The sequence below is a fragment of the Paraneptunicella aestuarii genome (assembly GCF_019900845.1).
In the GTDB taxonomy this organism is placed as follows: Bacteria; Pseudomonadota; Gammaproteobacteria; order Enterobacterales; family Alteromonadaceae; genus Paraneptunicella; species Paraneptunicella aestuarii.
Map to the genome: position 1 here is coordinate 3,056,587 of NZ_CP074570.1, position 115,343 is coordinate 3,171,929.

The 115,343-nt window shown below is 46.4% G+C and carries 46 protein-coding genes (2 of these 46 only partly in view); 18 read left to right on the forward strand and 28 right to left on the reverse strand.

The window, feature by feature from the left end; translation table 11 throughout:
- The 6 genes from KIH87_RS11875 to KIH87_RS11900 form a co-directional block, all read right to left on the reverse strand.
- Positions 1–9,613: the 5' portion of a non-ribosomal peptide synthetase gene (locus tag KIH87_RS11875; protein WP_232358079.1), read on the reverse strand. It extends 8,765 nt beyond the left edge of the window; the window shows 9,613 of its 18,378 coding nt (coding positions 1–9,613); it begins with the start codon at positions 9,611–9,613; its stop codon lies beyond the left edge, outside the window.
- On the reverse strand, positions 9,610–10,848 hold the full coding sequence (locus KIH87_RS11880; protein ID WP_232358080.1) for a non-ribosomal peptide synthetase: 1,239 nt from the start codon (positions 10,846–10,848) through the stop codon (positions 9,610–9,612). The genes KIH87_RS11875 and KIH87_RS11880 overlap by 4 nt, the downstream gene beginning before the upstream one ends.
- Complete coding sequence (locus tag KIH87_RS11885) at positions 10,772–20,866, reverse strand: non-ribosomal peptide synthetase (RefSeq protein WP_232358081.1); 10,095 nt, start codon at positions 20,864–20,866, stop codon at positions 10,772–10,774. The genes KIH87_RS11880 and KIH87_RS11885 overlap by 77 nt, the downstream gene beginning before the upstream one ends.
- A 120-nt stretch (positions 20,867–20,986) precedes the next feature.
- Positions 20,987–21,868 (reverse strand): hypothetical protein, encoded by an 882-nt coding sequence (locus tag KIH87_RS11890; RefSeq protein WP_232358082.1) that lies wholly within the window; start codon positions 21,866–21,868, stop codon positions 20,987–20,989.
- Positions 21,869–21,982: 114 nt separating this feature from the next.
- Positions 21,983–35,332, reverse strand: coding sequence for a non-ribosomal peptide synthetase (locus tag KIH87_RS11895; protein WP_232358083.1), 13,350 nt, complete (start codon positions 35,330–35,332; stop codon positions 21,983–21,985).
- Positions 35,329–43,473 (reverse strand): non-ribosomal peptide synthetase, encoded by an 8,145-nt coding sequence (locus KIH87_RS11900; protein ID WP_232358084.1) that lies wholly within the window; start codon positions 43,471–43,473, stop codon positions 35,329–35,331. The genes KIH87_RS11895 and KIH87_RS11900 overlap by 4 nt, the downstream gene beginning before the upstream one ends.
- A gap of 1,051 nt (positions 43,474–44,524) precedes the next feature.
- Here KIH87_RS11900 and KIH87_RS11905 point away from each other — a divergent pair.
- Positions 44,525–46,021: an FMN-binding glutamate synthase family protein gene (locus KIH87_RS11905; protein ID WP_232358085.1), complete on the forward strand. Its 1,497-nt coding sequence runs from the start codon at positions 44,525–44,527 to the stop codon at positions 46,019–46,021.
- 86 nt (positions 46,022–46,107) lie between these two features.
- On the opposite strand, the gene secD is transcribed toward KIH87_RS11905, so the two are convergent.
- From secD to paaK, 5 genes are all read right to left on the reverse strand, one after another.
- The gene (gene secD, locus KIH87_RS11910; RefSeq protein ID WP_232358086.1) at positions 46,108–47,952 is read right to left on the reverse strand and encodes a protein translocase subunit SecD; all 1,845 of its coding nucleotides are present in this window, start codon (positions 47,950–47,952) and stop codon (positions 46,108–46,110) included.
- 502 nt (positions 47,953–48,454) lie between these two features.
- A complete protein-coding gene (locus KIH87_RS11915) occupies positions 48,455–50,116 on the reverse strand; it encodes a sodium:solute symporter family transporter (protein ID WP_232358087.1) in 1,662 nt (553 codons plus the stop codon).
- Entirely contained in the window at positions 50,109–50,471 is a 363-nt protein-coding gene (locus KIH87_RS11920) for a DUF485 domain-containing protein (protein ID WP_232358088.1), read from the reverse strand. The genes KIH87_RS11915 and KIH87_RS11920 overlap by 8 nt, the downstream gene beginning before the upstream one ends.
- 48 nt (positions 50,472–50,519) lie before the next feature.
- The gene (locus KIH87_RS11925; RefSeq protein ID WP_232358089.1) at positions 50,520–52,928 is read right to left on the reverse strand and encodes a TonB-dependent receptor; all 2,409 of its coding nucleotides are present in this window, start codon (positions 52,926–52,928) and stop codon (positions 50,520–50,522) included.
- A 48-nt stretch (positions 52,929–52,976) separates the two neighbouring features.
- Complete coding sequence (gene paaK, locus KIH87_RS11930; RefSeq protein WP_232358090.1) at positions 52,977–54,266, reverse strand: phenylacetate--CoA ligase PaaK; 1,290 nt, start codon at positions 54,264–54,266, stop codon at positions 52,977–52,979.
- A gap of 186 nt (positions 54,267–54,452) precedes the next feature.
- On the opposite strand from paaK, the gene paaZ reads away from it, so the two are divergent.
- On the forward strand, positions 54,453–56,501 hold the full coding sequence (gene paaZ, locus KIH87_RS11935; RefSeq protein ID WP_232358091.1) for a phenylacetic acid degradation bifunctional protein PaaZ: 2,049 nt from the start codon (positions 54,453–54,455) through the stop codon (positions 56,499–56,501).
- 61 nt (positions 56,502–56,562) lie between these two features.
- Here paaZ and KIH87_RS11940 read toward each other — a convergent pair whose 3' ends face one another.
- On the reverse strand, positions 56,563–57,153 hold the full coding sequence (locus KIH87_RS11940; protein ID WP_232358092.1) for an acyltransferase: 591 nt from the start codon (positions 57,151–57,153) through the stop codon (positions 56,563–56,565).
- A gap of 81 nt (positions 57,154–57,234) precedes the next feature.
- On the opposite strand from KIH87_RS11940, the gene paaG reads away from it, so the two are divergent.
- The 10 genes from paaG (at position 57,235) to KIH87_RS11990 (ending at position 66,772) form a co-directional block, all read left to right on the forward strand.
- The gene (gene paaG, locus KIH87_RS11945) at positions 57,235–58,026 is read left to right on the forward strand and encodes a 2-(1,2-epoxy-1,2-dihydrophenyl)acetyl-CoA isomerase PaaG (RefSeq protein WP_232358093.1); all 792 of its coding nucleotides are present in this window, start codon (positions 57,235–57,237) and stop codon (positions 58,024–58,026) included.
- A 12-nt stretch (positions 58,027–58,038) separates the two neighbouring features.
- The gene (gene paaI / locus KIH87_RS11950; RefSeq protein ID WP_232358094.1) at positions 58,039–58,485 is read left to right on the forward strand and encodes a hydroxyphenylacetyl-CoA thioesterase PaaI; all 447 of its coding nucleotides are present in this window, start codon (positions 58,039–58,041) and stop codon (positions 58,483–58,485) included.
- Positions 58,486–58,502: 17 nt separating this feature from the next.
- Positions 58,503–59,705, forward strand: a complete 1,203-nt coding sequence (pcaF, locus tag KIH87_RS11955; RefSeq protein WP_232358095.1) for a 3-oxoadipyl-CoA thiolase — start codon at positions 58,503–58,505, stop codon at positions 59,703–59,705.
- A gap of 128 nt (positions 59,706–59,833) precedes the next feature.
- Positions 59,834–60,772 carry a 1,2-phenylacetyl-CoA epoxidase subunit PaaA gene (gene paaA, locus KIH87_RS11960; RefSeq protein WP_232358096.1) on the forward strand — a complete coding sequence of 313 codons (939 nt, stop codon included), beginning with the start codon at positions 59,834–59,836 and terminating at the stop codon, positions 60,770–60,772.
- A gap of 12 nt (positions 60,773–60,784) precedes the next feature.
- The gene (paaB, locus tag KIH87_RS11965) at positions 60,785–61,072 is read left to right on the forward strand and encodes a 1,2-phenylacetyl-CoA epoxidase subunit PaaB (RefSeq protein ID WP_232358097.1); all 288 of its coding nucleotides are present in this window, start codon (positions 60,785–60,787) and stop codon (positions 61,070–61,072) included.
- A gap of 14 nt (positions 61,073–61,086) precedes the next feature.
- Positions 61,087–61,851, forward strand: a complete 765-nt coding sequence (gene paaC, locus KIH87_RS11970; protein ID WP_232358098.1) for a 1,2-phenylacetyl-CoA epoxidase subunit PaaC — start codon at positions 61,087–61,089, stop codon at positions 61,849–61,851.
- 61 nt (positions 61,852–61,912) lie between these two features.
- Positions 61,913–62,455 carry a 1,2-phenylacetyl-CoA epoxidase subunit PaaD gene (gene paaD / locus KIH87_RS11975; RefSeq protein WP_232358099.1) on the forward strand — a complete coding sequence of 181 codons (543 nt, stop codon included), beginning with the start codon at positions 61,913–61,915 and terminating at the stop codon, positions 62,453–62,455.
- A gap of 23 nt (positions 62,456–62,478) precedes the next feature.
- Positions 62,479–63,576, forward strand: coding sequence for a 1,2-phenylacetyl-CoA epoxidase subunit PaaE (gene paaE, locus KIH87_RS11980; protein WP_232358100.1), 1,098 nt, complete (start codon positions 62,479–62,481; stop codon positions 63,574–63,576).
- Positions 63,577–63,721: 145 nt separating this feature from the next.
- A complete protein-coding gene (gene paaX / locus KIH87_RS11985; RefSeq protein ID WP_232358101.1) occupies positions 63,722–64,573 on the forward strand; it encodes a phenylacetic acid degradation operon negative regulatory protein PaaX in 852 nt (283 codons plus the stop codon).
- Between the two features lie 117 nt (positions 64,574–64,690).
- A complete protein-coding gene (locus tag KIH87_RS11990) occupies positions 64,691–66,772 on the forward strand; it encodes a 3-hydroxyacyl-CoA dehydrogenase NAD-binding domain-containing protein (protein ID WP_232358102.1) in 2,082 nt (693 codons plus the stop codon).
- A gap of 93 nt (positions 66,773–66,865) precedes the next feature.
- Here KIH87_RS11990 and KIH87_RS11995 read toward each other — a convergent pair whose 3' ends face one another.
- The 3 genes from KIH87_RS11995 to KIH87_RS12005 all read right to left on the reverse strand — a co-directional run bounded on the left by KIH87_RS11995 (position 66,866) and on the right by KIH87_RS12005 (position 69,258).
- Positions 66,866–67,366 carry a hypothetical protein gene (locus KIH87_RS11995; protein WP_232358103.1) on the reverse strand — a complete coding sequence of 167 codons (501 nt, stop codon included), beginning with the start codon at positions 67,364–67,366 and terminating at the stop codon, positions 66,866–66,868.
- 366 nt (positions 67,367–67,732) lie between these two features.
- Positions 67,733–68,194 carry a MarR family winged helix-turn-helix transcriptional regulator gene (locus tag KIH87_RS12000; protein WP_232358104.1) on the reverse strand — a complete coding sequence of 154 codons (462 nt, stop codon included), beginning with the start codon at positions 68,192–68,194 and terminating at the stop codon, positions 67,733–67,735.
- A 101-nt stretch (positions 68,195–68,295) separates the two neighbouring features.
- Positions 68,296–69,258, reverse strand: coding sequence for an MBL fold metallo-hydrolase (locus KIH87_RS12005; protein WP_232358105.1), 963 nt, complete (start codon positions 69,256–69,258; stop codon positions 68,296–68,298).
- A gap of 260 nt (positions 69,259–69,518) precedes the next feature.
- On the opposite strand from KIH87_RS12005, the gene KIH87_RS12010 reads away from it, so the two are divergent.
- The 5 genes from KIH87_RS12010 to KIH87_RS12030 all read left to right on the forward strand — a co-directional run bounded on the left by KIH87_RS12010 (position 69,519) and on the right by KIH87_RS12030 (position 76,039).
- Complete coding sequence (locus KIH87_RS12010; RefSeq protein WP_232358106.1) at positions 69,519–71,216, forward strand: FAD-dependent oxidoreductase; 1,698 nt, start codon at positions 69,519–69,521, stop codon at positions 71,214–71,216.
- Positions 71,217–71,223: 7 nt separating this feature from the next.
- Positions 71,224–71,436 (forward strand): DUF2783 domain-containing protein, encoded by a 213-nt coding sequence (locus KIH87_RS12015; RefSeq protein WP_232358107.1) that lies wholly within the window; start codon positions 71,224–71,226, stop codon positions 71,434–71,436.
- Positions 71,437–71,480: 44 nt separating this feature from the next.
- Positions 71,481–72,785, forward strand: coding sequence for a homogentisate 1,2-dioxygenase (gene hmgA, locus KIH87_RS12020; protein ID WP_232358108.1), 1,305 nt, complete (start codon positions 71,481–71,483; stop codon positions 72,783–72,785).
- 17 nt (positions 72,786–72,802) lie between these two features.
- A complete protein-coding gene (gene fahA / locus KIH87_RS12025; protein WP_232358109.1) occupies positions 72,803–74,119 on the forward strand; it encodes a fumarylacetoacetase in 1,317 nt (438 codons plus the stop codon).
- A gap of 297 nt (positions 74,120–74,416) precedes the next feature.
- Positions 74,417–76,039 carry a response regulator gene (locus KIH87_RS12030; protein ID WP_232358110.1) on the forward strand — a complete coding sequence of 541 codons (1,623 nt, stop codon included), beginning with the start codon at positions 74,417–74,419 and terminating at the stop codon, positions 76,037–76,039.
- A 14-nt stretch (positions 76,040–76,053) separates the two neighbouring features.
- Here the strand turns inward: KIH87_RS12030 and KIH87_RS12035 are convergent, their stop codons facing one another.
- Entirely contained in the window at positions 76,054–76,623 is a 570-nt protein-coding gene (locus KIH87_RS12035) for an HNH endonuclease (RefSeq protein ID WP_232358111.1), read from the reverse strand.
- A gap of 162 nt (positions 76,624–76,785) precedes the next feature.
- Here KIH87_RS12035 and KIH87_RS12040 point away from each other — a divergent pair, with 162 nt between their 5' ends.
- Complete coding sequence (locus KIH87_RS12040) at positions 76,786–78,612, forward strand: ABCB family ABC transporter ATP-binding protein/permease (protein ID WP_232358112.1); 1,827 nt, start codon at positions 76,786–76,788, stop codon at positions 78,610–78,612.
- A 97-nt stretch (positions 78,613–78,709) separates the two neighbouring features.
- Here KIH87_RS12040 and KIH87_RS12045 read toward each other — a convergent pair whose 3' ends face one another.
- The 12 genes from KIH87_RS12045 to KIH87_RS12100 all read right to left on the reverse strand — a co-directional run.
- Positions 78,710–79,468, reverse strand: a complete 759-nt coding sequence (locus tag KIH87_RS12045; protein WP_232358113.1) for a metallophosphoesterase family protein — start codon at positions 79,466–79,468, stop codon at positions 78,710–78,712.
- Between the two features lie 142 nt (positions 79,469–79,610).
- Positions 79,611–80,567, reverse strand: a complete 957-nt coding sequence (locus tag KIH87_RS12050; RefSeq protein ID WP_232358114.1) for an acyltransferase domain-containing protein — start codon at positions 80,565–80,567, stop codon at positions 79,611–79,613.
- A 280-nt stretch (positions 80,568–80,847) separates the two neighbouring features.
- Entirely contained in the window at positions 80,848–82,452 is a 1,605-nt protein-coding gene (locus KIH87_RS12055) for an outer membrane protein assembly factor BamB family protein (protein ID WP_232358115.1), read from the reverse strand.
- A gap of 489 nt (positions 82,453–82,941) precedes the next feature.
- Positions 82,942–84,075: an ACP S-malonyltransferase gene (gene fabD / locus KIH87_RS12060; RefSeq protein ID WP_232358116.1), complete on the reverse strand. Its 1,134-nt coding sequence runs from the start codon at positions 84,073–84,075 to the stop codon at positions 82,942–82,944.
- Between the two features lie 84 nt (positions 84,076–84,159).
- Positions 84,160–84,915 carry an alpha/beta hydrolase gene (locus KIH87_RS12065; RefSeq protein ID WP_232358117.1) on the reverse strand — a complete coding sequence of 252 codons (756 nt, stop codon included), beginning with the start codon at positions 84,913–84,915 and terminating at the stop codon, positions 84,160–84,162.
- An 85-nt stretch (positions 84,916–85,000) separates the two neighbouring features.
- Positions 85,001–86,218: a beta-ketoacyl synthase N-terminal-like domain-containing protein gene (locus KIH87_RS12070; RefSeq protein WP_232358118.1), complete on the reverse strand. Its 1,218-nt coding sequence runs from the start codon at positions 86,216–86,218 to the stop codon at positions 85,001–85,003.
- 22 nt (positions 86,219–86,240) lie between these two features.
- Positions 86,241–86,480 carry an acyl carrier protein gene (locus tag KIH87_RS12075; protein ID WP_232358119.1) on the reverse strand — a complete coding sequence of 80 codons (240 nt, stop codon included), beginning with the start codon at positions 86,478–86,480 and terminating at the stop codon, positions 86,241–86,243.
- A gap of 137 nt (positions 86,481–86,617) precedes the next feature.
- The gene (locus KIH87_RS12080) at positions 86,618–87,406 is read right to left on the reverse strand and encodes an enoyl-CoA hydratase/isomerase (protein ID WP_232358120.1); all 789 of its coding nucleotides are present in this window, start codon (positions 87,404–87,406) and stop codon (positions 86,618–86,620) included.
- Positions 87,394–88,662: a hydroxymethylglutaryl-CoA synthase family protein gene (locus KIH87_RS12085; RefSeq protein WP_232358121.1), complete on the reverse strand. Its 1,269-nt coding sequence runs from the start codon at positions 88,660–88,662 to the stop codon at positions 87,394–87,396. The genes KIH87_RS12080 and KIH87_RS12085 overlap by 13 nt, the downstream gene beginning before the upstream one ends.
- A 181-nt stretch (positions 88,663–88,843) precedes the next feature.
- Complete coding sequence (locus tag KIH87_RS12090) at positions 88,844–89,542, reverse strand: MBL fold metallo-hydrolase (RefSeq protein WP_232358122.1); 699 nt, start codon at positions 89,540–89,542, stop codon at positions 88,844–88,846.
- Positions 89,543–89,774: 232 nt separating this feature from the next.
- Positions 89,775–104,093, reverse strand: coding sequence for an SDR family NAD(P)-dependent oxidoreductase (locus KIH87_RS12095; protein WP_232358123.1), 14,319 nt, complete (start codon positions 104,091–104,093; stop codon positions 89,775–89,777).
- 464 nt (positions 104,094–104,557) lie between these two features.
- Positions 104,558–115,343, reverse strand: the 3' portion of a protein-coding gene (locus KIH87_RS12100; RefSeq protein ID WP_232358124.1) for an SDR family NAD(P)-dependent oxidoreductase. 4,790 nt of this gene lie beyond the right edge of the window; 10,786 of the gene's 15,576 nt are visible here — the last part of the coding sequence; the start codon falls outside the window, past its right edge — the gene reads right to left on this strand; the stop codon is at positions 104,558–104,560.

Sequence of the window (115,343 nt, forward strand, 5' to 3'; positions counted from 1 at the left end):
TCGTCCCCGAGGTATAGATAAGATACGCCAGGTCAGTGCTTTGTACTTGTGTCACCGGGTTGCAGGTCAGGTGTTCATCGTTTAGCTCTTGGTCAGTGATGCTCTTCACATCCAGCCAGTTCAATTCAATCTCACCCGCTCTCTTACCCAATCGGTCACGTACTGAATCTTCGCCCAACACAATGTTGATACGCGCATCATCGACGATATAAGCCAGACGCTCTTGCGGGTAGTCCGGGTCTAGCGGCACATAGGCTGCACCGGATTTCAGCACCGCCATTAACGCCACAACCAGCTCTAATGAGCGAGGTACACACACGCCAACCAAATCACCGGGCTTAACACCTTGCGCGATTAAACGATGTGCCAGCACATTTGCACGCTGGTTTAATTCCAGATAACTCAGTGTGGTGTTATTAAAACGAAGGGCAATCGCCTCGGGCGTTCGTGCAACCTGCGCTTCAAACAACTGGTGAATACAGGACGAATCAGAAACCGGCACGGGCAGCTCTTTAGCCGCAACCACTGGCGTACTGATACAGCCTGCACTTAAGGAAATATCCGCCAGCGTACTTACCTCACACAGCTGAGCCAGAATCCGCGTTAAGTCCTCTGCCATGCGGGTTATCAGGTTTCGGCTAAACAGCGCCGTTCTGAAATTCAGGCTACAACGTATATTTTGTGTTGTGCTTGGCGACACATGCAGCGTTAAATCAAACTTCTCGGTGGTGTTTTCTCTAAACCCGGATTTACTTCCAGCCACTTCTTCGCGGCTATGATTATTAGCCACAGCACCGGGTTTCCCTTCATTGTCCATGGTCAACATGATTTGAAATAGCGGCGTAAAGGCATCACTTCGCTGCGGGTTTAGCAGCTCCACCACCATCTCAAATGGAATGTCCTGATGCGATAAGGCTTGAACATTCACCTCTCGGATATGCTGTAAATACTCAGAAACCGATTGCGACGCCCCCGCATCACTGCGTAACACCAGTGTGTTGATAAACAGGCCAATCAGGGATTCGAGCTCCGGCATGGAGCGGTTTGCCGAGGGCGTTCCAATGGCAACATCGCGCTCGCCACTATAGCGCGACACCAAGACGCTTAACCCCGCATGCATCAACATAAACAGGGTTACACCATGCTGCTGTGCCAGTTGCGGTAACTGTTCGCTCAATTCCCGAGGCAGCGACCAGTAATAACTTTGTGCCTCAACGCTCACCGAGCCCAAACCTGACTCCAACATGGGCAAGCCGTGGCGCGGCGCTAATCCGCCCAGGTGTTCAATCCAGTAATCTTTGCTGGCTTGAGAGTCGCTACCCAACAAATATGCTTGCTGCCAGGCAGAAAAATCCAGATAACGAATGGGTAATTCAGGTAAAGTGTCTGATGTTCGTTTAAGCGCATTTTCAAACGCTTGCCAGAACACCGGCACAGACCAGCCATCGACTGCAATATGATGCGCGTTTAACAGCAACAAGCCTTGTCCCTGTTCTTCCTTTTTCGCTCGCTGGATAAAGCAGGCTTTAAGCATGACATCACAGGATAAATCAAACACATGATGAGCTAATCGCTGCATCGCTTGTTGTGTCACCTGATGTCGGCTCTGCTCGTCCATCTCGGCACAATCAATAACCTCAAGCTGAAAGCCCGCGTCTTGTAGCGGTATCACTCGCTGATACAGAAGCTCATTTTCATTATCGTCTTCTTTTCTGCTCTCAAATACTGTCCGAAGCGGCTCGTGACGCTCTAGCACCTGCAACAAGGCCGACTCAATTGCATCAGGACTTGCCGCAACCTGACGGCTAAACACCACGTTATAATGATGACTGCCACCATGCAGGCGGTCGACTAACCATAAACTACGCTGACCGGCAGAAGCCGGATATTCGGTTTGTTCGCTGGGTAACCTGAACGCCAAGAGCATGTTGTCAGCAGAAGCGCCTTGTTCGGACAAACGCGTTTGTTCATCAACCCGTTGCGCCAAACCACGAATAGTGGGATAGCGGAACAACTCAACCATGGCTAAATGCGCATCAAAACGCGCATTAATGGCGTTAATCACCTGAATGGCTAACAGGGATTTGCCTCCAAGCGCGAAGAAGTTATCGGTCACACCGATTTGCTTCTCCTGAGTAACGTTAGCATCCTGAGAATTGTAACCCAGTAGGCGTGACCACAATTCTACCAGCCAGTGTTCAATCTCGGTGTCTGGTTGAACATAGTCATGGGTGATAACGGTAGAACTGCTTAGATAACGCTCTCGCAAGACCTTACGTTCAATCTTGCCATTGGCACTCAGTGGCATCGCCTCCAGCGTTATCCACTCTCCCGGGAACATAAAGCTCGGTAATCGGGAACGTACTATTTCCTGCACTTGCTCTTGTGCTTTCTCATGTTGCGGCTCATATTCTGACTCATATTCAACAAAGGCCACCAATCGTTGCATGTTCGCTTGTTCACGCACCAATACTGCACTGCGTTTAACCTGCTCACAGTCACTGATAACCGACTCAATTTCACCCAGTTCAATACGAAAGCCATTGAGCTTAACCTGCTGGTCGCCTCGACCAATAAACTCCAATACGCCCTGCTCATTCTCATAATCATTCTCAAATACAGAACAACGCACAATATCGCCGGTGCGATAAAATCGCTGGTTGGCAAAGATAATAAACTTCTCGTCAGTGAGCTCAGGTTTATGCAAATACCCCAGCGACAATCCGGTTCCACCAATATACAGCTCACCGCTCACGCCTCGTGGTGCAATCAGACCTTGTGAATCGACCACATACATCTCACACCCCGGTAATGGGATACCGATATCCGGCGCGCGTCCGGCTTCTCGTGAGCATAATGAATAGCTGGAATAGGTGGTATCTTCCGAAGGGCCATACAGGTTATACACCGCATCAATATGCGGCAGCTGATACAAGCCTTCTACGATATGACCCAGCAGCGCTTCCCCTGCCAGGTTCACAACCCTGACACTCTCTGGTACCGCATTCGCATCCAGTAACTGTACTATTGCCGAAGGCACGGTATTGATGAGGCTGATTGTTTGAGAAGTGGTTTGAGCGTTAGAAATGGATTGCACATCCAGAATATGCTTCACCACCACACAGGTACCACCGCAGGACAGCGGCGCGTACATCTCAAAAATCGACAAATCAAAACACATGGAAGTGGCAGCCAGCACCCCTGATAACTGCTCTTGCGTGTAGGTCGCAAGCGCCCATTGCAGCATGGATACGGTATTGCCATGGGCAATCATGACGCCTTTGGGTTTACCCGTGGTACCTGATGTGTAGATAAGATACGCCAGGTCAGTGCTTTGTACTTGTGTCACCGGGTTGCAGGTCAGGTGTTCGTCGTTTAGCGCCTGGTCAGTGATGCTCTTCACATCCAGCCAGTTCAATTCAATCTCACCCGCTCTCTTACCCAATCGGTCACGTACTGAATCTTCGCCCAACACAATGTTGATACGCGCATCATCGACGATATAAGCCAGACGCTCTTGCGGGTAGTCCGGGTCTAGCGGCACATAGGCTGCACCGGATTTCAGCACTGCCATTAACGCCACAACCAGCTCTAATGAGCGCGGTACACACACACCCACCAAATCACCGGGCTTAACACCTTGCGCGATTAAACGATGTGCCAGCACATTCGCCTGTTGATTTAGCTCGGTATAGCTCAAGGTTGAACCATTAAAACACAGGGCTATCGAATCTGGCGTTCGTGCAACCTGCGCTTCAAACAACTGGTGAATACAGGCCGAATCAGAAACCGGCACGGGCAGCTCTTTAGCCGCAACCACTGGCGTACTGATACAGCCTGCACTTAAGGAGATATCCGCAAGAGATTTCACCTCACACAGCTGAGCCAGAATCCGCGTTAAGTCCTCTGCCATGCGGGTTATCAGGTTTCGGCTAAACAGCGCCGATCGATAATTCAATGCCAGTTTAAGAGATTGATTATCTGCTTCTTCTCTTTCGCCTTTTCCGAAATAAGCACACAAAACAAGATCGTAATTGCCAGAAACAGAAAGCTCTTCGTTCTGTCTTTCGCTCTCTCTTTTACTCTTATCTAGCGCCTCACATTGCAGCAGGATTTGCGCCAACGGCTCAAAACTGTCATCCAACATCGGATCCACTAATTTAACCAAATCTGCAAACGTAAGATCTTGATGCGCCGCGGCTTTTTGGTTTACGACATCAGCCTGATTCAAAAACTCAGATACTGGCGATTGCGCCAGAACCTGATGACGTAATATTCGTTTTTCACCTGAGGACATTGATTGAGCAAGAACGATATCTCGCTCATCAGAATAACGGCTAACCAGTACACTTAATGCAGCCTGCAAGAATACAGGCAGACCAAGTTTATGAGCATCAATCGTCTGCTCAATACTATTTAGTACATCCGCCTGAACTGTGCAATGGACAGCATCACGAGCTTCGGTAGTATCATTAGCCAAATCATGAGTTGCACCTTTAATCGGTAGAGAATGTCTAACCGGCAACTGAGCTAATTGCTTACGCCAAAACAGTTCACTGCTGCGCGTAGAAAGATGAATTTGCCCCTCTGAATCAGCATATCCTCGTAAACCAGAGCTACGGTTATCAGAAGCCGCTGCAAAATAGATCTCTCCATCACATCCAATCGGTGCTAATTGCTCATTTTCTAACAATACAAAGCCACGAATTGCTTTATTGTCTTGATCCTCAGCCAATGCTTTAGGAAGAAATCCTGTTGCAAGTAAATGTTCCTGCTCACGCTTGGACACCATATTCAAATCTTGAATGGCTGAAGCCGGATGTGATGTGATCTGCTCAAGTAAACAGGTAAATTGTTCAGCAAAGGCTTGAATTGAAGCTCGCGAAAATAAGTCAGAGCAATAGTTAATCTGAAGCCCTAAACCTTCACTGGTTTCTATGCCGTGTAAACTTAAATCGAATTTCGCCACACGATTTTCTAAAAACCGTCCTTCGCCGGTGGGCAAAGTCGCATTAGGCTCTTGTTCCAAAGTCAGCAATATCTGGATCAGAGGGTTATAAGCTGTGTTACGTTCTGGGTTTAACAGCTCTACCAGATAATCAAAAGGAATGTCCTGATATTCCTGAGCGTCGAGGTTCACTTGTTGAAGCTGACCTAAATAATCAGAAAACGATTCGCTTTCATTCACCTGAGTTCGCAAAGCAATGGTGTTAGCAAAGAAACCGATGAGTCGCTCAACCTGAGACATACCCCGGTTTGCTACCGGAGCGCCAATGACAATATCCGTTTCGCCCCCACGCTTAGCCAACCAAATGGACAATGCGCCATGTAGCAAGGTAAACAGCGACGTATGGCGGCTGACGGCAAGCTGGCTCAAAGCCTGATAACACTCATCGGGCAATCGCCATATATAGGTTTCTCCAGCAAAGCTTTGTAATTCAGGACGCTCAAAATCGGTTCGTATTGAATGCAACGCAGGCAAGTCTTTTAACTGTTGTTGCCAATATTTGATAGCCCCTTGCCATTCGCCACTTTCCATACGCTGATTCTGCCAGCAGGAATAATCCAGATACTGAATTGGCAAATCGGCAATATTCGTAGCCTGTTTATCATCTGCTTCATCATCTATGAGCCCGGATAACGCAGCATATTCTTGCTCAAATTCGTCCCAGAACAGATTGATCGACCATCCATCTGAGGCAATATGATGAATACACAGCAACAGCACAGAGCCTGAATTTTGCGCTGCAAGGGCACAACGGATAAGCAAGTCTCGACTTAAATCAAAACCTTCACGAGAAAGCTGATACATGCATTCTCGCGCCGGGTCTTCCGGCACTATTTGCAGATGAAAGTCAAACTCGTCATGAACCCGTTGCAATAACTCATCATCGACCACTTCAAAGGTGGTACGAAGCGATTCATGGCGTTGAATGATGTTATGAATTGCTTGCTCAGCAATGTCTGTTTGCAGAGGCTTTTCAAAGAAACGGGTTACCGCAATATTGTAACTTCCGGCCTGCTCGACAATTTGTTCGATGTACCACAAACGTTTTTGAGCAAACGACGCTCGACCTTTCGTTAATCCTAATTTCGGGATCTCGTCATTCTTTTCCCTATCTTGTGCGCAAAAAGAATCACTCCCAGCCACATCGGGAACTATTTCAGAGGCTATTTTGCCAGCCAAATCACTCAGCACCGGATGCTCGAAAATAGCGCGAACACTCAATGCGATGCCATATTCATCACGAATGTCATTAGCGATACGAGCAGCTAACAGGGAATGCCCACCCACTTCAAAGAAATTAGATTCTTTACCCAGTTCGTCTTCGCTAAGCGACAGTCGCTGCGCCCAAATATGGGCAAGTGCCTGTTCAATATTTGTATCAAGCTTTGTCAATCCTTTGCCCGACACACTGGTAAATTCCGCCTGTAGAATTGCTCGCTTATCCACCTTGCCATTGGCTGTTAGCGGGATCTGTTGCAATACCTGATACCCTGCTGGCCACATATAAAATGGCAGATTTGCTTTCACCTGCTGGTGAACTTGCAAGATCAAGGCGTCATGATCAAATCCGTTCTTTAACTCAGGTACTAGCACAGCAACTAAACGCCCGGCCTGAGTGTTGTCTTTGTCAAACAAGACTAACGACGTAGAAACTTGCTCTAACTTCGCTATTTGACGCTCAATTTCGCCGATAGAGATGCGAAAACCAGAGATTTTGATCTGATCATCACTACGTCCCACATATTCAATATCGCCACGACTGTTCAGGCGAACCAGATCGCCCGTGCGGTAAGTCGACTTAGTTAAAAAATTGGTTAAATCATTAGTTAAATCAGTAAGATCCGAACACTGCCCAAATACAGCCCGGGTTTGTTCCGGCTTATTCAAATAGCCTTTTGCGACTAAATCCCCGGTTACCACCAATTCGCCTACTGCACCGGGCAACACAAGCTGCCCTTGAGGGTTTTGAATCATACAAGGGCTGCAAGCAACAGGCCGCCCAATGGGGATTTCTCCGCTTTTTACATCGTGATGTGTGGCGTCATAAACAGTGGCAATGACTGTGGTTTCAGTAGGGCCATAGGTGTTCAGTAGCTGAATGTGCCCAAGTGCAGGATGCTGTTGCCATAAAGACAACATATCCAGCCCCATTTTCTCACCACCGGTGATCATTAATCGAAGTGGAATTGCCAGGGTTTCTTGTAAATGATTCAGCTCAGAACAGAGTAAATGCCAATAGGCGGTTGGCAAGGAAGCCACCGTTATGCCTTGCGCTTGAGACCAGTTCCAGAAATTTTGCGGGGATAAATCCAGATCTTTCACTACCAAGGTCGCGCCCGACAGTAAAGTCACGATCACTTCTTCGATATAGATATCAAAGGAAGGCGACGCAAACTGCATCACGCGATCAGCTTTCGTTACCTTGTAATGCTGCTGGGCAGAATAGTAATAGTGCATGACGTTGCTGTGAGTCACCATGACACCTTTAGGCTCCCCGGTTGAACCCGAGGTATAGATGATGTAAGCCAGGTCTTCGGCGGTAGGTGCATGAACGCCCATGTCATGGAGCGTAAAGGCATCCATTTCCACCTTATGGATCTGCTGACAAGACAACAAGGGCACACCCAGCCCGGATTTTAGCCCCGCTAACTTATGTGCATCATCTTCATGGGTAATAATTAGCCTGACCCCACTGTCCGATACCATGTACTGCAAACGCTGCATGGGATATTCAGGATCCAGCGGTACATACACCGCGCCCATTTTAAACAGCGCCATTGTGGTAACAATAAGATCAGCAGAAGACGAAAGATAAACACCTACCCTGTCACCCGTTTTAATGCCTTGTTGATGCAAGGCTTTAATGCATTGATTAATTCGAGTATCGAGCTGCTGATAAGTCCATGAAGAGTCTCCATTTAACAAAGCAAGTTCATGGCTATTACTGTCTATAGAAGCGTTAAATGCATCAGCGATATTTGTCGCGGTGTTTGTCGCAATACTTGTCTTAACATCGTCGTCTATGCCTTTATTTAACGCGGCAATAATCGAATTACGCTCAGGTGTTGGCAACATATCCAACTGTTCCATGCACACAGAAGCGTTCGCTTCATCATCTAAAATGACAGCTTGCAGCAATTGAATAAAATAACGGTTTAAACGTTCAATGGTTTCGGCATGGAAGATGTCGGTGGCATAACGCCAAATCAAATCAATGCCGTCAGAATGCTCATTGGCATCCAGAGATAAATCAAATTTACTGGTGTTGGATTCGCGTCGAATGGGCTTAAAACTCACCTCTGACATGGAGAAAGATGTGCGTTCATTATTGTGCAACGCAAACATGATTTGAAACAGAGGGTTGTACTGCAAATGGCGGCTTGGATTAAGCTCTTCCACCAAATATTCAAACGGCACATGCTGATACTGATAAGCACTCAATACGCCGTTACGATATTGCTGTAAAAACTCGGAAAAAGGCTTTGCAGGATCTATTTGAGCACGAAGCACCAAGGTATTAACAAAACAACCAATTAACGGCTCTACATCATGATTAACCCGTCCGGCAATGGGCGTTCCCAACACAATATCATCTTCACCACTGTAGCGAGACAGTAGCAAACTCAATATGGACGACAAAGTGATAAATAACGTCGTACCATGCTTACGCCCCAACGCATTTAATTTATCCGCTAGCGCTTTAGGCAGATGAGATTTAACCACGTCCCCCTGATGACTTTGTTGTTCTGGTCGAGGCGCGTCTAAAGGTAACGAATGAACTTCAGGTAAATCTTGCAAATACGTTAACCAAAAGTCTTTTCCTACTACCCCATTTTCTTGCAAGAAATGCGTATTCTGCCACTGGGCATAATCCGCATATTGAACCGATAATGGCGACAAAATTGATGTTGATTCAACCATGTCGTTCTCGGTTAAGGCATCATAAAGACGATTTAACTCACGAACAAAAACCGATAATGACCAACCATCAGAAGCGATATGATGCATATAAATCATCAATCGCACTTCATCCTGAGAGACCGTCACAGCGCCGACTCTAAGCATCAAATCCTGAGTTAAATCGAAAGGCCGAGCAGCGAATGCTTCACTAATTTTTAGCCATGCGCTTTCAATATCGTCCTCTGCCGCAATGTTGAATTGCTCAATCTCAAGCGCAAAATCCGACAATAGCACCTGTACAGGTTCACCATTCTGCTCCTGATAAACACTGCGCAACACTTGATGACGTCGAACGATTTCATTGAGGGCCTGTGTTAAGGCTGTGAGATTAAGCTCACCACTGACAGCAAAATTACCGCCCACATTGTATAAACCGCTATTTTCCAGCTGTGCCAGAAACCACAATCGTTTTTGCGTAAATGACAACGGTACGCCCTGGATATATTGTTCCTGGGTTAACGGCTCAATATCCTGAGTATCAGAAGAAGACAAAAACACCAGTAAGTCAGTTTTATGTTGTTTTAATAATCCTTTAATCTCATCAGTAAGTGCGCCCGAGGGCGCACTCACTTTCAGCTTTCCTTGCTGTACTTTGACTTCAATGTTTTTGGCACGACATAAGGTTAAAAGATCAACTAACTTCATAGTTCAAATTCTTCCATATCTTCTGCATCATTGACCGCGTCATCACCTGAGTTTGAGGCATTAACTGGAGCGCTAAGTAGCTCAATCAAGCGAGCCTGCTCTTCAATACTTGGCGACTCGAATAAGCTCTTCAGCGTAAATTCAACGTTAAATTGACGACGGATCTGGCTGGCAAGACGAGTAGCTAACAACGAGTGACCGCCCATGTTAAAGAAGTTATCGGTAGCGCTAATTGCATCTATTTTTAGCAGTTCAGCCCAAATAGCTTGCAGCGCCAATTCGATTTCTGTACTTGGAGCACGAGCGTCTGAATCAGAAGAAATACCACGCACTAACTTGTTGCGGTCAATCTTGCCACTGGCTGTTAATGGCCATTCTGTGATGGTCTCAAAACCACTGGGTAACAGGTAACCCGGTAAATGTGTCGCTAACTCTTCTTCTACCTGGGTCAGGGTTGTTCTATTTTCATCTAGTGACAAAAACGCCCATAAGCCATCGTCTTCGGCTTTCACCACCGCTTCGGTCACACCCTGGCAGGCTTTCAAGGCCGCTTCGATTTCACCCAATTCAATACGATAACCACGCACCTTCACCTGATTATCCTGACGACCGACGAAGACTAATTCACCCGCGTCATTCCATTTCGCTCTGTCGCCGGTGCGATAGACTCGTTGCAGCGTATTGTTGAATCTCAACTCAACGAATCGCTCAGCGGTTTGTGCTTCACGCTGCCAATATCCTTCAGCAAGGCTGTCACCGCCAATGCACAACTCTCCTACCACTCCTTGCGGTAATAGCTGACCTTGTGCGTCCACAATCCAGTAAGAAGTATTCGCCAAAGGCTTACCAATCGGCGCACTGCCTTTCGATTCAAGGGCTTTTACTGAAACCCGATGGCTACTACTGGTAATAACAATTTCCGTGGGGCCATAGGAGTTATAAAGTGCGATGCCTTCTCGTTCACTGGCGTTGTCGCCGTTAAACCAGCTGTCTAACAAACCAGTGTCAAAGACATCACCGCCACTAACGACTATGCGTAAGCGGGAATCTTGCCAACCTGAAACAGCAACCAGCTGTTTCAGATAAGCCGGCACCACATGCAGGAAGCTGACTCCGGTTGCTTGAATATATTCCATCAAGGCTTCTGGCTCGGTGACATCATCCGGTCGGATGACCACCGCCGCACCTGCACATAAAGGCAATAGCAGCTGGCTCAATGAGGCATCGAAACTCATGGACGCAAACAATAAGCCCCTTGTCTTCACCGTTCAATTGATAGTGATGCTGCAAGCCCGCCAATCGCTGTGCCAAGGCACCATGATTAACCAACACGCCTTTAGGCTGTCCGGTAGAGCCCGAGGTATAAATCATATAGGCCGGAGTGGAGGCCGCTAGCGCAACCTCAACGGCGGTTTCGGCTTCTTCGTCTCTCTCATCACTGTCATCAATACACTCGGACACCAACAACACTTGCTGGTCATTCAAAGGTAACTGGTCAGCTAAATAGACTTCTGTTACGACATGGCTAATTCCGGCATCCTGAATTAGATAGGACAAACGTTCATCGGGATAAGTCGGGTCAAGTGGCACATAAACGCCACCGGATTTCATAATCCCCAGCACCGCCACCACCATCTCAACCGAGCGGTCAAGGCACATGCCCACTCTGTCGCCCGCTTTCACGCCGAACTTCACCAAAGCACGCGCCAACAGATTCGATTGCGCGTCCAACTCGGCAAAGCTCAAAGACTCCGCTTCCATCACCACCGCTTGCGCATCGGCTTGAGATACAGCTAAAGCGGAGAGTTGAGCAGGCACTAAAGTGGTTTGTGCGGGTAATACCTCACCCATTGCCAAAACTGATAGCGCTTGTGATTCAGCATCAGACACCAAAGGCAAGTCTTTTAATAAGGTGTCAGGATTCGCTATTGCAGCTTGCAATAAGGCCGAGAAGCTATTGGACATGCGCGCAATCGTCGTTTCTGTGAAGAGATCTGAAGCATATCGCCACACCAGCTTAATGCCTGATTCCTGCTCTACTGCATAAAGCGTCAGGTCGAAGTTACTTTCATAGCTCAATTGCCCGCCACCTTTCACTTCTGAGCCTGATACCTGCAAATCTTCGCCATCGTTGTTATCCACATTCAATACGATTTGGAATAACGGGTTGTACTGCGGCGTACGCTCTGGATTAAGCTTTTCAACCAGCAGCTCAAACGGCATCTGCTGATGGTCAAAATCAGCAATGTCATTGGTTTTCACCTTACTCAACAGTGAGGCGAAAGACTCGTTATTATCAATTTGACTACGTAACACCAGAACATTAGAGAAAAAGCCGATCAAATTAGCGACTTCACTTTGCTCACGGTTTGCAATCGCACTGCCTAATACAATGTCATCACTACCAGAATAGCGGGCTAACCAGGCTGAAAAAGCAGCATGCATCGCCATAAAGAAAGTGGTCTGGTTATTACGACTTAACTGACTGAAAGCCGTTTTGACATCACCACTCAATTGTTGGCGATAAACCTCACCGCGATAGGAAGGAATGTCTGGACGATCAAAGTCCATCGGCAATTGATGCACACTTGGAATGTCCGCTAAACGTTGCGTCCAATATTCGGCTAATTCATCCAGTTTCTCTCCTGACAACTGGGCTTTTTGCCAGCTGGCATAATCGCGATACTGTACAGGCAAATCAGGTAATTTAGCCTCTGCTTGCTCGGAATAGGCTTGATAGAGAATATTAAATTCCTGCATCAAAAGACCAATCGACCAACCATCACAGACAATATGATGCATGTGCAATAACAAGGTATGTTGAGTATCACTTTGCTTAACCAAATGTACTCGCAACATCACATCCTGAGCCAAATCAAATCGGGACAATTTGGCTTCCCGGCGCATATTCAGAATTTCCTGATCTTGCGATCCAGCATCCAGAGCCGACAAGTCCGTAAAACCAACATTGAACTCTGGATTATCTACGACCTGTTGCATGGGCTGCCCGTCATATTCTCGAATGACAGTACGCAACACCTGATGACGCTCGACAATAGTGGCAAAAGCTTGCTCAATTGCTTCCCGGCTAATGTTTCCGGAAATAGTCATTGCCGTACCAGCGATATAACTGGCACCAGAAGAATCCATTTGCTCCATTAACCACAAGCTGTTTTGAGCATGGGATAAAGGCGATGGTTCATTACCTTCCAATACTGGAATGGTAGGTACAAACGACGAAGCATTATCCGATTCAGACGCGGTAGTGAACTCAGAATCCAAACCTTTTTCCGCCACAATCATGGCAGCTTGTTCTTCAATACTGGGCAATTCAAACAAGCTTTTCAGGGTGAAGTTCACTTCAAATTGACGACGGATTTGACTTGCCAAACGCGTGGCTAGCAAGGAATGTCCGCCCATCTGGAAGAAGTTATCGGTCACGCCAACTTCTTCCACTTTCAACAACTCTGCCCAAATCTTTTGCAAGGCAATTTCGGTGTCGTTTTTCGGTGCGCGACTGCCCGAATCTTGCTCTAAACCACGCACTAACTTGTTGCGGTCAATCTTGCCACTGGCTGTTAATGGCCATTCGGTGATGGTCTCAAAACCACTGGGTAGCAGGTAACCCGGTAAATGTGTCGCTAACTCTTCTTCTACCTGGGTCAGGGTTGTTCTATTTTCATCTAGTGACAAAAACGCCCATAAGCCATCGTCTTCGGCTTTCACCACCGCTTCGGTCACACCCTGACACGCTTTCAAGGCCGCTTCGATTTCACCCAATTCAATACGATAACCACGCACCTTCACCTGATTATCCTGACGACCGACGAAGACTAATTCACCCGCGTCATTCCATTTCACTCTGTCGCCGGTGCGATAGACTCGTTGCAGCGTATTGTTGAATCTCAACTCAACGAATCGCTCAGCGGTTTGTGCTTCACGCTGCCAATATCCTTCAGCAAGGCTGTCACCGCCAATGCACAACTCTCCTACCACTCCTTGCGGTAATAGCTGACCTTGTGCGTCCACAATCCAGTAAGAAGTATTCGCCAAAGGCTTACCAATCGGCGCACTGCCTTTCGATTCAAGGGCTTTTACTGAAACCCGATGGCTACTACTGGTAATAACAATTTCCGTGGGGCCATAGGAGTTATAAAGTGCGATGCCTTCTCGTTCACTGGCGTTGTCGCCGTTAAACCAGCTGTCTAACAAACCAGTGTCAAAGACATCACCGCCACTAACGACTATGCGTAAGCGGGAATCTTGCCAACCTGAAACAGCAACCAGCTGTTTCAGATAAGCCGGCACCACATGCAGGAAGCTGACTCCGGTTGCTTGAATATATTCCATCAAGGCTTCTGGCTCGGTGACATCATCCGGTCGGATGACCACCGCCGCACCTGCACATAAAGGCAATAGCAGCTGGCTCAATGAGGCATCGAAACTCATGGACGCAAACAATAAGCCCTTGTCTTCACCGTTCAATTGATAGTGATGCTGCAAGCCCGCCAATCGCTGTGCCAAGGCACCATGATTAACCAACACGCCTTTAGGCTGTCCGGTAGAGCCCGAGGTATAAATCATATAGGCCGGAGTGGAGGCCGCTAGCGCAACCTCAACGGCGGTTTCGGCTTCTTCGTCTCTCTCATCACTGTCATCAATACACTCGGACACCAACAACACTTGCTGGTCATTCAAAGGTAACTGGTCAGCTAAATAGACTTCTGTTACGACATGGCTAATTCCGGCATCCTGAATTAGATAGGACAAACGTTCATCGGGATAAGTCGGGTCAAGTGGCACATAAACGCCACCGGATTTCATAATCCCCAGCACCGCCACCACCATCTCAACCGAGCGGTCAAGGCACATGCCCACTCTGTCGCCCGCTTTCACGCCGAACTTCACCAAAGCACGCGCCAACAGATTCGATTGCGCGTCCAACTCGGCAAAGCTCAAAGACTCCGCTTCCATCACCACCGCTTGCGCATCGGCTTGAGATACAGCTAAAGCGGAGAGTTGAGCAGGCACTAAAGTGGTTTGTGCGGGTAATTTTTGTGATTCAGATAATTGCACCAAGGCTGTAATTTCAGCATCACTCAGAAGATGAATATCAGCCAACGTTTTATTTTCTGGCGCAATTAAACCAGACAAGACTTGCGTTAAATGGCTAACCAAACGATCCATTGCCGCGCTACTAAACAAGTTCGAATCGTAGGTAAGCGTGAAGACCAAATCTTGATGCGGCGCTACCCCCAACACCAGTGGATAATGTGTTTCCTCATGGGCAACACCGCCTCGCATATCCGATTCACGCATCAATTCAGCGGCATCTTCAATCGGCTGATTGTGGAAACCTAATACCGTATTAAATAACTGCTCGCCTTCATCCAGGTTCTTGTGTTGGACAATCTCAGCCAAAGGCACAAAGCCAAAGCGTTCTCGCTGTGATTGCGTGTTTTGTAACGACTGTAACCAGTCACGAATAGCCCATTCAGGAGACACTCGAATACAGGCGGGAACTGTGTTGATCATCATACCAACCGTGGATTCCACCCCAGGCAAATCGGCAGGACGTCCAGACAAAGTCACACCCGTAATAATGTGATCTGTATCTCGGTATGAACACAACAAGTAACCCCAAGCGGCTTGAACCAAGGTGCTCATAGTCATGTTCTGTTGCGCCGCGAAGCTTCTTAAGGCTTGATATTGACCGGAAGGCAGTGTGTGCTTAAGCACTTGTTTGCCTTGATGAGCCACTTCATTGTTAGACGCCTCAATGCCAATGGCATTACTCAGTTCTGCATTTTCAAGTTCTTGCTGCCAGAACTCAGTTGAAGCTTGATTGCTTTGCTCAAGCGTCCAGGCAATGTATTGCTTATAGCTTGCGACGTTTGGCAAGCCCACAGATTCAGGCGCAACGCCTGACAATAGCGCACGGTAGAGTGTTAATAGTTCATCGTAAACAACCCCCAGGCTCCATCCGTCCAAAATAGTGTGAGAACAGGTCCAGATAAAACTAAAACCCTGTTCGCCGCGATTAAATAAGGCAAAACGAGATAAAGGCGCTTTTTGGTAGTCAATGGGAATCGCGTTATCGGACTCAAGATAATCTTGAATAGCGTCATCCTGCTCGAATTGGCTTAATGACGCGATATCTTTCTCAATCCAATTCAACTCTACATGTCGTTGCACTAATTGCAGACTTTGCTCTTTATCCAAAGCAACAAACACAGTGCGCAATACCGCGTGTCGCTGCACCAGAATTTGCCAGGCTTGCTTAAAGGTTTGCGGGTTAAAATCACGATTAAAGTGCAATAGGTTTTGCGTAGCGTAGCTGGATTGAGCGTCCAATTGAGCATGATAGTACATCCCCATCTGGTTACCCGACGCCGGATACAAATCGTCAATTTCACCATACTCGTCTTGCCACATTTCCAGCTCAATCTGGCTAACATGACAAAGTGGAAAATCGGATGGAGAAACTCGCGACTCTTTCTGAGTGCGGCAATGTTCGATTAAGGCCGTTAATGCTGTCTCGAATGTGCGAGCCAGTTGTTCAATATCTGCAACGGCAAATAGCTCTCGACTAAAATCGATATTGAACTGAAGTTGCCCATTACTTATCTGCCCATTAAAACCAAGCAACGACTCGCGCAATCGGGAACGTGCCACATCAAAGCCGGTATCTTCATTGGCTCTGGCAAACAACTGGGTTTTGCCAAGCTGTTGGTCGAACTGTCCCAGATAATTGAACAAAACACCCATCTGTTGCGCAGAACTTTGCAAACTGGTGCCCAAATATCCCAACCCTCTACTTGGAATTTGACGAGTCAGTTCCTTAACGCCCAGGATCAGTTCATCGGGGTTCTTCTCAGCACTGAAAATAACCGGATAAAGACTGGTAAACCAACCCATACACTGGCTTAAATCGGTATGCTCAAACTTGTCATCTTCACGACCATGACCTTCGAGAAAAACACTCACTGACTTGCCTGACAGCTCTGGTCTCCACTTCGCCAATGCATTCACCAAGGCACTTAACAGCAAATCGTTAATTTGCGTGCGATAAGCCTGATGGCAATCTTTTAATAAGGATTGGGTAAGTTGTGTGTCTAGCTGAGCTTTAACAATGTGCGAATCAGCCAGAGTATTACTGCCTAAATCCGACTGGCTCTTACCTTTAGATAAAAGAGCCTGAACCATAGCCGGATTACGGTTTAAAGCCGCCTTATCTTGCCAATAAGCCACATCGGCTACAGCATCTTCACTCTGTAACCATGAATGATATTGCTTACTCCATTGCTGATAGGTGGTGGCTTTGTTGCCTAAATGAACGTCACCGCCAGCGATATGTTGCTGGTACGCCAAGGCCAAATCGTCCAGCACAATACGCCAGCTAACGCCGTCGACAATCAAATGATGGAAAATAAGCAATAAACGGCTGTCTTGTGCTTTTTCCGCCTTCATATAAACCATCTTGAACAAGCAGCCTTGCGCAATATTGATGCTGGATTTAGCTTGCTCACTCGCAGCTAATATTGCACTTTGGCGTAATTCACTGGTTTCTCTGCTGATATCCACGATGTCCAAAATCTTAGACAAATCCACGTCAATTAACGGGGCAAAATGCGCTTTAGGCTGAACACTTTCCAGATCAGTAAAACGCACTCTTAACATGTCGTGACGTTGATACAAAGCATCAACAAAAGCTCTCAGGAAAGCTTCATTTACCGCTTCTGGTACATGTAACAATGCAGATTGCAAATAACGATCATTATCCTGATTTTGTAATAGGAAAAAGCGCTGTTGAATAGGTAATAGCTGCATCTCACCGACGCTCTCAGCCTGACTATATTCAACCCCCGTCGCTGAGCTCTCCGCCAAAATCTGAGCGATATTTTCTACCGACTGCGCTTCAAAAAACTGCTTGGAAGTCAGGTGATAGCCAAAAGCATTAATACGAGCCACCGCTTGAATAGACAAAATCGAATCGCCACCCAAACCAAAGAAGCTGTCTTTAATTCCCACTTGTTCCAGATGCAGTAAATCTTGAAGCACTGAACACACCAATCGCTGCGCGTCTGTTGTTGGCGCAACATAGGTAGATTTAACCGTGTCGGCTTCGCCCGCTTGAGGCAATGCCTCAACGTCAATTTTGCCATGAGTGGTCAAAGGGAAATGAGACAAAGGCACATAAGCCGATGGGATCATGTAATAAGGTAAGGTTTGCTCAAGCAATTGCTTGATGCCTTTGCGCAGGCTATCGCCAGACTGATTCAAAGCGCCTTCTGACACAGTGAAATAAGCCGTTAGCTGCGAACCGTTCTCTTTTTCGCTTACCTGCACAAACCCCGCTTGTACTTCTGGATGTTGAGCTATTGCCGCTTCAATTTCGCCCAACTCAACACGGAAACCTCGCACTTGCACCTGATTGTCGGTACGACCAATATATTCCAACACACCTGACGGTAACCACCGAACCAAATCGCCTGAACGATAAAAACGCTGCGGCTTATCTACGCCAACACTTAGGGCGACAAATCTCTCTTGGGTTAGCGCCTCGTTGTTATGATAACCGCGAGCCAAACCAATACCGCCCAAATACAGTTCGCCAATAGCGCCAATAGGCGCAAGCTTTCCGGCAGCGTCCAATACTAAGGCTTTGTGGTTAGCGATGGAGCGCCCCATATGCACCACACCGCCCTGATATTCTCCAATGGTGGCACAGACTGTTGTTTCTGTTGGGCCATAAGCATTGAAGAAGTGTCTACCAACACACCATTTCTCGGCTTCTGAACGGCTAATGGCTTCCCCGGCGACAATTAAATGAGTTAATGACGCCAATTGTTCTGTCTCGAACAAGCTCAAATAGGCGGGAGGTAACGTCGCGTGAGTAATAGCGTGCCGTTGCACCAAAGCAGCCATTTTCGCAGGATCTTGCTTTTGCTCTGCATTAGGGATGATCAGTTGCGCACCATTGCACAAACTCATCAATATCTCCCACGTCGCCGCATCAAAACTGATAGAAGCGAATTGCAAAACCTTACTTTGCAAAGCAGCCTTCTCAACGCTTGCAGCATCATTAATAGCGAACTGCTGTTGTTGCACCTGAGACAAGTTAACAGCACCGACATGCTCCAACATTGTACCTTTGGGTAGCCCTGTTGAACCTGAGGTATAGATCATATACGCCAGATCCTGGCTGCTCATTGTTGGTCGTGAAATAGCGGACGGTGAAATAGCAGAATTCACTTGCAATATCTCAGAGATCAACAGCGTTTCAACGCCATGCTCTCCTAACACCTTGCCCGCGGTTTCAGCAGTGTTGCTTAACCACAGCTTGGCTTTGCTGTCGGAGACAATGTGTTTGATACGAGCAGCAGGATATTCTTTATCCATTGGCAAATAAGCCGCACCGGATTTTAAAACACCCAATACAGCAACAGGGAAATCCAGTGATTGCCCCATGCAGATGCCAATCATATCTCCCGGCACAATGCCTTTTTCCATTAACGCTTGCGCAACCGAGTTAGCTTTCTCGTTAAGTTGAGCATAGGTAAGGGACTCATCACCATACACTAAAGCAACCGCATTAGGCTGTTTAGCCGCTTGTTGTTCAAAACGTCCGTGAATAGTCGCACTTTCGTCTTGCGCAACAGCGTCTCCCACTCCGGTTTCAATCAGGAACTGTTTTTCACTGTCAGAAACACAATCCAAATCAGACAATTTAGATTCCGGACATTCGGCGACGGATTGCAATAAGCGCAAGAAGTTGTCAGCCAATCGTTGAATGGTTTCGCGCTCAAACAGGTCATGAGCAAATTCCCAGGCAAAGGCCAAGCCTTTTTCTGATTGTCTTGCTATCAGGGTTAAATCGAATTTGCTTCCTGTTTCGGCTCTGTCTACGGAATAACGGGAAAAGAGCGATGAATTGGAATCGGACTGTGCAGTGTTGTTGTTTTCAGAAGCACTTTCAAACACCAACATCATTTGAAATAAAGGATTATGGCTGGTTTTACGCGTCAGATTGAGCTCATCAATCAACATCTCCAGTGGCACATTCTGATTTGATAAGTCATTTAAGGTGTTGTGCTGTACCTGCCCCAACAAATCGCTAAAACGCGTTTCCAAATCAATTTGAGTACGAAGCGGAATGGTATTCGCGAAAAAGCCCACCATCTTATCCACTTCTGGCAAATGGCGGTTAGCAACGGGGGTTCCTATTACCACATCTGTCATGACTTCAGAGTCGGTAGACAAGCCACTGTATTTCGCAATCAATGTAGCAAACGCAGCTTGTACCAAAGAGAATGTAGTCGCCCCTTTCTCCATCGCCAGAGACTGCAATTGCTGGCTGGTGACAGTATCTAAATGAAAGCGTAAACGCTCTCCTTTAAAACTTGGGTTGGCCGGACGCTTCTTATCAGTAGGAAAACGATGAGTGTCAGGAATATTCGCTAATCGATCTTTCCAGTACGACAACTGGTTGGTCATACCAGAATCATTCAATAACGTCTGTTGCCATGCCGCGTAATCGCTGTATTGCAGGGCGACTTCTTTTAACGCTGGCTCCTGTTGAGCAGTGATAGAACTGTATACCTGATTCAATTCATGCAACAAAATATCCAGCGACCATGCGTCGGCCGCAATATGATGCAAGGTTAAAAATAATACAGAATATTGCTCTGCAACCTGCACCAAGGTACCTCGCAACATAAAGTCTTTGCTTAAATCAAAGGCAACGGAAGTTTGCTGATGAGCAAGTTCAGCGAAAATAGCATCTGAATTTGATGAATCTGTCACTTGTTGTACCACTAAAGCGAAGTTTTCGCTATGCAACAGCTTGGGTGTGGCAATGCCCGACTGATTGTTGATAACAGTGCGCAATACCTGATGTCGCTGCAGCAAATGTTGCAAACTCGCCTGCAAACTGCTGGCATCAAGCAAACTGTCACTTTTCAGGATCAGAGGAATATTGTAGATAGCACTTTGCTGGTCGTATTGCTGTTGAAACCACATTCGTTGTTGAGTGTAAGACAGCACTAACTCAGGATGAGGTTTAATTCGCTGCGATTCCTGCCCACTTCCCGCACTCAGCAATTCAATCATGGCTTGCTTGTGCTCTTTCAATAAGGATTTGATGGAATCAGGAATAACGCCGCTTTGTGTCGTTACCCGCAAATTTCCTGCTTCAACTTGAATGTTTATGCCGCTTTCTTTGCACAGCTTGTAAATTTCAACAATATTCATCTTGCTACTTCCGTTATCTTATTGCTCGGGTATCTATTCGTTTCTTGAGGAGAGACTCAACTTACGTCATCTCCTCCTACGCTTTTATCTCTTATTATTATTATGTTGCGAGAGCTAAACTCACGGGATGTAGTCGCTACGAGTACGAGTTAATTTCAGCAAGTCTTCGTCATACTGCGAAGTCAGGTCATGGAAGAACTCTTGTTTAAAGTCGGTCAGTTTGCGCACCACCGTTAAGCTACGTTGGGTAAACTTGTGCGGTTCCAGAAAGGTCAGTAATTCCGCTGTGTGATCTTGCAACATGGGGCGGATCACGTTGAAGACCTCGTCTAAATCTTCCTGGTGATCCTTTTCACTGTTGGTGGTGTTGTGGAAAGCCATAATACCGCCGTTGCCCTTGACGTATTCGTAGGTTTCATCATAGAAACGCTTTTTGTTACCGAAATCGTTCCATGCAAAATCAATCGGAAGACGATCTTCTGGCATTAATTTCACATAGTCAGTCACGCGGCAAGCGGCATTTAATGTGAAGTATTTGTCGAGTTTTAACTCTTTAACCAGATTCGCTAATTTCTGAACATAGAAATCATCGCCCGGTAGCACTTCGAAAGTGAATAATTGAGGCTTGTAGGGCTTCAAATAGAATGAAGGAATCGGAATGACAGGCTCCTGACCATAGATTTCCTGTGTTGTTTCATCCAACAACCAATCATCGGGTTCCATGTTTTTACGCGCCGGGTCAGACACCTTTTTATAATGTTTGATAGCTCGCTTTTTCAGGATCTGCTGATTGAGTTTGAAGTCATCCTCATTATCTTTTAATGCTTGCAGAATGTAAGGCGTAGTATAACCACTACCAAATTCGACCACGGTTTGTGGCTTGAGCATACGAATCAGGGAATACAACATAGGAGCAACATGTTCAGTACCCGATAGATGTTGAAACGGCGTGATCTCGGAAATGACTTTATTCACAAATGCTTCTGTAAAACCTAGCTTCATAGTGTTTTGCCTTCTTTTAAAATTCTGTGTTCTGAAACCCTAAGGTTTGCTGTTTATTATTCTTTGTTATGGTTCCCAGCCCCGAAATACAGGGCTTATCACCTACTTGTTGTATTAGATAACCACTTCATCACTGGGTGCGCCTAAGGAGCTCTGCAACGCATCTTCTTGCATGGCTGCCACATCATGTTGCTGACGCGCAATATCAATCCATTCCCCCAACTGTTGAATTGTGGGATAGGTAAAGATCACCTTGATAGGAACCTGAAGTGAAAGAGACTCTGCTAACTGGGCAACTAAACGCGTCGCCAGCAAGGAATGTCCGCCTAACTGGAAGAAGTTGGCAGTCGCGCTCACCTCTTCAATTCCCAGCAAGTCCTGCCACAAACCAACCAGCATTTGCTCTGTCTCGGTTGTCGCTGCGGTGAATTCACCACGGGTAAATGCCGGTTGATATTCAGGTTGCGACAATGCCTTGCGGTCTATCTTGCCATTGGCAGTTAACGGTAAGGCGTCAAGCGTCATCACCACCGCCGGATGCATATAGCTGGGTAGCATGGCCTGAACCCGCTCTCGCCAGCGTGATTCTTCTAATTGCGAGTCTGTTAATTGCGAGCCAGTATCTTGAAGCACCACATAACCAACCAGCATGGCATCAGTTGAAGAATCGGTTGAAGAACCACTTGAATTATCAAGAGATTGACGATGAACATGCACCACGGCATCCTTCACTTCATCCAGCCCTAACAGGCACTGCTCTATCTCACCAGTTTCAATACGATAACCGCGTATCTTCACCTGTTGGTCAATACGCCCCAAATAGCCCAGCTCGCCACTGCGTTTTTGATGTACCCAGTCACCGGTGCGATACCAGCGCTGTGTCTCGCCCAGTACATCAGAGGTCACAAACTGCTGTTCGGTTAACTCGTCTTTGTGCCAGTAACCACGTGCCAGACCTGCACCACCGAGCCATAGTTCACCGACACCACCAATCGGCGCCAATTCGCCTTCTGCTGCCACCACACACTGCTGAACATTGTTAAGCAATCCGCCTAAATCAGACACTGACTGTGATGACATCTGACCGTTAACACCCATGGGTTTAATGTGCGTCCAGATAGTTGATTCAGTGGGGCCATAGCAGTTCCACACGGCTTTACCACAAGACACCAACCACTTTCCTAGCGATTCAGGCACATATTCGCCACCCACCAGAATCTTGAGCTGCTCCTGACCTTGCCAGTCGCTTTCCTGCAATAACTTCCAGGTCGCAGGCGTCGCCTGCATCACGTCGATATCCTTGCTCAGCAGCTTAATCAGCGCCTTGCCATCAACCACCTGTTCACTGTCTGCCAACACCACGGTACCGCCCACACATAACGGCAGGAACAGCTCTAAAATGGAGATATCAAAGGACATGGCAGTCACAGCTAACCAACGCCAGTTTGCATTCGTCTCTGCTGTGTCATTGGCCGAGAGCCTGGCTTTCGCCGCAGCAATAAAGTGATTCACGGCACCATGGCTGACCATAACGCCTTTCGGACGACCCGTAGAGCCCGATGTGTAAATCACATAGGCTAACTGTTCAGAGCTAATTCGGATATCAGGAATACGGATGTCTTGATGTGCTGTCGTTGAGCCAATTTGCTCGACAACAATACTCTTACTCAAATCATGACCCAGTAACGCAATGCAATCCCCTTCACCCACCACATACTGCGCTTCGCTGTCTTGCAGCATGTACTGTAAACGCTCAACCGGGTAGTTAGGGTCAAGCGGCATATAGGCTGCACCGGATTTCATCACCCCTAACATGGCAACCAGCATATGACTGCGCCTATGGGTACAGACCCCAACCACAGAATCCGCTTGTACCCCTTTTGCCATTAGCTCATGAGCGACCGCATTGGCTCGCGCATTCAGTTCGGCATACGTCAGTCCGTCATCATTGGCTTCTAATGCCACCGCATTCGGGTTGGATTCAACCTGTTGCTCAAACCATTGATGTAACCCAGCCGGATAGTCAAAGTGCTGGTTGGTGTTGTTCCAGCGTTGCATCAGAGCCTTATTGGATTCAGTCAGTAGCGGTAATCGCTTCACATCCGTTTGTGGTGCCAAAGCAATACCTTTGAGCAAGACCTCAAATGCCTCAGCCCAACCCTTAACGCTGTCCTCATCAAACAGGTCAGTGGCATAGCGCCAATACAGGGATAAACCGCCCGCATCTTCTATAACACTCAATGTCAGCTCAAACTTGCTGACATTACGCTCAAGGGCATAATCACTAAAGTGCAAATCTTGCGATAGCTGAATTTCGGAAGACTCGTTGTTTTGCCACAACAACATGATTTGGAATAACGGGTTGTAGCTCAGCTGACGGGTTGGATTCATATGCTCAACCAACAGCTCAAAAGGCAAATGCTGGTGCGCAAAATCCGATAACAAATCCTGACGTGCTTTGCCAAGCAGCGCGTCAAAGCTCACGCCCGATTCAACACCCGTGCGAAGCACCAGAGTATTGGCAAACAAGCCTATCAGGTCACTGATTTCCTGTTGCTCACGGTTGGCTATCGCTGTGCCCATGACAATATCGTCTTCGCCACTAAAGCGGCTTAACAATACTGAAAACGCGGTTTGTACTGTCATAAACAGCGTGGCCTGATGCGCTTGTGATAGCTGCTCAAGCTGCCCTTTCACTTCGGGCGAAATACGCGAGGTGAAGACCGCGCCGCGATAACTCGGTTGCACTGGTCGAGCTCTGTCTAATGGCAGCTGGTGTACATCCGGGATACCTGACAAACGGTTTGTCCAGTAACCCAAAGCTTCATCCAGTACCTCACCCCGTAACCAGTCATGTTGCCAGTTAGCATAGTCTCGATACTGAATAGGCAGTGCTGTTAAATCTACAGACTCTTTGTTGGAAGCAAACGCAGCATAGAAACGATTCAATTCGTCACTGAGAATTGGCATCGACCAACCATCACAGGCGATGTGATGCAGGGTTAACACCAGAATATGACGTGCATTGCCACAATGCAGCAAAGTGGCTCGTAGCAACACATCCGCCGATAAATCAAAGGCTCTGGATGCCGCTAATCGCGCTTGCTCGGCAACCGCGCTGTCTAACGCCTCACCCGCTAAATGGCTTAAATCCACCTGCTCAATGGCAAAATCGAATTCATTCAGTACACATTGAACTGGCTCGCCTTCGTGCAAGCGGATCACGCTGCGTAATACCTGATGGCGCTCTATAATCGCGCTAAAAGCCTGCTCTAATGCCTGAATGTTTAGATCGCCGTCGATAGACAAACACATGGAGGCGTTATACACACTCTTATGCTCATCGACTTCCTGTAGAAACCAGGTTCGTTTCTGTTCATAGGATAACGGCGAGCCGTTGAGATTGTCATTGTTATTGTTATTGTTATTGCTATTGTTATTTTGAGACAAGGGCTGAATAGCCGGGCGTGCCAAAGCTAATGACGAACCTCCCCGCCGATAATCTTCAATCGTTTCCGCCAGGGCGCGTACCGAAGAACTTTCAAACAGAGCAACCAAAGGCACTTGAACATCGCATTCCTGATTGATACGTGCGACCAGCTTCATGGCCAAAATAGAGTTACCACCCAGCTGGAAGAAGTTGTCTGCCAAGCCAATTTTCGGCAAGGACAGAACATCCATCAGAATGTTGCACAACTGTATTTGAAGCTCGGTTTTTGGCGCTTCATAGGCACTGATTTGATATAAGTCAGTGCTATGTGGCGCAGGTAAGGCTTTCAAATCAACCTTGCCGTTATCCAGTAGCGGTAAAGCATCCAGTTGAACAAAAGCAGAAGGCATCATATAGCCTGGTAATGATACGGTTAACGACGCTTTTATTTCGGTGACCAGATCATTCCAATTTAGGGCATTGTCTGCCACAACATACGCCACGAGTATCTTCTCTGCACTTCCTTCTAAATAACCGTCTGCAACCTTGGCAGCCACCGCACATTGAGAAACACCCGGCACGGCTGCTAACTTATTGTTCACTTCGTCAGTTTCAATACGGTAACCACGCACTTTAACCTGACTGTCGCTACGCCCCAGGAATTCCATACGTCCGTCAGGCAAACGACGAACCAGATCTCCGGTTTGATACAAACGACGCTCTTGTCCATTCTCGAAACGATGCTGGATAAATCTCTCACGAGTGAGATCCGGCTGATTTAAATATCCACGAGCCAAGCCTATACCCGACAAATACAACTCTCCCGGTACACCTTGAGGCACCAGCTTCAAGTTGCTATCCAGAATATAGGCTTGCATGTTGTCGATAGGCAGACCAATCGCGACACCTCGACCTTGGTACTCTTCGGCAAGCGCACAAATAGTCGCTTCCGATGGCCCATAAGCATTGAATAATCGATGCTCTTGTGACCAGAAATCGGCCTGTTCTTGAGAAATGGATTCACCACCAACAATGATGGATTTCACGCTGACCAAAAGATCCGACGATAGCAAAGCTAATACAGATGGAATGAGCATGATATGAGTGAGACCGTGATCACTGATATAACGGCTCAATGCATCTGGCTGCTGTTTAATCTCTTTGCTCATCACATGCAATTCTGCACCACGAGATAAGGCAATAAAGATCTCACAGGTTGCAACATCGAAGCTAAGCGCGGCATATTGCATGACTTTGCTGCGTGACGTGACATCAAACAAACGGCTTTGTGACAAGGCATGATTCACCAGACCGGCATGCTCTAACAACACACCTTTAGGTAATCCTGTAGAACCGGAAGTATAGATGGCATAAGCAAGATCTTGTTGAGAGATTTGAACCTCATTCCCCAGATTATCCCCTGCAAAATGAGACAGCTCGCCCGCTCTTAACATGGCAACATTGACTGACTTGATAGACACGTCAGATAAGGTTTGCCCATTGAAAATGGAGCCGGCACTGTCATCGTTAACCAGCACAATCTTCGCGCCTGAATCATGCAGAATATGTTGCACTCGCGCTTGTGGGTAAGCAGGATCAACAGGTAAATACGCTGCGCCAGATTTCAGCACGGCTAACAAGGACACGACCATCTCAATGGAAGGCTGCATGCAAATGGCAATTAATGAACCTGAATTTTCTTGCCCTATTGCAGCTTCTTGCGAAACCTGCTGCATTAGTGCTCGTGCCAATTGGTTAGCTTGTGTATTCAGTTCAGCATAAGACAGCGATTCGCCCTGGAACGTCACCGCGATATTGTCTGGAGCATGCTCTGCCCAATACTCAAACAACTGGTGCGCCAGACTTGCCGATTGCTCAAACTCATGAACCGTTTGATTCCAATCGTTAACCTGGCGCTCTATCTCCTCTGCGCTCAAAATGGGCAAAGCATGAACATTAGCCTCGGGCTGCTGTACGACTTGTGTGATCAAGCTTTCCAAAGCAGATGCCAATGTTTCAATTGTCTTGGAGGCAAATAAATCCGTCGCATAGCGCCACGCAAGTACCAAGCCCTCGTCTTCGTCTCTAACGGCTAACGTGATATCGAACTGACTTGCGGCATTGTCCTGATTTATGCTTTCAAATAAACCAGCATCTCCACCTTGATTAGTACCAAGGTTTTGCAACACCAACATAATTTGGAACAGAGGATTAATCGCCAGATCGCGCTCAGGATTTAGGCTCTCCACTAAGACTTCAAATGGAATGTCCTGATGTTCAACATCATTCAGGAACTCGTCTTGCGCCTGTTGCAACACCTCAAGGAAGCTTTGCTTCCGGGTGAATTGTTGGCGCATTACCAAGGTGTTGGCAAAATAACCCATCACCTTTTCCAATTCATTGTGAGGACGGTTGGCAATAGCACTGCCCAGCACAATATCCTGCTCACCCGAATAGCGAGCTAATAGCACTCCGAATGTGGCTTTTAAACCAACAAACAGCGAGGTGTTTTGAGCTTTTAATAGCGCTTTAAAAGCCTGAGATTTATCCGCGCTCAACTGAATACGGTGAATTGCACCGACAAAACTGGGCTGTGCCGGACGTTCAAAATCTAATGGCAATTGATGCACTTGAGGAAGCGCATTTAAACGCTCTTGCCAATATGAAGTCAGGCTATCCATTCTCGGGCTATCTGTTTCCGGGCTATCTGTTTCCGTATTACTCAACCACCTTCTTTGCCATGAAGCATAATCCAGATAACTCAGCTGCAATTCTTCCAGTTGAACGTCCTGCTGCTCACAATAAGCTTTGTAAAGCAGGTCTAATTCACGCAAGAAGATTTCGCTCGACCAACCATCCGTAATAATGTGATGGAAAGTAAAGAAAATCAGCGCCTGCTCTGCATGGGTTTTCAATACTCGAACCTGCATCAAGGAATCTGCACCAAGATCCATATGGTGATATTTCTGTTCGTCGCAGAGCGCCGTGACTTTGGCTTTTTGCTCATCGTCAGAATAATGCGTCAAGTCAAATACAGGGACATCAATCGCAACGCTATCAGCAATCACCTGATAAAGCTCATCACCCTGCATTTCAAAATGTGTTCTTAAGCTGGCATGACGTTGCACTAGCGCATTAATGGCTCGCTTAAATGCAGCCTCATTCAATGGCTGGGTAATGCGCAACAAGCTATTCACATGGTATGCACCGGGAACCGGACGCAATTTCTCCAGGAACCACAAGCGGGTTTGCGCATAAGAAGCCAAACCTCGACCTTGCTCAGCTAAATGGATCAACGCTGGAGGTTGAGGTAAAAGTCCAGAATCCCCGTCTGTGCTTTGTAGGTTATCCAGATTGTCAATATAGGCTGCTAGCTCACGAATGGTGGGATTTAAGAATACTTGCTTCAATTCCACTGATGTAGAAAGTGTTTCGCGCAGACGATTTAACATGCGCGTCGCCAGCAAGGAATGTCCGCCTAACTGGAAGAAGTTGGCAGTCGCGCTCACCTCTTCAATTCCCAGCAAGTCCTGCCACAAACCAACCAGCATTTGCTCTGTCTCGGTTGTCGCTGCGGTGAATTCACCACGGGTAAATGCCGGTTGATATTCAGGTTGCGACAATGCCTTGCGGTCTATCTTGCCATTGGCAGTTAACGGTAAGGCGTCAAGCGTCATCACCACCGCCGGATGCATATAGCTGGGTAGCATGGCCTGAACCCGCTCTCGCCAGCGTGATTCATCTAATTGCGAGCCTGTTAATTGCGAGCCAGTATCTTGAAGCACCACATAACCAACCAGCATGGCATCAGTTGAAGAATCGGTTGAAGAGCCACTTGAGTTATCAAGAGATTGACGATGAACATGCACCACGGCATCCTTCACTTCATCCAGCCCTAACAGGCACTGCTCTATCTCACCAGTTTCAATACGATAACCGCGTATCTTCACCTGTTGGTCAATACGCCCCAAATAGCCCAGCTCGCCACTGCGTTTTTGATGTACCCAGTCACCGGTGCGATACCAGCGCTGTGTCTCGCCCAGTACATCAGAGGTCACAAACTGCTGTTCGGTTAACTCGTCTTTGTGCCAGTAACCACGTGCCAGACCTGCACCACCGAGCCATAGTTCACCAACACCACCAATGGGTGCCAATTCGCCCTTACCCAAACCACCGTCGCCTAAATCGCCAACAGGAGCCACCACACACTGCTGAACATTGTTAAGCAATCCGCCTAAATCAGACACTGACTGTGATGACATCTGACCGTTAACACCCATGGGTTTAATGTGCGTCCAGATAGTTGATTCAGTGGGGCCATAGCAGTTCCACACGGCTTTACCACAAGACACCAACCACTTTCCTAGCGATTCAGGCACATATTCGCCACCCACCAGAATCTTGAGCTGCTCCTGACCTTGCCAGTCGCTTTCCTGCAATAACTTCCAGGTCGCAGGCGTCGCCTGCATCACGTCGATATCCTTGCTCAGCAGCTTAATCAACGCCTTGCCATCAACCACCTGTTCACTGTCTGCCAACACCACGGTACCGCCCACACATAACGGCAGGAACAGCTCTAAAATGGAGATATCAAAGGACATGGCAGTCACAGCTAACCAGCGCCAGTTTGCATTCGTCTCTGCTGTGTCATTGGCCGAGAGCCTGGCTTTCGCCGCAGCAATAAAGTGATTCACGGCACCATGGCTGACCATAACGCCTTTCGGACGACCCGTAGAGCCCGATGTGTAAATCACATAGGCTAACTGTTCAGAGCTAATTCGGATATCAGGAGTACGGATATCAGGCGCATTGTCACTTGTCGCTGACGAATCAGCCTGCCCCAATACAATACTCTTACTCAAATCATGACTCAGTAACGCAATGCAATCCGCTTCACCCACCACATACTGAGCTTCGCTGTCTTGCAGCATGTACTGTAAACGCTCAACCGGGTAGTTAGGGTCAAGCGGCATATAGGCTGCACCGGATTTCATCACCCCTAACATGGCAACCAGCATATGACTGCGCCTATGGGTACAGACCCCAACCACAGAATCCGCTTGTACCCCTTTTGCCATTAGCTCATGAGCGACCGCATTGGCTCGCGCATTCAGTTCGGCATACGTCAGTCCGTCATCATTGGCTTCTAATGCCACCGCATTCGGGTTGGATTCAACCTGTTGCTCAAACCATTGATGTAACCCAGCCGGATAGTCAAAGTGCTGGTTGGTGTTGTTCCAGCGTTGCATCAGAGCCTTATTGGATTCAGTCAGTAGCGGTAATCGCTTCACATCCGTTTGTGGTGCCAAAGCAATACCTTTGAGCAAGACCTCAAATGCCTCAGCCCAACCCTTAACGCTGTCCTCATCAAACAGGTCAGTGGCATAGCGCCAATACAGGGATAAACCGCCCGCATCTTCTATAACACTCAATGTCAGCTCAAACTTGCTGACATTACGCTCAAGGGCATAATCACTAAAGTGCAAATCTTGCGATAGCTGAATTTCGGAAGACTCGTTGTTTTGCCACAACAACATGATTTGGAATAACGGGTTGTAGCTCAGCTGACGGGTTGGATTCATATGCTCAACCAACAACTCAAAAGGCAAATGCTGGTGCGCAAAATCCGATAACAAATCCTGACGTGCTTTACCAAGCAGCGCGTCAAAGCTCACGCCCGATTCAACACCCGTGCGAAGCACCAGAGTATTGGCAAACAAGCCTATCAGGTCACTGATTTCCTGTTGCTCACGGTTGGCTATCGCTGTGCCCATGACAATATCGTCTTCGCCACTAAAGCGGCTTAACAATACTGAAAACGCGGTTTGTACTGTCATAAACAGCGTGGCCTGATGCGCTTGTGATAGCTGCTCAAGCTGCCCTTTCACTTCGGGCGAAATACGCGAGGTGAAGACCGCGCCGCGATAACTCGGTTGCACTGGTCGAGCTCTGTCTAATGGCAGCTGGTGTACATCCGGGATACCTGACAAACGGTTTGTCCAGTAACCCAAAGCTTCATCCAGTACCTCACCCCGTAACCAGTCATGTTGCCAGTTAGCATAGTCTCGATACTGAATAGGCAGTGCTGTTAAATCTACAGACTCTTTGTTGGAAGCAAACGCAGTATAGAAACGATTCAATTCGTCACTGAGAATTGGCATCGACCAACCATCACAGGCGATGTGATGCAGGGTTAACACCAGAATATGACGTGCATTGCCACAATGCAGCAAAGTGGCTCGTAGCAACACATCCGCCGATAAATCAAAGGCTCTGGATGCCGCTAATCGCGCTTGCTCGGCAACCGCGCTGTCTAACGCCTCACCCGCTAAATGGCTTAAATCCACCTGCTCAATGGCAAAATCGAATTCATTCAGTACACATTGAACCGGCTCGCCTTCGTGCAAGCGGATCACGCTGCGTAATACCTGATGGCGCTCTATAATCGCGCTAAAAGCCTGCTCTAATGCCTGAATGTTTAGATCGCCGTCGATACTCAATGCAAACGCTGAGTTGTACGAAGAGCTGGTGTTTTCCAACTCAGACATGATCCACAAACGTTTCTGTGCAAATGACAACGGCACAGGATCCTGATGAGTGAGCGGTTTAATATTCGGGACTAAGGCATTTGATTGATTTGCATTTTTAGCCTCATCGCGGTCATTAGCGTCATTGCTGTCATCCAAACCTTTTTCCGCCACAATCATGGCCGCTTGTTCTTCAATACTGGGCAATTCAAACAAGCTTTTCAGGGTGAAGTTCACTTCAAATTGACGACGGATTTGACTTGCCAAACGCGTGGCTAGCAAGGAATGTCCGCCCATCTGGAAGAAGTTATCGGTCACGCCAACTTCTTCCACTTTCAACAACTCTGCCCAAATCTTTTGCAAGGCAATTTCGGTGTCGTTTTTCGGTGCGCGACTGCCCGAATCTTGCTCTAAACCACGCACTAACTTGTTGCGGTCAATCTTGCCACTGGCTGTTAATGGCCATTCGGTGATGGTCTCAAAACCACTGGGTAGCAGGTAACCCGGTAAATGTGTCGCTAACTCCTCTTCTACCTGGGTCAGGGTTGTTCTATTTTCATCTAGTGACAAAAACGCCCATAAGCCATCGTCTTCGGCTTTCACCACCGCTTCGGTCACACCCTGGCAGGCTTTCAAGGCCGCTTCGATTTCACCCAATTCAATACGATAACCACGCACCTTAACCTGATTATCCTGACGACCGACGAAGACTAATTCACCCGCGTCATTCCATTTCGCTCTGTCGCCGGTGCGATAGACTCGTTGCAGCGTATTGTTGAATCTCAACTCAACGAATCGCTCAGCGGTTTGTGCTTCACGCTGCCAATATCCTTCAGCAAGGCTATCACCGCCAATGCACAACTCTCCTACCACTCCTTGCGGTAATAGCTGACCTTGTGCGTCCACAATCCAGTAAGAAGTATTCGCCAAAGGCTTACCAATCGGCGCACTGCCTTTCGATTCAAGGGCTTTTACTGAAACCCGATGGCTACTACTGGTAATAACAATTTCCGTGGGGCCATAGGAGTTATAAAGTGCGATGCCTTCTCGTTCACTGGCGCTGTCGCCGTTAAACCAGCTGTCTAACAAACCAGTGTCAAAAACATCACCGCCACTAACGACTATGCGTAAGCGGGAATCTTGCCAACCTGAAACAGCAACCAGCTGTTTCAGATAAGCAGGTACCACATGCAGGAAGCTGACCCCGGTCTCTTGAATATATTCCATCAAGGCTTCTGGCTCGGTGACATCATCCGGTCGAATGACCACCGCCGCACCTGCACATAAAGGCAATAGCAGCTGGCTCAATGAGGCATCGAAACTCATGGACGCAAACAATAAGCCTTTATCAGTGCTATTTAGGCCATAATGGTTCTGCAAGCCCGCCAATCGCTGTGCCAAGGCACCATGATTAACCAACACGCCTTTAGGCTGTCCGGTAGAGCCCGAGGTATAAATCATATAGGCCGGAGTGGAGGCCGTTAACGCAACCTCAACAGCGGTTTCCGTTTCTTCGTCTCTCTCATCACTGTCATCAATACACTCGGACACCAACAACACTTGCTGGTCATTCAAAGGTAACTGGTCGGCTAAATAGACTTCTGTCACGACATGGCTAATTCCGGCATCCTGAATTAGATAGGATAAACGCTCATCGGGGTACGTGGGGTCAAGTGGCACATAAACGCCACCGGATTTCATAATCCCCAGCACCGCCACCACCATCTCAACCGAGCGGTCAAGGCACATGCCCACTCTGTCGCCCGCTTTCACGCCGGACTTCACCAAAGCACGCGCCAACAGATTCGATTGCGCTTCCAACTCTCCAAAACTCAAAGACTCGGCTTCCATCACCACCGCTTGCGCATCGGCTTGAGATGCCGCTAACGCAGAGAGTTGAGCAGGAACCAAAACCGTTTGTGCGGGTAATGCCTCACCCATTGCCAAAACTGATAGCGCTTGTGATTCAACGTCAGACACCAAAGGCAAGTCTTTTAATAAGGTGTCAGGATTGGCAATCGCCGCTCGCAACAAGGCCTCATAAGCTGTCGCCATCCTGCCAATTGTCTCGTGTTTAAAGACGTCTTTTGAATAGCCCCAGCTAACTTCGATCCCCTCTTCAATGGGCCCAGCATGCAGAGACAAATCGAATTTACTGATTTCATAAATCATTTCTCGACGAGTCATATCCAGAGCCTGCGAACCTTGCCCTGAATAATCATTGTTCTCGTAACCAAACATGATTTGAACCAGTGGATGAAAAGCGAGTGAACGCTCCGGATTGATTTGTTCCACCAGCAATTCAAATGGAATGTGCTGCTTTTCAAAGTCAGATAAAATCTGCATTTTCTGGCGCTTTAAGAATTCAGCCACCGACAGTTCATCGTCAATATCTGTGCGCAGTACAAGGTTGTTAAGAAAACATCCCAACAGAGGTTGAACCTGACCTTCAATTCGATTCGCAGTTGCAGACCCCATTAACACATCGCGGGTATTGCTATATCGGGAGACCAATACCGCAAACAAGGATTGCAAAGTGATGAACATGGTAGATTGATGAGCAGATGAAAATTTCTCCAATTGCTCAGCCAGGCTACGCGGCAATATTTGATTATAATGACTGCCTTTATGTGACTGCTCTGCTTTACGCTCAAAATCCAAAGGCAATTGATGTAGCGTAGCCACGCCATCTAACCGATCTCGCCAATAGTCCAACAACTTTTCAAGTTGCTTGCCTTGTAAGCGACTACGTTGCCAAACCGAGTAATCAATATATTGAATGGGTAAGTCATCCAGAGGGGCTTCTTTACCTTCCAGCAAGGCGGCGTAAAAAGTATTAAGCTCACGGAAGAAAATCCCTGTAGACCATCCGTCGGTAGCAATATGGTGGATAGTAAAAATCAACTCATGTTCTTCGTCGCGACGTTTGATGAGATGAGCTCGAATCGGGATGTCGGAGCTAAGGTCAAATTCCCATACCATCTCACGATCAACAAGCTCTTTCAGCTGAGCTTCTTGCTGTTCAGCCGTTAGTTGAGTGTGATCATAACGCTGCATTGTAAAGGTGTAATCTTGCAACACTTGTTGCATTGGCTCACCTTGTTCATCAAGATAAACCGTGCGCAATATTGCGTGACGTTTGATAATGGCATTCAATGCGGCTTCTAACATATCGGCATTTAAAGCGCCGCGAATAACACCCGAGCAGCGAGTGTTGTAGATTGCCTTATCTTCCGATAAGGTCGATTCCAGCCAAATACGACGTTGTGCAAAAGACGTTAGTTGCGGCGAGCGCTGCAAATCAGGATCCGCGACAATCGTGTCATCTTCATAAGCTTCACCATCACCACCTAACATAGATAGCAATAACAGTTTGTTAGCTTTAAGGATTTCCTTTATTTCGTCAGAGACTTTATTTTTGGTTGCAACAACGCGCAAAGCCCCATCTTTAACCGATAACTCGATCCCTTCTTTTTCACATAAACTTAAAATTTCAACAAATTTCACAGTGAAAACTCCTCTACTGCATCTTTTCCATCGTTAGATGAGGAAGCGGCTTTATTCTTTTGCATCAAGTCAATAAACATGGCTTGCTCTTCAATACTGGGAGATTCGAATAAACTCTTAAGGGTAAAATCCACATCAAAATTACGACGTATTTGGCTAGCTAAACGGGTAGCAAGTAATGAGTGTCCACCGATATTGAAGAAGTTGTCGGTTGCACTGATTGCTTCCAGTTTCAGTAAATCACACCAGATCGCATGCAAAGCAAGCTCTGTTTCGCTTGTTGGTGGTCGATCGCCACTATCGGAAGAGAGCCCCCGTTCCAGTTTATTACGATCAATCTTGCCGCTTCTGGTCAAAGGCCATTCCGTCACTTTCTCAATACCGCTGGGTAGCAAATAGGCTGGCAAATGAATCGCGAGTTCATCTTCAATTTGTGTCAGTTCAACATTGTCTGCGGTAACAAAAGCCCACAAGGCATCATCTTCTGCTTTAACAACAGCCTCGGTAACGCCTGTACAGGATTTTAGCGCAGCCTCTATTTCACCCAATTCAATGCGGTAGCCTCGCACTTTCACCTGGTTATCCTGACGGCCAACACAAATCAGTTCTCCAGATCCGTTCCAGTAACCTCGATCTCCTGTGCGATAAACGCTAAGTGCTTTGCCATTAACTTGCAGGTTCACAAATTGTGCTGCGGTTTGCTCTTCTCTTAACCAATATCCGTCGGCAATACAATCCCCGCCAATACATAGTTCACCTACAACGCCTTTCGGTAACAGCTGCCCTTGAGCATCAACCACCCAATAACTCGAATAAGCCAGAGGTTTACCAATAGGAACAACGGCTTCATCGCCCGTTACCCTATGGCTACTGCTGGTAATAACGATCTCCGTTGGTCCGTAAGAATTGTAAAGCTTGATGCCTTGGCGCTCGCTCGCACCTTCGCCCTTGTACCAGCTGTCCAATAAGCTCTTATCAAAGATGTCGCCGCCGCTGACAACAATACGTAGACGCGACTCAGACCACCCCGGTACAGTAACCAATTGTTTTAGATAAACAGGTACAACATGCAAGAAACTAACACCTGTTTCCTGCAAGTATTCCATCAATGCATCAGGCTCAGTGATATCGTCAGGACGAACCACCACAGCAGCCCCTGAACACAAAGGCATTAACAGTTGGCTCAATGAAGCATCAAAGCTCATTGATGCGAACAACAGTCCTCTGTCTTCACTATTCAATTGATAATGGTGCTGTAAACCCGCGATACGTTTTGCAAGTGCCCCATGGCTGACGACGACACCTTTGGGATTTCCAGTAGAGCCAGATGTGTAAATCATGTAAGCGGGATAATCACCTTGAACCTCTACGTTAACCGCTTCCACTGCGCCATCAGTATCGTTATCAAGATAATCGGAAACCAACAGCACTTTTTGGTTATGCAGAGGTAATTGGTCTGCCAGAAAATCTTCAGTTACCACGTGACTAATGTCAGCATCATTAATTAAGTAGGACAAACGCTCATCAGGATAAGTAGGATCAAGCGGCACATAAACACCACCAGACTTCATGATGCCTGCAACAGCGACCACCATTTCAAGCGAGCGTTGCAAACTCAAACCAACCCGATCACCCACTTTAACACCAGCCTTAATTAACCCCTGCGCCAAACGATTGGCTTGGGCTTCCAACTCAGAAAAAGTAAGAGATTCATCTTCCATCACTACCGCAGTAGCACTCGGCAGGGTTTGGGATAATATTGATATTTGCTCAGGAATTAACTTCACCGGAACCGTTAGACTTTCGCCTTGCGCTAACATCTCAAGTTCATGTGAATCCTGAGTATTAACCAAAGGCAATTCACCTAATGGCGAATTTGGATTTTTCACAACAGCCTCTAGCATGGCAGCAAAGCTATAAGCCATTGTTTCAATAGAACCTGCTTTGAATAAATCAGTGGCATAGCACCAGGTGAGTTCTAATCCTTTATTCGTGGGTTTGGCGTACAAAGTTAAGTCATAGTTAACATTAACGTATTGACTCTCCCCACGCTCAAGATCGGCCACTTCCTGAATATCGTCATCGCTATAAACAAGGTTCAATACCAGCTGGAACAATGGGCTGTAACTACTATTTCGTTCCGGATTAAGGCTGCGAACCAGAGATTCAAAAGGCATATCAAAATGAGCGCGATCTTTAAGGTTTTCGTCTCGTGTCTGAGCAAGTTGAGCAACGAAATCCTGCTCCATATTCAACTGATTACGCAGTACAAGTGTGTCAACGAAGGCACCAACCAAATGATGAGTATCGGGATGGTTTCGATTAGCGTTAGCTGTACCTAACACCACATCGGTTTCACCTGACATTCTGGCGATGAAGGTAGCGAACAAAGTTTGCAAGCCAACAAACATGGTGCTCTTATTATCTAGAAACAGTCGGGATAAACGGTTAAAAACATCATGTTCTATATGTTGATAATGGTAAGCACCAACGGAACTGGGCAAGGATGGACGGTTATAATCCAGCGGCAACTTGTGAACTTCTGGCAGCCCTTTCAAACGCTGCCCCCAATACACAATGTTATCGGCTAAGGTTCGTTTTATTTCCTCGCGCTGCCAAATAGCGTAATCACGGTACTGAATTGGCAATGCAGGTAAATCTGCTTGCTTATCATGTTCCAAGGCATTCAAGCAAAGAGAGAACTCTTGCGCCAATACCTGATTTGACCAACCATCGGTAATAATGTGGTGCAAATTCAACAACAATACAGCGCAATCACTCATGCGCACCAAAGTGGCACTCATTAGAGGATCGTTAGTCAAATCACGTTTCAAACCATATTCATTGTCAAGACACTCTGAAAATGCACGCTGTTTGTCATGCTCGTTACAATGACTTAAATCCAGTTCCTTAAACGGTACCTGCCATTCTTGATGAACTCGCTGCCATAACATCTCGTCGTATTCAAAATTAGTACGCAAAATCTCATGACGTTGCGTCATCAATTGCAAAGCTTGTTTAAGTTTTTCAACATCATAATTTTTGTCGAGCTTAATACTACTGACAACGTTGAAGTGCTTGCCTGTTTCACTGAGATTTTCAACGAACCAGAAATTATTCTGTGTATAAGAAGCCAAATATCTGCTGCTATCTTCCTGCCTCGGAATACTAGCAAGAGAGTGGCGGCCCTGATGCTGCTCAATCAAACGAATTAAATCGGCAAAGACAGCATTCCCCAGAATATCACTTACGATTAATGTCGCATCAAACTGAATTTGAATTTCCGCCACCAATGACATAGCACTGAGAGAATGCCCTCCTAAATCAAAGAAGCTGTCATGAAGGTGTATTTGGGACAAGGGAACATCAAGCAAACGAGACCATATATCAGCCAGTTGCTTCTCCATTTCAGTCACTGGCAAGCCCGCCCCATCGCTTGCTATCACGATTTCAGCTTCTGTCGCCAGTAATGCCTTTGTGTCTAACTTGCCATGCCCTGTGGTCGGCCACTCATCGACGAATTGAAAACGAGATGGCTGCATGTAAGTAGGCAAATTATCCTTAGCTTGCACGCGCAATTGCTCTTGGAAGGCTCGAACAGCGTCCGCATCCATAGACTCAATTGTCGAAGGGAGGCTAACAAATGCGATTAGCTGTTGCGTATCCTGCTTAAACAATACTTTAACTTCGGAGACTTCCGGCAACGCGACGATAACTCGTTCAACTTCTTCTAACTCAACACGATAACCACGGATCTTAATTTGCTCATCTCGTCTTCCGGCAAACTGTAATTTTCCGTTTTCGGTTAATTTGACGAAATCCCCAGTCCGGTATAGGCGTTCATTCTGACTATAAGGACAATCAACAAAAACAGCCTGTGTTTGTTCAGCACGATTTAAATAACCGCGCGCAACCCCTCGGCCACCAATGCACAATTCACCAATAGTGCCTTTGGGAAGCAATGATAGATTTTCGCCCAGCACATAAGCCGTAACCCCTTGCATGGGACGCCCAATATCAACACCATCCTCTAGCACACCATAAGCAGCATTGATCGTGGTTTCTGTCGGCCCATAAACATTAAGCGCAGCTCGCTCAAAGCGTTGACAATAATCCTTAATTTTCCCAAACACACTATAAGAAATGTCTTCGCCACTCGCGATAAAGTGAGGTGCGTATTGCTCTTCTGAGTGAAAATCAATGAGTGTTGAAATCATTGAAGGGGTTGAGTTAACCACCTCAATTCTGTGCTCTTCAACAAGCTGCCAGATTTGTTCTGGCGTGGTCATTTGGTCTTCGGAGGCCACAACCAACTTAATCCCTTGGCAAAGTAGTCCCAAGCCTTTTAGCGAGGCATCAAAAGAAAAAGACTGAGTCACTAACCAATTGGATAAGCTGGCAATGCCCAAGTCTTTAAATTGCTTGTCAAAGCCCGCCATGAAATTTGAAAACTGGGCATCTTCAACCATGACACCTTTGGGATTTCCTGTAGAGCCAGAGGTATAGATCACATACATGAGATCATTTGGCTGACGAGAACAATACTGATACTCGCCCTGCTCTTGCTCCATTATGCTCTTCATATTCAAGACCGGAACTTCAGCAGGCATCTCTCCTTGCCAATAATCTTCGTCGGCAGATAGCAAGCACAGAGGTTTAGCGTCTTGAATAATATAATGTGCGCGCGAAAGCGGGTTATTTGGGTCAAGTGACAAAAAAGCACAACCCGCTTTCAATACGCCTAACATCATAACCAACATGTTGTGATCGCGGGGAGATTGCAATGCGACTAAATGGCTTATCCCCTCCACTCCCTGTGCTGCTTTATGTTGCATAGAGAGTGATTGAACGGCAACCGCTACACGTTGAACTTGTTCATTGATTTGCTCATAGGTAAATTCCCCAGACTCATCAACAATGGCAATTGCGTGGGGACTCCGAGCAGCTTGTTGCTCAAAGAGTTCAACCCAATTCTCTTGATGTACGGTTTCTGACAACGGGCCACGAGCCAGTTGCAGCAATTCAGATTCTTCCTGGGAAGAAAGCATTGCCAGGTCATAAATATTACAACCCGGATCAACAATTGCAGACCGAATAAGGTTAACCAGATGGTGCTGATAGCCTTTAATCGTCTCTTCTTTAAACAGTGATGTATTGTAATTAATCTCAAACTTCAAACCATCAACTGAGGTACGAATATTCAGTGTTAAATCTACTTTCGAGGAAGGTGGCTCAAAATATTTAAACTCACTGACATTGGTTTTGTTAAATTCAACCTCGTCCATGTTCATCATGATTTGGAATAGAGGCGGAATATTCTCGGTACGCTCGAAATCAAGTTCATTGGCTAAATGGACGAATGGAATATTGCCATTATTCTGAGCATTCAGGCTGACTTGTTTTACTTGCTCGACTAACTCACTAAAGTTCAAGTCGTTATGACAATTCACGCGCATAACGATGCTATCAGCAAATAGACCGATAAGTTTTTCCAAACGAGAATCGGGTCGATTAGCGAAAGGAACACCGATCACGATATCCTGTTGATTGCTGTGGCGAGCAATTAAGGTTGAGAATAAAGCATGAACAACAACAAATAAGGATGCATTCAGAGAAGAAGCTAATGTTTCCAGCCTTAAAGAAGTTTGAATATCAAGTTGGAAAGTTAAATTTTGTCCTGAAAAATCGGTTTTATCCGGACGAGGGAAATCGAGTGGTAACCCATGGCATTGGGGTAAATTCGCTAACTGCTTTTTCCAGAACTGGAGTTGCTCTAGATACTGGCCTGACTCTACAAAGCTTTTTTGCCATTTAGAATAATCAATGTAGTTCAGTTCCAATGGCGGTAGAGCATTAACAGCATCGACATCACCCGCATATTTTGAATAAGCTTGCTTAAATTCTTTTTCCAGAACACTCAACGACCATCCGTCAAACGCAATATGATGAATGTTGAAAATAAGCGCACCGGAAGTCTCCCCTTGCACGAACAACACTCGTATAGGATGTTCAGAAGCGGTATCAAAACAGTAATCACATTCATGACTAATCGTTACCGCTAATTTTTGTTTAACGTCTGAATCTGAACCAGCTTTAACCACTATAGGTTGAACAGGAATATCATCTGCAATGCGTTGTAGTAGCTCTCCATGCTGGAAAACAAAATGCGTTCTTAACGTGATGTGTCGTGACACAATCTCATTAATCGCTTTTTCTGCCGCATCAAAATTGAAGCTCTCGTCTGCGTCCCTGACAAACACCAGATTGTACAAAGTGTGTTCTTGCGCCACTCTTTCGTGCAGCCAAACGCTAGTTTGCTGAAAGGACGCCTCTAACGAGGTTACTTCTTCATTTACTGCTGCCGGGCTAAGAACTTTGTTATTTGAGGGTTCGGTATCATCAATCACTTGTGCTAGTGATGCTAAAGTGCTTGCTTCATATAACTGCTGGATCGAGAGCACTTTGCCAAAATGTTGTGAGATAGCAGAACGAATTTTTACAATAGCAATTGAATTGCCACCCAATTCAAATAAAGAATCTTGCCGCCCTATCAAAGTGCGCTCGTAAGATAACGCATTCGCCCAAATATCGGCCAGCTTCTCTTCTGTTTCAGACTCAAGTACAGAATGAGTATGCTGACGTATAAGCTCACCCGATACTTGTAACTTGGGAACATCAACTTTGCCGTTAACATTCAACGGAATATGTTTCACTTGAAAGTATTGACGAGGCATCATGTAAGAAGGGAAACAGGCTGATATATGCTCGACCAAAGTAGCTAAAGCCGATTGTGCGTCGTTTACTTCCGGACTAAACACCAAATAGGCAGAAATACCTGATTTACTGGCTTCAATGTGTACAGCCTTAACTTCATCAACCTGATAGATGACTTGCTCGATTTCTTTAGGTTCTACACGATAGCCACTCACTTTTACTTGAGAATCATTTCTTCCGATGAACCATAAATTCCCTTCTCTCTCCTTAACCAAATCACCGGTTTTAAAGTAAGGAACACCATCAAAGCTGACAAATACCTGTTCATTCAGTTCAGGACGATTTAAGTACCCTTGGCTAACCTGAGCTCCCCCCAAGTACAACTCGCCGATTTCATTTTCGGCACAATCGTCTCCTTGAGCATTCAATATTTTATGCTTAACGCCCGGGAAACAATGACCAATTGGAACCTGATTCAATTCGTCATCCCATTCACTGGAATGAAACACTGTAGCACCGACCGTTACTTCAGTAGGCCCGTAAACATTCAAAACAGGAACAGATTCACCAAAGACCTGACGCCATTGCTGTAACATGGCGGCCGACATAGCTTCACCACCTAAAGCAGCTAAACGTAAAGTTTTAGCCAAGTCAGGATTAAAACCATTGTTAAGTTCACTACAAAGAAGATGCCAAAAAGCGGTAGGAAGAGAGATCACCGAAACCTGATGCTTATCAATGAACTCCCAGAATATTTGAGTGCTTGTGGAAATGTTTTCGTCACGAACAATAAGAGTCGCACCAACCGACAACCACATGATTAACTCTTCGATAAAAATATCAAAGGCCACAGTAGAAAACTGTAGCATGCGATCTGACCCAAACAAATTATATTCCTCTACAACAGCTGTCTTAAACGCCGTTAAGTTTGAGTCACTGATAGGCACACCTTTTGGTTTACCCGTCGTACCAGAGGTATACATGATGTACACGGGTTGATCACCAAGAGGCTGAGCACAAAAAACCTCTTTTTGTTCCCAATTGGTATCTTCAACGTAATAAGAAGGAACCGAATTTGAAACCGCACAATTAAGACTTCGAGTCGTTATCACCAAAGCGGCTTGGCTATCTTCGCAAATAATATCCATGCGCTGTTGAGGAACGTCTTGATCAAGTGAAACAAACGTTGCACCACAAGCGTTAATGGCAAGAATCGACACCAGCAGATCAATGCCTCTGGGTAACAAAACCACTACAGGTTTACCGCTAATATCTGCATGATTCTGTAACTGTAGTCCCAGTGCATTCACCCGACTTTGTAATTCATTGTAACTATAAGTTAACCCGCCTACTTCGACAGCTATCTTATTAGGGTGAAGGCTAGCATTTGTATCTAACAAGCTATACAACATCTGACTCGGTGCCATAATCAATTCCTTGCTTATTCATTTTATAATCGGCAACAACACTGCTATTCAGGTCTAAACAAAACCCTTCAACGTCTTACAACCGTAAGCGTATTAATATCGATTTTTTATAAATATCTGACTTCAACGATTCTCCGAAAAGTGCCATTGAAGATACTTAGAAAAAGTCGAAATGAGGATGAAAAAACTAATAACCCAACACATGGAAAAAAAATAAACACCTATATTTCAAAGCATTAATTCATTTGCTAGATAGTTTACTAACCTATATCTGGATATAGCGATACGCCCTAAAGCAAAGCCAAGCACGCCATCCCAAATCAACCTATGACTGTACATAACAGCTCTGTTTTTTAGCTATGCGTAGGCAACAACTTAGATGGTATTTCATTTACCATGTCTAAAATTTAACCCACGCATTAATGAAGAATAATCTTTTTCCCACACGGAGATCATTTTAGGCATAAAAAGGGAAATTTTTGAAGATGCAAAATGATATGAAAAAATGCAATTTGTAGCAAAATGTCAACAAGAGAGGACTAAAACCGCCATTATAAAGACAATTTAGACACAAAAAACATTAAAACAAAACCTATAAAAACAGGCTGTAGCGCCTTAATTTGATAGATTTGGTTAATATTTTCACACCTATCAATAATGCAAATCAAAACTGCTTATAATGTATTCATCAGTAAGCTTACAGACGCTCTATCAGGCTATTTTTTCATCAACAAAAAGTGCCGCAAAAGTATCAAAAACAGAGCATCAGATTCATTATATTTAGCATTTGAAAAATATTATTTATTGTTTTTTATTTATCGAAAAACTCACACAATAAAGCACACATTTACAACCAAAGTTACACATAAGAGAAAATTAAAGTAGTAAGTTTCGCAAATGAAAGATGTCCTTAACAGATATTATTACACCAAGTTAATAAAGGAACGGTTTGTTACCGCGTCAAAGCTCAGTTGCAGCCTATATTTTTGGACGAAATCAGCAATTTCCCCTACAGTATTAACTCCATGTTAGTAATCTCTATCGAGTCGCTATGGCAACCCACTTTTCTGATTCATGGCTATACCCTGTCGTTGAAATATTTGTTGTTCTTTTTATTGCTGCTGTTGGTTTAATCACCCTGCTCATCATCACTTTCTACTTCATTGATATCACTCAAAAAACCCATACCATCAGACGAAACTATCCGGTGCTTGGACGCTTTCGATACTTCTTCGAACATATGGGGGGATTTTTCCGCCAATACTTCTTTGCCATGGATCGTGAGGAACTCCCCTTCAACAGAGCAGATAGATCTTGGGTTTATCGGGCAGCGAAAAATAGTATTAACACAGTGCCTTTTGGTTCCACCCGAGATCTGCGCCCTGTCGGTTCCATTTTCTTTGTTAACTGCCCCTACCCGTCTTTAAGCAAGGATTCTGTCACTCACAGCGACTTGCAAGTTGGTCCTTATTGCCAAATTCCCTATAACGCATGTTCGATTATCAATATTTCAGCAATGAGCTATGGTGCATTGTCTGTTCCTGCTATCAGAGCACTTTCCAGAGGAGCCAAAAAAGGTGGCTGCTGGATGAATACCGGCGAAGGTGGATTGTCGCCTTATCATCTGGAAGGCGGCTGCGACATTATATTTCAGATTGGTACAGCCAAATTTGGCGTAAGAGACAAAGAAGGAAACCTGAGCGAAGATAAGCTCAGAGCCATAGCGGGTCATGAACAAGTCAGGATGTTTGAAATCAAGCTTTCGCAAGGAGCTAAACCGGGCAAAGGTGGCATATTACCGGGCAGCAAAGTCACAGCAGAGATTGCCAAAATCAGGGGAATTGAAGAAGGTCAGGATGCTATCAGCCCTAATCGACACATTGATATTGCCAATACAAATGAGCTGCTTGATTCTATTGCCAAAATTAGAGAAATCACCGGCAAACCCGTAGGTTTCAAAACCGTATTCGGTGAATACCGCTGGTTTGAGGAAATGCTGGAGGAGATTAATCGCAGAGGCATAGAAAGTGCTCCAGACTTTATTACCATCGACAGCGCAGATGGCGGCACTGGTGCGGCTCCGGCTACGCTTATTGACTACGTTGGTCTGCCCATTAAAGAAAGCCTACCTGTAGTGGTAGACCTACTCAACAAACATCATTTGCGAAACCGAATTAAGGTAATTTGTTCCGGCAAGCTGATCACCCCCGCAGGCGTAGCATGGGCATTAGCAGTTGGTGCAGATTTTATCAATTCCGCGCGTGGGTTTATGTTCTCTCTGGGCTGCATCCAAGCTTTACAATGTAACAAGAACACCTGCCCGACCGGAATAACAACTCACGATCCTAAACTACAGCGCGGCCTTGATGTTGAAGAGAAATCTGAACGTGTAGCAAACTATATTCGTAATATGAACTATGAGGTGGGTGTATTGGCACATTCCTGTGGCGTCTCAGACCCAAGAGAACTAAAACGACACCATGTACGCATGGTCGTAGAAAACGGACGCTCTGTTGCTCTGAATGAACTATATCCTGAAGAGCTTTAACCAAACAGCCGTTAATCGAGATTCAAAGAAAAAGGGAGAACACTTCCGTATTCTCCCTTTATAATCAGAGATTCAATCTAACCAGGTTAAATCGGTAATTTTTCCAATCGCTTACCACCCCAAACGGTATTAACCACTGCACGGGTTAATATAATTGCAGTAAACATGGATGTGATAATACCTATCATCAAGGTTACCGAGAAACCTTTGATTGGCCCAGTACCGATAGCAAACAGAATTGCTGCGGCAATTAACGTTGTGATATTGGCATCCAAAATAGTTGAGAATGCGTTGTCATAACCTGAACTGATCGCATGTTGAGGACTACGGCCTTCACGTAATTCTTCTCTAATACGCTCAAATATCAGTACGTTAGCATCCACCGCCATACCTACGGTTAGTACGATACCAGCCATTCCCGGCAATGTTAGTGTTGCACCCGGGATCAACGACATAATTCCCACGATCATGATCAGGTTTGCAGCCAATGCAATGTTTGCCACCAAACCAAACTTTTTGTAATACAAAACCATAAAGGCGATAACAAGAATAAAGCCTAACATGATGGCATCCATACCATTGGCAATGTTTTCTTTACCCAGGCTTGGTCCAATAGTGCGTTCTTCAACAATACGAATCGGAGCAATCAAAGAACCCGCACGTAACAACAATGCCAAATTCTGGGCTTCGGCAGGAGAATCCAGGCCGGTTGTTTCAAACTTGCTGCCAAAGTGACCGCGAATCGTCGCCTGGTTAATAACGCGACGTTCCTTTTCAAAAATCACTTTTCCGTTTTTATCCAGCTTGTCCGTCGGCTTGTATTCAATAAATACAACCGCCATTGGATTGCCAATGTTCTTCTTGGTGAAGCGAGACATTTTGGCTCCACCTTTAGAATCCAATGAGATAGATACTTTCGGCAATCCGTACTGGTCAATGCCACTTTGAGCATCAACAATGTTCTTACCTGCTGCAATCACTTCTTTCTTAAGTAGCACAGGTCGACCATTTGTGTCGTTAATAACTTCCGAGCCAGCAGGTACACGTCCTTTTGCGGCAGCGATGACGTCATTTTCATAATCTACAGCGCGGTATTCCAATGTTGCGGTAGCGCCCAAAATATCTTTCGCTTTAGCGCTGTCCTGAATACCCGGCAACTGAATAACAATACGCTCAGCACCTTGACGTTGTACAACAGGTTCCGCAACACCTAACTGGTTAACCCTGTTACGCATGATGGTAATGTTTTGCTGCACTGCATAACTCTTGGTTTCAGCCAACTGTTGTTCAGACATTTTGGCTGTCACTTTTAAGCCATCAAGCTCACTGAATTCATAGCCTGGATATTTACGCTTTAAGTTAAATACGGCTTTATCCAGCGCTTCCTCATCACGGAAAGTAAGCTCCATGTAATCGGAGACTTTCTTGACTGATTTGTAACGAATATCCTCTTCACGCAAAGAGGTTTTCATATCCGACTGCAAGTCATCCAATGCTTTGTCGATAGCGGTTTCCATGTCCACTTCCATCAGGAAGTGAATACCACCACGCAAGTCCAAGCCCAACTTCATAGGTGAAGCGCCGAACATTTTTAGCCAGTCAGGTACATTGGGAGCCAGGTTCAACGCGACGGTGTACTTGTCTTCCAATTGTCTATCCAAGGTTTCTTTAGCTAAACGCTGGTTACTATCGTCAGAGAAACGTACCAAAATTTGAGTATCATTCAATGCTGCAGCTTTGACTACGACATTGGCTTCTTTCAGCACCTCATTCACCTGATCCAATAACGCTGTGTCCAGTTGCTCACTCTTACTGGTGGAAATTTGGATCGCGTAGTCTTCACCATATAGATTAGGTAAAGCAAACAGTGCAAAAAACGAAACCATGACCAATATCAGTAATGATTTCCATAGCGGAGTGTGGTTTAACACAAACATTCCCCTTTAAAAAAGCGACCAAGAAAGTGATTTTAAGTCTGATTTATTCTTATTTATTGTCTTACTTTTGTCTTACTTTTAGTGGAAGCTACAAACTCCCGAAAGCAGTGCTATAGAGCACTAAAAAGCAAGCTACTGTCTAACTGTCGAGTTAGCAGAAAAAATTCCGCCGCAATGTTACCACCAACAAGCAGTCCTAACCAGACAAGAAGGCAAAAGAGCTCTTCCCTTCATTCAGGATTCAGGAACAACAACTAACGACAGCATGTAATATGAACAGTACGAACCTTCATCACGCCATTACATGAGGCTTTATGGAGACAAAATTGATAATTTCAAACAGGCAGGTAATAAAAAGAAAATAGCATCCCTGCTTTCCCTCCCCCCGATATAGCTGATAGCACTATATTCGGTTGAATTGAGACCTTGGTGCTTTTTAATAAATAGCACCTCGGCCTCGTACCACAACTCGGTTCAGTCGTCCCTGATAACAAAACTAATGATCAACCGCTTTTGACACATTGGTTGCCAATTCAGCAGCGACTAACTGTTCATCAAACAGTTCTCGATCTATCTCGGCTCGTTCACTCTTATCAAGCAAAGACACAATGATCATCGTCACGAAAGCAGCAGTAATGGTAAATAATCCCGGGTAATCATAAGGAAACAGTGGCGCATCAGCTCCGATAACACTCACCCAGACTTTGGGGCCCATCACAATCAAGGCAATGGAACTCACAAAGCCGACCAAACCACCAGCAACGGCACCTCTGGTTGAAAGATTGCGCCAATACATGGCCAAAATCAAAATGGGGAAATTCACGCTGGCAGCAATCACCAGCGGCATTACCGCGATAAAAGCAACGTTTTGATTCTGGAACAAAATAGCGAGTAACACGCCCAAGGCGCACAAAACAACCGCGCTAATACGAGACAGCATGAATTCTTTCTTTTGGTCTGGCTGACCAGCACAAATCAACTCAGCATAGATGTCGTGAGATACCGCTGCCGATCCCGCAACAATCAACCCTGCAACAACCGCAAGTATGGTTGCAAACGCCACAGCTGACATGAATCCCATTAATAAATCGCCACCCAACACCTTGGATAAATGCACGGCAACCATATTGGTACCGCCAATCAATTTGCCATCAGCAAAAAATTCAGGATTGGTTGACACAAAAATAATGGAAGAGAATCCGATCAAAATGGTCATCAGATAAAAATAGCCCATCAAACCCGACGCATAAAAAACGGATTTTTTCGCCGTACTCATATCTTCAACGGTAAATAAACGCATTAATACATGAGGCAAACCGAGTAGACCGCACATCATCGACACGGCAATGGTGATGGCTTGAATAGGATCCGTGAATAAACTTCCAGGCTGTAAAATCAAATCGCCTTTACTATGTACTTCTGCCGCTTTACTAAACAGGCTGTTGAAATCAAAATCCAACTGCACCATCAACAGCAAACACATCAAGGTTGCACCCAGTAATAGCAAAGTTGCTTTCACTATCTGTACCCAAGTAGTTGCCAACATGCCACCAACGGTCACATAGATCATCACCAGCACGCCAATAATCGCTACCGATATTTCATAGCTCAGCCCAAATAACAGCACGATTAACTTACCCGCTCCCACCAGTTGAGCCACCAGATACAGGATGGTTACAGAGATAGAGCCAAGGGTGGCGGTCATACGAATCGGCTTTTTCTGAAGCCGATACGACACTACGTCAGTAAAGGTAAAACGCCCCAGATTACGCACTCTCTCGGACATTAAAAACAACATTAACGGCCAGCCAGATAACGCACCAACAGCCAATATCAAACCGTCATAACCGGCACTGTAAATCAAGCCACTGATACCCAGAAACGACGCCGCAGACATAAAATCACCCGCAATCGCAGTACCGTTTTGTCCTGCGCTGATTTGTCCACCCGCAGTATAAAACTGACTGCTGGAAGTCGTATATTTCGACGCCCAATAACTAATGCCCAAGGTAATTAATACAAAAGTCACAAAGGTCGTAATCGCAGAATAATTTAGTGAGTCCGATGCTTGTTCCGATGCAAAAGCGACTGGAGCCACCAGACTTAAAACCGTGATTAACGCGCTACAACTAAAAATTCGGGAAATCCACTTACTCATGATTATCAAGCTCCTTTTTGACTTGAGCTTGCATGGGGTCGAGCGTTTTTTCACTAATTAATACGTACAGCCACTCAAGTAACACCATGACAACAATCACCAGAACAGTGGCATAAATACCAATGGGGATTCGGCTTCCTTCAACAAGAGGCTCTGCAAACCATTGGTTATAAGCAGCAATGCCTCCAACAAAAAAACCGTAAAACAACAAAGAAATCATCGTCAACAGGAACCGAACCTTGTTCCTTTTTCTTACTAATACAGCGAAGCTCGACGACTTTAACACAGCTTCAGTACTAGATTTGGTACAACTCATATAGGCATCTCTTGATAATAAAAAAACGGTGTCACTCAACTGAGCGACACCGCTCTTTCCTTAGCTATTTAAATGCGTTCTATATCCTTAGAACGTATATTCGATCGTGACTCCGTAAGTGCGTGGCGCTCCAAAATTAGCAAATGCAATTTGAGAGTTACGCTGTGAGTATACGTGAGTACGATATTCTTCATCAGTCAGGTTTTTCACCCATGCAGTGATCAACCAGTTGTCATCAGTGTCGCTCCACGACAACTGAGCATCCCACAATGTGTAATCAGGGATAACAGTAATGTCGTTGTTGTCCGGATCATAGAAGCTATCATCCTGGAAGCGATAAGACACTTTCGCTTTCAAAGAACCTGCATCGCCCATGTCGTGGAAGTAACGAGCATAAACATGCAGCATGTTCTCAGGAGCCTGACGCAATGTTTTACCAGAGAAGTCAGGAATACATCCATCTGCAGGATTTGTACTTACCGCATTATCACCTTCCGCACAAGGTAATGTACCACCACCTGGAGCAAGGTTGGCAACATTTGGCGTAAAGTCTTTGTAGGTCGCATCAAGGTATGCATAGCTACCACCAAACTCAAGATTATCTGTTGCCATCCACGCAAACTCAACTTCCAAACCTTGAATATCAGCCGACGCCGCATTCTCAGTGATAAATTCACCGAATGGGTTGGTTGGGTTATCCGCTAACTGAGCGAAACGAGTAACCTGCAAATCGCTGTAGTCGGTGTAGAACAAGGCCGTATTTAACTTCACAGTGCTATCAAACAGGAATGACTTGAAACCAATCTCATAGTTAATCGCGGTTTCTTCGTCATAAGATTGAACTGCACGCTCTGGTGTTGATGGAGAACCAATGTAACCACCAGACTTAAAGCCGTTAGAGATGCTACCGTAAATCATCACATCATCCATTGCTTGCCAATCCAATACTACACGACCAGAGACATTGCCCCAATCATCTGAATCCGTTACCCAGAAGTTTTCCTGAATAAATACGCCTGCAGCAACAACACCATCGTCGATATCACCACCAAATTCGACATCTTTCTCTTCATAGGAATAACGCAAACCTGCGGTTAACTTCAGGTCGTCATTAATTTTATAAGTCCCCTGACCATATGCCGCCCAGCTAATACTGTCATTGGCCTGAATAGACTTACTGATAATAAAGTTGCTAGGAATACGGGTTGCACCCGGCGCATAATCAATTTGCTCCTGTGGAATAACATTGAAACCACAGTTAGGAATACAGAAGCTCTCTGTACGGTCGATTTTCTCTTTGCTGTAGAACAAGCCAACTACCCAGTCAAACTTCTCGCCACCAGGAGAAACCAAACGCAATTCCTGAGTAAACTGCACGGTACGTTCAACAGCCGTGTCAGTTACGTCACGACGGAAACCGAATTGAGGGTCAACCGCAGGGTTAAAGCTAGACAAACCAGGTAAACCTTCAGAATCTTCCCACCACAAGAAATCACTTTCACGATAAGAAGTAATAGAAGCAAAGGTAAAGTCTTCTGTTTCCCAGTTTACTTTCAAGGCATAACCTTCAACGGTTCTGTCTGTCGCACCAATTTCATCGTTTGCAGCCAGATATGGATTACCCGCAGAACCAAAAGCCGCATCAACCGCCAATGGGTTGTTTGCGTTGTTGTCGACAGAATCCCCTGCAGAACCAACTGGTACACGATAGGTATCGCCAATATCGTCATCCGCACCATCAACCGTCAACACGAAGGACAAATCATCGGTCATGAAATAATGAAGCTGACCACGCCACGCCATGGTTTCACGATCATCATGAGTTTCGCCAGTATGAATATTGGTAATATGACCATCGTAGTTACGGTTACTAAATGAGAACTTACCCAGCAAGTTTTCACTTAAACCACCACTAATCATACCACCCAGATCGAAGCGACCGTACTCACCAACGGTTAAGCGTCCGCGAGCAGTGACATCTTCGGTAGGTTTGGAAGTAATGAAGTTGATAGAACCCCCAATGGAGTTCTTACCATAAAGAGTCCCCTGTGGCCCCCTTAGCACCTCAACACGTTCCAGGTCGAAAATGTCAAAAACCTGTGCTGTACGAGCCGCAATATATACGTCATCAACAGAAATAACAGTGGAATCTGATGCAGCAGCACCGTCTTCCTTGGTTCCGATACCACGAATTGCGATTTCAGGTTGACCAACACTGAAGGCGGCAAAAACCAGCCCCGGCGTTCGACTACCAATATCTTCGACGGAAGCAACTCCGTCTTCACGCAGCTCATCACCTGTAAATGCTGAAACAGCCAATGGAGTTTCCTGCAAGCTCTCGCTACGCTTTTGAGCAGTGATGATAATTTGTTCAAATCCACCTTGACTAGCTTCTTCCGCTGCTTCTTCTTGAGCGAACGCTTGTCCTGCCAAAATCGAGCTAATCGCCACAGAAAGAATTAGAGGCTTGGTTGATACAGATTTAGTGCGACTCATAATAATTGCCCTGTGTGTTGTTGACATTACGCCTATCGGTAATGATTTCTATCTATTGTCTATTACCCTTTTTGCTTTTCCTTCAGAACGAGGCAAACTGTTGGGTGCAGTCACCTCGACAGCCGCTGAAATACCAATGTATGTCTTGATTAATTTCGACAGCTCATTTCCTAAATACGACGGATCTTTAGACCCGGCATCATGACTTTGCTCAACCTGAATGTTGACACTATCCATATTGCCGCGTTTAGAGATTTCAATTTGATAATGGGGAGATAACCCCTCTAACTGGCATATTTGTTCTTCGATTTGCGTTGGAAAAACGTTTACACCACGAATAATTAACATGTCGTCACTTCTGCCGGTAATCTTGCCCATACGACGCATAGTACGAGCTGTTCCGGGAAGCAACTTGGTGAGATCACGGGTACGATAGCGAATAACCGGCATCGCGGTTTTGGTCAAACTGGTAAATACCAACTCACCTTCTTCACCATCAGGTAACACTTCGCCCGTGACAGGATCGATAATTTCAGGATAAAAATGGTCTTCCCAAATAGTCGGGCCATCTTTGGTTTCAATACATTCAGAGGCAACGCCCGGCCCCATGACTTCGGACAAACCGTAAATGTCTACCGCATCCATAGACAAGCGACGCTGCATTTCAGTGCGCATGGCTTCTGTCCAGGGTTCTGCACCAAAAATTCCAGTTCTCAAGGAGAGTGAATCTGGGTCAAGCCCTTGTCTGGCAAACTCGTCAGCGATATTCAACATATATGATGGTGTTACCATTATTATGTCCGGATCAAAGTCTTTGATTAACTGCACTTGTTTGGCAGTCTGACCACCACTCATAGGGATCACCGCACACCCGAGACGTTCAGCGCCATAATGCGCCCCCAAGCCTCCGGTAAACAACCCATATCCGTATGCAATATGCACCTTATCTTTCGGTCTTCCCCCTGCGGCGTATATTGAACGAGCGACAACATCTGCCCAAATATCAATATCTTCTTGAGTATAGCCAACAACTGTAGGCTTGCCAGTCGTTCCACTGGAGGCATGAATACGAACCACTTTTTCCATCGGAACACAAAACATGCCAAAGGGATAATTATCCCGAAGGTCAGCTTTGGTGGTCATAGGGAATTTACTCAAGTCTTCCAGAGTTTTCAGATCATCAGGATGAACGCCATGTTGATCGAACTTGGCCTTATAGACTGGAGAATTCTCATATACATGATTCAATGTTTTCTTCAATCGTTCCAATTGCAAAGAACGTAACTCATCAATGCTGGCAGATTCGATGGCGTGCAGCCCCGATTCATTTCCCGTCATTTCTTCTATACTCCAAATAAGGCAAATGTAAAAAACTCGGTAAACGTTCGTCACAAATACGAAGATTTACGGTGTTCGCTAATTAATATAATACATAAATTTGATATACATCAATAATTATGTATCATATTAGTTAACTTTTATTTTACAAGTTTAGACTATTTTAAAGACTTTGGAGCAACATTAATGAAAGCACAGAGCTATGTTTACGGCGCTTGGGTAGAAGGAATCTCTGAAGGTGCAGAGGTTAGAAATGCCGTTACTGGCACTACGGTGTGCCATGTTAGTAGTGATGGGATCAACTTCAGGGAAGTGGTTGAATATGCGAGAAATGTTGGTGGCAAAGCATTAAGAAAGCTGACCATTCATGAACGCGCAAACCTGTTAAAGCAACTGGGTTTACTGCTTCTTTCCAAGAAAGAAGAATTCTACAAGATCTCAGCCTGGACAGGGGCTACACGCAGTGATAGCTGGGTAGATATTGAAGGCGGAATAGGCACCATGTTGAGCTATTCCAGCATGGCAAGAAGAGAGTTGGCGAACGAAACGTTTATTGTTGAAGGTGCTGCTGAGCGAATTTCTGCCAACGGAACTTTTATTGGTCGTCATATACTTACGTCCAAAAAAGGCGTGTCTCTTCACATCAATGCATTCAACTTTCCAATCTGGGGAATGCTAGAAAAAATTGCCCCAAGTTTAATTGCAGGTGTACCTGTCATTGTAAAACCAGCGACTGTCTCTTCTTACCTGACAGAAGCGATGGTAAAAGAAATTATCGACTCCGGAATTTTGCCGGAAGGCTCGATACAGCTTATCTGTGGCGGTATTGGTGATATGTTCGAACATCTGAATGAACAAGATTCCATCACGTTTACCGGTTCAGCAGACACGGGCAAGATGCTTAAACAACATCCCAACATTTTGACCAATAACATTCCATTTAATTTGGAAGCTGATTCACTTAACTCAAGCGTACTAGGAAAAACCGTATCAGAAGAAGATCCGGAATTTGACCTGTTTATAAAAGAAGTTACCAGAGAAATGACAGTCAAGGCTGGTCAGAAATGTACTGCCATTCGTCGCGCTTTAGTGCCAGCAGATAAAATTGATGCCGTTGCCGCAGCCTTAAAGGCTCGCCTAAGCAAAATCGCTATGGGTGATCCCAACGCAGAAGGCGTGCGCATGGGCTCATTGGTAGGCTTGTCGCAGCGTGAAGATGTAAAGCGTAAAGTCAGCGAATTGGCAACACAATGTGAAGTCATTCTGGGTGGGAACAACGCCAGCTTTGATGTAACAGGCGCTAATGCCAACGAAGGGGCTTTCTACCCGCCAACACTGTTGCTATGTAAAGATCCGTTAAATAGCGACGCACCACACAATATCGAAGCCTTCGGCCCGGTATGTACGCTAATGCCTTATGATGATTTAGAACAGGCTGTTGAAATTATCGCTAAAGGTAAAGGAAGTCTGGTGGCGTCATTGGTCAGCTACGATGACAACGAAGCTGCGCAATTGATACTTGGCGCAGCGGCCTATCATGGTCGTATGCTGGTCTTGAATAGAGACTGTGCCAAAGAATCAACCGGACACGGTTCACCATTGGCTCCACTGGTTCATGGTGGCCCTGGCCGCGCAGGTGGTGGTGAAGAACTAGGTGGTGTGCGCGCCATTAAACACTACATGCAACGCACAGCTATTCAGGGGTCACCCACAACCTTGATGGCCATAACCAAAGAATATTCGGCAGGTGCTAAAACCATCAGCACCGACGTCCATCCATTCAAAAAGTATTTTGAAGACTTACAGATTGGCGAAAGCTTAACGACGCACAGACGCACCGTTACCGAAGCAGACATAGTTAACTTTGGTTGTGTTTCAGGTGATCATTTCTACGCGCATTTCGACGAAATGGCTGCGGCAGATTCGCTATTTGGTAAACGTGTTGCCCATGGTTACTTTGTTATCTCAGCTGCTGCCGGCATGTTTGTAGAACCTTCTCCAGGCCCGGTTTTAGCTAACTATGGTTTGGAAAATCTGCGTTTTGTAGAGCCTGTTGGTATAGGTGATACCATTCAGGTAAAAATCACAGTGAAACAGAAAATCAAAAAGGACAAACGTCCAGACGAAACCAAAGCTACTGGTGTTGTTGTTTGGGATGTAGAGGTATACAACCAGGAAGGTACTGTTGTGGCTATTTACGACATTATGACGCTGGTACAAAGACGCGAAGACTAAACATTGAAAGTAGTCACTCGAACCTGCAAACAGGTTCGAGTGTTCTATCTTTTACACCTGTCTACGCATCTTTGACATTGTGCTCACTGTCTGTGAATCTGGGGCGATCATGCTGAACTTCAGTCAATGGTTCAACTTCACGAAACGAGTCCAAACAACGTTTGGTCAATCTTTGATATTCCAGGGTTCCTCGGGACTTCCAGGCAACATCATCGTCGTCGAGTGTACGCATGATCTTGGCCGGGCTGCCCATCAACAAACTACGTGGTGGGCATTCAAAACCCGATTTCACGAAAGAGCAGGAAGCAACAATAGATTCGGCACCAATGACAACGTTGTCCATGACAACTGCGTTCATGCCGACCAAAGCATTTTTACCGATAGTACAACCGTGCAAAATAGCAGAATGGCCAATATGACCATTGGTTTCGACAATACAGTCATGCTTAGGAAAGCTATGCAGAACACAGTTTTCCTGAACATTACAGCCGTCGGCAATAACAATGCGCCCAAAGTCTCCACGCAGCGATGCACCGGAGCCGATGTAGCAATTCTTGCCGATAATAACGTCACCAATGATCACAGCGGTAGGATGAACAAAAGAGCTTGGATCAATAACGGGGATTAAATCCTCAAGAGCATAACAATGCATGGTATTTCCAACTTCTAACTAACCAGTATTTAAAAGTTAACACAGACTGAAAAAAGCGAAAGCCAATAAGAGATATTCATCATGACATTTGAAACCATAGCCTTCGAAGTCGAGAACAATGTAGCCAAACTAACGCTCAACCGTCCCGACTCGCTCAACAGCTTTACTCAAAAAATGCACGAAGAAGTTCGCAGCGTTCTTACACAAGTTCGCGATGATGCCAGCATTCGTTGCTTGCTGATCACAGGTGCAGGCCGTGGTTTCTGTGCAGGTCAGGACTTAAACGATCGTTCCGTAAAGAGCGACCAGGCCGCGCCTGATTTAGGCGAGTCTGTAGAAAAGAACTACAACCCGCTTATCCGCACCATTTTCGATTTGGAAAAGCCGGTAATCTGTGCCGTTAACGGCGTTGCCGCTGGTGCTGGTGCGAGTATTGCACTTGCCTGCGATATTGTTATTGCCGCTCGTTCAGCCAGCTTTATTCAAGCCTTCTGCAAAATTGGACTGGTTCCCGATTCCGGTGGCACATGGAGCCTGCCTCGCGCCTTGGGTTTACCCCGAGCTAAAGCACTTGCATTGCTAGGCGACAAACTATCGGCAGAGCAAGCTGCGCAATGGGGCATGATTTGGCAATGTGTTGATGACGATAAACTGCAAGAAGAAGCCTTAAAGCTAGCCGCTCACCTGGCTACTCAGCCCACGAAAGGCTTGGCGCGTATCAAGAAATTGCTGAATGAATCCATGTCGAATCCTCTGCACGTGCAACTGGAAGCAGAAAAAGCCGCCATGCGTGAATTGGGTCGCTCTAACGATTACCGGGAAGGGGTTGCTGCGTTTATCGAAAAACGCGCACCTAAATTCCAGGGTAACTAGGGAGAAGCAGTAGTGAATCAACGCCCAACTCCAGAAGCAACAGAGTTAGCGAAACAGTGCGCCGATTTCATGTTCGAAAACGATACCGCCTCAAAAGCCTTGGGGATGGAAATTATCGACGTAGACGAAGGCTATGCTGTTATGACCATGACCATTAGAGAAGACATGCTTAACGGGCATCAAACCTGCCACGGCGGTATGTTGTTCTCTTTGGCGGATTCCGCTTTTGCCTTTGCCTGCAATTCGCAGAACCATGCAGCCGTAGCAGCTAACTGCACCATTGATTTTATCCGCCCTGCCCGCGTTAACGATGTGCTGACAGCCACGGCGAAAGCTCAGCATCAAGGCAAGCGTTCAGGCATTTACCAAATCACTATTACCAATCAGGAAAACAAGCTGGTCGCCTTGTTTAAAGGTAATTCGGCTAGAATTAATCAACCTGTACTTGTTGAAAATTAAATTGTGAGTAACCCATTATGAAAGACGCATTTATCTGTGACGCAATCAGAACCCCTTTCGGCAGGTATGGCGGTACATTGGCAACAGTCAGAGCGGACGACTTAGGTGCCATCCCCATGAAAGCATTGATGGAGCGTAATTCATCGGTAAATTGGGAAAGTATCGACGATGTGTTTTATGGCTGTGCCAATCAGGCAGGAGAAGATAACCGTAACGTTGCCCGTATGAGCAGCTTGTTAGCCGGGCTTCCTACTCATGTTCCGGGTGTCACTCTGAACCGACTTTGTGGTTCAGGTATTGATGCCGTAGGTACTGCTGCTCGTGCAATTAAAAGCGGTGAAATCGAATTAGCCATTGCCGGCGGCGTGGAGTCTATGTCTCGCGCACCGTTTGTTATGGGTAAAGCAGACAGCGCATTTAGCCGTAGCGCAGAAATGTACGACACCACCATCGGCTGGCGCTTTATCAACAAAGCGTTTAAAGCGCAGTTTGGCGTGGACACCATGCCGGAAACAGCAGAGAACGTTGCCGAACAATTTAATATCAGCCGTGAAGATCAGGACAAGTTCGCCCTGCATAGCCAGCAAAAAGCCGCAGATGCGCAAGCAAAAGGCTTATTCGACGACGAGATTGTTCCTGTCACTATCCTGCGTAAAAAACATGAACCCATTATTTTTGATAAAGACGAGCACTTACGCGCGACCTCTTTGGAAGCCCTTGCCAAGTTGGACACGCCATTCAGACAAAATGGCACAGTAACCGCGGGGAATGCTTCAGGTGTGAACGATGGGGCATGCGCTCTACTGGTTGCCTCTGAAGAAGCCATGAAGAAACACCAGCTTACACCGAAAGCCCGTATTGTGGGCATGGCAACCGCAGGATTAGAGCCTCGCATTATGGGTTTTGGCCCAGCACCAGCCACTCGTAAAGTCTTGGAAAAGACTGGGCTTTCATTATCTCAAATGGATGTCATTGAGCTTAACGAAGCCTTCGCAGCACAGGGCTTAGCGGTACTAAGAGACTTAGGTATTGCTGATGACGATCCTCGAGTAAACCCTTACGGCGGAGCCATCGCGCTAGGTCATCCATTAGGTGCAAGCGGAGCGAGATTAATTACCACTGCAGTGTATCAGTTACACCGTAATAATGGTCGCTTTGCTCTGTGTACAATGTGCATTGGAGTCGGTCAGGGGATCGCAATTGTGCTGGAAAGAGCTTAATAACTACGCAAACTTGGAAAAATGTTCTTTAATTGTAAAAAGCGCAATCCATTTTATGATACACAATATTGACATTTGAAAATAATTTTGTATCATATATGTAAAAATAAGATGTAGGTATAATGAGTATGACAGAGCAAGATCTTGAAATTGCTTTTCAGCAGAAAATTGACAGTGAGCAAAAAATTGAGCCTAAAGACTGGATGCCAGCAGGTTATCGTAAAAACCTGATCCGCCAGATGTCTCAACATGCTCATTCAGAAGTGATTGGCGAGCAGCCTGAAGGTAACTGGATCACCAGAGCCCCTTCTCTACGACGTAAAGCCGTCCTTCTTGCCAAAGTACAAGATGAAGCTGGTCACGGTTTGTACTTATATAGTGCCACTGAAACTCTGGGTACAACCCGCGATGAAATGATTGATGCATTACAAACAGGCAAAGCCAAGTATGCATCTATCTTTAACTACCCTACTCAAACCTGGGGTGACATCGGTGCCATTGGCTGGTTGGTTGACGGTGCGGCTATTTGCAATCAGGTTTCGTTGCAACGTACTTCCTATGGGCCATATTCCAGAGCCATGATCCGCATCTGTAAGGAAGAAAGTTTCCATCAACGTCAGGGTTATCAAATTATGTTGGCGTTGGCGAAAGGTTCTCCAGAGCAAAAACAAATGGCTCAGGATTCTCTAAACCGCTTCTATTGGCCTGCATTGATGATGTTTGGCCCTCACGATTCAGAATCCGCGCATTCGGGTCAAAGTATGAAGTGGAAAATCAAACGTGAATCCAACGATGATTTGCGCCAGAAGTTTATCGACCAAACCGTTCCTCAAATTGAGTATCTGGGTCTGGAACATCCTGACAAAGATATCAAATGGAACGAAGAGCGTGGTCATTATGATCATGGCGACATTAATTGGGATGAATTCTACAGCGTGATTAACGGCAACGGTTATTGCAACAGACAACGTATTCAACACCATGTTAAAGCTCATGAAGATGGAGCTTGGGTGCGTGAAGCCATGCAAACCCATAAAGCCAAAAAATCCGTCAAAAGTGCAGCTTAGGAGCCTTAGTAAATGAGTACAGGAAATCAGGAATTATTTGAAGTCTTTGTTCGCTCCAAGCGCGGACTGGATCACAAACATGTAGGTAGCCTCCACGCGGAAGATCACGCTCAGGCATTGGAATATGCCCGCGACTGTTACACCAGACGTAGTGAAGGCGTCAGCATTTGGGTTGTGAAATCCAGCGATATCTGTGCTTCCCAGGAAGATGACAGAGAATCCTTCTTTGATCCGTCTGATGACAAACCCTACCGTCAAGCCACTTATTACCCGCTTCCTAAAGAAGTCGGGAATATGTAGGAGCAAGCAGGATCATGACAGCGGTGCAACAACAAGACATTATTGATTACGCATTACGATTGGGCGATGACTCTCTGGTTTTAGGCCATCGCGTTTCGGAATGGACCAGCAACGGCCCATTTTTGGAAGAAGACATTGCGTTAAGTAATGTCGCTTTGGACTTCATTGGTCGCGCGCGTATGTTCTATACCTACGCAGCAGACTTAATGGGTGAAGGCAAAACCGAAGATGATTTGGCCTACTTGCGTGACGAACGACAATATCAGAACTTCCTGATCAACGAACTGCCCCGTGGTGATTTTGCTTTCACCATCGTTCGCCAGTTATTTGTCGATGTATTTAATTCACATTTTCTGCCTTTACTGTGTCAGTCCAAAGACGAAACACTCGCAGCTATTGCCGCCAAGTCAGAAAAAGAAACCCGTTATCATTTGCGCAGAAGTCGCGATTGGACCATACGTTTAGGTGACGGCACAGAAGAGAGCAAACAACGCATGTTAAATGCTTTGGATGAACTCTGGGGTTATACACCTGAAATGTTTGAACCTGATGCTCTGGAACAACGCTTGGCGGAAGCTGGCATTGGCGTTGACACTGCCAGCATTAAAGATGCCTGGTTACGTGATGTCAGTGCCATTTTGAACCAGGCCACTTTACCAGTTCCTGACGCTGAATGGGCTATCAGAGGGGGTCGCACAGGCTATCACACGGAACATCTCAGCCATTTACTTAGCGTAATGCAAAGTGTTCATCGTGCTTACCCAGGTTGTCAGTGGTAGAGGCTGGTTTTACCCAGCCTCCCTTACTCTTAATCTGAGTTATCTAACTGAGAAATTTATCATGCAACAAATTCCAACCATTACTCCTGAAAAGCGAGCTAAACAGGCTCGTCGACATAATTCCTCATGTCCAGAGTTATGGGATTTGCTGGACGAAGTTAAAGATCCCGAAATCCCGGTGTTATCACTTTGGGATATCGGCATTCTAAAAGACATTGAAAAATCTGAATCTGGTGTGTGTGTCACGATCACCCCCACCTATTCAGGCTGCCCGGCAATGGATGAGATCAAAGAAGATATTGTGGCTCAGTTAAACCAGCACGGTTATGAGCAGGTGCAAGTTAAAACCGTATTGTCTCCATCCTGGACTACCGACGATATGACAGACGAAGGTCAGGATGCATTAAGGGCATATGGTATTGCACCGCCAAAAGATGCGCCTCAGGGCTGCATTAAGAAACAAACACCAATGGCTAATGTGAAGTGCCCGCATTGTGGTTCCACCAATACAGTGCGAATCAGTGAATTCGGTTCTACATCCTGTAAATCCCTATTCAAATGCAATGACTGTCACGAGCCTTTTGACTTTTTTAAAAACATCTAACAGTACGCTTCCAAGGAGTTACTATGTCAGATACACAGTTCTATCCCCTTACAATTCAAAAAGTAGAGCCGGAAACCGACTCTGCGATTTGTGTATCTTTCCAGATTCCGGATCAACATAAAGACACGTTTCGTTTTATCCAAGGGCAATTCCTAACCTTAAAGGCAACCATTAATGGTGAGGAAATACGTCGAGCTTACTCTATCTGCTCGGGCGTAAACGATGACACATTGCGAGTGGCTATCAAGCGCGTTAATGGCGGTAAATTCTCCAACTATGCCAACGACACTTTCAAAGCTGGCGATGTGGTTGAAGTGATGCCACCGCAAGGTGAGTTTAATACTGAGCTTTCTGCCGACAATGAAAAGCGCTACATGTGTATTGCGGTAGGCAGTGGCATTACGCCAATACTGTCCATTGTTAAGTCCATTTTGGATGTAGAGCCTAACAGCGAAGTCACATTGATTTATGGCAACCAGCAAACCTCTTCCATCATGTTTAGAGAAGAGCTGAATTTTCTGAAAAACCAATACCTGACTCGATTCCAGTGGATCAACGTAATGAGTCAGGAAGATCAAGGCAGCGACTTACTCTATGGTCGCATTAATAACAAGCGCGGTTATTTGTTGCAGAAACACAAGCTGATAGATATCAAAAACATGGACGACGTGTTTATTTGTGGCCCTGAATCCATGATGTCAGAAGTTTCGCGTGGTTTCCGCATTGAAGGACTCAGAGAAGACCAGATCCACTATGAGTTGTTCAGTAGCTCGTCAGAAGACGCGCAACAAGCCTTGGCTAAAGCCAAAGAACGCGTGAAAAACTATGGTGAAGACAAGACTAGTAAAATAACCTTGACATCTGACGGTAGAACAATTTCTTTCGAATTGGCAACTGTGGGTGAAAACATCCTGGACGCAGGAATCGACAACGGCATGGTACTGCCTTATTCCTGTAAAGGTGGCGTATGTTCAACCTGCAAAGCCAAGCTGGTCAAGGGCAAGGTAGACATGGACATCACCCATGGTCTGGAGCAGCATGAAATTGATGACGGATACATACTTACCTGCCAGGCACACCCGGTTTCAGACGAAGTAGTGGTAGATTTTGACCAAAGATAAGAGCAAGGGTCGAGATTAATGTGTAATTTCTAGTACAATGCCTATTCCCAATTAATCGTAGGATAGGCAACTAGTGTTAATAAATAAAAAACTGATTCAGTCACTGGCAAATCACATCAAAGAAAATAATGTTAGCTGCACATCCATGACGGTAACAATTTTCGGTGATGTGGTGTCACAACACGGCAGTTGGATTTGGCTAGGCAGCCTCATTGAGTGTATGGAACCTATGGGGTTTAACGACCGTGCTGTGCGCACCTCAGCTTTTCGATTAGTACAAAACGGCTGGTTAGACGTTAAAAAGATTGGGCGCAAAAGCTATTACTGTTTTACCGAATATGCCAAAGCACAGTATGAACGTGTAGCCAGACGTATTTATGCGTCAGAACCACCGGAATGGGATAACCGCTGGTTATTGGTGTTAACCAATTCGGTTCCAGATGACAAACGCGAAGAATTGAAGAAAAGCCTCACCTGGCAGGGTTTCAATATGTTGACCACCAACCTCTATGCACACCCTTCTTCAGATCGACGTTCACTGGATGAGACCCTGATCGAACAAAAACTGAGTCAGGAAGTGGCTGTTTTCACAGCGTCTACCGACGACCCTTACTCTCAGGAAATGATTAAGGGCCTGGTCAATGTTAAGTGGGGCGTGGAAGAATTAGCCAATTTTTATCAGCAGTTTTTAGATTATTTTAGAGAACTACAAGTAAAAACCGACTTGGCAGATTTAACAGAACAAGAATGCTTTATTTTTCGCTCTGTTGTGATCCATAACTATCGACGCATCCAATTACGCGACCCGGATTTACCAGATGAATTATTGCCTAATGGTTGGGTGGGTTATGAAGCACAGGATTTAGTGAAACGATTGTATCGAAGCTTAACCAATCGCTCACTTCACTATATAGAGCGAGAGTTGTTTAACGCGCAAGGAAAACTCCCTGCGGCAAGTTCAAAGTTCTACACACGATTTGGTGGCCTTAGCCAATAAAAGCCATACGACTTATGGTCGTTGCCTAAACCCGGTTAGCCAACTATATCTGTGTAGAGGCTGATGTTTAACGAACCTGAAATATTTCAGGTTCACCAATGTTTAGGAACGACCAATATGGCTCTTTCTCCAGTATCTATTGAGATAAGCGCAAATCTGGCTGTCATCACAGTCGATAACCCTCCGGTCAATGCCCTGTCACAAGCTGTAAGGCAAGGTATTGTCGATTGCATCACCAGTGCAAATAACGACGACAATGTTAAAGCCATCATATTGACCTGTTCAGGTAGCACCTTCATTGCAGGAGCAGATATCAGTGAATTTGGCAAACCGCCATTAGAGCCACACTTACCCGACGTGCTCAAAGTCATTTACACCAGCCCCAAGCCCGTTATTGCGGCAATGTTCGGCACAGTATTAGGTGGCGGATTTGAAACCGCCCTCGCCTGCCACTATCGCATTGCCAAAACCGGCACAAAAGTGGGCTTACCGGAAGTCACGCTAGGTTTAATTCCTGGAGCCGGTGGCACCCAAATGTTGCCACGCGCTGCCGGAGTAGAAACGGCTCTGGATATGATCACATCGGGCAAGCCTCGTAATGTCGAACAGCTCAAAGACACCGGACTACTCGCGGATATCGTCACTGACAAACTGTTAGATGCCGCTAAAATTCTAGCGAATAATGTGCGTAGAGCGGGTCAAATTAACCAGGCAATTCCAGACAAACCCGTACCTCAAGTCGATAATCTCGATGGCTTACTCGACAACTATCGTAAACAGGTGGCTAAACGCGCCAGAGGCCAGCAAGCGCCTCAACTCGCTATTGATTCAATCGAAAATGCCTGCCGTTTAAGCTTTGAAGAAGGCATGAAAAAGGAACGTGAATACTTCCTGCAATGCAGAGCGTCAGAACAATCTGCTGCGCTTCGTCACGCATTCTTTGCTGAGAAAGCAGCAGCCAAATATCGACCAGAAGCCAAAGTATGCGCTTATGATATTGATTCAGTCGCCGTGATTGGCGCTGGCACAATGGGCAGTGGTATCGCCATGTGCTTCGCCGACGCTGGCATTCCCGTCGTCTTATTGGAAGCCTCTGCCGACAGACTGGAATTCGGCCTGACTGCATTAAAAGGCAAATACCAGCAAATGCTGGATAAAAAACGTATTAGCGAAGCGCAAATGCAAAAGTCTCTAGGGCTCGTCAAAGGTAGTTGTGACTATCAGGATTTAGCCACGGTAGATTTAGTGGTAGAAGCCGCTTTTGAGAGCATGGAAGTGAAGAAAGATATCTTCACCAAGTTAGACGCCATCTGCAAACCACAAGCCATTCTGGCTTCCAATACCTCATATCTGAACATTGACGAAATCGCTGCCATGACTAACCGTCCGGAAAACGTTATCGGTATGCACTTTTTCAGCCCCGCCAATGTCATGAAATTACTCGAAGTCGTGCGAGGCGAAAAAAGCAGCGAAAGTGCTATTCTGACGGCAATGAACCTGGGTAAACAGATCCGTAAAATCCCGGTACTGGTAGGCATGTGTTATGGCTTCGTCGGCAACCGCATGTATGCCGCCTATGGCAGAGAAGCGAATATGCTGCTGATTGAAGGCGCATCACCGGAACAGGTAGACAATGCTATGGTCGACTGGGGTATGGCAATGGGGCCTTTGGCGGTAAACGATATGTCAGGTATCGACATTGCCTACAAAGCACGTAAGGAAAATCCTGACTTACCCAAAGATCCACTGTACTTCCGCGCCGCAAATATGATGGTGGAAAGTGGCAGACTAGGTCAGAAAACCCAAGCAGGTTTTTATCTCTACGATGAAAACGGCAAACGTCAGAATGATGATGTGGTTCTGGAAATGTTCACACTTGAGGCTCATGAACAAGGTATTACACGCCGTGCGATAGATGCAGAAGAAATCCAACATCGATTGATATTGGCACTGGTCAACGAAGGGGCAAAGATACTTGAAGAAGGTATTGCTACACAAGCCAGCGATATCGACGCAATCTGGCTAAACGGCTATGGCTTCCCACGTCATAAAGGCGGCCCCATGTTCTTTGCTCACAGTTTTGGCATCAACCGTGTGGTAGAGCTTCTGGAACGCTTTTATCAAGAATCAGGGAAAGAATGGTGGAAACCAGCCGACTCTTTGGTAGAAATGGTAAAACAAGGAAAGAGCTTTTATTAAAGCTGTAATAGAAAGCAAAACAGGAAGGTATACACCATACCTTCCTGCTCAATTCTTCGACTTAATACGGAATTAATATCAGCCTATCAGCGGTTAAATCACCAACGCCTCAACATTGTCATTATGTGACTCAGGGATATTCATCTCAGTCATCATGTCGCGCGCTTTTTCATAATCCCAATTCTTACGAACCGCATTCACTACTACACCAATAACAAATCGAAACGCCACATATTCTGCCGCTTCCGGGATCCACGGAATATCAATTTTCTGATTAGCAATCTTCGCCAAACTGGAAATGATCTTCTTCGCCTCTTCATCATTAATGCCGTGATCCAGGCTACGCGCGAAGTTATAAAACTCATTTGGCAAGTTGTTGTATAAGAAGTTATCAACCTTGGTAATCACCTTAACCAACAGCTTTTGCTCCCCGGTTTCATCAATAAAAGGAATATCGACTTTCTTGTTTAGCCTTTCAGCTAGCTCCAGGATTTGATGAGGTGTTAGCTTATTACGCTGCTCAATAGGCGCGTAATACTCACTCAACATTTTTTTGAATTCTTCATCTGTCATTTCAGAGATTTTAGCCATCATTAAGCTCCTTTATTCAAGTGCTTCAACGATCAGAAATGATTAGACATGAACTGCGATGTCTTGCACTACATCCATTTCGTACTGCGACCATTAAAACTGGTTAAGAGTTAAATTCGTCGTCACTTAAAAGAATCAGGCCGTGCTTATCTTTGGTCATAATTAAGACGGAACACAATCATTCGACCAGAAAAAGACAAACATGCCCTATTCACCGAGGGATATAAAACTACACAGGTAAAAATAGTCACAATCCGGCAAAACACCAAATAAATACGGCTTTTTTCTCAACCTGAATGTAAAGAATTCTGGATAGAATCCAAAACAAATAGAACCCTAAACAAATAGAAATAAAAAGTTAAAAACAGGTTAGCAACCTTCTTTTTCCATTACTTCCAAGCGCTTTTCCAGTTTTTCTACCACGTTAACAAAATCGCGATATTCAGCAGCTGTCAGCGTGTTAATAAGAGAATCTTCCCATTCACGGGCTTTAGGAACGATTTGATGATAGAGGTTTTGTCCCTGCTCAGACAAAGATAGGTAATAAGCACGGTTATCATTTGGGTCTTTTTCTTTTTGCAGCAATCCCTTGTCATCCATCTGCTTTACCGCACGAGACACCTTGGACTTGTCCATAAAGGTAATTTCGCCAATATCCTTGGCATTCATACGCTCATTTTCTGCCAACCGCGCTAAAATACGCCACTCCGGGATGGTTAAACCAAACTCGTCTTCATAGATATGAGCACAGGAATCACTGACCATTTTGGCAAAATTTGCCATACGGTAAGCGATGAAATTATTGAGCACTAAGGCGTGTTTATCAGCCAAGGCTAACTCCTAAAGCGATAGACGGATAACAATCCCAATGGGATTAACAAGAAAAAGAGGCTCCCACTATATAGGAGAGCCCTGATTTTTTAGAAAAGAAATTAATCTTGAAGCTTATCCCACACTTCCTGATCACGTTCTGCCGTCCAGATGCGCGGCCAGTCAATACCATCCATTTCATCCCACAAACGCTGAACGTCGAACGGTAAGCAATGTTCAAAAATAGGCCACATACCAAACTTGGGAGCCAAATGTTCGTGAGTTGCTTCAAACGCTTCTTTCAACGTACCACCACGACGATGCACCTCACCGACTTTGTCGATCATGCCTTGCAGAAAGCCACGGGTTTGTTCAATTGCTGCGTCAACGGCATCACGTCCACGAGCAACCGCGCCACGTCCGCCCACCAGCACTTCAGCTTGGTAAGCTTTAACCTTATCCAGCGTGCCTTGCGACCAGTCAAAGTGGAATGCATCACCTGTGTAAAGTGCCGCAGCGGCTTCAACCAAATCACCGGCAAACAATACTTTTTGTTTGGGAACCCAGGCACAGATATCACCAGCCGTATGACCACGACCACAATATTCCAGTACCAAATCGCCACGATCGCCACCTAGCGGGATCACCAATTGATCGTTAAATACGATATCCGGATGTGTCAGCCCAGGAATACCATCAGGTTCACGGAACAAACGCGGCATACGACCATATTCGCTGGCCCAATCCTGTTCGCCACGCTCGTCAATCAAAACACGAGTTTGCTCATGGGCAATGATAGATTCCGCATTAAAGGCCGATGCCCCTAACACGCGCACAGCGTGGTAATGAGACAACACCAGATATTTGATTGGCTTATCTGTATGTTGACGCAAAATCTCTAACCAATCACTGGCGGCTTTCGGCGTAGCACGCGCTTCAAACGCTACAACGAAATCTTCACCTTCAATGGCGCCGATATTGGGATCGCCTTCCGCAGTCAAGGCATAAACGCCCTCACCGAGTATTTCCAGCGTTTCTTTCTTTTCGCCAAGATCGGCTGACGATGCAAAGGGTTTCTTAGCCATAAAAATAGGTTCCTATTGTCTAACTTCTTACCAAGGATAGCACATAATATACTCTCAAGAGAGATTATCAACAACCAATTACACATTATAAAACTGATGAATCAAGCCTAAATAATGCGAATAATTTATTTCCACCACTAATCAGACCAGAAACAATTAGTTGCAAGTGAAACTATTTATGTGATATTTATTTTTTAAACATGCGCGATCAGCGACTAAGATTTATTCAATGGTAATAGCAACAACACAGGTTAACGCTTATGTATCACCCTTATGTTAATCCGGTTTATGAATATCAACGCAGTCCAGACCAGGATAAACAAAGCGCCACACACCACCCTGTCATTATTATTGGTGCTGGCCCTTGCGGACTCTCAGCCGCAATGGACTTCGCAACACATGGCATACCCTGTGTGATTTTGGATGACAACAACACAGTGAGTGTTGGCTCCAGAGCTATTTGTTTCGCCAAACGCACATTAGAAATTTTCGATCGCTACGGTTGTGCGGATCGCATGGTCGATAAAGGCATCACCTGGAAACAGGGCAAAGTCTTCTTTAAAGATGATCTGGTTTATAAATTCGATTTATTGCCAGAAGAAGACCACAAATACCCGGCGTTTATTAATTTGCAGCAATACTATGTTGAAGAATACATGGTGGATCGCTGCAAAGATTTCCCTGAAATTGATTTACGCTGGCTACACAAAGTCACACATGTGGATTCTCAACCTGATTTAACCACCATTGATGTGGAAACCCAGGATGGCAAATATCAACTAACCTGCGATTATCTCTTGGTTGCCGACGGTGCTAATAGCCCTATTCGCAGCCAGTTAGGGCTGGAAAGCAAAGGTCAGGTATTCCAAGACCGATTCCTCATTGCCGACGTACATATGGAATCAGACTTCCCTAATGAACGCTGGTTCTGGTTCGATCCTCCCTTCCATCCCAATCAATCCGTATTGTTGCATCGTCAAGCTGACAATATCTGGCGTATCGATTTGCAGCTGGGTTGGGATGCCGATCCGGAAGAAGAGAAAAAAGAAGAGAATATTCGTCCTCGTTTGCAAGCCATGCTGGGCAAAGACAAAAAATTCGAGCTGGATTGGGCGAGCGTTTATACCTTCCAATGCCGCAAAATGGACGACTACATTCATAATCGTGTGTTTTTCATCGGTGATGCAGCTCATCAGGTTTCCCCCTTTGGTGCTCGTGGCGCTAACGGCGGCGTGCAATCGGTTGAAAACCTTGTATGGAAAATTCGCTACGTGATGCAAGGTAATGCACCTTATAAGCTAATCAGCACCTACAATGACGAACGTCAGCACGGTGCAGCCGAAAACATTTTGAACTCAACTCGCGCGACTGACTTCATCACACCAAAGAGCCATATCAGCAAAGTATTCCGCGATGAAACGCTGGAATTAGCCAAGAAATTCGATTTCGCTCGCAAACTGGTCAACAGTGGTCGCTTATCCGTGCCATGCAGTTACCCTGATTCCTGTTTAAACAGTGAAAGCTGCGATGCCTTTGAGTCAGATATGGCATCTGGTGTTGTGTGCAAAGACGCCCCCGTTCATGTTGATGGAAACAATACATGGCTTCTGAACCAGTTAGGCATTGACTTTACTTTCATGGTCAACATTGATGTACCGGAATCTGAACAAGCCGCATTGAAAGCTTTGCTGCAATCAGTTGTAGAACTCTCTCCTGCCGTAAATATTGTGATGGCAACGCAAACCACAGCACCCGCGCTGGCTGAACTTGCTAACAATAGCCAAATGATACTGATTCAGGACAGCAAAAATGTGGTTTCACAACGCTATGATCTGTCACCCGGCAGCGCTTATTTGATCCGTCCGGATCAAGTGGTTTGCGCCCGCTGGAAAGCACCTTCACTAGAAAAAGTAAAAGAAGCTTTACAAAGAGCTTTAGGACATTTTGTTGAGGAGTAAAAAGACCATGGCAAGCAAATTAAACACACAACCTAACATGACTGATCCAGATGCTTTCTATGCCGCGTTAACCGAGGCTCACAGGGACTTGGATGACAGTGAAAGTGAACGTTTAAACGCAAGGTTGGTTTTGCTGTTAAGCAACCATATTGGCGACATGTCAGTGCTACAAGAAGCACTCAACATTGCCCGTGATATGGCATCAACCGAATCGAAATGAAATAATACTTAACGATAACTATTTAAATAAATTTTGGTAATACTATGAGCAACTTACCTGAAGTATCCTATATGCAAGGCTTTGGTAACGAACATGAAACCGAAGCGTTACCGGGCGCCCTCCCGGTTGGACAATTCAGTCCGCAAAAATGTCCGTATAATCTCTACGCAGAACAGTTTAGTAGCACGGCCTTTACCGCGCCTCGCGCCAATAATCGCCGCACCTGGATGTATCGCATTCGTCCTTCCATCGCTATGGGCGATTATGTGCCAGTCGATAAGGGCATGATCCGCACAGGCCCCATTACCGAAGCACCTTGCCCGCCTAACGTGATGCGTTGGGACGCATTACCGATTCCTGAAGAGCCGACTGATTTTGTTGAAGGTTTGATTACTGTGGCAGCCAATGGTGATGCCCGTACATTGGCAGGTATCGGTATTCACGTATACACCGCCAATACAGGCATGGGAAACAAGTTCTTCAACAACGCCGACGGCGAAATGCTGTTCGTTCCTCAGCAAGGTGAACTACTGGCTTATACCGAACTGGGCATTTTGCATGTGAAGCCCGGTGAGATCATGGTTATTCCTCGTGGTATCAAGTTCAAAATTGAACTGCCTAATGGCCCTGTTCGTGGTTATATTTGCGAAAACTACGGCGGCGATTTCCACTTACCAGAACGTGGCCCGGTCGGTGCAAACGGCTATGCTAACGACAGAGACTTCCAATACCCTGTTGCCTGGTTTGAAGATGTCGATGGCCAATTCAGCCTGACCACCAAATTCGCTGGAGAATTATTCCAGGCTGAGATGGATCATTCCCCATTAGATGTTGTGGCCTGGACTGGCAACAGTTCTCCATACAAATACGATCTGTCACGCTTTAACGTAATGAATACCGTTAGCTTTGATCATCCGGATCCGTCTATTTTCACCGTATTAACCTCACAAACCAACACTCCGGGCGTAGCCAACTGCGACTTCGTTATCTTCCCACCTCGCTGGATGGTGGCAGAAAACACTTTCCGTCCACCTTGGTATCACCGCAACATCATGAGTGAATTCATGGGCTTGATCGAAGGTGTGTACGATGCCAAAGAGAAAGGGTTTGTACCCGGCGGCATGAGCTTGCATAATTGCATGACGCCACACGGCCCAGAAGCCGATGTATTTGAAAAGGCGAGCAATGTTGATTTAGCACCACAACGCTATGAAAACACCTTGGCCTTTATGTTTGAATCCTGCTATCCGATTGCGCCAACCAAATTTGCACTGGAAACCTCTGCTCGTCAGAAAGACTATTTGCAATGCTGGGGCAATCTGAAGAAATATTTCGATGGCAACCCATAATCCACGGTAAATATTGAATGAGTTTAATTAATGAAACCCATGACGCATCGCTCACCAGTTGGGTGAGCAGTGCCAATGTTGAAAATTGTGATTTCCCGATCCAAAACCTTCCCTTCGCCACTTTTAAGCGCAAAGGCAGCAACGAAGCTCTACGCGGCGGCGTTGCTATTGGCGACCAAATTCTGGATTTGGCTCAAGTAGCCCAATCCGGCTTATTCTCTGGCGAAGTGCAAGATGCCTTGCAGGCTGCGTCAGAAACCACGCTGAACAAATTAATGGGCTTGGGCAGTAAAGCTAACAGCGCATTGCGTTTAGCTCTGTCCAGAGCATTGCGCACGGGTTCAGAGCAGCAAGCCACGCTGGAAAGCTGCCTGGTGGCTCAAGCCGATGCAGAGTACGGTATGCCTTGTACGATTGGTGACTACACCGATTTTTACACCTCAGTCTATCACGCCACTGCGGTCGGTTCTTTGTTCCGCCCAGACAACCCTTTGCTGCCTAACTACAAATGGGTACCGATCGGTTATCACGGTCGCTCTTCTACCATTGGTATTTCCGGGCAAAGCTTCCATCGTCCTCAAGGTCAAACCAAAGCGCCTGACGCAGACGAGCCGTCTTTTGGCCCTTGTAAGCGTTTGGACTACGAACTGGAAATGGGTATTTTCATTGGTAAGGGTAACGAGATGGGACACCCAATCAAGATCACCGACGCCGATGATCATGTATTTGGATTGTGTCTGTTTAACGATTGGTCTGCGCGAGACATTCAAGCTTGGGAATATCAGCCACTGGGGCCATTCCTGGCGAAAAACTTCGCATCGACAATTTCTCCCTGGATTGTCACTACCGAAGCGCTAGCGCCGTATCGTGTTGCGTTTAGTCGCCCAGCGGAAGATCCTCAGCCAATGGAATATCTCAGCTCTTCGTTCAACTCAGAACAAGGCAGCTTTGACGTTCAACTGGAATGCTTACTGGAAACCGAAAAAATGCGTAATGCCGGCGATGATGCTGCATTGCTGTCAAAGTCCAGCTTTAAGCATTCTTATTGGACAGTGGCGCAAATGGTGACACACCACAGTGTTAACGGCTGTGCCATGCAACCGGGCGACTTACTGGGCTCTGGCACTCAATCAGGCCCAGAACACGAAGAAGCCGGTTCATTATTAGAACTGACTCGTGGCGGTAAAGAAGCTATCAGTTTGCCAAATGGCGAAGAGCGTAAGTTCCTGGAAGATGGCGATGCCGTCATTATGCGTGGATATTGTGCCAAAGATGGCTTTGCCCGTATCGGTTTTGGTGAAGTGGTAGGTACAGTGCTTCCCGCACTAAAATAGTTAAGTTATCATCCCTTGTTCAAGCGGGTATATGTTCACATAACCCGCTTTTTTAATATCAGCTCATTCAAATACTAATCATAATGCTTAAGCCTGCCGATACAGGATTCATACCTATTAAAACAAATCCATTCCCATAATCTTTGCTTAAACTTAACCTGTTAGGTATAAGTGTTTATAAGATTAAGAAGAATAACAATAAGAGACCCAAAGATAATTTTGCTAATGTCAGAGATAAGGTCAAAAAATCGATCAACAGTAAGCCCAGACATTGAGCAAAACAATGGTTTGTAACCTATGGACAAACAGATAGCATCAACGTCAAAAGTGCTCGTAATAGATGACCAAACTCTGGCTAAAGGGTACATGAAGTATTCATTGGAAGAACTAGGCTTCGAAGACATTATCTACATAGAACGGGCTCAAGACGCCTTGGTCAAAATTCGCCAAACCCGTTTCGATCTGATTATTTGCTCTTATGATCTGAAAAAAGATTTAGACGGCTACTTTCTCTACGACGAACTCAAAGCCAACCAGGAAATATCTCCCGGCACAGCCTTTGTCTTTATCAGTGCAGACACCAGCGCCGAGTTAATCCATAGCATCGTTGAATTACAACCCGACGACTTTCTCGCCAAGCCCTTTACCGTAGCAGAGATGGACAAACGCCTGACCAAGCTCATGGCAAGAAAGCGCGCATTAAAGAAAATCTATCGCAAAATGGACAAAGGCGATATGCCCGGGGCATTGGAAGAAGTTGAGCAATTTTTAACAACACCTGAAAATTCCCAATATTTTCCTATTGCCTTGAAAACCAAAGGCGAGCTGTTTCTAGCCTGCAATAAAGCGCAGGAAGCGAAAGATTTCTATTCCGCCATTCTCAATGTTCAGAACTTCACCTGGGCACAAGTGGGATTGGTAAAAGCCCTGCTACTTTTAGATGAAGACGAAGAAGCGGAGAAACGCATACTGAGACTCGCCTTTAAGCCAGATTCCCAGCTGCTCGCCTACGACCTGCTGACCATGCTGCAAATCAAAAAAGAAGATTATGAAACGGCGTTGGAAAGTACGGTAATGGCGACTCAGGTGTCCCCAAGAAATATTCGCCGGCATAAACAGGCCGTAGATTTATCACGCATCAATAACGACTATAAAACCCAGTTTGAAGAAGCAAAAAATATCGTAAAGTTCGCTAAAAACTCCATTCACGATAAACCGGAAATTTACCTGAATGTGGCGCGCGCTGGCATTGATTACGCATTAACCACCGACGAAGACGAATCTTTCAAACTGGCACAACAAGCCAGTGATTTTCTGCGTCAATTTGAAGCGTCAGGCAATAAGCAGGAAATAGAAGAGCAGCTGGCTGTTGCCAATGCCCGCTTGATGTATCTGCAAAACGACAAGGAAAATGCGCTGAAAATGATGGAGCAATTCAGCAATAACAACTGGGAAAATGCCGACATGGAAGACTTGCTCGACAAAGCCAAAGCCTTTCATGAATTGGGATTACATCCGCAATCACAAGCCATCATGGACGAGATCGAAAAACGTTGCATGAGCGGTGATGACCAAAGCCAGTTATTCCTGAAATATGTGAAGAAGGAAAAACAACAGCGCATTGATATCAAGGATTCGCCGAGAGATCTGAATAACCATGCGGTTGAATTTTATGAACGTGGAGACTTGGAAAGCGCACTTAAGTCCTTCCGCCAAGCCTTTACCGTTATGCCCAAAAATCCGTCTATTGCCCTTAACTTACTGCAAACCATGGCAATGCGAGCCAGAGAAAAAGGGCTTCCTAAGGGCGCGAAAGAGGTAATTAACAGCTGCATTAAAACCATTGAAGAAGGGCAACTCAACGAAGAGCAGCAACTGCGCTATGAAAAAATCAGGGGCTTTTTGGATTCGTTGGGTTAAAAAAACACCAACATTTAAACGCTATTACCATTAATAATTGATTTAATTTCCTCGACACTAAATGGTATTTTCCGAGTATGAGCAATGCGATGGCAAGTTGGGCATAAAGAAACCAAGTCATTCAAACTGACTTCTCTCACACCTGAATCAGCTACCGGGAATATGTGGTGGCATTCGATAACAAATTTGCCATTATGACTCAACCTGAACCCACAAGCTTGGCAAGTGAAATCATCTCTCTTTTTGCACTCTAAAGCGATATTTCGATTCCGATATAAAAACGTGGTATCTAAATCTATTTCATACCCTTCAATAGCAGCTAGATCATCCAGTTCGTATATAGGTTGAGTAGTTTCATGGTGCTTCTTTCTTTTAGTTGAATCACTTAACGAACAAAATGGATTGCGTTCTAAATGTTCAAAATGAGCTTTCATACGACCACCTGCTTTATGAGCCCTAACAGGTTCACCACACTCCTTACAAATGAACGATAACGTCTTTTTACCAGCTCGGTTTCTTAAAATTAGTGCACTATCTATATCAATAACATTGCCCTCATATTTACACTCTGTAGCAGCAACCATGTTTCCTCCGGATCATCATATTTAATTCATACATTCAGAACAGCATTTACAACCAACAGAAACAGAAATTAGACTCCAATAACTAATTGATAACAATTGACTATTTTGCAGTACAATAACCACAGTTTTTCATGATTCACTTTATTCTCTGGCGTATCTCTCATGCGACATAATCGTTTTCCTGTTGATCCCGATACCGAAATTAACTGGCGTGTTTTAAAAGACCTGTATCCCTATTTACTGGAATTTAAAAGCCGCATTATGCTGGCGCTTATCTGCCTGGTAGCCGCCAAAATCGCGACCATTGGCTTGCCCTTTATTCTCAAACACATTGTCGATGGGCTAAATACCAAAGATGTCGTTTCCCAACTGGTGATCGTTCCTATCGCTTTGATCATCGCTTACGGCGGTTTGCGCTTTGCCAACGTCATGTTAAGTGAGATCCGCGACACCTTATTTGGACGAGTAACCGAACGTGCTATGCGCAGAATCGGCTTAAAAGTGTTCGAACACCTTCACAGCCTGGATTTGGATTTTCACCTGAACCGCCAAACAGGTGGTTTGTCTCGTGATATGGAGCGCGGTACAAATGGCGTCAGTTTCTTAATGCGCTTTATGATTTTTAATATTGTGCCTACGCTGTTTGAAGTGGTTGCAGTGGTTGGCGTGTTGTTCTACCAATACGGCTTTGGATTCGCCACCATCATATTGTCAGCGGTTGTTGCCTATGTATTGTTCTCCATGAAAGCAACGGACTGGCGCACACGCTATGTCAGGGAAATGAATCAGGCTGATTCATCGTCAAACTCCCGCGCTATAGACAGTTTGCTCAACTATGAAACCGTTAAATACTTCAATAACGAGCAATATGAAGCTAACCGTTATGATGTCGATCTGGAAAGTTGGGAAACCGCTCGACGCAAAAACCGCTTATCGTTATTCGCATTAAATGGCGGGCAAGCCTTTATCATAGCCACTGCAATGACAGCCATGTTGGCGTTTGCCGGATACGGCGTACAAAGTGGCGACATGACCATTGGTGATTTTGTATTAATTAACGCCATCACTATGCAGATTTTCATGCCGCTTAACTTCCTTGGATTTGTTTATCGCGAGATCCGCAGTTCACTTGCCAATATCGAGAACATGTTCAACCTGCTCAAGAAAGAACCTCAGATCAAGGATGCTGAAAATGCAACTGAACTATCCATCAAAGACGGCGCGATTCGCTTTGAACATGTCGCGTTTCACTATCATGAAGACCGCCCTATCCTGCAAAACGTGTCTTTCGATATCAAACCCGGTCAGAAGGTCGCGGTGGTAGGCGAAAGCGGCGCAGGCAAATCGACTCTGGTTAAACTATTATTCCGCTTCTACGACGTAACAGACGGCGCAATTACCATTGATGGGCAAGATATCCGTAAGGTCAGCCAAAGCTCATTACGCAAAGTTATCGGCATAGTGCCGCAAGATACCGTTTTGTTTAACGATACCTTGCTGGAAAACATTCGCTATGGACGCCCCGACGCCAGCGACGAAGAGGTACAGCAAGCAATACGTATGGCGCATTTGGAGCAGTTTATTGAAAAACTGCCACAAGGCACAGAAACCAAAGTCGGCGAGCGAGGTTTGAAGCTTTCTGGCGGAGAAAAACAACGCGTTGCCATCGCCAGAACCATATTAAAACGTCCGCCTATTATGTTATTTGATGAAGCCACCTCATCTTTGGATAGCCAATCAGAACAAGCCATTTTGCATGCTCTAAAAGAAATTGCTCAAGGCCATACCAGTCTGGTGATTGCCCATAGGCTTTCCACCATTATTGATGCTGATAATATTATCGTGATGGACAAAGGGCGCGTCGCCGAGCAAGGCAATCATCAAAGCTTACTGCAAAAAGACGGTCTATATGCCAAGCTTTGGCAAGCTCAGCAACATTCTCGTGAAATTGATATTGAAAAAGGGACTGACATCCATTCCCCCATGTAATGGATAGCTTAACAGTTATGAATTAAGCTCCATAAATGCGCATCCAAGTGCCAATGAAAGAAAATTTCAAAAAATAAAGGATTGAGCAGCGCTATCACTAATCCTCATACACACACAATAATTCCTTCATGGAAATATTGTGTTCAGAGGGGTATCCAAAAGCGTTGTTAATGTATTTCACACCATCAATCGTGACGTGACGATTCACATGGCTGTGACCATACACATGAATATCAGGATCCAGTCTACGCACTTGTTCTTCCAGCATATTGCTACCCAAGGCAGGGTAAACAAAGCGGTAGTTCTGTGGAATATAAGGGGGCATTAAATCGATACGGGGAAGAAAGTGCGAAAAGCTGATAACCGTCTCGTTTTTAACATCCAGATAAGGCTCATTCCGCTCAATGAAAAACTGGGTGATGTCTTCTTGCCCCAGCTCGTCGGGCCAACGGCATAAGCGGAAATCCATCCAGGTATCCAATAACATCTTGGAAGGTTCAGCAAAAGAAAAGTCATACCAGCCTAACAAGGGAACAATGGACACTCCCCCATCATGATACGGTTCCATTAAAACACCGGTTTCTTCCGCGACTTCACAAATATCATAATACTTCTGGAATGAGTGTTCAGTTTTGTCTCTAACAACCCACAACTCGTGGTTACCAGGCACAAATAACACCTTTTTGAATTTTTGCTGCAACGATTGAAAACTTTCACGCAGCATACCTAGATTTTCGGTTAGATCCCCGGCCAGAATTAAAACGTCGTCCACATATTCTTCTGCGGAGAGGTTAAGTAACCATTCCCGGTTTTCTTTGTAATCAATGTGAACATCAGATACAACAAAAACTCTCATAATCCCGCTTGCTTTTATCTAAATTAATCCGTACTAACCAGAGGTAAAATCCCAACGCCAGTAGCCTGTTTTAACCTGCCTACAAGCGGATATTTGCGTAAGATTTTTGTCACCAAGACCGACACTATATATAAGGAAAACCTTAAGTCAATTGTAAGTAATCCCGCATTTTTTCTATGGAATTTAAATTTTTACCAAATTGGTTTATCACTTCCACATGAGTGGAATCAGAATTTAATGGTAGCAAGTATTTTACAAAAGTTGCCAAAGAACCACTTGGACCAACGTCAACAAAGGTAAAATTACCTCTACCTAACATGTTTGTGACCGTTTCAGAAAATTCTATGGGGTAACGGATTAAATCCCACAAATACTCAGGTGTCACTTCGTCAATTTGCCCTTTCGTAAAACAGGAAAAGGTAGGAATATTGACATTTCCCGGATACAACCCCTTCACCATTTGCATAAATCTATCCTTTAGGGGATCCATAATTTCTGTATGGAAACCATAGTTCACAGGCAAACGCTGACAAATTACCTTTCTATCCAACATGGCTTGATTAACCCGGCGAATATCCGCATCCAGTCCACTCACAACAAAATTCTTATTGAAATTACGTGCTGTTACCCAGGTGTTGACAAACAATTCCGGCTCTTGTTTCACAAGATCTTCCGACTCAATAATCGCTAACATGCCAGAATAAGGGCTCTCGGCTTGCAGCAAGTGTGCATAATCCACCAAAAACTGTAAGGCATCTTCCAATTCAATCGCGCCAGATATTACCGCTGCAGTAAATTCACCCAAGCTATAACCCAACAGATAATCCGGTTGTAAGCCCATCTCCATGAGCATACGAGCCAAGCTGAACTCGATACATAGCAAAGCGGGGTTGGTATGCAAAATATTGTCAAAAGCCTGTGTACGGTCTTCCTGCTTGTAGACAATATCCATCAGGGATTCACCCAACATTGGCTCTACGATTTCATCGCAGTGATCCATCCACAATTGGAAGCGAGGGTGATTTTCATAGAGTTCTTTGCCCATATGAAAATACTGTGAACCCTGGCCAGAAAACATAAAGACAACTGGTTTTTGCATGTAAAAAATCCATCGAGGCTATTAGTATAACTATCCAACAATTATCAATATAAGCACCATAAGAAGCGCTATAACTGTCTGAAAATAAACCTGAACGCTTGCCGATGCATCAGCCCACAAGCAGGTTGTGAGACTATAAGATACAACTCGAATTATGCGGGACAGGAAAGGCGATTATTTACTTGTTGAATAGCACATTCAGTAAATAAACAATCGGATTTCCAGTCTAAAGGAAGGAGCAGAACGAACCACTTGTTGTGATCCGTTCTGCCAAATGAGATTACTTCTTCACTTCAAAAGCGTGGAACAAGTGGTTACCAACACCGTATACACCGAAGTTGTTGTAACCTGAGCCCCAGTAAACCACACCGTCAACAATAGATGGGTGAGAGCTTACAGAACCGCCACTTGCGTAGCTCCACAGGATTTTGCCGGTTTTCGCATCCAGAGCGAACATGTTAGGGCCTTCAGCCGCCATGCCACCACCGAATACAACACCGTTTGCAACCGCAGTAGAACCTTGAATGAAGTTCTCTTTACCCGGTGCAGAAGTGTTCCACAAAATCTTACCACTGCCCGCGTCTAGCGCTACGAAGATACCGTTGGTGTCTTCACCATAGGTTTCGTTGGTGTAAATGCGCTCACCATCAGTTGAAGAACCGAACTGAGAACCACCCAGGATACCACCAGCAATCGTACCTTCTGGACCTTGAGGGCCATCACCAGTGTAAGTGCTCCACAATACTTTTCCGCTGTCGCGATCTAGTGCCCAGAAGAAACCGCTCTTCTGACCTGCGCCAACAAAGTCTTGTTTCTTGCCATTCAATTCAGCAGTCCAGACCATAGGTGCTTGACCAAAATCAAAGTCAGGGCCTTCAGGATCAGGGCAAGCTTCGTTTTTAGGCATAGCAAGGAAGCCACAACCGATAGTCCAGGCATCATAACCTTGCAACTTCACGCCCCAGTTTACTTTACCTGAATCCAGGTCAAGAGAAACGATAGCGTCTACGAAGTTCTGAGGATGATCATGCTTCTCCATACAATCGCCGATGGCTTTTTTGTCTTCACCCGCTTTACGCAAGCAAGCTTTTAACGCTTCAGGCGTGTTGTAGTTTTGACCAGTTGCGATGTACAAAGAGTTGCGCTTCTCGTCTACAGAGAACGAGCTACCCCATACAGAGTTACCAGAGAACCATTCTTCTGGCTTGCCCGGAGGGGGTGGAGCCATGTAGGTTTTCCAAACCACTTTACCGGTTTTCGCGTCCAGCGCGACAACACTGCCACGGAAAGAACAGCAAGGATAGCTAGGATCGCCGCCCATACCTACTTCAAATGAAGAGATACCAACGTATACACGATCACCTTTTACAATAGGAGAACCTGTGATCATGGCAACCATATGGTCGTCCAACAACTCAGATTTCCACTTCAGGGCACCGTCTTTTTGATTAACAGCGAACATGGTAGGCGTCATACGGCTACCAACGAAGATCATGTCACCACCAACTGCTGGGCTGCTACGTGAATAATCACCTTCAACACCAGAATATTCAGTGATTTTCTTAACCCAGATTGCTTTACCTGTTTCCTTGTTCAAGGCATACAGATTACCGGCAGAGTCAGGAATAAACAGTTGGTTACCAGAAATGGTAGGCGTTGCAATGGTTCCACAGTTGGCTTTTTCACAATCGTTATATTGATTGAAATCGAAAATCCACTTGGGAGCCAGTTTACCAACAGACTCAGGGGAGATGATTGTCTCCTCTTTAGCATGTTTGGCATTGGTCAGGTCATTCCCCCAAACCGTCCACTCAGCGGCAGCAGCCGTGGTTGCAGCGGTAAGAGCGAACGAAGTCAAAACCAGTTTACGAAAAAGTCTCTTCATAATTTCGTCCTAAGATTCATAGTTTCTGAATTCGTTATTTGCCAATCTCAGTTCGCTATCCACCCGCTCTTCATCTCAGAGATACGGATAGCGCCCTGTTTCAATTCATAATCTTATCTAGTGATTTTTAACTAAAATGGCTCCGCAAAGTTCGGGGTCACAAGGCCGATGCTTAACGAAGTTTGCATTTGAGATAAAACTCGATTTTGTTTGTTGCTAGTTAACCGATAACGTCAACCACCAGAAATTCACACTTTTAGGGTAATAATTTATTTACCACTCGAAAGACGGTAACAAAATCACTCTATTGGGTCAATTGACTAAATAATTATTTAACCTGAGCCAAGTTTAAAAAATTGTGGAAGTCCACTATTTCTCCTGTACACCAACAGAGCCCCCAATAAATCCGGGGGCTTATCGATTCACACTTGGTAACAGAAATATTTTTCAAGCCAAGCCCAGCTTAATGACAAAGGAGCTGATTTTGACTTAAACAGGAGAAATCTCGTCCAGGTCAAAGTAGCCGTTGTAATCTTTCATATAAACCGCAGCACGATGACCAAATAGAACCACCGCTTCACTGCGGGTTTCCAGATTGTCATAGTCCATCACCAACGATTTCACTTTGGTACCTACCGGATGTTGCTTGTTCCAGTTGGACACTTTCTCGGCAGCTTTGGCATTCACCTTACCGGTTGGCGCAGCAGCAGGTTTGTCGGCAGCAACAGTGGCTGGCTTGGCGGCAGCTTCCGCAGGTTTATCAGCGGCAGCAGCTTTTGCGGTCTCTTTCAGGATCTTGTCTACCATCTTGGCCAACACATTACCGTGGCCAATTTCAACAAACTCCATATTGCCTTTTTCATTCAGGTATTGAACGCTTTCAGACCATCTCACCGCACCCGCAATCTGGCTTGCCATATTGTGAGCGATTTCATCGTTCTTATATTCACGTGCCGTAACGTTAGCAATAACTGGAATTTGAGGATCAGCCAACTTGAACTTTTTAAGATAAGTGGCAAATTTCTCTTGAGAAGGCTTCATGAAACGTGAGTGGAAAGCACCACTGGTGTTCAATGGATAATACAGAATCTTGCCTTGCTGGAAGCATGACTGAGCGGCTTTGATTTCATCTTTCAAACCAGAAATAACGATTTGAGAAGGCGAGTTAAAGTTAGCCAAATCAATATTGTTCAGGTTATTGTCTTTCAGGATTTGTCTGATTTCTTCTTCATTCGAGTTGATAATCGCAGCCATAGCACCTTCAGAGGCTTCGCTCATCAATTCGCCACGCTTTTTCACCAGTTTCAAACCGGCTTCAAAGTCATACACATCAGCGGCTAACAACGCATTGAATTCACCCAAGCTGTGGCCCGCAACAAAATCTGGCTTTTCACCCGTCTCTTGCACTTTTTTGAAGTAGGACAACGCATTGACCACATACAAAGCAGGCTGAGTGAATTGTGTTAGTCCCAGCTCTTTATTAGGATCTTCCAAGCACAACTCTTTGATCGAATAACCCAGGATTTTATCTGCTTTGGCAGTCAAATCACTGAATTCATCAAATAAGTCTCCGCCCATTCCTTTTGCCTGAGAACCCTGACCTGGAAACATATACGTTTTCATGAATATCTCCTCTAAATATTTAGAATAATAATTTGGCTACTTCTCGAGCTTTAAGCCGTTAGTGGTTCCTGCTGCAGTTCGCATTTAGATTACCTCGGTCAAAAACCGGTCAATCGCGTCGATGCCGCGTTGATAGTTAGTTTCAAAAGGAATTAAATGGCCCAGCCCTGGTAAAATTTCAGCTTTTTTCGAGTAATAGGAAGCCGTAAACTCGATTACATCCGGGGTGAATAACAAATCGTCTTCACCACCGATAATTTTCATCGGACACGGCGGCGTAAAAGGCTTGCTGAGAAGGTCTTTAAAGAAAATCTCAAATTCCAACATAGGAAAGCTTTTTACTATCCGGTCTAAATAACCTTGAATCTGTTGTTCCGATAAACTCGACAAAGTTTCAGGCGCAAACATCAGCTTGCTATTCACCTTGTCAGTAAAGAAATCAATTAATACTTCAGAATTTGACTGTGCCAGACGACGAAACAGGCGTAAGGAAAAGGTCAAATTATGGCAAGGAGGTACAGAAGACAGTAACACCACACCACGCAAATTCGGATCGGCAAAGCCACCCGCCAACAAACGCTGACAAATCGCGCCCCCCATACTCATCCCCACAAGTACAAAGGGTGAATGCACATTTTGGCTCAGATAATCAGCAACGTATTGAACGCAAATATCCAGCGTAATACCTTGTCTTTCAGACGCCGTAGACTGCGGAGAATGCCCGGGCAAGTCCAAAGCATGAACCTCATATCCTTGCGACTCATACCAAGGCACGAAATATTCCTCAAACATCCATTTACCGAGACCAATGCCATGAATAAATACAATAGATTTAGCCATTACATTGCCCCCGAAGACGGAGTTGCAGCAACCAAACAACTTTGGGCAATTTTATTTAACAACATCAACAAAACTGCCCTGCTCCCTAGTAACGCTGCAAGCAAATGGCAGTGTTCACACCACCAAAGCCCATGCTCATCTTGAGCGCGTTATCAATCTGATGATCACGCGTCTCACGTACCAGATTGAACTCATCTGTCATCGGGTTATCCAGATTTCGACAAGGATGCAACTTGCCTTCACGCATTTGCACCAATGTTGCAACCAACTCAATTGCCCCGGCAGAAGTTAGCCCATGCCCGGTAATAGATTTAGTGGTATTAATGTGAGTATGAGTAAGGTCGCAATGCTTTAACGCACCTAACTCAGTTTCATCACCAATGGTTGATCCCGTGCCATGAGGGTTCACGTAATCAATATCTTTCGGTGTGAGTTTTGCCATCGCCAAGGCTTTTTCGATAACGTTAACTTCGCCTTCAAATGATGGGTTTGGATTGCGGTTGCCATCCATTCCCATTGCCCAGCCACTTAAACGCGCATAAGGTTTTACACCTGAACGGTTTAGCCCTTCACGTTCAATCACCAATACACCACACCCTTCACCAAAGATGAAGCCATTGCGATCTTTATCGTAAGGACGGCAAGCCAAATCGGGACGCTCGGCATATCTATCCGAGCCCATCGCACCGATGGAGCGAAAACCCTGACATTCCCAATAAGACAAATCCAGCATGGCGCCAACGGCGATACACACATCCACCATGCCCGACTGCACGGCTTGAATTGCCTGAATAACAGCAACCTGTCCACTGGCTGAAGCACCACCTATGGTATAAGCGGGGCCTCGAATGCCTAGTACCTCGGTGCAAATCCCACAAACGTCACTATCGAAAAACGACATGGCATAAGTAGGACGCACAAAAGGCACTTTACCTTCGTATTTCTGGTAGAGATTGTTCAACTCTCGTTGTTGAAAGTTAGAACCACCTACCACCAAACCAATGCGTTCAGGATCGACATCATCCAGTTGAGCATCGTGCCAGGCTTCATAGACTGAGGCCAAAGCAACTTGCCCGGTATAAGACAAAGTCCGAACCAGACTTCTTGGAACGGATTCCGGCATAGTCAGATTGGCAATTTCAGCCCCTAAAAACGCTGATTCAACCCCACCATCAGATGATGGAATTTGTCTACCTTCACGTTGCATTACTCCGAAATTATGTTGCCCGGAAAGCAACGCGGGAGTAAATGCCTCTTTGCCCTGCCCTATGGCAGAGGTGATGCCGATACCTGTCACTAACATGGTTATCTACTTGTGCTGTAAATTAAGATTTGGCAGCTAGCGTTTCTGCTAGTTCACCAATGTTCTCAACGCCACCAAGTTCGATTAAAGGAATGTTTAAAGACAGCGCTTCCAACGTCATCATAACGATTTCAGAACGGTCAATTGAGTTTGCACCCAAGTCTTTCAGTTGATCGTCCATCTTGAACTCGTGATCTTCCAACTCAGGTAATACATCGCGGGTATTTTCAACAATAACAGCAAAAATTTCGTCTTTAGTCATGGTCAACACTCCAAAGTAACAGCAGCAAAGTGACTAAGCTCGCTACCAAAAATAAATATGTTCATCGTGCAAAATGTTTAACTCTAAGCTTCTCACGTATGAGAACTTTGTCTCAGCCAGTTAGAAAACAACAGAGATCAATCAGGATCCCAAGGGAACTTGCCCGTTTCAACATAACGCGCAATCAGTCTCAGGTTATCCGGGTTAGAAAAGACTTCTCTGTTGCCATCCAAGGCTTTTTGCTTGGCGGTAATCAAATCATCATCCAGCTTGTTCATATAAGTCTTGTAACGCGCCACACCTTCTTTGTTTAAGCGACGTAAGCGCAACAAATGACGGCGTAGCAAACCATTACTGTTCTCTTCACAAGCATCGACCAAGCCCCATTCCAACGCTTGTCGCGCTGAAATAGGCTGAGTCATCAAGGTCATGTAATTGGCTTTGGCAAAGCCCATGCGACGATTCAAAAATGGCAGAACACAAGCAGGCATCAAACCGAACAACAATTCAGACAAACTGAATACGGCTTTTTCCTCACACAGCACCACATCACAGGCCGCCACAAAACCAATACCACCCGCATTGGCCTTACCACGAACATGAGCAACGGTGACATAAGGTCCTGTAGAAAGCTTCAACCACAAATCGTACAAAGGCTCAGGATCTTGTTCCTGATGATTGCCCGCAACCAGTCCTTGCTGAATACCTTTAAAGTCCGCACCGAAACAAAACACCTCAGGCAAACCTTCCAACACCACCACATTCACCGCATCTTCACAAAGATCGAGAATGTCGTTCATTTCATCAACGAGCTGGTCATTGATGGTGTTGTTAGCTTCCGGGCGATCAATCTGGATAAAACAGATATCGTCTTCCAAGCGAACCTTAATGGTTGAGCAATCGCTCGCCCGTTCTAGGATACCCATTCGTATTCCCTGTGGAATTCTTTGATTTCTTTCAGGAACAAGGTCTCTTTACCGCGCTTGGCATGAGCCTGACGCGCTTCAGGAATGAAAGACGTATCCAATACAACGTTACGAGTACCGAATTTAACCGCATTACTGCCAATCAACAGGTTGTCGTACTCTTCCATAGTCAATTCATGACGACCATCCAGGTGACCTTTGATGTTCATATCGCGCAGACGGTTTTGGCTTTCTTCTCTCACGATGCCGCTAAAGAATTCAGAGCAGCAACCAGAACCATAAGAGAACGCAGCAACACGCTTGGGCGTTTGGAAATCACCATTGTCGATAGTGCTGGCTAGCGACATCATTGCTGTTGCGCCCATGATGTTACCCACGCGTTGGCAGTGGATAAGTCCAGGCGTTACACGACGTTGAAAATCTTCTTCAATTTCAGGGCCTTTGGCTTTCAGCACTTTACGCATCAGGTTACGGTGTGCGCCTTTGATCATACCGCCGAATGGCGTATGCATAGCGATGTAATCAAAGCTGGTACGGAAATCCGCGCCTTCAACACGCTTGGCGTATTCTTTGTAGGAATTCTCGAAGCAATCCAGATAAGACAACAATGACAAGTCAGAGTCACCGGCTTCTGTGTCAGGAGAAGGACGGCAGGTATCCATTACTTCATAACCGTAATAGCCCGTTGCGCCTACATCCATTTGGAAGATATGAGGCTGGTCACTGACCAACATGGCAACCGCACCCGCGCCGTTACTTGGTTCTGCAAAAGACCAGTCTTCGGTCAAGGCACTACCGCCTTTTTCAATCATAAAACGAGACAGGTCAGTCGCCACTACCAGAACTTTTGCACCAGGAGATACACCAGAGAGCACGAAGTTAACCGCTTGCTGCAAACCTGCAACACCGGAATAACAGGCGTTTTTGATTTCAAACAAACGGCAGTTACGATTTAAGCCCAACAGGTTATGAACATAAGTGCTGCATGATTTACCGAAGTCGAAGGCTGACTCGGTACAAGTGATAACCATTTCAATGCGATCTTTTTCTTCAGGAGTCAAAGCATCAATGATTGGCTTGGCCGCGTTTACCGCGAAGGTAATTGGATCTTCATAAGGTAACGCTACTGTCTTTTCCTTCATCAGAAGGTTTTCAAAACGGGTAGTATCCAGATTACGATGTGCTGCCAACTTGCTTACGTCAAGGTAGCAAGCTCCAGCGAACACATTCATCGCTTCAATTCCAACTAAACTCATAGGTCTGATCCCAAATAGTTATGTTTTCTATTAGATTTGTGTTGTGATTTTTCTTTCTCAGCGTATACCTCGTCATTACTGAGCATGAAGCTAACGCGCGCTAGCCCTGCCTAAAATAGCGTAATAAACAATATCAACTGATGGTAGACGTAATCGTAAGACCTTCTTTTTCTTCGGCTTTTTAGCCAAATTCAAACATCTTCATATTCTGCTTCCCACGCATTAAATAGGACGCAAAATGGTTCGGATTGCTAAACTGTAGGTAAATATTATACCTACAGAGATGAGAAAACAATTGACCGGGCGCTTTACCATAGCAATGTCCGGGAAAAATTTTCGTATCCGGGCTTAATTGCACCTTTAATTGCTGCAAACTTTCGAATAAAACACGCGCCGATTCATCGTCGTCACATATGCCGCAGCCCTCGGCAAATAAGGTGTCACCGGTAAACAGGTTGTCGGCGATCAGGAAACAATAGCCGCCGGGAGTGTGCCCCGGAGTAAAAATTGGCTGGATAAACATTTGGCCAATAATAAAGGGCGTTTCATCCAGCAAGACGATCCTGTCGTCATGAAAACCTGACCAATCAATCTCTTCCTGCGATACCCAGATAGGCACGTCGTACTGATACGCCACTTCACTGGCTAAGTCAGCGTGATCCGGGTGCGTGTGGGTTAATAACACCGCACTTAACTTGCTTCCCGAATCGGCAATGGCCTTGTCTATTTTGTCGATTTCCCAGGCTGGATCGATAATGACCGACTGGTTACTCTTTGGATCTACAATCAAATAGTTGTAGTTTTCCATCAAACCATTGGTCACTTTCATTTCAACGACCTGGGGAAACAATTTTCTTGCTGCCGATGTCGTTGTACTCATTTTTCAGTCACCAATCTCAACTACTTATTCTTTCTGCAACAGAGTCAATCTAACGCTTGCCTGTTACACGCAAATTAAATTTACCGTCCCATTCATACAACCACAGACATACTCTCTGTTTCACCAATGAATATTTTTAAGCAGACCCTACTCAGCATGGACGCTGAGTAGGAGCCTACAGGGAAGTATTCACGGCGTGTCTGCGTAAACTATTCATTGGTGGAACTTCGCCCTAGCTCTCTACTGCTTCACTCTTCGGAGCCGTCACCAACGCGCGCACATAGAAGTTCTTCAACTTCGCCAGCACTTCACCGCGCTCATTCAACAACTGAATATTGAACTTCTTCATCGGTGAATCCACTTGTCCCGGCTCAGCGAACTCCACATGGGCATAACAGGTTTGTGTTAACGGACGCAGAATCAACACTTCATCCAAGGCAAACGGCAAGTACGGCGTACCCGGTTGCACACTGCCGATTAAGCCCACTACCGTTTGCAAGGCACCGTCAATCAAGCTTGGATGCAAGATGAACTGCTCAAAATCGTTCATCAAAGAGTCATCAACCTTCAACTTGGTAATGGCATAATTCTGATTACCATAGAACTCCTGAATAGTCTGGAATCCCGGGCCATAACCAAAGCCAAACTCAGCGAAGGTTTTATAATAGTAAGCACCATTGCGCTGCATTGGGCATTGATCTCTCAATGCTTTCAACGGTACCTTCTTGTTCATCGCCTTATTCAGTTCCGCACTAACATCAACATCACTTTCGAAATACAAACGACCTTCCGAATGCACCACTTTCTCGTAGTCTTCATCCAGCGACGTCACCATGTATTCAACCGCATCACCCACAGGTTTCAACTCGGTTTGTAAAGTCTGCTCCCCCGTCGCAAAGCTAACTGGTGCAGCCCAAACAATATCCGTTACCTTGGCAACGCGCTGCTCGCCAGCGATGTTTCCGGCAATACACGCCATCTCAACATAACCTGCGCCCGGGAAGATCTTCTCGTTATTCACCTGATGATCTTCTGCGTAGAAGGCTTTATCCGACAAGGTTGAAGTAAAGCTGATGCTCTTCAATGTTGACGAGTTGTGCGATACCAATGGATGCAATTTCGCTGTACCCGTTTCAGCAGAGGCAACCGCTTGTGCAGGCGTATCACCAATCCAGTAGCGCTCTTTGGCGAACGGATAGGTTGGCAATGAAATACGTTGTGGCACGACGCTATACATACGCGCCCACTCAATGTCACTACCGGCAATCCACTTCTCGGCAATACCGAACAGATCCTGCTCGCCGTACATAGCTTCCAACGCCTCATCAACCGCTTTTGCCTTACGACCACGTTTAGTCTGGGCAGTGGCACGGAATAAATTGGAAGTCGGACGTTGTTGCAACCATTGGGTTAATTTGTCTTTCAATTCATCCAGACTGGATACCACAATCGCCAAACGCTCAGCCATCGCTTCACGCCCAACCTGACTGGTGTAAACCAACTCGGTCAAGTTCAACTCTGGGTGCTGTCCTACAAACACCGCCATCTTGTTAGCGTAATCGCGCAAACGCTCTTCGTTTTTCGCTGACAACACAAACAAATGGAAATCCACTTCTGGCAACTGAGATTTCTGCGTTGTTGCAATGTATTCGTCAATGATGACACAAGCATTCACACCACCCGCACCAAAGGAGTTGATCATGGCACGACGAGGCTGTCCTTCCGCCACATTCCAATCCGCTAACTCACGTTGCAGATAGAAAGGTGAATCTGCAAAGTTAATATTCGGATTAATTTCTTCTGCATGGATACTTGGCGCAATTTGCTTGTGCTGCATTTGCAACAAGATCTTGGCAATGCCCGTCACACCCGCCGCCGCTTCGGAGTGGCCTAAATTCGCCTTCACCGAACCTATTGGACAGAACTGCTTTTTATCCGTGAATTCTTCAAAAGCCTTGTTCAGTGCAGTAATTTCCATACTGTCACCCAAGCCCGTACCCGTACCATGTCCTTCGATATAGTTCACCGTTTCGGGATGCACGTTGGCGTTTTTCAAGGCATTGGCAATGACAATGGCTTGCGCATTTGGATTCGGTGCAGAGTAGCCGTTAGAGCGACCAGCATGTTCAAATGCACTGCCCGCAACCGTACCGTAGATATGGCTGCCGTTAGCTTCTGCGACACTCAATGGCATCAACAACATAGTGCCCACGCCTTCGCCCGGCACAAAACCATCATCGCCAACACCAAAGCTGTTACACATACCATCGTTCGACAACATGCCTTTGGCACACAATGAATGGTACTTGCCCGGATGCAGATACAGATTCACACCACCGGCGATAGCAGCCTGGCATTCGTTGCGTTTAATCGCTTCACAGGCCATATGCAAGGCTACCAAGGACGATGAACACGCCGTGTCGACCGGCAAGCTTGGCCCCTGGAAGTCAAAGAAGTAAGACACACGGTTAGCAATCGACCAAGGCAATGAACTTGGAGACGCTGACAGATTACCACGCGCCCACTCGTCGGCAGTCAGCATGTTGTAGCTGTTAGTGGTAATACCCACGTACACACCCACATCGGCGCTCTTTGAACCCGCTTTCGGGAACAAGCTTATCATCTGCTCTTTGGTGTAACCGGCATCTTCAATAGCAGACCAGACAGAGCTGATAAACAAGCGCTCTTGCGGATCCATCGTCTTGGCTTCGTTCGGAGAAATATTGAAGAAGCCTGGGTCGAACTTGTCGAAGTCATCAACAAAGGCGCCCCACTTACAGTAAATCTTACCGTTTTGCGCCGCGTCATCGCTGTTGTCATACATGGCTTCAGCATCCCAACGCACTGGCGGGATCACTTCAACCAAATCTTTACCTTGAGCAAGGTTTTGCCAGTATTCGTTCAGATCATTGGATTGCGGATACAAACCGTGAACACCCACAATGGCAATCTTGTCGTTAAACTGGTTTTGAACAGGTGCAGGAATGTATTCCTGCGCAGGTGCGCTCACCACAGGTTCAGCCGCTTGCGCTGCTGCCACCACTGGCTCTGGCGCATAAACTGGAGCTTGTGTCTGTACTTGAATCGGTTGTTGAACCACTTCTTCAACCGTTGCTTCAATCTTAAACAGGTTCAGCAGGGTTTCTTCTACTTCCTGAATTAAGAACTCAGCCAGCTCTTCGATGGTGTCGTATTCATACAACAAGGTTTTGGACAACTCGCCCAAATCACGCTCTAAATTCGCGTTAAAGCGCCCTACCATCACTGAATCAATACCGTAGCTTTCAAAGCGTTCATCACTGCTGATGCGATCCACCGGCAGTTTGATTTCTTCGCTTAATAGCTCTTTCAAGTATTCTTCAGTTCTTTCCTGCAAGGCTTCTGCATTGAAAGAGACGGTTCTGGTCACTGTTGTCGCAGTTGCAGCCGGAGTTGTCGCAGAAACAGGTTGCGCTTCAAGCACCGCCGTTTCCGGGGCGACATAGGCCGCAATACGATTCACGTTGCCATACAAAGGCACACCTTGAACCAGACCAGAACGCAATAACGTTTCGAAACTGGCAATACCAATCTCTGTGGGTAGCGGAGCCATACCGGTTTGCTGCTCGGTAATCGCCACATCATTTTCAGAGATGGACATACCACCCTGCGCCCAGAACGGCCAGTTGATAGACAGTGAAATTCCGGTACGAAGAGGCTTGTCAGCGGTGACATCGGTCAATGACTGACGCGCTTGCGCCAAGGCATCAAGGAAGTGGTTGCCGTAAGCGTAGTCACACTGTCCCAGGTTACCCATGGCACCAGCAACCGATGAGAACATCACGAACAGGTCTAAATCTTCGTCTTTGGTTGCCGCATCAAGGTTCAAGCCGCCCAGCACTTTAGGTGCCAATACACTTGCCATTTCTTCTGGCGTTTTCTTGATAATAAAGGCGTCTTTATTTACGCCCGCGCTATGGATAACACCATTAACCGCGGAGAACTTGGCCTTCGCTTCGCTGACCACTTTCTGCATATCAGACAGATTCGACGCATCAGCTTGTACATAAAGCACTTCTGAGCCCAAATCCTGTAACTGTTGAATCTTGGCTTGCTGTTCGGCTTTAGGCTCTGAACGTCCAAACAACACCAAGCGCGCCTGATACTGTTTAACCAGATATTCAGCAATGATGTAGCCCAAACCACCCAAGCCGCCAGACACCAGATACACGCCACGCTGTTTCAACGGCAGTTCAGCCATTGGCAACTCAGACGTGTTATACACAACATAACGCTTCACTTCGCGTGACAGGCTTTCACCCTTGTTGACGTATCTGACTTCTTTATCGCGCCATTGCTCAGCCTGTAGCTCATCAGCAATCACTTGCGCATGTTCGACGATCTCGGTCGTCGGCAAGCTCAGCACTTTCGCCATGTAATTGGGTTTTTCCAATCCCAGCGTTTTGAAGAATCCGGCTAATGCCTGACCGAAAATAGTATTGAAAGTAGCGTTAATCGTACTTTGCTCATCCGTTAAAGCATCAGTAGTTTGCACTGAAATCAGTTTCAGCGCTTGCTTGCTCTTATGCTTCATCAACGCACGGCACAAGTTGAACAAAGCATAGAAGCCACTGTTTAAATGTCCGTCTACTTGTCCGTCTATTTGTCCATTAACCGAACCCGCAGACGCATTCAAATGATGCACAACCTGAGTTGGCAAACGGTCATTTTCCGCCAAGCCATCAATCAGTTGTTGTAGCGACTCTTCACTATTCAGGTTGGCAACGAAATGACCACCATCAATGGCCTTATAGGCATCGCCCGCTTCAACCCAAACTACATCACTATGGGCGTGCGCTTTTTGCAATGCTGTACTTAACTCAATACCAGCACTGAATACCAATGTAGTGCCGCTCACCTCAGCGGACGATTTCGCTAACTTGGCGATATCCCACTTAGGCGTATAGAAAACCTGTTGTTTAGGAACCGCAACAGGTGCTGGCCTTATTCCTTGAGAGAGGCCTTGGGTCTGGGATTGAGCTTGCGCATTCGCGCCCTGCTCCACTCGGCCACCAAAGCTTGCTACCACGGAACCTAAATGGTCGTTGATCCAGTAACGCTCTTTAGCAAACGGATAAGTAGGCAGCGATACACGCTTCAGTTTTTGCTGACGCTGAATGAATGACCAGTCGAAATCAATGCCCGACACCCATAACTTGGCGATCTTCGGTAAGTCTTGCTTCTCCTGGATCACTTTCAGGTAGGCTTCGCCCGCCTCACCAACGATCAAGCCGCCAGTATTGGCTTTAGCGTCTTTGTTGTTGCCGTGGAATATGCCTTCAACCTGATTAGACTTACTTTCTTTCCTGGTGTCTTTACTGGCTTCCTTACCCTTAGGCAGTTCTAACCACTGTTGCAGCTTATCGCGCAACTCCGACATATCGTTCGCCAGAATCAACAAGCGTTCATGCAATGGTGAACGACCTACCTGAGAGGTATAAGCCAACTCAGCCAGTGAAATATCGCTGCCGTCTTTACCGTCTTCAGCGCTTTGCAGACCATCAATAAAGGCCAGATATTTCTCGGCGTATTTCACCAAGGTGTTCAAGTCACGGGCAGACAATACGAACACTTCTGGCACTGAATGATTAAGCGTATTGTTTATAGCAGGCGCACTTTGACGCGAGTCGATGTACTCTTCCAGAATAATGTGAGCATTAGAGCCACCCGCCCCGAATGAGCTAACACCCACGCGACGAGGTTGGTTGTCTTTACGCTGCCAATCCGCCAATTTGGTTTGTACATAGAACGGCGAATTTTCAAAATCAATGTTCGGATTCAAGGTATCGGCATGTAATGAAGGCACTAACTTGTTGTGCTTCAATTGCAGCAATACCTTGGAGATGGCCGCGATGCCCGCAGCCGATTCCAGATGTCCAATATTGGATTTTACAGAGCCGATTGGGCAGAACTGTTTCTCTGGATTGAACTCTTCAAAGGCACGGTTCAAACCGGTAATTTCAATAGGATCACCCAGTGAAGTACCTGTTCCATGCGTTTCCAGATAGCTCAATGTTTTCGGATCAACATTGCCTTTGTTCAAGGCTTCCAAAACCAAATCACCCTGAGCAACCGGGTTAGGTACTGTGTAACCGTTGGTCTTACCGCCGTGGTTAATCGCAGTTGAACGTACCAATGCATACACATGGTCGCCATCTAACAAGGCTTGATCCAACGGTTTCAACAACACCGCACCCACACCTTCACCCGGTACGTAACCGTCACCACCTTCACCGAAGCTGCGGCAGCGACCATCACTAGCCTGGAAGTTACCTTGCGCCAGGTTCACGTATTTATGTGGGTGAATAGAAATGTTCACACCACCGGCAATAGCAGCGTCGATATCGCCTTTGCTCAGTGCTTCTGTCGCCAAATGAATCGCCGTTAATGAAGACGAACACATGGTGTCTAGCGCCATGCTTGGGCCGCTGAAATTGAAGAAATAAGAAATACGGTTCGCTACTGAAGCATAAGACGAGTTAGGTACAGATGCATTCCCCGCCAACATGGCTTCGGCACCGTACAACTCGTATTGTCCCCACATAACGCCAACATAAACGCCGACACGACCGCCATAGATACTTTCTTTGCTGTAGCCTGCATCTTCAATGGCGTGCCAAACGGTTTCCAGGAACAATCGCTCTTGAGGATCAACCAGTTCCGCTTCTTTCGGTGAAATGTTGAAGAACAAAGGATCGAACTTATCAACATCATTGATAAAGCCGCCCCATTTGCTGTAGGTCTTGCCTAGCTGATCACGACGCGGATCGAAGAATTTACTGTGATCCCAACGGTCAGCCGGTACTTCAGAAATACAGTCGATACCTTGAGTCAGGTTGTTCCAGAAAGCATCCAAATCGTCAGCTTGCGGATAACGCCCCGCCAAGCCCACAATCGCCACTTCCTGATGCTGAACCATTCTGCCGGATTTGCCCGCTCCCAAACCTAAACCAGTTCCCAGACCTGAGAAGCCTTTCTTCTTCATCACAGGAGCAATTGGTGCACTGGCTTGAGCGGTTTGAACCGGAGCAGCACTTGGAGCAGCGGCACTTGATGTAGCTTGGGCTTGTGCAGTTTGTCCAACTTCACGCTGTACAACATCCGGGAAGGCTTTTAACAGGTAACCGGCTAGCGCTTGAATAGTTTGATATTCAAAGAACAAGGTCTTGGACAATGAACCAAAAGTCTTCTCCAACAACGTGGTTAAACGCATGGAAAGGATGGAATCAATGCCGTAGTCTTCCAGCGCGGCTTTGGAATCAATCTCATAAGCGGGCAGTTTCAGCAAATCAGAGAATTGCTGTTTCAGGTAGTCTTGAACCTGATTTACCAGGCTTGTTTCAGGAGCAGTCCCACTTGTTTGAGCCACAGGCGCTGTTTGAACAGGTTGAGCCTGTACTTGTTTTGCAACTGGCGCAGGCGTGGAAACAGGTTTAGCGACTGGCGTTTCAACTTTGGCTTCAGCCGTCGCCTCAACAAGTTTCTCACCGAACAAGACGCTACGCATCTTGTTGACATTACCTTCTACAATCAATGCCTGATCATAACTGTCAGCCAAAGCACGATAGAAAGCTTTCATGCCGGTTGCGTTGTCCATCGGGATCATGCCAGTGGCTTGCTGCATCATATCAATGCTGGTTTCATCCACTGTCATGCCACCGTCAGCCCATAATGGCCAGTTCACCGATAAAGTGTGACCATGACGCTGTCCGGCTGCAACCAGCTGGTTACGATACGCCGCATAGTTATCCATGAAGCTGTTAGCAGAAGAGTAATCGGCTTGTGCCGCATTACCAAAAGCACCCGAGAATGAGGAGAACAAGGCAAGGAAATCCAAATCCAGTTCTTTACTGGCTTCATCCAGATTGTACGTACCAATGACTTTTGGTTCTTGTACCTTGGCAAAATCCTCCGCAGATTTCTTCACAATGAAGTTATCTGCCAACATACCTGCACTATGCAGAATACCGTTCAAGGCACCATGATTTTGCTGCACTTGAGCAATGAGTTTCTTCACAGCATCGAGGCTGGCGATATCTAATTGGGCATATTCCAGCTTGCTTTGCGATCCCGATGCTTGCTGAATCTCATCCAATTGAGCTTGTTTGTCGTCGCTTAGTTCACCACGGCCTGTCAGTACCACGGTTGCGGCATTGGTTTGTGCCAGAATTTCTTTGGCGAACACCAAGCCCAAACCACCCGTACCACCAGTGATCAAGTACACACCGTTGTCTTTAAATACGGCTTCTGGCGCATCATCTGTGGTATCAGTGATGTTCCAGCCCATGACTTCGCTGCTCTTACCGATGAACTTAACGGCTACATCAGCCACGTTACTTAGGGCGGATTCAACGTGTTCAGAGACCACTTTCGCTGATTGCGCATCACTAAGGATGATCTGCCCAACCAGATTTGGGTTCTCCATAGAGGCTGTTTTCAGTAAGGCTGCCAGTCCAGCAAATACCGACTGTTCTTGAGGCGTTTTCGCCGCTTTTGCTGGTGCGAAAATCTGCAACAATACTTTTTCTTTAACTTGATCTTGCGCCTGTTTTGTGAAGATTTCCTTGATAGTGCTAAACACATGCAAGGCATAGTCACGATAACGAGTCGCAATGTCTTTTTGCTTGTCTTTTAGCTCAATGACTTGCGCACCGTCAATGGCACTCGCCACTTGCTTATCGGTAACACGCGGCATGTCGCACAGGACAATATGATGCTGGGCGAAACTATCACGGCTGGCAGCTTTGGCAGCCACACCAGAAGCCACGCGCGACTTCCACTCAGGCTTGGCTAACAGCGACCCCTGACCACTAGCTGACGCACTTGCCATGTTGTCCATAACACGAGACGTAAAGCCACGTAGTTGCGCAACCACATAGCCCTGATCATCACACAGGTCGATATCCAGTTTGATAACTGAGTCGCCCGGGTGACTACCCTCGCTATAACGGATCCAGGCGTACATATCGGTGCTGCATGAACCTAAAATACGGATGCTGTCTAAGGCAAATGGCAAGGTGGGTTGATCAGGAATATTAGCGAAATCTTCAACCAGTCCTAATGTGGATTGCAATGCGCTGTCTAACAAGCTTGGATGCAATACAAAATCATTCAGGCTGTTTTCTGAGGCTGCCGGAATATGCAACTGCGCCAATAACTGTTGCTGACCTTGATAAATCGCGGCAACACCTTGATAAGCCGCACCGTAATGGATGCCCATATTGCTAAATGCAGGATAGAACTGCTCAGGGGCGATGCTACCACGCTGCATTAGGCCTTTAAGCTGCGCCAAATCCAACTGTAAGGGTTGGCTAACCGCCGTTAACACCGCTTGACCTTGGCAATGCAAGGCTTCTTGCTGGTTATCCAGACTGGTAATCTGATAATCAATGCTGTCGCTATCACTGGCTTCCAGCGCAACGGTAACTTGCTTGCTGCCAGAAACAATAAGCGGCTGCGCCCATGCGGTGTTGTGCAGCTCGATAACTCCACCTTCACTCATAAAGGCCTGAGGTAAGGCTTGCTCAACAGCAGCGCGAACCATTTCAAGGTAAGCCACAGCAGGTAATACTTTGGCTTGCGCGCCAGCGCTGGTTTCCACCTGATGATCGCTCAGGAAAAACTCATTGCCGTTAAAGTTAGAACGGTAGCTTTGCTGAGTAAAATCAGAGGTATTGGTATGCAACATAGGGTGCAATACCGATGCTTTGTTAAGCCCTGACGCTTTATACAGCCCTGCTGCATCAACATTGGTCGCAGAACCAATATCAACCCAGTAACGAAGCTTGGCAAACGGATAGGTAGGCAAACTGACACGGTTAGGTTTGATGTCGCCGTAGAGTTTATCCCAGTCAACATCCAGACCTTTCGCCCACAAATCCAGTAATTTGGTGTACTTTCTACGCTCAAGCCAACGGTCGATGGCTTCTTTCATGTCATCGTCCTGGCTGATCAGCAACATACCGTCTTTGTTGCGTTTCACCTGACCACGGTAAGCGTCATCAATCTCTTGTTCGCCATCAACAAAGGCTTGCAAGCGTTTGGCTAGCTCTTCAATTGAACTCACCATCAAACCAAAACGCTCTTCCATGGGTTCACGACCCACTTGCAGGGTGTAAGCCAACGACAGCAGATCCAGTTTGATACCGGTTTCTTTCTCACGCTGTTCCGCTTTGCTGATAAAGGCCAACAAGTCTTTGACCTTCTGCATCAACTGTTCTTCAGTACGCGCAGAGATTGGCACGATGACAGTATCGAACTCATCAGCCAACATTTCTGAATGGCTTTGCGCTGTTTTCGGCGTGTATTCTTCAATTAGAATGTGAGCGTTAGAGCCACCTGCACCAAAGGAAGAAATACCGGCGATACGCGGTAGAGTCTTGCCATCAACAACCGGCTGCTCCCAAGGGCGCAAGACCTGGTTAACAGTAAACGGACTGTTCTCAAAATTGATATGCGGGTTCAGCGTTGATGAATGCAATGAAGGCACGATTTGCTTGTATTGCATTTGCAGCAATACTTTCGCCACGCCAGCAATACCTGCCGCAGATTCACAGTGACCAATGTTAGATTTCGCCGAGCCGATTAAGCAGAATTGTTTCTCTTGCGTGTATTCCTCGAAAACCTTCTTCAAGGCGGCTATTTCGATAGGGTCACCCAATTTAGTGCCCGTGCCGTGGGCTTCAATGTAGCTGATATGGCGCGGGTTAATGTTCGCTTCTTTTAACGCATGGCTAATAACACTAGCCTGCGCTTGCGGATTCGGCACGCTGTAACCGTTGGTTTTACCACCGTGATTCAGTGAACTACCACGGATAACACCGTAGATATGGTTGCCATCACGCTCGGCTTCCGACAAGCGTTTCAACACGACTGCGCCAACACCTTCACCCGGAATATAACCGTCGCCACCTTCACCGAAGCTTTGGCAGTTACCGTCACCGGAGATGAACTGCCAATCACTTAAAATCAGGTATTTGCTTGGGTGAATGGTCAGGTTCACACCACCGGCGATTGCCATGTCGGTGCGGCCTTGTTTCAGATCCTGACAAGCAAGGTGAATCGAGGTGATCGACGACGAGCACATGGTATCGACCGTCATGCTCGGGCCATGTAAATTCATCACGTAAGAAACACGGTTGGCAATACTGGCGTAACTACCAGCAACCCCAATGCGCTTACCGTTAATGGCAGCTTGTGGCCCAAATAGCTGATATTCGCTATACATGAGGCCAACGTAAACGCCAACCTGACCGTCTAAATCATCGTCACGATGTACACGCAATCCGGCACGAGTGTAGCCCGCATCTTCGATTGCCATCCATGCGTGTTGCAAGAACAAACGCTCTTGAGGGTCAAGTGCTTCGGCTTCACGCGGAATAATGTTGAAGAATACCGGATCGAACTCGTCGATACCTTTGATGAAGCCGCCCCATTTACTGAAATGGTGGCCTTCCTGAGTACGGTCGTCTGTGTAGTATTCGCGCCAATCCCAACGATCTGACGGTACTTCGGTAATACAGTCTTTGCCGTCACGCAGGTTGTGCCAGTAGTCTTCCAAATCCCATGCTTCAGGATAACGACCACTCATACCCACAATTGCCACTGGCTCTGCCTGGAATGCAGACTTGCTACCAAATTGGCCTGTTTGCCCCCCTTGAATTAGTGCCGCACCGCGATGCATTCTGCGACCACCACGTCTGCCAGAAGCTGCTGGTGTAGCAGTAGCAAGCGGAGCCGCTTCTTTCGCGACGGCGGGTGCTGGTTTTGCTTGAGCTTTTTCCTGACTGGCACTGCCAAACAGTTTGTCTAATTCCGCAGGGAAGGCACCGATCAGATAATCGGTTAATTCGGTCAGGGTTTGATATTCAAAGAATAAGGTCTTGGACAATGAGCCAAAGGTTTTTTCCAGCTCGCTGGTCAGGTTCATCGCCAAAATAGAATCAATACCGTATTGCTCTAAAGGCGCTTGGGCATCGATCTTGTGCGCTGGCATTTTCAGCAATTCAGAGAACTGCTTGCGCAAGTAATCTTGCATCTTATCAACCAGATTACCTGCTGGTTTTGCTGCTTTTACTGGAGCAGCTTTAGCCGCCGCTACTGTCGTTTCAACCGGAACGTCAACAACAGGTTCAGGAACTTGCAATTTAGGCTCAGCAAAGACCACTTCGCGCATATGCGCCAGGTCGCCTTCCATTACCAACAATTGTGCTGATTGCTCAGCCAAGCCTTGGTAGAAGGCATTAATCCCTGTGGCGGCCTGCATCGGCACCATACCAGAAGTTTTACGCAAGTTGTCTTGCGCGGCCTTATCCACCTTCATGCCGCCGTCGTTCCACAACGGCCAATCAATGGCTAGAGTATGGCCTGAACGTTTGCCTTCACTCGCCCACTTGTTACGCAGTGCAGCGTAGTGATCCATAAAGTTGTTGGCGGTAGCGTAATCCGATTGTCCCCAGTTACCCATCGCGCCCGCTAGCGCTGAGAACAGAACAATAAAGTCGATGTCCAGATCTTGCGTTGCCAAATCCAGATTCACCGTACCCGTGACTTTAGGCGACATGACCTTGGCAAAGTCTTCACTGGTTTTACGCATGATGAAGCTGTCGTAAATCACACCGGCACTATGGATGACACCGTTTAGCTGCTTATGCTTGCTTACGATGTCTTTCACCAAGGCTTGCACTTGCGCGCTGTCAGCAATATCTAATTGCTCATATTCCACCACTCCATTGCTGCCGTTGCTTGCTGCCAAGTCTTGTAGCTTTTTCAGGTCGGTACGGCGCTGCGCCGTTAACGAAGAGCGACCGGTCAGGATGATTTTCGCGTTTTTGGTTTGCTTGATAATGTCTTTTGCAAACAAGATCCCCAAGCCGCCCAGACCACCCGTGATCAGGTAAACGCCTGAATCTTTAAATGGCACATGGGTGCTTTGTGGTACGTTAATGTCAGAAACGGTTTGTTCTTCCCAACGTAATACTTGGCGCTTGCTGTTGCTCTTGTCACCGATAAATTTGATTTCAGGATCTTGCGGATTATTAGCAGCAATCTGTAATTGCGCTGCCAGGGCATCGGTTTTTACTGCCGCATTCGACAATACAATTTGTCCAACAAAATGATTGTTTTCCAGCGCTGCTGATTTTAATAGACCAGAGAAGCCCGCTAATATGGCGCCGTCTTGATTGTCTGGCAGTACCAATTGGAACAATACGCGTCCGTTAGGCTTGTTTTGGAAAATCTTCTGGATCTTCTCAAAGGCCGCTAACGCATAGGTCTGATAACGAGTATCAATACCCTGTTTCGCATCTGCACTGATATCGTCACACTTGGCATCTGTTCTACCGGCTAATGCCTTGGCATCAACATTCGGCAGTTCACATATCAGGATATGTTTTTGTAGATAGTTTTGCGTTTCTGCGTGAGTCTCTTCTTGAGTCTCTCCATGAATAGAGGCGGCATCTTTCCAAACCGAAGATGCATGTAAAATGCCCAGAGTATCCCCTGAACCCGCAGTTAAATCCGCAGGGCTAATATCTAATACGCGAGAGGTAAAACCTTGAATTTGAACACACACGTTACCGTTTGCATCGTACAAATCCAAATCGACCTTGCTGACTTTATCCTGATTTTCACTACCCGGTGTGTAACGCACCCAAGCTGTCATATCAGCAGTACAAGGCGCGATCACTCGAATAGAAGACAGGGCAAATGGCAATGAAGGTTTGTCAGCAAATTTCGCTAAATCATCAACCAGGCCAATAGACGCCTGTAACGCACAATCCATAAGGCTGGGATGCAATACGTAGTCGTTTTCAGTGTCGGCAATGGAGCTGGGTAAACGCAGCTTGGCGACTAACTCGCCCTCACCTTGCTTGATTTCAACGATGCCTTTATGGGCTGGGCCATAGTTCAAACCGGTTTTAACGAAGGCTTTGTAAACCGTGTCGGCATCCAGCATTCCGCGCTGCATTTGGGCAGAAAGTGAGTCCAAATCCACAGCATCAGGCGCAACTTGGCTAGTGAAAACCGCTTGCCCCTGACAGTGAATGACTTCCTGACCATCCACGTCACTATAAATTTCGTAGTCGATGGCGCCCGTTTCGGTTTCGATCAGTGCAATGTTGACGCTTTTTAGTTTGTTCACAACCACAGGTTGCGCCCAAACGGTATTACGTAATTCCAGAATGGCATCTTCTGGCAGCTCTGGTAGAGCTTGTGCTATCGCCGCACGCGCCATTTCCAGATAAGCAACACCCGGCAATACTTTAGCCTGTGCCGCCGAGCCCATTTTAACCTGATGATCCGCCAGGAAGAATTCCTCTCCCGAGAAGGTAGAGCGATAACTTTGCTGCCCTAAATCGGAAGTATTGGTATGTAATAGCGGATGGATGATAGATGCACTGGCAGTGGCTGACGAATTTCTTGAGAATTGCTTAATGAGCGAGAGCGCGTTGCTTTTGTTTAGCCTCTTGCTTTTCAATTCAGAAACCACGTATTCGATAAAATCAATCATTACACTGTTCTCTATCTAGAGTTGTTCTATTCGTTTATGTGTCAAACGCGCTGTTTAACGCGTATCAATTGCCACCGTTATGGCACGGATGGCACGAAATTCCTGAGAGTAGTGATAGGTGTTCAGCAAAACGTCAAATTCATGGATGAATTTGTCGAGCGTACATGGATGTATTCACAGCGTTTTTGATGAACACCTATCACTACTCTTTTTATTCTTTATTTGAGGTTACCCCGAAATTCTTTATTTGAGGTTACCCCGAAATTCTTTATTTGAGGTTACCTCGAACGACCAGGACTGAGCCTTTCAGGACTCGGTCATGAAGAAAACGAAGACACGCTGCAAGTTCATCCCTGAACGCTCGACCTCGTCATCCCTGACGAGGACGGTCTTCTTATTTCTTCACAACCGAGTCCAATAGATAGTGCTCTTATTGAGTCAAAGTCTTAGGTATGTGGATAACCTTAAAGCCCTTTTATCAACTTCACGGCCTGCTCAGTATCCAAGGCGTCGTCGTCAATCTGGTTAATAATGTCTTCCAAAGACTCAAAATCCGCCTTCACATCAATGGTGACAGGGGCTGGCTGAGCCTCGAAAGCATTGTCAGACCAGTAAACTTCTTTCGCAAATGGGTAGGTTGGCAAACTCATTCGGTTAGGATTTTTCCCACCATAAAGTTTTTGCCAGCGAACATCCAGTCCTTTTACCCACATATCGACTAATTTTGTGAGTTTTTTGCGTGCAATCCACTTATCAACCGCTTCCTGCATGTCTTCATCCTGGCTAATAATGCTCATACCATCGGCATTTAACTTCACCTGCCCCTGATACATATCAGCAACATCTTTCTTGCCATAAACAAAGCCACTCAACTTCTCAGCCAAATCATCAACACTGGAAACGATAAAGCCCAAACGCTCTTCCATCGCTTCACGGCCAATTTGCAAGGTATACGCCATGGAACGAATGTTGATATCACCGATTGCCGCATCCCCTTCCGGCTGACCTTCCTGAGCCTTGCGAATGAAATCCAGCAAATCACTGGCTTTTTGCTGCAACTGCTCAGCAGACTTTGCCGACAACGGAATAATGAACTGCTCATTCGCTGCAACAGGCTCAACAACAGCTTGTGCCACAGGTTGATACTCCTGAATAATCACGTGCGCATTAGAACCACCCGCACCGAAAGACGATACGCCAGCAATACGAGGCACTTCTTTGCCATCAACCTTCGGACGTTCCCAATCTTTCAACGTCTGATTAACAATGAACGGCGTGCTTTCAAAGTCGATATTCGGGTTCAAACGTGCAGAGTGCAGCGAAGGTACAATCTTCTTATGCTTCAATTGCAGCAACACTTTAGTCACACCCGACACACCCGCCGCCGCTTCACAGTGACCCACGTTCGACTTGGTAGAACCAATCAAACAATACTGCTTGTCTTTGGTGTACTTGCTGTAAGCCTGAACCAAAGCCGCAATCTCGATGGGGTCACCCAGCTTGGTGCCCGTACCGTGTGCTTCGATGTAGCTAACATGGCGAGGATCGACATTGGCATCTTTTAATGCGCGCCCAATCACCGCCGCCTGCGCAACCGGGTTAGGTACAGAGTAACCATTGGTCTTACCGCCGTGGTTCAAAGCACTGCCTTTAATCAAGCCATAAATGTGATGACCATCACGCTCAGCTTCCGACAAGCGCTTCAGTACCAACACACCCACGCCTTCGCCTGGAATGTAACCGTCGCCACCTTCACCGAAGCTTTGGCAATGACCGTCATTAGAGATGAACTGACCCGCACTTAACATGGTGTACTTGTCGGCACGAATGCTCACGTTCACACCACCTGCGATAGCTAAATCGGTGCGACCAGTACGCAAATCCTGACAAGCCAAATGCAACGAGGTCAACGACGATGAACACATGGTGTCAACCTGCATACTCGGGCCATGCAGGTTCATGATGTAAGACACTCGGTTCGCCACCGTTGCCAAACTACCTGCCAACTTGTACTCACCGTAGGTCACACCTACATACACGCCCACCTGACCTTTCAAATCATCTTCAGAAGGAATTTGCAGGGTTTCGCGAGTGTAGCCCGCGTCTTCAATCGCCATCCACGCATGTTGTAAGAACAAGCGCTCTTGTGGATCCATAATCTCGGCTTCAACCGGAGAAATGTTGAAGAACAAGGGATCGAACTCATCAACACCCTTGATAAAGCCACCCCACTTACTGAAATGGCGGCCTTTCTGAGTGCGATCGTCGGTATAATGCACTTCCCAATCCCAACGATCTTTCGGTACTTCTTCTACGCAATCTTTACCGTCGCGTAGATTCATCCAGTATTCTTCCACATTGATGGATTGCGGATAACGTCCCGCCAAGCCCACTACTGCGATAGGTTCTTTGCTCAAACCAGTGCCGCCCATTTCGCTGCGCTGACGGTTGCCTCTTCTGCCTTTGCTCATGGCAACAGGAGCAGTCGTTGCAGTGCTTGTCAATGAACCCGCTGGCGCAGCTGGAGCCATCGCAACAGGTGCCGCACCCGATTGTGGAGCGAACATCTGCATAAGCTGTTCTACATAAGTATCAATCAAGAATTCACTTAACTGACGAATGGTTTGATATTCATAGAACAATGTCTTGGACAAGGTGCCGAAGGTTTTCTCCAACTGCGCCGTTAAGTCCATCGACATAATGGAATCAATACCGTATTTCTCTAATGCTGCTTGCGGGTCGATCTTGCTGGCAGGCATCTTCAACACTTCAGAGAATTCACCGCACAGGAAGCTGTCGGTTTTCTCTAACAGAGCTTCTGGAGAAAGAGCCTCTTGTGCCGGAGCCGGTGCCGCAACCACAGGCGCAGCAGCAACTACTGGTGCTGCGACTACTTCCGGTTCATCAGTCACAATGCTTGCAGTCTGGCGCAGTTTCGCCAGATTACCTTCCAGCACAATGGTCTGATTACGTTGCAACGTTAAGCTTCTGTATAGCGCCTGCATACCGGTTTCGGTCTGCATCATGCGCATACCCGTGGTTTGCTGCAACATCTCATGAGTGGCTTCATCAACATGCATGCCGCCCTCAGCCCATAACGGCCAGTTAATCGACAAGCTATGACCCTGACGCTTACCGGCTTTAACCAGGTTATTACGGTAAACCGCAAACTGATCCATAAAGCCGTTCGCTGACGCGTAATCCACCTGTCCTACGTTACCGATTGGCGATGCCACCGATGAGAAGAACAGCATGAAATCTAACGCCATGTCTTTCGTGGCTTCATCCAGATTCACAGAACCTGTTACTTTCGGCGCTAATACACTGTGGAATTCATCGCTTGGTTTTTTCACCAGATAGTTGTCGCGCACCATGCCCGCACTATGGATAACCCCATTGAGCTGACCATACTGCTTGGCAACATCGACTAGCGCTTGCTTGGTCTGAGCTGCATCGGCCAAGTCCAGCTTGATGTAACTCAATTGCCCTTCACTTGCATTCAGTTCGGTTTGTAACTGTTCAACGGTCGCTTTTACTTTGTCATTCAAGTCAGAACGACCGGTGAAAATTACTTTCGCATTGCTGGTTTGCGCCAAAATCTCTTTCGCGAACACCACGCCTAAACCGCCCAAGCCACCAGTGATAACGTAAACACCCTTGTCTTTAAATGCAATTTGAGCCTTGCCGTCATCGTCTAATCCCGCAGTGGCATCAAACTCCTGCCAGCGAGACACGTAACGACCATCAGACTTATGATTCACAATGACATCTTTGGCAGCCGCGATATCAGCGCTTAATTGAGCAGCCAAATCATCCGCAGAGGCTGATTCCTCAACCAACACGATTTGACCTGCGTATTTTGGATTCTCTAATTGAATCGACTGCAACATGCCGGTTAAACCCACCAGCAATGCGCCTTCGTCTGTATTAGGTGCCACGATTTGAATCAGTGTTTTGCCTTTCGGCTTGCTGTTAACTATGTCTTTAATGGCTTCGAAGCAAGCTAATGCATAGGCTTCGTAACGGGCAGCAACACTTGCATTAAGAAGGTCTCCGTTTGCCTTGGCTTTTACTTCTACCGCAGTGCCATTTTCCAGCTTGGCACTTAAGTCTTTAGCGGATGCTTTCACACCACATAACAGTGCGAATTGTTGACCAAAAGCACTGCTTCCAGAAGATGCAGGAGCCAGCTCCCACTCTGGTGTAGCCAACAATCTGCCCATACCCGGCGCTTGTGCTTGAGTCATGCTCAAATCCGGATTCAGTGCCGTAGTCGCCACACCCGCAATTTGCGCACACATCAAGCCTTGAGCATCGGTTAAGTCAATACTGACCAAACCAGAAGCATCACGTTTCACCAAGGCAAACATATCGCCAGAGCAAGGTGTCATTACCTTCAAGCTATTCAGAGATAACAAGGTTTGTGGCGTACTTGCACCGTTAGTACTCAATAGAGCAAACAGTGCCTGCATTGCGCCTTCCATTACACTGGGGTGCAACTGGAAGTCAGATTGATTATCAGCAATCACAGCAGGAATATGTAATTGAGCCAGAGCTTGATTGTCACCTAGCAGGACTTCTGTCACAGCTTGATATGCAGCGGCATAGCTAACGCCTTGCGCTGAGTATGCAGCTTGTAACTGAGCAGCGCTCATTACGCCCGCTGTCATTTGTGCTTTTAAGGCTGCGATATCCAAACGAGGCACACCGCCCTGCAAAGCTTCAAAACTGGCGCTACCGTAAGCATGAATACTTTCTTCAGACTTAGAGCCGTCGTTAACTTTAGCGTCGTCTTCACGCTCGCTATACACTTCAAATTCAACCTTGCTATCGCCTGCGGCAAACAGTGCAATATTCATCGCCAGTTCGTTATCAAGAGCGACAGGTTGTGCAAAGTGACTTTGTTGCAAGCAAATAATGCTGCCTTCCGGCTTATTCGGTACCGCCATTTCAATAGCCGCGCGCGCCATTTCCATGAAGCTGACCACAGGAAGCAATTTGAAGGTGCCAGAACCCGACACATCCACTTGCTGATGGGCAATAAAGAATTCGTCACCGGTAAAGGTTGAGCTGTAGCACTGTTGGCTTAAATCTGAGGTATTGCGATGCAACATTGGGTGCAGTGCATCAACTGCCAATTTACCTGCCTTGCCTGCTGCAACCGTTTCTTCTTTGTCGATCCAGTAACGCTCTCTGGCGAACGGATAAACCGGTAAACCAATGCGTTGTGGTTTAGTGTCGCCGTATAGCTTGTCCCAACCAAAATCAACGCCTTTCACCCAGAATTCCAACAGTTTGGAGATCTGGTTCTTAGCTAACCATTTCTCGAAGACAGTTTGCTTCATATCTTCGTCGTGATTAATGATGTTGGCATCTTTGCCAGACAAGACTTTGCCACGGAACACATCGCCTTTAGCCTTACCCGACTCAAGGAATTGTTCCAGCTTGCTTGCCAAATCTTCCAACGAACTGGCCATTACACCCAAACGCTCTTCCATTGGTTCACGACCGGTTTGCAAGGTGTAAGACACAGCTTCGATAGTCAGATCGTTCTGATGTTGTGGATGACGGATAAAATCAATCAACCACTGAGCACGCTCATTCAACTGTTCTGGCGTTTTCGCAGACAACGGCACGATTAATTTGCCGTTTTCTGTCATCACCTGAACCGCAGGTTTACTCGCTTGCTCTGTGTACTCAGCCACAACAACGTGGGCGTTAGTACCACCAAAACCAAAGGAGCTGATAGCCGCACGACGACGCTCGTTAGGTGCAACATTCCAGTCTTGTAGCTTTGTATTGATAAAGAACGGCGAGTTCTTGATACCAATATGTTCGTTTTGTTGTTCAAAGTTAATGGTCGGTGGCAACTGCTTGTGTTGCAACGACAGCATTAACTTGATGAAGCCCGACACACCCGCCGCCGTCAAACAGTGACCGATGTTGCTCTTCAATGAACCTAATGCACAGTAGGCTTTCTTGTCGGTGAACGGCTTGAAGGAAGACACCAAGCCTTCAACTTCAATGGGGTCACCTAGCTTGGTGCCTGTACCGTGAGCTTCAATCAACTGAATATCAGCCGGGTTAATATCGAAGCGTTCATACACTTCTCTTTCCAGACGCGCTTGCGACACAGGGTTTGGCGCAGTAATACCGTTGGTCTTACCGTCCTGATTCACACCCCAGCCTTGTACCACGCCGTAGATCTTGTCGTTGTCGCGCTCGGCATCAGCCAAACGTTTCAGCAATACCACACCCACAGCTTCACCGGCGACAAAGCCGTTAGCGCGTTGGTCGAAGGTAAAGCAGCGACCATCTTTGGATAACATGGCGGTTTGCGAACATTTCACCAGCATGTCTGGGCCAGCCATCACATACACACCACCCGCCAATACCAAGTCGCTTGCACCCGTATTCAAACTGTCACAGGCTTGAGAAATTGCGACCAGTGATGATGAACAGGCGGTATCCAATGAGATACACGGGCCTTGCAGGTTCAGGAAGTAAGAAATACGAGCTGCCAATACCGAAGCGGCATCGCCGGTAAAGCCTTGCGCGTTTAACTGTTGCTCACGCGTTTGCAAACGGTAGTCGCCGTTAGCCACACCCACAAACACACCGGTTAAGCTGCCAGATAAATCTTGAGCGTTGTAACCCGCATGTTCGATGCCGTTCCAGCATGCTTCCAGGAACAGGCGTTGTTGCGGATCCATGCTCAATGCTTCATTGGGAGAGATATTAAAGAATAAAGGATCGAACTTGTCGTAATCGTCGAGTTTACCCAGCCATTTACAGTAGGTTTTACCCGAAGCTGGCTCACCTTCCTGATAATAACGATCCATATCCCAGCGTGCGTTATCCACTTCAGTAATACAGTTCACGCCGTTGGCAATATTGTCCCAGAATTCTTCCAGGTTTTTCGCTTTCGGGAACTGACCTGCCATACCGATAACAGCAATGTCTGTATTTCTATTCTGGTTCGCGCTAACGCGCATTGCAGAACCATCTTTACTGCGCCAGCTAGTTAGTTGACGAGAATTAGCCAACGGCAAGCTTACAGGTGCAGCAGCAGAAGCTACAGTCACTGGCGCGGCTTGAGACGGAGCAGTTTGAGTAGGTGCTGTTTGAGTAGGCGCAGTATTGCCCATCAAACGAGGCGCATCGGTTTCTTGAGCTGGCGCTTGCGTTTGTGCAGGGGCAACAGTCGCTTGCACCACGGATGCTTGAACAGAGCCCGCACGAATCGCTTCATCCAACACATATTGGCTCATCTGCGCCAAGGTTGGATAGCTGTAGACCTTGGTCGCTTCAATGTCGGTGGCATACTCGGCATTGATGCTGTTAATCCAGGTGACGCCCGAGATTGAATCCAGGCCCAAATCAATAAACTGGGTATCGTTTTCAATTTCGTCTTCTTCAATGCGCAGCTCTTGTGCCAACAAGGTTTTCAGCTTGGCACTGATAACCGGTAGCTGGTCTGTAGACGCCACGGTTTGAGCAACAGGCGCAGCTTGTACCGCAGGCGCTTGAACTGGCGCTGCTACAGGAGCAGATACAGGAGCTTGTACTGTAGCAACTTGAATAGCGCCAGAACGAATCGCTTCTTCCAGCACATATTGGCTCATCTGCGCTAATGTTGGATAGCTGTAAACCTTGGTCGCTTCAATGTCGGTGGCATATTCAGCATTAATGCTGTTAATCCAGGTCACGCCAGAAATCGAATCCAAGCCTAAATCAATAAACTGGGTATCGCTTTCGATTTCATCTTCTTCGATACGTAGCTCTTGTGCCAACAAGGTTTTCAGCTTGGCTGCGATGATTGGAAGCTGATCTTCACTGACTTGAGTTGCTTGAGCTGAGACAGGCACTGCAACTGGCGCAGCTAATTGAACAGAAGCCGCTGGCGCGCTAACTGGAGCAGAATCGCCCATCAATTTAGGTGCTTCAGTCGCAACCGCTGGTGCACTCTCAACAGCCGCAACAGAACCAGTACCTGACGCTTCATCACGTACATAAGCACTTAACTGCGCTAATGTTGGATAGCTGTAGACCTTGGTCGCTTCAATCTCAGTACCGTAGTGCTCATTGATCTTGTTGATCCAGGTGACACCAGAAATGGAATCCAGACCCAAATCAATAAACTGGGTATCGTTTTCAATTTCGTCTTCTTCAATACGCAGTTCTTGTGCTAACAAGGTACGCAGGTTGTCGATGATGCTGTCTAGCGCATCTACCGCAACTGTCGCGCTTGCGGCAGTTACCGGTGCCGGAGCAGCTAATTGAACCTGCGCTTGAGGTGTGGCTAATTGAGGAGCACTGTTGCCCATCAACTTGGGAGCATCAGAAGCTTCAGCCACAACAGTCGCTGCAACAGAAGCACCGCCAATGTTCTCGGCTTGCTCTTTCACAAAGGCACTCAGCTGCTTCAAGGTTGGGTAGGTATACACCTTGGTCGCTTCAATTTCAGTGCCGTATTGCTCGTTGATCTTGTTGATCCAGGTCACACCCGAAATCGAATCCAGACCCAAATCAATAAACTGGGTATCTGATTCAACCTCGTCTTCTTCCAAACGCAGTTCCGACGCCAGCAAGGTACGCAATACTGCTTCGACATCGCTCACCGAACCCACACCTTTTGCTTGTGGCGCAGGAGCTGATATTGGAGCAGCTTCTGCAACAGGAGCAAGTGCAACAGGTTTAGCGGTTTCTGTCGCTTGCGCTGTTTCTGTCGCCTGCGCTGTTTGAACCGCTTGAGTATTAGAACCTTGGGCATGGGCAAATGTGTTTTCGATGGTACTCAGGGTTTCTTCCTGACCCACGAAGGTTTGCTCGTGCATATCCACTTCGCGCTTGTAGGTATCTTCCAACGGTGCATGGATATGTTGAGTTAATTGTTGTTTCAAGCCGATTAAGCTATGGCGTGGAGCCTTGGCAATCTGATGTGCCAATTCCAGCGCTTTATCAAGCACTTCGCCTCTACGTAAAACCGGCGTTAACAGGTTTCTGGCCTGTAAATCTCTGCCCATGTTTTGCTGGGCAGTTAACAGGGTTTCACGCGCCAGGTCGTAACCGACTTTTTCAGGCATCACGAAAGTAGAACCCGCGCCCGGAGTAAAGCGATAACCCATGTAAGGGCTGCGATACGCACTTTCTTCGCTGAACAAAACCAAATCGGCGTACATGCCCATTGCCCAACCCGCGCCGATACCATGACCTTGCATGGCAGCAACCACAGGAAGCTTACACTTCAACGGCAATTTGTAGATGGTTACGTCGGTAAACTTGGTCTTACCTTCCTGAATATCACGCAGGTTGGTGATAGTGCCGCCAGCGGCAAAATAGTTGTCATAACCCGTCAACACCACGGCTTTATAGGCAGGATGTTGTTCAATATGCTCAAAGACTTCGTACATGCCTTCAATGATCTCGTTTGAGAACATGTTCTTGGCTTCACGGTCTTGCATATGGACTTCAACCACACCGTCTGGGTGAGCGGTTGCGGTAATCACACTGGACTTTAATTCAACTGCGGTGGCTTGTTTCGGCAGTTCACCTTGCTCGCTCTCAGAAGCAGCCCAGGCAGGCATTGCAGCAACACGCGCTTTCAAATCAGCCGCACTTGCTGCTTTCCAGCCACTTAACGCAGCCGTTGGCAATAATGCCCAGGACTTGGCAATGGTTAGAGCTTCGTCTTGAACCTTGTCTTTGGCAACAACATGCAAAGCCGGCACTTTGGCAAGCAGTTCAGCACCTGTGTACTGAGCACCCGTTAACAGCGCTTCGGCACCATAGTATTTGCCTAAATGACGGGTAAAGGTCGCGCTCACCCATTGGCTTAGCGCTGCGTCTTGAGCAATTGCACCGGCACTTAATGTTGCGCTGTCGCTATACACCACAGCATCGGCGCTTTGCGCCATTAACCAGGCAGCGTTTTGTGCATTGCCGTCAATCGCCGCAACTACTGGCAACTTGCTGTTCACCAACAAGGTATGCAAGGCTTTCCAATCTGCGGCACTGCCGTTATCCGACAAGAATCCTGCGAAGTCACTGGCTAGCACAATGGCCTTGAAGTTGGCTTTTTCAGCTTGAGTTAACAGGGTTTTCAGTGCTTTGGTCAGGCTGCCTATAGCCGCCTTGCTATCATTAGCAATCTTGACTGTCAGCACATTATCGGTGGCATCCACAGCAAGGAATTTAGATTTGCTGGAAACGTTACCGACGGCTTTATCTTCGCTGACAGTCAGAACGTCAGTGGCTACCAGATCCTGCGCTTTGGCTTGAATGAAACGGGCTAAGTGCTGTTTCAACAAGGTCAATGACAACTGCGACATACCCGCCAAGGTATTGGCTAATTGGCTGGCGAACTTCTCGACTTTTTCAGCCGGGAAGATAGGGCAGCTCCAACCTTTATTCAATAAGGCTTGCCCGGTTACCGATGTATCAACATGCAATAAGTCACGAGCATGCACCGCGCCCAAGCGTTCAACCAACAAGGCTTCTTCTGCGGCAGTGGCAAATAAACCCTGCTCGGCATTAGTGAATTGGAATGTGGCTGCATCGTTCAGGATCATGAAGTCGCTTAGAGCAGCAAGCAGGAAGCCCGCGCCAGAAGCATTGCCCTGAACTTCAGTGACCACAGGATATGGGAACTCAGCAACAGCTTTAATCAAGCCCGCTTCAAGCGCTGCATTTAGCTGTGCTCTGTCACCATGTAAGAAGTTTTCTTTAGCACCTTTTAATAGCAGAGTACGCAGACTGTCTTTCTTCTGCGCCACTTGCAAGGCATGGGTCAGTTGAGCGATAAGCTCATCAGTGAGTTGGTTGCCAATCTTGTCGGCATGGATCTCAATTGAGAACAGGCCATTACCGTGATCATATAAATCTACGTATGACTCAACCGCAACAGATTGACTTTCCGTTGAATCTGAACCAGAACCAGAACCAGAACCAGCAACCGATGCAACAACCGCATTCAAATCTTGCAGTTGCACGGTAGGTTTCGGCAACATCGCCAAAAACTCAGCGGCGACGGATTTAGCCGGATCTAACAAACTCACATTGTCTGGCTTGGTTAATACCACATCAGCAAAGGCTAAAGCAGCACTCGCACCGGAAGACATCAAAGGCACTTTACGTGGCTTGTCAAAAGGCGCTGGTTGTACTGGCTCTTGTTTAGAAGAAGAACTTGCAGCAGAAACTGGCGCTGCGGCAGCCGTCGATGCTAATAACACTTTAGGAATGCCACCCGGC

Excerpts from the sequence above, each read along its gene's own strand:
- KIH87_RS11880 (WP_232358080.1), bottom strand. The coding sequence starts at position 10,848 with ATGAGTTTCGATGCCTCATTGAGCCAGCTGCTATTGCCTTTATGTGCA.
- KIH87_RS11885 (WP_232358081.1), bottom strand. The coding sequence starts at position 20,866 with ATGAATATTGTTGAAATTTACAAGCTGTGCAAAGAAAGCGGCATAAAC.
- KIH87_RS11890 (WP_232358082.1), bottom strand. The coding sequence starts at position 21,868 with ATGAAGCTAGGTTTTACAGAAGCATTTGTGAATAAAGTCATTTCCGAG.
- KIH87_RS11900 (WP_232358084.1), bottom strand. The coding sequence starts at position 43,473 with ATGGCACCGAGTCAGATGTTGTATAGCTTGTTAGATACAAATGCTAGC.
- KIH87_RS11905 (WP_232358085.1), top strand. The coding sequence starts at position 44,525 with ATGGCAACCCACTTTTCTGATTCATGGCTATACCCTGTCGTTGAAATA.
- KIH87_RS11915 (WP_232358087.1), bottom strand. The coding sequence starts at position 50,116 with ATGAGTAAGTGGATTTCCCGAATTTTTAGTTGTAGCGCGTTAATCACG.
- KIH87_RS11925 (WP_232358089.1), bottom strand. The coding sequence starts at position 52,928 with ATGAGTCGCACTAAATCTGTATCAACCAAGCCTCTAATTCTTTCTGTG.
- paaK (WP_232358090.1), bottom strand. The coding sequence starts at position 54,266 with ATGACGGGAAATGAATCGGGGCTGCACGCCATCGAATCTGCCAGCATT.
- paaZ (WP_232358091.1), top strand. The coding sequence starts at position 54,453 with ATGAAAGCACAGAGCTATGTTTACGGCGCTTGGGTAGAAGGAATCTCT.
- KIH87_RS11940 (WP_232358092.1), bottom strand. The coding sequence starts at position 57,153 with ATGCATTGTTATGCTCTTGAGGATTTAATCCCCGTTATTGATCCAAGC.
- paaG (WP_232358093.1), top strand. The coding sequence starts at position 57,235 with ATGACATTTGAAACCATAGCCTTCGAAGTCGAGAACAATGTAGCCAAA.
- pcaF (WP_232358095.1), top strand. The coding sequence starts at position 58,503 with ATGAAAGACGCATTTATCTGTGACGCAATCAGAACCCCTTTCGGCAGG.
- paaA (WP_232358096.1), top strand. The coding sequence starts at position 59,834 with ATGACAGAGCAAGATCTTGAAATTGCTTTTCAGCAGAAAATTGACAGT.
- paaB (WP_232358097.1), top strand. The coding sequence starts at position 60,785 with ATGAGTACAGGAAATCAGGAATTATTTGAAGTCTTTGTTCGCTCCAAG.
- paaC (WP_232358098.1), top strand. The coding sequence starts at position 61,087 with ATGACAGCGGTGCAACAACAAGACATTATTGATTACGCATTACGATTG.
- paaD (WP_232358099.1), top strand. The coding sequence starts at position 61,913 with ATGCAACAAATTCCAACCATTACTCCTGAAAAGCGAGCTAAACAGGCT.
- paaE (WP_232358100.1), top strand. The coding sequence starts at position 62,479 with ATGTCAGATACACAGTTCTATCCCCTTACAATTCAAAAAGTAGAGCCG.
- paaX (WP_232358101.1), top strand. The coding sequence starts at position 63,722 with ATGACGGTAACAATTTTCGGTGATGTGGTGTCACAACACGGCAGTTGG.
- KIH87_RS11990 (WP_232358102.1), top strand. The coding sequence starts at position 64,691 with ATGGCTCTTTCTCCAGTATCTATTGAGATAAGCGCAAATCTGGCTGTC.
- KIH87_RS11995 (WP_232358103.1), bottom strand. The coding sequence starts at position 67,366 with ATGATGGCTAAAATCTCTGAAATGACAGATGAAGAATTCAAAAAAATG.
- KIH87_RS12005 (WP_232358105.1), bottom strand. The coding sequence starts at position 69,258 with ATGGCTAAGAAACCCTTTGCATCGTCAGCCGATCTTGGCGAAAAGAAA.
- KIH87_RS12010 (WP_232358106.1), top strand. The coding sequence starts at position 69,519 with ATGTATCACCCTTATGTTAATCCGGTTTATGAATATCAACGCAGTCCA.
- KIH87_RS12015 (WP_232358107.1), top strand. The coding sequence starts at position 71,224 with ATGGCAAGCAAATTAAACACACAACCTAACATGACTGATCCAGATGCT.
- hmgA (WP_232358108.1), top strand. The coding sequence starts at position 71,481 with ATGAGCAACTTACCTGAAGTATCCTATATGCAAGGCTTTGGTAACGAA.
- fahA (WP_232358109.1), top strand. The coding sequence starts at position 72,803 with ATGAGTTTAATTAATGAAACCCATGACGCATCGCTCACCAGTTGGGTG.
- KIH87_RS12030 (WP_232358110.1), top strand. The coding sequence starts at position 74,417 with ATGGACAAACAGATAGCATCAACGTCAAAAGTGCTCGTAATAGATGAC.
- KIH87_RS12035 (WP_232358111.1), bottom strand. The coding sequence starts at position 76,623 with ATGGTTGCTGCTACAGAGTGTAAATATGAGGGCAATGTTATTGATATA.
- KIH87_RS12040 (WP_232358112.1), top strand. The coding sequence starts at position 76,786 with ATGCGACATAATCGTTTTCCTGTTGATCCCGATACCGAAATTAACTGG.
- KIH87_RS12045 (WP_232358113.1), bottom strand. The coding sequence starts at position 79,468 with ATGAGAGTTTTTGTTGTATCTGATGTTCACATTGATTACAAAGAAAAC.
- KIH87_RS12050 (WP_232358114.1), bottom strand. The coding sequence starts at position 80,567 with ATGCAAAAACCAGTTGTCTTTATGTTTTCTGGCCAGGGTTCACAGTAT.
- KIH87_RS12055 (WP_232358115.1), bottom strand. The coding sequence starts at position 82,452 with ATGAAGAGACTTTTTCGTAAACTGGTTTTGACTTCGTTCGCTCTTACC.
- fabD (WP_232358116.1), bottom strand. The coding sequence starts at position 84,075 with ATGAAAACGTATATGTTTCCAGGTCAGGGTTCTCAGGCAAAAGGAATG.
- KIH87_RS12065 (WP_232358117.1), bottom strand. The coding sequence starts at position 84,915 with ATGGCTAAATCTATTGTATTTATTCATGGCATTGGTCTCGGTAAATGG.
- KIH87_RS12070 (WP_232358118.1), bottom strand. The coding sequence starts at position 86,218 with ATGTTAGTGACAGGTATCGGCATCACCTCTGCCATAGGGCAGGGCAAA.
- KIH87_RS12075 (WP_232358119.1), bottom strand. The coding sequence starts at position 86,480 with ATGACTAAAGACGAAATTTTTGCTGTTATTGTTGAAAATACCCGCGAT.
- KIH87_RS12080 (WP_232358120.1), bottom strand. The coding sequence starts at position 87,406 with ATGGGTATCCTAGAACGGGCGAGCGATTGCTCAACCATTAAGGTTCGC.
- KIH87_RS12085 (WP_232358121.1), bottom strand. The coding sequence starts at position 88,662 with ATGAGTTTAGTTGGAATTGAAGCGATGAATGTGTTCGCTGGAGCTTGC.
- KIH87_RS12090 (WP_232358122.1), bottom strand. The coding sequence starts at position 89,542 with ATGAGTACAACGACATCGGCAGCAAGAAAATTGTTTCCCCAGGTCGTT.
- KIH87_RS12095 (WP_232358123.1), bottom strand. The coding sequence starts at position 104,093 with ATGATTGATTTTATCGAATACGTGGTTTCTGAATTGAAAAGCAAGAGG.